Annotated in this window: 119 protein-coding genes, 2 tRNA genes, 1 other RNA gene and 2 pseudogenes (1 of these 124 only partly in view); 77 read left to right on the forward strand and 47 right to left on the reverse strand. The window is 52.7% G+C overall.

All coding sequences use genetic code 11. The features are described 5' to 3' along the window. A protein-coding gene (gene argG, locus ACLJNW_RS07790) for an argininosuccinate synthase (protein WP_000207645.1) crosses the window boundary here: on the reverse strand, positions 1-1,299 show its 5' portion. 45 nt of this gene lie to the left of the window's left edge; the window shows 1,299 of its 1,344 coding nt (coding positions 1-1,299); it begins with the start codon at positions 1,297-1,299; its stop codon lies beyond the left edge, outside the window. 343 nt (positions 1,300-1,642) lie between these two features. Between argG and ACLJNW_RS07795 the strand changes: the two genes are divergently transcribed. From ACLJNW_RS07795 to mtr, 12 genes are all read left to right on the forward strand, one after another. Further along, positions 1,643-1,719: transfer RNA gene (locus tag ACLJNW_RS07795), tRNA-Met, on the forward strand. 207 nt (positions 1,720-1,926) lie between these two features. Beyond that, complete coding sequence (gene rimP, locus ACLJNW_RS07800) at positions 1,927-2,379, forward strand: ribosome maturation factor RimP (protein WP_000105461.1); 453 nt, start codon at positions 1,927-1,929, stop codon at positions 2,377-2,379. Between the two features lie 27 nt (positions 2,380-2,406). Next, complete coding sequence (nusA, locus tag ACLJNW_RS07805; protein WP_001031038.1) at positions 2,407-3,909, forward strand: transcription termination factor NusA; 1,503 nt, start codon at positions 2,407-2,409, stop codon at positions 3,907-3,909. Between the two features lie 24 nt (positions 3,910-3,933). Next, a complete protein-coding gene (gene infB / locus ACLJNW_RS07810; RefSeq protein ID WP_000133064.1) occupies positions 3,934-6,612 on the forward strand; it encodes a translation initiation factor IF-2 in 2,679 nt (892 codons plus the stop codon). Positions 6,613-6,832: 220 nt separating this feature from the next. Continuing rightward, entirely contained in the window at positions 6,833-7,234 is a 402-nt protein-coding gene (gene rbfA, locus ACLJNW_RS07815; RefSeq protein WP_001040208.1) for a 30S ribosome-binding factor RbfA, read from the forward strand. Then, a complete protein-coding gene (gene truB / locus ACLJNW_RS07820; protein WP_000089674.1) occupies positions 7,234-8,178 on the forward strand; it encodes a tRNA pseudouridine(55) synthase TruB in 945 nt (314 codons plus the stop codon). Before rbfA ends, truB begins: the two co-directional genes overlap by 1 nt. 150 nt (positions 8,179-8,328) lie before the next feature. After that, positions 8,329-8,598, forward strand: a complete 270-nt coding sequence (rpsO, locus tag ACLJNW_RS07825; protein WP_000059465.1) for a 30S ribosomal protein S15 — start codon at positions 8,329-8,331, stop codon at positions 8,596-8,598. 241 nt (positions 8,599-8,839) lie between these two features. Continuing rightward, positions 8,840-10,975 (forward strand): polyribonucleotide nucleotidyltransferase, encoded by a 2,136-nt coding sequence (gene pnp, locus ACLJNW_RS07830; protein WP_001670767.1) that lies wholly within the window; start codon positions 8,840-8,842, stop codon positions 10,973-10,975. A gap of 109 nt (positions 10,976-11,084) precedes the next feature. Next, entirely contained in the window at positions 11,085-11,969 is an 885-nt protein-coding gene (nlpI, locus tag ACLJNW_RS07835) for a lipoprotein NlpI (RefSeq protein WP_000802069.1), read from the forward strand. Positions 11,970-12,074: 105 nt separating this feature from the next. Continuing rightward, entirely contained in the window at positions 12,075-12,155 is an 81-nt protein-coding gene (gene yrbN / locus ACLJNW_RS07840; RefSeq protein ID WP_010723222.1) for a protein YrbN, read from the forward strand. Further along, on the forward strand, positions 12,148-14,037 hold the full coding sequence (deaD, locus tag ACLJNW_RS07845) for an ATP-dependent RNA helicase DeaD (RefSeq protein WP_000807252.1): 1,890 nt from the start codon (positions 12,148-12,150) through the stop codon (positions 14,035-14,037). The genes yrbN and deaD overlap by 8 nt, the downstream gene beginning before the upstream one ends. 153 nt (positions 14,038-14,190) lie before the next feature. Continuing rightward, positions 14,191-15,435, forward strand: coding sequence for a tryptophan permease (mtr, locus tag ACLJNW_RS07850; RefSeq protein ID WP_000224393.1), 1,245 nt, complete (start codon positions 14,191-14,193; stop codon positions 15,433-15,435). A 60-nt stretch (positions 15,436-15,495) separates the two neighbouring features. Here mtr and ACLJNW_RS07855 read toward each other — a convergent pair whose 3' ends face one another. After that, on the reverse strand, positions 15,496-16,026 hold the full coding sequence (locus ACLJNW_RS07855) for a hypothetical protein (RefSeq protein ID WP_001294028.1): 531 nt from the start codon (positions 16,024-16,026) through the stop codon (positions 15,496-15,498). A 158-nt stretch (positions 16,027-16,184) separates the two neighbouring features. Here ACLJNW_RS07855 and ACLJNW_RS07860 point away from each other — a divergent pair, with 158 nt between their 5' ends. Next, complete coding sequence (locus ACLJNW_RS07860; RefSeq protein ID WP_024154685.1) at positions 16,185-16,904, forward strand: murein L,D-transpeptidase family protein; 720 nt, start codon at positions 16,185-16,187, stop codon at positions 16,902-16,904. On the opposite strand, the gene ACLJNW_RS07865 is transcribed toward ACLJNW_RS07860, so the two are convergent. The 3 genes from ACLJNW_RS07865 to ACLJNW_RS07875 all read right to left on the reverse strand — a co-directional run bounded on the left by ACLJNW_RS07865 (position 16,882) and on the right by ACLJNW_RS07875 (position 19,949). Then, positions 16,882-17,889 carry a luciferase-like monooxygenase gene (locus ACLJNW_RS07865; protein ID WP_023204550.1) on the reverse strand — a complete coding sequence of 336 codons (1,008 nt, stop codon included), beginning with the start codon at positions 17,887-17,889 and terminating at the stop codon, positions 16,882-16,884. The genes ACLJNW_RS07860 and ACLJNW_RS07865 overlap by 23 nt on opposite strands. A gap of 177 nt (positions 17,890-18,066) precedes the next feature. Continuing rightward, a complete protein-coding gene (locus tag ACLJNW_RS07870) occupies positions 18,067-18,963 on the reverse strand; it encodes a U32 family peptidase (RefSeq protein WP_001540959.1) in 897 nt (298 codons plus the stop codon). Beyond that, a complete protein-coding gene (locus ACLJNW_RS07875) occupies positions 18,954-19,949 on the reverse strand; it encodes a peptidase U32 family protein (protein ID WP_000421309.1) in 996 nt (331 codons plus the stop codon). The genes ACLJNW_RS07870 and ACLJNW_RS07875 overlap by 10 nt, the downstream gene beginning before the upstream one ends. Positions 19,950-20,165: 216 nt before the next feature. Here ACLJNW_RS07875 and ACLJNW_RS07880 point away from each other — a divergent pair, with 216 nt between their 5' ends. Together ACLJNW_RS07880 and ACLJNW_RS07885 are read left to right on the forward strand one after the other, a co-directional pair. Continuing rightward, positions 20,166-20,690 (forward strand): SCP2 domain-containing protein, encoded by a 525-nt coding sequence (locus ACLJNW_RS07880; RefSeq protein ID WP_000884721.1) that lies wholly within the window; start codon positions 20,166-20,168, stop codon positions 20,688-20,690. Beyond that, complete coding sequence (locus ACLJNW_RS07885; protein WP_000908562.1) at positions 20,684-21,187, forward strand: GNAT family N-acetyltransferase; 504 nt, start codon at positions 20,684-20,686, stop codon at positions 21,185-21,187. Before ACLJNW_RS07880 ends, ACLJNW_RS07885 begins: the two co-directional genes overlap by 7 nt. On the opposite strand, the gene ACLJNW_RS07890 is transcribed toward ACLJNW_RS07885, so the two are convergent. Beyond that, positions 21,174-21,491, reverse strand: coding sequence for a GIY-YIG nuclease family protein (locus ACLJNW_RS07890; protein ID WP_072209494.1), 318 nt, complete (start codon positions 21,489-21,491; stop codon positions 21,174-21,176). The genes ACLJNW_RS07885 and ACLJNW_RS07890 overlap by 14 nt on opposite strands. A 37-nt stretch (positions 21,492-21,528) precedes the next feature. On the opposite strand from ACLJNW_RS07890, the gene ACLJNW_RS07895 reads away from it, so the two are divergent. Further along, positions 21,529-21,972: a YhbP family protein gene (locus ACLJNW_RS07895; RefSeq protein ID WP_023204547.1), complete on the forward strand. Its 444-nt coding sequence runs from the start codon at positions 21,529-21,531 to the stop codon at positions 21,970-21,972. Here ACLJNW_RS07895 and yhbO read toward each other — a convergent pair. Continuing rightward, positions 21,952-22,470, reverse strand: coding sequence for a protein/nucleic acid deglycase (yhbO, locus tag ACLJNW_RS07900; protein ID WP_000037599.1), 519 nt, complete (start codon positions 22,468-22,470; stop codon positions 21,952-21,954). The genes ACLJNW_RS07895 and yhbO overlap by 21 nt on opposite strands. A gap of 130 nt (positions 22,471-22,600) precedes the next feature. On the opposite strand from yhbO, the gene ACLJNW_RS07905 reads away from it, so the two are divergent. Next, on the forward strand, positions 22,601-23,236 hold the full coding sequence (locus ACLJNW_RS07905; protein WP_023204546.1) for an NAD(P)H-binding protein: 636 nt from the start codon (positions 22,601-22,603) through the stop codon (positions 23,234-23,236). Positions 23,237-23,302: 66 nt separating this feature from the next. Here ACLJNW_RS07905 and dolP read toward each other — a convergent pair whose 3' ends face one another. The 4 genes from dolP to ACLJNW_RS07925 are packed head-to-tail and all read right to left on the reverse strand — an operon-like array spanning position 23,303 to position 26,895. Beyond that, a complete protein-coding gene (dolP, locus tag ACLJNW_RS07910; RefSeq protein WP_000643280.1) occupies positions 23,303-23,878 on the reverse strand; it encodes a division/outer membrane stress-associated lipid-binding lipoprotein in 576 nt (191 codons plus the stop codon). A gap of 9 nt (positions 23,879-23,887) precedes the next feature. Beyond that, on the reverse strand, positions 23,888-24,478 hold the full coding sequence (gene diaA, locus ACLJNW_RS07915) for a DnaA initiator-associating protein DiaA (protein WP_000893481.1): 591 nt from the start codon (positions 24,476-24,478) through the stop codon (positions 23,888-23,890). A gap of 21 nt (positions 24,479-24,499) precedes the next feature. Then, a complete protein-coding gene (locus tag ACLJNW_RS07920) occupies positions 24,500-24,895 on the reverse strand; it encodes a YraN family protein (protein ID WP_000057285.1) in 396 nt (131 codons plus the stop codon). Next, positions 24,853-26,895, reverse strand: a complete 2,043-nt coding sequence (locus ACLJNW_RS07925) for a penicillin-binding protein activator (RefSeq protein ID WP_024154686.1) — start codon at positions 26,893-26,895, stop codon at positions 24,853-24,855. Before ACLJNW_RS07925 ends, ACLJNW_RS07920 begins: the two co-directional genes overlap by 43 nt. A gap of 63 nt (positions 26,896-26,958) precedes the next feature. On the opposite strand from ACLJNW_RS07925, the gene rsmI reads away from it, so the two are divergent. Then, entirely contained in the window at positions 26,959-27,822 is an 864-nt protein-coding gene (gene rsmI / locus ACLJNW_RS07930) for a 16S rRNA (cytidine(1402)-2'-O)-methyltransferase (RefSeq protein WP_000812295.1), read from the forward strand. Positions 27,823-27,980: 158 nt separating this feature from the next. Here rsmI and ACLJNW_RS07935 read toward each other — a convergent pair whose 3' ends face one another. The 10 genes from ACLJNW_RS07935 to ACLJNW_RS07980 form a co-directional block, all read right to left on the reverse strand. Beyond that, entirely contained in the window at positions 27,981-28,754 is a 774-nt protein-coding gene (locus ACLJNW_RS07935; RefSeq protein WP_023204543.1) for a DeoR/GlpR family DNA-binding transcription regulator, read from the reverse strand. A gap of 110 nt (positions 28,755-28,864) precedes the next feature. Then, positions 28,865-29,908 carry a galactitol-1-phosphate 5-dehydrogenase gene (gene gatD, locus ACLJNW_RS07940; protein WP_024154687.1) on the reverse strand — a complete coding sequence of 348 codons (1,044 nt, stop codon included), beginning with the start codon at positions 29,906-29,908 and terminating at the stop codon, positions 28,865-28,867. A gap of 43 nt (positions 29,909-29,951) precedes the next feature. Then, the gene (locus ACLJNW_RS07945; protein ID WP_000490601.1) at positions 29,952-31,325 is read right to left on the reverse strand and encodes a galactitol-specific PTS transporter subunit IIC; all 1,374 of its coding nucleotides are present in this window, start codon (positions 31,323-31,325) and stop codon (positions 29,952-29,954) included. A gap of 3 nt (positions 31,326-31,328) precedes the next feature. After that, a complete protein-coding gene (gene gatB, locus ACLJNW_RS07950; protein ID WP_000824292.1) occupies positions 31,329-31,613 on the reverse strand; it encodes a PTS galactitol transporter subunit IIB in 285 nt (94 codons plus the stop codon). A 30-nt stretch (positions 31,614-31,643) separates the two neighbouring features. After that, positions 31,644-32,108, reverse strand: coding sequence for a PTS galactitol transporter subunit IIA (gatA, locus tag ACLJNW_RS07955; RefSeq protein WP_000080445.1), 465 nt, complete (start codon positions 32,106-32,108; stop codon positions 31,644-31,646). A 14-nt stretch (positions 32,109-32,122) separates the two neighbouring features. Beyond that, the gene (gatZ, locus tag ACLJNW_RS07960; protein WP_000658627.1) at positions 32,123-33,394 is read right to left on the reverse strand and encodes a tagatose-bisphosphate aldolase subunit GatZ; all 1,272 of its coding nucleotides are present in this window, start codon (positions 33,392-33,394) and stop codon (positions 32,123-32,125) included. Positions 33,395-33,591: 197 nt separating this feature from the next. Further along, positions 33,592-34,398 carry an HPr family phosphocarrier protein gene (locus ACLJNW_RS07965; protein WP_001175241.1) on the reverse strand — a complete coding sequence of 269 codons (807 nt, stop codon included), beginning with the start codon at positions 34,396-34,398 and terminating at the stop codon, positions 33,592-33,594. After that, positions 34,385-35,812 carry a PTS fructose transporter subunit IIC gene (locus ACLJNW_RS07970; protein ID WP_023204541.1) on the reverse strand — a complete coding sequence of 476 codons (1,428 nt, stop codon included), beginning with the start codon at positions 35,810-35,812 and terminating at the stop codon, positions 34,385-34,387. The genes ACLJNW_RS07965 and ACLJNW_RS07970 overlap by 14 nt, the downstream gene beginning before the upstream one ends. A gap of 26 nt (positions 35,813-35,838) precedes the next feature. After that, entirely contained in the window at positions 35,839-36,753 is a 915-nt protein-coding gene (gene pfkB / locus ACLJNW_RS07975; RefSeq protein ID WP_001748603.1) for a 1-phosphofructokinase, read from the reverse strand. A gap of 10 nt (positions 36,754-36,763) precedes the next feature. Continuing rightward, positions 36,764-37,618 carry a tagatose bisphosphate family class II aldolase gene (locus ACLJNW_RS07980; protein ID WP_000469985.1) on the reverse strand — a complete coding sequence of 285 codons (855 nt, stop codon included), beginning with the start codon at positions 37,616-37,618 and terminating at the stop codon, positions 36,764-36,766. 333 nt (positions 37,619-37,951) lie between these two features. Here ACLJNW_RS07980 and ACLJNW_RS07985 point away from each other — a divergent pair, with 333 nt between their 5' ends. Continuing rightward, on the forward strand, positions 37,952-38,785 hold the full coding sequence (locus ACLJNW_RS07985) for a DeoR/GlpR family DNA-binding transcription regulator (protein ID WP_001118368.1): 834 nt from the start codon (positions 37,952-37,954) through the stop codon (positions 38,783-38,785). A gap of 10 nt (positions 38,786-38,795) precedes the next feature. Next, positions 38,796-39,743: a sugar kinase gene (locus ACLJNW_RS07990; RefSeq protein ID WP_001027807.1), complete on the forward strand. Its 948-nt coding sequence runs from the start codon at positions 38,796-38,798 to the stop codon at positions 39,741-39,743. Positions 39,744-39,982: 239 nt separating this feature from the next. Here the strand turns inward: ACLJNW_RS07990 and garD are convergent, their stop codons facing one another. Further along, positions 39,983-41,554, reverse strand: a complete 1,572-nt coding sequence (gene garD / locus ACLJNW_RS07995; protein ID WP_024154688.1) for a galactarate dehydratase — start codon at positions 41,552-41,554, stop codon at positions 39,983-39,985. 529 nt (positions 41,555-42,083) lie between these two features. On the opposite strand from garD, the gene garL reads away from it, so the two are divergent. The 12 genes from garL (at position 42,084) to ACLJNW_RS08055 (ending at position 57,637) form a co-directional block, all read left to right on the forward strand. Next, complete coding sequence (gene garL, locus ACLJNW_RS08000) at positions 42,084-42,854, forward strand: 2-dehydro-3-deoxyglucarate aldolase (protein WP_001057715.1); 771 nt, start codon at positions 42,084-42,086, stop codon at positions 42,852-42,854. 25 nt (positions 42,855-42,879) lie between these two features. Then, entirely contained in the window at positions 42,880-43,770 is an 891-nt protein-coding gene (gene garR / locus ACLJNW_RS08005) for a 2-hydroxy-3-oxopropionate reductase (RefSeq protein ID WP_000178106.1), read from the forward strand. A 97-nt stretch (positions 43,771-43,867) separates the two neighbouring features. Continuing rightward, the gene (garK, locus tag ACLJNW_RS08010; protein WP_000706464.1) at positions 43,868-45,013 is read left to right on the forward strand and encodes a glycerate 2-kinase; all 1,146 of its coding nucleotides are present in this window, start codon (positions 43,868-43,870) and stop codon (positions 45,011-45,013) included. A 32-nt stretch (positions 45,014-45,045) separates the two neighbouring features. After that, positions 45,046-45,420: RNase P RNA component class A (gene rnpB / locus ACLJNW_RS08015), an RNA gene on the forward strand. An 819-nt stretch (positions 45,421-46,239) separates the two neighbouring features. Further along, positions 46,240-47,178 carry a transcriptional regulator TdcA gene (gene tdcA / locus ACLJNW_RS08020; RefSeq protein ID WP_001094907.1) on the forward strand — a complete coding sequence of 313 codons (939 nt, stop codon included), beginning with the start codon at positions 46,240-46,242 and terminating at the stop codon, positions 47,176-47,178. A 97-nt stretch (positions 47,179-47,275) separates the two neighbouring features. After that, positions 47,276-48,265: a bifunctional threonine ammonia-lyase/L-serine ammonia-lyase TdcB gene (gene tdcB / locus ACLJNW_RS08025; RefSeq protein WP_024154689.1), complete on the forward strand. Its 990-nt coding sequence runs from the start codon at positions 47,276-47,278 to the stop codon at positions 48,263-48,265. Positions 48,266-48,285: 20 nt separating this feature from the next. Beyond that, complete coding sequence (tdcC, locus tag ACLJNW_RS08030) at positions 48,286-49,617, forward strand: threonine/serine transporter TdcC (protein ID WP_000108129.1); 1,332 nt, start codon at positions 48,286-48,288, stop codon at positions 49,615-49,617. A gap of 66 nt (positions 49,618-49,683) precedes the next feature. Beyond that, the gene (gene tdcD, locus ACLJNW_RS08035) at positions 49,684-50,892 is read left to right on the forward strand and encodes a propionate kinase (RefSeq protein ID WP_001001857.1); all 1,209 of its coding nucleotides are present in this window, start codon (positions 49,684-49,686) and stop codon (positions 50,890-50,892) included. Positions 50,893-50,925: 33 nt separating this feature from the next. Further along, positions 50,926-53,220, forward strand: a complete 2,295-nt coding sequence (gene pflB / locus ACLJNW_RS08040; protein WP_023204539.1) for a formate C-acetyltransferase — start codon at positions 50,926-50,928, stop codon at positions 53,218-53,220. A 69-nt stretch (positions 53,221-53,289) separates the two neighbouring features. Next, on the forward strand, positions 53,290-54,654 hold the full coding sequence (tdcG, locus tag ACLJNW_RS08045; protein ID WP_000622083.1) for an L-serine ammonia-lyase: 1,365 nt from the start codon (positions 53,290-53,292) through the stop codon (positions 54,652-54,654). Between the two features lie 315 nt (positions 54,655-54,969). Next, a complete protein-coding gene (locus ACLJNW_RS08050) occupies positions 54,970-56,301 on the forward strand; it encodes an amino acid permease (protein ID WP_024154690.1) in 1,332 nt (443 codons plus the stop codon). A gap of 25 nt (positions 56,302-56,326) precedes the next feature. Next, entirely contained in the window at positions 56,327-57,637 is a 1,311-nt protein-coding gene (locus tag ACLJNW_RS08055; RefSeq protein WP_000463070.1) for a serine dehydratase subunit alpha family protein, read from the forward strand. Positions 57,638-57,749: 112 nt separating this feature from the next. Here ACLJNW_RS08055 and ACLJNW_RS08060 read toward each other — a convergent pair whose 3' ends face one another. After that, a complete protein-coding gene (locus ACLJNW_RS08060) occupies positions 57,750-57,914 on the reverse strand; it encodes a hypothetical protein (protein WP_000039327.1) in 165 nt (54 codons plus the stop codon). A gap of 23 nt (positions 57,915-57,937) precedes the next feature. After that, positions 57,938-58,639 carry a pirin family protein gene (locus ACLJNW_RS08065; RefSeq protein WP_000633552.1) on the reverse strand — a complete coding sequence of 234 codons (702 nt, stop codon included), beginning with the start codon at positions 58,637-58,639 and terminating at the stop codon, positions 57,938-57,940. A gap of 104 nt (positions 58,640-58,743) precedes the next feature. Between ACLJNW_RS08065 and yhaJ the strand changes: the two genes are divergently transcribed. Continuing rightward, the gene (yhaJ, locus tag ACLJNW_RS08070) at positions 58,744-59,640 is read left to right on the forward strand and encodes a DNA-binding transcriptional regulator YhaJ (protein WP_001041026.1); all 897 of its coding nucleotides are present in this window, start codon (positions 58,744-58,746) and stop codon (positions 59,638-59,640) included. A gap of 38 nt (positions 59,641-59,678) precedes the next feature. On the opposite strand, the gene ACLJNW_RS08075 is transcribed toward yhaJ, so the two are convergent. From ACLJNW_RS08075 to ACLJNW_RS08140, 14 genes are all read right to left on the reverse strand, one after another. Next, positions 59,679-60,044: a DUF805 domain-containing protein gene (locus ACLJNW_RS08075; RefSeq protein ID WP_000384139.1), complete on the reverse strand. Its 366-nt coding sequence runs from the start codon at positions 60,042-60,044 to the stop codon at positions 59,679-59,681. A gap of 123 nt (positions 60,045-60,167) precedes the next feature. Beyond that, on the reverse strand, positions 60,168-61,154 hold the full coding sequence (locus tag ACLJNW_RS08080) for a glutathione S-transferase family protein (RefSeq protein WP_000531165.1): 987 nt from the start codon (positions 61,152-61,154) through the stop codon (positions 60,168-60,170). Positions 61,155-61,221: 67 nt separating this feature from the next. Further along, the gene (locus ACLJNW_RS08085) at positions 61,222-61,614 is read right to left on the reverse strand and encodes a DoxX family protein (RefSeq protein WP_001592732.1); all 393 of its coding nucleotides are present in this window, start codon (positions 61,612-61,614) and stop codon (positions 61,222-61,224) included. 247 nt (positions 61,615-61,861) lie between these two features. Then, the gene (locus tag ACLJNW_RS08090) at positions 61,862-62,161 is read right to left on the reverse strand and encodes a YqjK-like family protein (RefSeq protein WP_000095496.1); all 300 of its coding nucleotides are present in this window, start codon (positions 62,159-62,161) and stop codon (positions 61,862-61,864) included. Next, positions 62,158-62,556 carry a phage holin family protein gene (locus ACLJNW_RS08095; protein WP_000785626.1) on the reverse strand — a complete coding sequence of 133 codons (399 nt, stop codon included), beginning with the start codon at positions 62,554-62,556 and terminating at the stop codon, positions 62,158-62,160. The genes ACLJNW_RS08090 and ACLJNW_RS08095 overlap by 4 nt, the downstream gene beginning before the upstream one ends. Positions 62,557-62,558: 2 nt before the next feature. Then, a complete protein-coding gene (locus ACLJNW_RS08100; protein WP_000031219.1) occupies positions 62,559-62,864 on the reverse strand; it encodes a YqjD family protein in 306 nt (101 codons plus the stop codon). A 41-nt stretch (positions 62,865-62,905) separates the two neighbouring features. Further along, complete coding sequence (locus ACLJNW_RS08105) at positions 62,906-63,274, reverse strand: DUF1090 domain-containing protein (RefSeq protein WP_000877300.1); 369 nt, start codon at positions 63,272-63,274, stop codon at positions 62,906-62,908. Positions 63,275-63,418: 144 nt separating this feature from the next. Then, positions 63,419-63,802, reverse strand: a complete 384-nt coding sequence (gene mzrA, locus ACLJNW_RS08110; RefSeq protein WP_000917516.1) for an EnvZ/OmpR regulon moderator MzrA — start codon at positions 63,800-63,802, stop codon at positions 63,419-63,421. A 3-nt stretch (positions 63,803-63,805) separates the two neighbouring features. Further along, the gene (yqjA, locus tag ACLJNW_RS08115) at positions 63,806-64,468 is read right to left on the reverse strand and encodes a DedA family general envelope maintenance protein YqjA (protein ID WP_000422143.1); all 663 of its coding nucleotides are present in this window, start codon (positions 64,466-64,468) and stop codon (positions 63,806-63,808) included. Between the two features lie 449 nt (positions 64,469-64,917). After that, a complete protein-coding gene (gene sstT, locus ACLJNW_RS08120; protein ID WP_000235363.1) occupies positions 64,918-66,162 on the reverse strand; it encodes a serine/threonine transporter SstT in 1,245 nt (414 codons plus the stop codon). Between the two features lie 254 nt (positions 66,163-66,416). Continuing rightward, positions 66,417-67,385: a TerC family protein gene (locus ACLJNW_RS08125; RefSeq protein WP_001098836.1), complete on the reverse strand. Its 969-nt coding sequence runs from the start codon at positions 67,383-67,385 to the stop codon at positions 66,417-66,419. 270 nt (positions 67,386-67,655) lie between these two features. Beyond that, on the reverse strand, positions 67,656-68,654 hold the full coding sequence (locus ACLJNW_RS08130; RefSeq protein ID WP_000617682.1) for a Gfo/Idh/MocA family protein: 999 nt from the start codon (positions 68,652-68,654) through the stop codon (positions 67,656-67,658). Between the two features lie 88 nt (positions 68,655-68,742). Further along, the gene (locus ACLJNW_RS08135; RefSeq protein ID WP_024154691.1) at positions 68,743-69,435 is read right to left on the reverse strand and encodes a vancomycin high temperature exclusion protein; all 693 of its coding nucleotides are present in this window, start codon (positions 69,433-69,435) and stop codon (positions 68,743-68,745) included. A 151-nt stretch (positions 69,436-69,586) separates the two neighbouring features. Then, complete coding sequence (locus ACLJNW_RS08140; RefSeq protein ID WP_000202969.1) at positions 69,587-70,084, reverse strand: M48 family metallopeptidase; 498 nt, start codon at positions 70,082-70,084, stop codon at positions 69,587-69,589. Positions 70,085-70,169: 85 nt separating this feature from the next. Here ACLJNW_RS08140 and rlmG point away from each other — a divergent pair, with 85 nt between their 5' ends. Continuing rightward, positions 70,170-71,306: a 23S rRNA (guanine(1835)-N(2))-methyltransferase RlmG gene (gene rlmG, locus ACLJNW_RS08145; RefSeq protein WP_023204280.1), complete on the forward strand. Its 1,137-nt coding sequence runs from the start codon at positions 70,170-70,172 to the stop codon at positions 71,304-71,306. A gap of 80 nt (positions 71,307-71,386) precedes the next feature. On the opposite strand, the gene ACLJNW_RS08150 is transcribed toward rlmG, so the two are convergent. Then, positions 71,387-73,405, reverse strand: coding sequence for an NADPH-dependent 2,4-dienoyl-CoA reductase (locus ACLJNW_RS08150; RefSeq protein ID WP_023204279.1), 2,019 nt, complete (start codon positions 73,403-73,405; stop codon positions 71,387-71,389). Between the two features lie 170 nt (positions 73,406-73,575). Further along, on the reverse strand, positions 73,576-74,955 hold the full coding sequence (ygjG, locus tag ACLJNW_RS08155) for a putrescine aminotransferase (protein WP_001520281.1): 1,380 nt from the start codon (positions 74,953-74,955) through the stop codon (positions 73,576-73,578). Between the two features lie 429 nt (positions 74,956-75,384). Between ygjG and ACLJNW_RS08160 the strand changes: the two genes are divergently transcribed. Both ACLJNW_RS08160 and ACLJNW_RS08165 read left to right on the forward strand, forming a co-directional pair. Next, the gene (locus tag ACLJNW_RS08160) at positions 75,385-76,905 is read left to right on the forward strand and encodes a PAS domain-containing methyl-accepting chemotaxis protein (protein ID WP_000094651.1); all 1,521 of its coding nucleotides are present in this window, start codon (positions 75,385-75,387) and stop codon (positions 76,903-76,905) included. A gap of 387 nt (positions 76,906-77,292) precedes the next feature. Then, a complete protein-coding gene (locus tag ACLJNW_RS08165; RefSeq protein WP_000478465.1) occupies positions 77,293-78,858 on the forward strand; it encodes a methyl-accepting chemotaxis protein in 1,566 nt (521 codons plus the stop codon). Here the strand turns inward: ACLJNW_RS08165 and ACLJNW_RS08170 are convergent. Beyond that, complete coding sequence (locus ACLJNW_RS08170) at positions 78,855-79,502, reverse strand: PadR family transcriptional regulator (RefSeq protein ID WP_000983434.1); 648 nt, start codon at positions 79,500-79,502, stop codon at positions 78,855-78,857. The genes ACLJNW_RS08165 and ACLJNW_RS08170 overlap by 4 nt on opposite strands. Positions 79,503-79,733: 231 nt before the next feature. On the opposite strand from ACLJNW_RS08170, the gene ACLJNW_RS08175 reads away from it, so the two are divergent. Continuing rightward, a complete protein-coding gene (locus tag ACLJNW_RS08175) occupies positions 79,734-80,501 on the forward strand; it encodes a siderophore-interacting protein (protein ID WP_000213758.1) in 768 nt (255 codons plus the stop codon). Between the two features lie 216 nt (positions 80,502-80,717). Here ACLJNW_RS08175 and ACLJNW_RS08180 read toward each other — a convergent pair whose 3' ends face one another. Both ACLJNW_RS08180 and ACLJNW_RS08185 read right to left on the reverse strand, forming a co-directional pair. Then, on the reverse strand, positions 80,718-81,740 hold the full coding sequence (locus ACLJNW_RS08180) for a tyrosine-type recombinase/integrase (protein ID WP_065680853.1): 1,023 nt from the start codon (positions 81,738-81,740) through the stop codon (positions 80,718-80,720). Then, entirely contained in the window at positions 81,740-82,312 is a 573-nt protein-coding gene (locus ACLJNW_RS08185) for a phage repressor protein CI (RefSeq protein ID WP_065680854.1), read from the reverse strand. The genes ACLJNW_RS08180 and ACLJNW_RS08185 overlap by 1 nt, the downstream gene beginning before the upstream one ends. A gap of 131 nt (positions 82,313-82,443) precedes the next feature. On the opposite strand from ACLJNW_RS08185, the gene ACLJNW_RS08190 reads away from it, so the two are divergent. From ACLJNW_RS08190 to ACLJNW_RS08255, 14 genes are all read left to right on the forward strand, one after another. Next, positions 82,444-82,707 carry a hypothetical protein gene (locus tag ACLJNW_RS08190; RefSeq protein ID WP_000135596.1) on the forward strand — a complete coding sequence of 88 codons (264 nt, stop codon included), beginning with the start codon at positions 82,444-82,446 and terminating at the stop codon, positions 82,705-82,707. Between the two features lie 30 nt (positions 82,708-82,737). Then, positions 82,738-83,247 (forward strand): phage regulatory CII family protein, encoded by a 510-nt coding sequence (locus ACLJNW_RS08195; protein WP_000459331.1) that lies wholly within the window; start codon positions 82,738-82,740, stop codon positions 83,245-83,247. 7 nt (positions 83,248-83,254) lie between these two features. Then, positions 83,255-83,482 (forward strand): phage filamentation protein Fil family protein, encoded by a 228-nt coding sequence (locus ACLJNW_RS08200; RefSeq protein ID WP_001749807.1) that lies wholly within the window; start codon positions 83,255-83,257, stop codon positions 83,480-83,482. After that, positions 83,469-83,669: a hypothetical protein gene (locus tag ACLJNW_RS08205; RefSeq protein ID WP_024139157.1), complete on the forward strand. Its 201-nt coding sequence runs from the start codon at positions 83,469-83,471 to the stop codon at positions 83,667-83,669. Before ACLJNW_RS08200 ends, ACLJNW_RS08205 begins: the two co-directional genes overlap by 14 nt. 69 nt (positions 83,670-83,738) lie before the next feature. Continuing rightward, complete coding sequence (locus ACLJNW_RS08210) at positions 83,739-83,966, forward strand: DUF2732 domain-containing protein (protein WP_001246237.1); 228 nt, start codon at positions 83,739-83,741, stop codon at positions 83,964-83,966. After that, entirely contained in the window at positions 83,966-84,193 is a 228-nt protein-coding gene (locus ACLJNW_RS08215; RefSeq protein WP_000752599.1) for a TraR/DksA family transcriptional regulator, read from the forward strand. Before ACLJNW_RS08210 ends, ACLJNW_RS08215 begins: the two co-directional genes overlap by 1 nt. Beyond that, positions 84,190-84,774: an exonuclease domain-containing protein gene (locus ACLJNW_RS08220; protein WP_015406378.1), complete on the forward strand. Its 585-nt coding sequence runs from the start codon at positions 84,190-84,192 to the stop codon at positions 84,772-84,774. The genes ACLJNW_RS08215 and ACLJNW_RS08220 overlap by 4 nt, the downstream gene beginning before the upstream one ends. Further along, positions 84,771-85,043, forward strand: a complete 273-nt coding sequence (locus ACLJNW_RS08225) for a DUF5405 family protein (protein ID WP_000058620.1) — start codon at positions 84,771-84,773, stop codon at positions 85,041-85,043. The genes ACLJNW_RS08220 and ACLJNW_RS08225 overlap by 4 nt, the downstream gene beginning before the upstream one ends. Continuing rightward, positions 85,040-85,321, forward strand: coding sequence for a DUF3850 domain-containing protein (locus tag ACLJNW_RS08230; RefSeq protein WP_015406377.1), 282 nt, complete (start codon positions 85,040-85,042; stop codon positions 85,319-85,321). Before ACLJNW_RS08225 ends, ACLJNW_RS08230 begins: the two co-directional genes overlap by 4 nt. Next, complete coding sequence (locus ACLJNW_RS08235) at positions 85,312-87,534, forward strand: replication endonuclease (RefSeq protein WP_410961055.1); 2,223 nt, start codon at positions 85,312-85,314, stop codon at positions 87,532-87,534. The genes ACLJNW_RS08230 and ACLJNW_RS08235 overlap by 10 nt, the downstream gene beginning before the upstream one ends. A gap of 117 nt (positions 87,535-87,651) precedes the next feature. Then, complete coding sequence (locus ACLJNW_RS08240; protein ID WP_023185401.1) at positions 87,652-88,092, forward strand: DinI-like family protein; 441 nt, start codon at positions 87,652-87,654, stop codon at positions 88,090-88,092. An 82-nt stretch (positions 88,093-88,174) separates the two neighbouring features. After that, entirely contained in the window at positions 88,175-88,906 is a 732-nt protein-coding gene (locus ACLJNW_RS08245; RefSeq protein ID WP_001728608.1) for a hypothetical protein, read from the forward strand. Between the two features lie 207 nt (positions 88,907-89,113). Continuing rightward, complete coding sequence (locus ACLJNW_RS08250) at positions 89,114-89,323, forward strand: hypothetical protein (RefSeq protein ID WP_001749801.1); 210 nt, start codon at positions 89,114-89,116, stop codon at positions 89,321-89,323. Between the two features lie 133 nt (positions 89,324-89,456). Then, positions 89,457-89,651: a hypothetical protein gene (locus ACLJNW_RS08255; protein WP_001749800.1), complete on the forward strand. Its 195-nt coding sequence runs from the start codon at positions 89,457-89,459 to the stop codon at positions 89,649-89,651. Positions 89,652-90,173: 522 nt separating this feature from the next. Here the strand turns inward: ACLJNW_RS08255 and ACLJNW_RS08260 are convergent. From ACLJNW_RS08260 to ACLJNW_RS08270, 3 genes are read right to left on the reverse strand one after another with little or no spacing between them, the layout of a single operon-like run. Next, positions 90,174-91,196, reverse strand: coding sequence for a phage portal protein (locus tag ACLJNW_RS08260; RefSeq protein WP_015973893.1), 1,023 nt, complete (start codon positions 91,194-91,196; stop codon positions 90,174-90,176). After that, the gene (locus ACLJNW_RS08265) at positions 91,193-91,939 is read right to left on the reverse strand and encodes a terminase large subunit domain-containing protein (RefSeq protein WP_023135429.1); all 747 of its coding nucleotides are present in this window, start codon (positions 91,937-91,939) and stop codon (positions 91,193-91,195) included. Before ACLJNW_RS08265 ends, ACLJNW_RS08260 begins: the two co-directional genes overlap by 4 nt. Further along, the gene (locus tag ACLJNW_RS08270; protein WP_023135430.1) at positions 91,936-93,708 is read right to left on the reverse strand and encodes a terminase ATPase subunit family protein; all 1,773 of its coding nucleotides are present in this window, start codon (positions 93,706-93,708) and stop codon (positions 91,936-91,938) included. The genes ACLJNW_RS08265 and ACLJNW_RS08270 overlap by 4 nt, the downstream gene beginning before the upstream one ends. 165 nt (positions 93,709-93,873) lie before the next feature. On the opposite strand from ACLJNW_RS08270, the gene ACLJNW_RS08275 reads away from it, so the two are divergent. From ACLJNW_RS08275 to ACLJNW_RS08400, 26 genes and pseudogenes are all read left to right on the forward strand, one after another. Then, complete coding sequence (locus ACLJNW_RS08275; protein WP_001085932.1) at positions 93,874-94,728, forward strand: GPO family capsid scaffolding protein; 855 nt, start codon at positions 93,874-93,876, stop codon at positions 94,726-94,728. Between the two features lie 76 nt (positions 94,729-94,804). Further along, positions 94,805-95,872, forward strand: a complete 1,068-nt coding sequence (locus tag ACLJNW_RS08280; protein ID WP_065680855.1) for a phage major capsid protein, P2 family — start codon at positions 94,805-94,807, stop codon at positions 95,870-95,872. Positions 95,873-95,875: 3 nt separating this feature from the next. Beyond that, positions 95,876-96,625, forward strand: a complete 750-nt coding sequence (locus ACLJNW_RS08285) for a terminase endonuclease subunit (protein ID WP_065680856.1) — start codon at positions 95,876-95,878, stop codon at positions 96,623-96,625. Positions 96,626-96,718: 93 nt separating this feature from the next. Then, positions 96,719-97,225: a head completion/stabilization protein gene (locus ACLJNW_RS08290; protein WP_000214255.1), complete on the forward strand. Its 507-nt coding sequence runs from the start codon at positions 96,719-96,721 to the stop codon at positions 97,223-97,225. After that, the gene (locus tag ACLJNW_RS08295) at positions 97,225-97,428 is read left to right on the forward strand and encodes a tail protein X (RefSeq protein WP_000868400.1); all 204 of its coding nucleotides are present in this window, start codon (positions 97,225-97,227) and stop codon (positions 97,426-97,428) included. The genes ACLJNW_RS08290 and ACLJNW_RS08295 overlap by 1 nt, the downstream gene beginning before the upstream one ends. 3 nt (positions 97,429-97,431) lie before the next feature. Further along, a complete protein-coding gene (locus ACLJNW_RS08300) occupies positions 97,432-97,728 on the forward strand; it encodes a phage holin family protein (protein ID WP_024157130.1) in 297 nt (98 codons plus the stop codon). Further along, entirely contained in the window at positions 97,715-98,212 is a 498-nt protein-coding gene (locus ACLJNW_RS08305) for a glycoside hydrolase family 104 protein (protein ID WP_001144116.1), read from the forward strand. The genes ACLJNW_RS08300 and ACLJNW_RS08305 overlap by 14 nt, the downstream gene beginning before the upstream one ends. Further along, positions 98,209-98,622 carry an Rz-like lysis system protein LysB gene (gene lysB / locus ACLJNW_RS08310; RefSeq protein WP_000866102.1) on the forward strand — a complete coding sequence of 138 codons (414 nt, stop codon included), beginning with the start codon at positions 98,209-98,211 and terminating at the stop codon, positions 98,620-98,622. Before ACLJNW_RS08305 ends, lysB begins: the two co-directional genes overlap by 4 nt. Further along, positions 98,522-98,767: an Rz1-like lysis system protein LysC gene (gene lysC / locus ACLJNW_RS08315; protein WP_229025472.1), complete on the forward strand. Its 246-nt coding sequence runs from the start codon at positions 98,522-98,524 to the stop codon at positions 98,765-98,767. Before lysB ends, lysC begins: the two co-directional genes overlap by 101 nt. Further along, positions 98,730-99,197 (forward strand): phage tail protein, encoded by a 468-nt coding sequence (locus tag ACLJNW_RS08320; RefSeq protein WP_001169074.1) that lies wholly within the window; start codon positions 98,730-98,732, stop codon positions 99,195-99,197. Before lysC ends, ACLJNW_RS08320 begins: the two co-directional genes overlap by 38 nt. Further along, positions 99,190-99,639, forward strand: coding sequence for a phage virion morphogenesis protein (locus tag ACLJNW_RS08325; RefSeq protein WP_001293162.1), 450 nt, complete (start codon positions 99,190-99,192; stop codon positions 99,637-99,639). Before ACLJNW_RS08320 ends, ACLJNW_RS08325 begins: the two co-directional genes overlap by 8 nt. Before the next feature lie 68 nt (positions 99,640-99,707). Continuing rightward, the gene (locus ACLJNW_RS08330) at positions 99,708-100,349 is read left to right on the forward strand and encodes a phage baseplate assembly protein V (protein ID WP_065680857.1); all 642 of its coding nucleotides are present in this window, start codon (positions 99,708-99,710) and stop codon (positions 100,347-100,349) included. Continuing rightward, complete coding sequence (locus ACLJNW_RS08335) at positions 100,346-100,693, forward strand: GPW/gp25 family protein (RefSeq protein WP_065680858.1); 348 nt, start codon at positions 100,346-100,348, stop codon at positions 100,691-100,693. Before ACLJNW_RS08330 ends, ACLJNW_RS08335 begins: the two co-directional genes overlap by 4 nt. 6 nt (positions 100,694-100,699) lie before the next feature. After that, positions 100,700-101,608 (forward strand): baseplate assembly protein, encoded by a 909-nt coding sequence (locus ACLJNW_RS08340; protein ID WP_065680859.1) that lies wholly within the window; start codon positions 100,700-100,702, stop codon positions 101,606-101,608. After that, positions 101,601-102,131 carry a phage tail protein I gene (locus ACLJNW_RS08345; protein WP_023185411.1) on the forward strand — a complete coding sequence of 177 codons (531 nt, stop codon included), beginning with the start codon at positions 101,601-101,603 and terminating at the stop codon, positions 102,129-102,131. The genes ACLJNW_RS08340 and ACLJNW_RS08345 overlap by 8 nt, the downstream gene beginning before the upstream one ends. 10 nt (positions 102,132-102,141) lie before the next feature. Continuing rightward, positions 102,142-102,534, forward strand: a pseudogene (locus ACLJNW_RS08350) (phage tail protein); the annotation flags it as partial. A 108-nt stretch (positions 102,535-102,642) separates the two neighbouring features. Then, positions 102,643-103,884, forward strand: a pseudogene (locus ACLJNW_RS08355) (phage tail protein); the annotation flags it as partial. Continuing rightward, the gene (locus ACLJNW_RS08360) at positions 103,884-104,453 is read left to right on the forward strand and encodes a tail fiber assembly protein (protein WP_024157125.1); all 570 of its coding nucleotides are present in this window, start codon (positions 103,884-103,886) and stop codon (positions 104,451-104,453) included. The pseudogene ACLJNW_RS08355 and the gene ACLJNW_RS08360, both read left to right, overlap by 1 nt. Positions 104,454-104,587: 134 nt before the next feature. Next, complete coding sequence (locus ACLJNW_RS08365; RefSeq protein WP_065680861.1) at positions 104,588-105,775, forward strand: phage tail sheath protein; 1,188 nt, start codon at positions 104,588-104,590, stop codon at positions 105,773-105,775. Between the two features lie 15 nt (positions 105,776-105,790). After that, entirely contained in the window at positions 105,791-106,309 is a 519-nt protein-coding gene (locus ACLJNW_RS08370; RefSeq protein ID WP_001207675.1) for a phage major tail tube protein, read from the forward strand. Between the two features lie 62 nt (positions 106,310-106,371). Further along, complete coding sequence (locus ACLJNW_RS08375) at positions 106,372-106,707, forward strand: phage tail assembly protein (protein WP_001029726.1); 336 nt, start codon at positions 106,372-106,374, stop codon at positions 106,705-106,707. A 14-nt stretch (positions 106,708-106,721) separates the two neighbouring features. Beyond that, a complete protein-coding gene (locus ACLJNW_RS08380; protein WP_322741397.1) occupies positions 106,722-106,859 on the forward strand; it encodes a GpE family phage tail protein in 138 nt (45 codons plus the stop codon). After that, a complete protein-coding gene (locus ACLJNW_RS08385) occupies positions 106,852-109,296 on the forward strand; it encodes a phage tail tape measure protein (RefSeq protein ID WP_065680862.1) in 2,445 nt (814 codons plus the stop codon). The genes ACLJNW_RS08380 and ACLJNW_RS08385 overlap by 8 nt, the downstream gene beginning before the upstream one ends. Before the next feature lie 14 nt (positions 109,297-109,310). Then, the gene (locus ACLJNW_RS08390) at positions 109,311-109,796 is read left to right on the forward strand and encodes a phage tail protein (protein WP_023135453.1); all 486 of its coding nucleotides are present in this window, start codon (positions 109,311-109,313) and stop codon (positions 109,794-109,796) included. Continuing rightward, positions 109,793-110,962, forward strand: coding sequence for a phage late control D family protein (locus tag ACLJNW_RS08395; protein ID WP_023135454.1), 1,170 nt, complete (start codon positions 109,793-109,795; stop codon positions 110,960-110,962). The genes ACLJNW_RS08390 and ACLJNW_RS08395 overlap by 4 nt, the downstream gene beginning before the upstream one ends. Before the next feature lie 66 nt (positions 110,963-111,028). Beyond that, positions 111,029-111,247 carry a DNA-binding transcriptional regulator gene (locus ACLJNW_RS08400; RefSeq protein ID WP_000468307.1) on the forward strand — a complete coding sequence of 73 codons (219 nt, stop codon included), beginning with the start codon at positions 111,029-111,031 and terminating at the stop codon, positions 111,245-111,247. A gap of 157 nt (positions 111,248-111,404) precedes the next feature. On the opposite strand, the gene ACLJNW_RS08405 is transcribed toward ACLJNW_RS08400, so the two are convergent. Beyond that, positions 111,405-111,480: transfer RNA gene (locus tag ACLJNW_RS08405), tRNA-Ile, on the reverse strand. Positions 111,481-111,590 lie beyond the last annotated feature (110 nt).

Consider the following 111,590-nt stretch of genomic DNA (forward strand, 5'->3'; position numbering starts at 1 on the left):
CGCGGAAGAGGCGGTTAACAGACCCGCTTTCGCGTAGCCGAACAGTTTCTCGCGGGTATCGGTAATGTCCAGATTACGCATGGTCAACTGACCGATACGATCGTCCGGTGAGAATACGGACTCGCCTTTCTCCATGGTCAGACGCTCAGCCTTATAGGTCAGGTTGTCGGACACGGTGTTCAGGATGGAGTAGTCGTTGCCGCGACGCAGCTCCAACGTCACTTCACCGGTAATCTGGCTGGCGACCCAACGTTGCAGGCCGTCACGCAGCATCAGCGCCTGAGAGTCGAACCAGCGGCCCTGATACAGCAGTTTACCCAGCTGACGACCATGTGAATGATACTGTTCAATGGTGTCTTCGTTGTGAATACCGGTCAACAGACGCTCGTAAGCGATGTGCAGCAGCGCCATTCCGGGGGCTTCATAAATACCGCGGCTTTTTGCTTCAATGATGCGGTTTTCAATTTGGTCGCTCATGCCCAGACCGTGACGGCCGCCGATGCGGTTCGCTTCCAGCATCATCTCAACATCATCGCTGAAGGTTTTGCCGTTCAGGGCTACAGGGTGGCCCTGCTCGAAGCGGACGGTCACCTCTTCTGCCGGGATCTTCACGCTCTCGTCCCAGAACTTCACGCCCATAATCGGGTTGACGATCTTGACGCTGGAGTTAAGAAACTCCAGATCTTTCGCTTCATGCGTGGCGCCGAGCATGTTGGAGTCGGTGGAGTAGGCTTTTTCGACTGACATCTTATAGTCGAAACCGCAGGCAATCATAAATTCAGACATCTCATGGCGACCACCCAGCTCATCGATAAAGTCGGTATCCAGCCACGGTTTGTAAATCTGTAATTCAGCATTCGTCAGCAGGCCGTAACGATAGAAACGTTCAATATCGTTGCCTTTATAGGTACTGCCGTCGCCCCAGATATTCACGCCGTCTTCTTTCATCGCGGCGACCAGCATCGTGCCGGTCACGGCACGGCCCAGCGGCGTGGTGTTGAAATAGGTCAGCCCGCCAGTCGTATTATGGAAAGCGCCGCACTGAATCGCTGCGATCCCTTCTGCAACCAACTGCTTGCGGCAATCAATCAGGCGAGCATTCTCTGCGCCATACTCCATTGCGCGACGAGGAATGGCGTCATAGTCATCCTCATCCGGTTGTCCCAGATTCGCAGTATAGGCATATGGGACAGCTCCTTTTTGTCGCATCCACAGCAGCGCGGCGCTGGTGTCCAGACCGCCGGAAAAAGCGATACCAATACGTTGACCTGCTGGAAGATGCTTAAGAATCGTCGTCATAGAATAGAACCCTGCTTGATTGACTGATAATGAGATCGGTTTCTGCTTTAGTGCATTTTTATGCAAAATAAATGAGTTTTCATTTAATCATCTTTTAGCAGAGACAGGAAGCGTTTAGTGAAGGTTTACTGAAATAACGTTGTGAAATGCATGTATAAGCCGGAGAGGTGGGATGAGTATAACGAAGAGTGGTATTCATTCATCTGCATATTGGGAATAGGGTTGACATAACTCATGCCTGGTCACTATACTGTGCGCAGATTTTACGTCCCGTCCTCGGTACCAAATCCCAGCAGTATTTGCATTTTTTACCCAAAACGAGTAGAATTTGCCACGTTTCAGGCGCGGGGTGGAGCAGCCTGGTAGCTCGTCGGGCTCATAACCCGAAGGTCGTCGGTTCAAATCCGGCCCCCGCAACCACTTTCCCTTAGAGTTCTTTTTCAAATATACTGTGAAGATTATGTCCTTCGTAGCTGGATTTGAAAAAAATTCTTTCGGAAGGTACACCAGACCGCCGTTGCGGTTATAGGGTTCAGTTATCTAAAGCCCCGATTTATCGGGGTTTTTTGTTATCTGACTACAGAATAACTGGGCTTTAGGCCCTTTTTTTATGTCTTGGGGGTGGGCTTGTCCACATTAGAGCAAAAATTAACAGAGATGATTACAGCGCCAGTTGAAGCCTTAGGCTACGAGCTGGTCGGCATCGAATTTATTCGCGGTCGCACATCCACACTGCGCATCTATATTGATAGTGAAGATGGCATCAATGTTGATGATTGTGCTGATGTGAGCCACCAGGTAAGCGCGGTGCTGGACGTTGAAGATCCTATCTCCGTGGCTTACAACCTTGAAGTCTCGTCACCGGGTCTCGACCGTCCTATGTTCACTGCCGATCATTATGCGCGTTTCCAGGGTGAAGAAGTCGCGCTGGTTCTTCGCATGGCGGTACAGAACCGTCGCAAGTGGCAGGGCATTATCAAAGCGGTGGACGGTGAAATGATTACCGTCACAGTCGAAGGCAAAGATGAAGTGTTCGCGCTGAGTAATATCCAGAAGGCGAACCTGGTTCCCCACTTTTAACAGTCTGGATGAGGTGAAAAGCCCGCGATGAACAAAGAAATTTTGGCTGTTGTTGAAGCCGTCTCCAACGAAAAAGCGCTGCCACGCGAAAAAATTTTTGAAGCGCTGGAAAGTGCGCTGGCGACAGCAACAAAGAAAAAATATGAGCAGGAGATCGATGTTCGTGTAGAAATCGATCGTAAAAGCGGTGATTTTGATACTTTCCGCCGTTGGTTGATCGTTGAAGAAGTGACCATGCCGACGAAGGAAATTACGCTGGAAGCGGCGCGTTTTGAAGACGAAAGCCTGAATGTCGGCGACTATGTTGAAGATCAGATTGAATCTGTCACCTTTGACCGTATCACCACGCAGACTGCGAAACAGGTTATCGTACAGAAGGTCCGTGAAGCTGAACGCGCGATGGTTGTCGATCAGTTCCGCGACCAGGAAGGCGAAATCGTCACTGGCGTGGTGAAGAAAGTGAACCGCGACAATATCTCTCTGGAAATTAAATCCGAAGGGATGGCCGGTAACGCTGAAGCGGTGATTCTGCGTGAAGATATGCTGCCGCGCGAAAACTTCCGTCCGGGCGACCGTATTCGCGGCGTGCTGTATGCTGTTCGACCGGAAGCGCGTGGCGCGCAGCTGTTCGTCACCCGTTCCAAGCCGGAAATGCTGATCGAACTGTTCCGCATCGAAGTGCCGGAAATCGGCGAAGAAGTGATTGAAATTAAAGCGGCGGCTCGCGATCCGGGTTCTCGTGCGAAAATCGCAGTGAAAACCAACGATAAACGTATCGATCCGGTCGGCGCTTGCGTGGGGATGCGCGGCGCGCGCGTTCAGGCGGTCTCTACCGAACTGGGCGGTGAGCGTATCGATATCGTGCTGTGGGATGATAACCCGGCGCAGTTCGTCATTAATGCGATGGCGCCGGCAGACGTCGCGTCTATCGTGGTGGACGAAGATAAACATACCATGGATATCGCCGTTGAAGCCGGTAATCTGGCGCAGGCGATCGGACGTAATGGTCAGAACGTCCGCCTGGCTTCGCAATTGAGCGGCTGGGAACTCAACGTAATGACCGTTGATGACTTGCAGGCTAAACATCAGGCTGAAGCACATGCCGCTATCGAGATTTTTACTAAATATCTTGATATTGATGAAGAGTTCGCGACCGTTCTGGTAGAAGAAGGTTTCTCCACGCTCGAGGAACTGGCCTATGTGCCAATGAAAGAACTGCTGGAAATTGACGGCCTTGATGAGCCGACCGTTGAAGCACTGCGCGAGCGTGCTAAAAACGCACTGGCCACTCTGGCGCAGGACCAGGAAGCAAGCCTCGGTGATAACAAACCGGCTGACGATCTGCTGAATCTGGAAGGATTAGATCGCGATATGGCTTTCAAACTGGCGGCTCGTGGTGTTTGTACGCTGGAAGATCTCGCCGACCAGGGCATTGATGATCTGGCTGATATCGAAGGGTTGACCGACGAAAAAGCCGGTGAGCTGATTATGGCTGCCCGTAATATTTGCTGGTTCGGCGACGAAGCGTAATAAACTGTAGCAGGAAGGAACAGCATGACAGATGTAACCCTAAAAGCGCTGGCCGCAGAGAGACAGGTTTCCGTGGATCGCCTGGTACAGCAGTTTGCTGATGCAGGTATCCGGAAATCTGCTGACGACTCTGTGTCCGCACAAGAAAAACAGACTTTACTGGCGCACCTGAACCGCGAAGCGGTTTCTGGTCCCGATAAACTGACGCTGCAGCGTAAAACGCGCAGCACCCTGAATATTCCAGGTACCGGTGGAAAAAGTAAATCGGTACAAATCGAAGTCCGCAAGAAGCGCACCTTTGTGAAACGCGATCCGCAAGAGGCTGAACGCCTGGCCGCGGAAGAGCAGGCGCAGCGTGAAGCGGAAGAGCAAGCCCGTCGTGAGGCAGAAGAACAGGCCAAACGCGAGGCGCAACAAAAAGCTGAACGCGAGGCCGCAGAACAAGCTAAGCGTGAAGCCGCTGAAAAAGCGAAACGTGAAGCTGCGGAAAAAGACAAAGTGAGCAATCAACAGACTGACGATATGACCAAAACCGCCCAGGCCGAAAAAGCCCGCCGTGAGAATGAAGCTGCAGAGCTGAAGCGTAAAGCGGAAGAAGAAGCACGTCGCAAACTCGAAGAAGAAGCGCGTCGTGTAGCAGAAGAAGCTCGCCGCATGGCGGAAGAAAACAAATGGACCGCAACGCCTGAGCCAGTAGAAGACACCAGTGACTATCATGTCACCACTTCTCAGCACGCGCGCCAGGCCGAAGACGAAAACGATCGTGAAGTAGAAGGCGGTCGTGGTCGTGGCCGTAATGCAAAAGCGGCGCGTCCGGCGAAAAAAGGCAAACATGCCGAATCCAAAGCCGATCGCGAAGAAGCGCGTGCTGCGGTTCGCGGCGGTAAAGGCGGCAAGCGTAAAGGGTCTTCTTTACAGCAAGGCTTCCAGAAGCCCGCTCAGGCCGTTAACCGTGACGTGGTGATCGGTGAAACCATCACCGTTGGCGAACTGGCGAACAAGATGGCGGTTAAAGGCTCTCAGGTCATCAAAGCGATGATGAAGCTGGGTGCTATGGCCACCATCAACCAGGTTATCGACCAGGAAACCGCACAACTGGTTGCCGAAGAGATGGGCCACAAAGTTATCCTGCGTCGTGAAAACGAACTGGAAGAAGCGGTAATGAGCGACCGTGATACCGGCGCTGCGGCTGAACCGCGCGCACCGGTTGTGACCATCATGGGCCATGTTGACCACGGTAAAACCTCTCTGCTGGACTACATTCGTTCCACGAAAGTAGCCTCTGGCGAAGCGGGCGGCATTACCCAGCACATCGGTGCTTACCACGTTGAAACTGACAACGGGATGATCACCTTCCTGGACACCCCGGGCCACGCCGCATTTACTTCTATGCGTGCTCGCGGCGCCCAGGCAACGGATATCGTGGTTCTGGTGGTAGCGGCAGACGACGGCGTGATGCCGCAGACTATCGAAGCTATCCAGCACGCGAAAGCGGCAGGTGTGCCGGTCGTGGTTGCGGTGAACAAAATCGATAAGCCGGAAGCCGATCCGGATCGCGTTAAGAACGAACTGTCCCAGTACGGCATTCTGCCGGAAGAGTGGGGCGGCGAGAGCCAGTTCGTTCACGTGTCTGCGAAAGCGGGCACCGGTATCGACGAACTGCTGGACGCTATCCTGCTGCAGGCCGAAGTTCTGGAACTGAAAGCCGTTCGTAAAGGTATGGCGAGCGGTGCGGTTATCGAATCCTTCCTGGATAAAGGTCGTGGTCCGGTGGCTACCGTGCTGGTTCGTGAAGGTACGCTGCATAAGGGCGATATCGTGCTGTGTGGCTTCGAATACGGCCGCGTGCGTGCGATGCGTAACGAACTGGGTCAGGAAGTGCTGGAAGCGGGTCCGTCCATTCCGGTGGAAATCCTCGGCCTGTCCGGCGTTCCGGCTGCGGGTGACGAAGTGACCGTCGTTCGCGACGAGAAGAAAGCGCGTGAAGTTGCTCTGTATCGTCAGGGTAAATTCCGTGAAGTTAAACTGGCGCGTCAGCAGAAATCTAAACTCGAGAACATGTTCGCCAACATGACCGAAGGCGAAGTTCACGAAGTGAACATCGTGCTGAAGGCCGACGTACAGGGTTCTGTGGAAGCGATCTCCGACTCCTTGCTGAAACTGTCTACCGACGAAGTGAAAGTGAAGATCATCGGTTCTGGCGTAGGTGGTATCACCGAAACCGACGCGACCCTGGCTGCGGCGTCCAACGCCATTCTGGTTGGCTTCAACGTTCGTGCCGATGCCTCTGCGCGTAAAGTGATCGAATCTGAAAGCCTGGATCTGCGTTACTACTCCGTCATCTATAACCTGATCGACGAAGTGAAAGCGGCGATGAGCGGTATGCTGTCTCCGGAACTGAAACAGCAGATCATCGGTCTGGCTGAAGTGCGCGATGTGTTCAAATCGCCGAAATTCGGCGCGATCGCGGGCTGTATGGTTACCGAAGGTACAATTAAACGCCATAACCCAATCCGCGTTCTGCGCGACAACGTGGTTATCTATGAAGGCGAGCTGGAATCCCTGCGCCGCTTCAAAGATGACGTTAACGAAGTCCGTAACGGCATGGAATGTGGTATCGGCGTGAAGAACTACAACGACGTTCGCGTTGGCGATATGATCGAAGTATTCGAAATCATCGAGATCCAACGTACCATCGCTTAATCTTCGTCGTCTTTTGGGCCGCAACGGCGTTGGCTGCGCTCGCTCACCCCGGTCACATAGTTATCTATGCTCCCGGGGATTTACGAGCTTGCCGCCTTGTTGCAATCCAAAATCCTTAGAAGATGATTAGGCGTAGGCCGGGTAAGCGAAGCGCCACCCGGCAAGAAATTTAAAAAGGGGCTTATGGCCCCTTTTTTGTCTTTATTCTGGAGAATTTATTATGGCGAAAGAATTTGGTCGCCCTCAGCGCGTAGCGCAAGAGATGCAGAAAGAGATCGCGCTCATCCTGCAACGCGAAATCAAAGATCCACGTGTAGGTATGATGACCACCGTATCGGGTGTTGAAATGTCCCGCGATCTGGCATACGCCAAAGTATTCGTGACGTTCCTCAACGATCAGGACGAAGCGGCTGTGAAAAACGGCATTAAGGCCCTGCAGGAAGCGTCTGGTTTCATCCGCAGCTTGCTGGGTAAAGCGATGCGTCTGCGCATCGTACCGGAACTGACCTTCTTCTACGACAACTCGCTGGTGGAAGGGATGCGTATGTCCAACCTGGTGACTAACGTGGTGAAACATGACGAAGAACGTCGTGTGAACCCGGACGACAGCAAGGAGGACTGATGAGTCGTCCTCGTCGTCGTGGCCGCGACATTCACGGCGTTCTGCTGCTGGATAAGCCGCAGGGTATGTCCAGCAATGACGTGCTGCAGAAAGTTAAGCGCATCTACAATGCCAACCGCGCCGGGCATACCGGCGCGCTGGACCCGCTGGCGACCGGCATGTTGCCGATTTGCCTCGGCGAAGCGACAAAATTTTCGCAGTACCTGCTGGATTCTGACAAACGCTATCGTGTTATTGCCCGTCTGGGGCAGCGCACGGATACCTCTGACGCCGATGGTCAAATCGTGCAGGAGCGTCCGGTGACTTTCAGCGCTGAGCAGCTTGCGAGCGCGCTGGAGACCTTTCGTGGGGATATCGAACAGATTCCCTCGATGTATTCGGCGCTGAAGTATCAGGGCAAGAAGCTGTACGAATATGCCCGCCAGGGTATCGAAGTGCCGCGCGAAGCCCGCCCGATTACCGTCTATGAGCTGCTGTTTATTCGCCATGAAGGTAACGAGCTGGAGCTGGAAGTTCACTGCTCCAAAGGCACCTATATTCGTACCATTATTGATGATTTAGGTGAGAAACTGGGCTGTGGCGCGCACGTAACGTACCTGCGTCGTCTGACGGTCAGCAAGTATCCGGTGGATCGTATGGTGACGCTGGAGCATTTGCAGACGCTGGTAGCACAGGCGGAACAGCAGGGCGTTCCGGCGGCGCAGTTGCTCGATCCATTATTGATGCCAATGGACAGTCCAGCTTCGGACTATCCTGTTGTTAATCTGCCGTTAACATCTTCGGTATACTTCAAAAATGGCAACCCGGTTCGTACCACGGGCGCGCCGTTGAAGGGACTGGTTCGTGTGACGGAAGGTGAAGACGATAAATTTATCGGTATGGGCGAAATTGACGACGAAGGCCGTGTCGCGCCTCGTCGGCTGGTAGTAGAGTACCCGGCGTAATGTCGCTTCGTCTTGCGATAAGAGAGCGCTGCGAGTAGAATACTGCCGCTTAACGTCGCGTAAATTATTTAACAGTTTACGCGGCGTACACTGGGATCGCTGAATTAGAGATCGGCGTCCTCTCATTCTTAAATACTTTGGAGTTTTAAAATGTCTCTAAGTACTGAAGCTACAGCTAAAATCGTTTCTGAGTTCGGTCGTGACGCAAACGACACCGGTTCTACCGATGTTCAGGTTGCTCTGTTGACTGCACAGATTAACCACCTGCAGGGTCACTTTGCAGAGCATAAAAAAGATCACCACAGCCGTCGTGGTCTGCTGCGTATGGTTTCTCAGCGTCGTAAACTGCTCGACTACCTGAAACGTAAAGATGTTGCACGCTACACCGCGCTGATTGAGCGTCTGGGTCTGCGTCGCTAATTCTTTCGAGTTTCAGAAAGAGGGGGCCTTCATGGCCCCTTTTTTCCAGCAGATGGCAGCAATTCGCTGGAAACTCATGTATTGTTGCTATGAATGATCTTCCGTTGCAGAGGTTCGCGCGGCTAATGAGAGGCTTTACCCATATCAGGGTTAGGGTTGTCATTAGTCGCGAGGATGCGCAGAAGATCGGGTATTAACGACGGCGCGTATTATGCCGTCAAAAATTGGAAAGGATATTATTTTGCTTAATCCGATCGTTCGTAAATTCCAGTACGGTCAGCATACCGTTACGCTGGAAACTGGCATGATGGCGCGTCAGGCCACTGCCGCTGTTATGGTAAGCATGGATGACACCGCCGTATTCGTTACCGTTGTCGGCCAGAAAAAAGCCAAGCCAGGCCAGGACTTCTTCCCACTGACCGTTAACTATCAGGAGCGTACCTACGCTGCTGGTCGTATCCCGGGCAGCTTCTTCCGTCGTGAAGGCCGTCCAAGCGAAGGCGAAACCCTGATTGCGCGTCTGATTGACCGCCCGGTTCGTCCGCTGTTCCCGGAAGGCTTCGTTAACGAAGTGCAGGTTATTGCGACCGTCGTTTCCGTTAACCCGCAGGTTAACCCAGACATCGTTGCCATGATCGGCGCATCCGCTGCGCTGTCGCTGTCCGGCATTCCGTTCAACGGCCCAATCGGCGCGGCGCGCGTAGGTTACATCAATGACCAGTACGTGCTGAACCCAACCCAGGACGAGCTGAAAGAAAGCAAGCTGGACCTGGTGGTTGCCGGTACCGAAGCGGCTGTGCTGATGGTGGAATCCGAAGCTGAACTGCTGAGCGAAGACACTATGCTGGGCGCGGTGGTATTCGGTCACGAGCAGCAGCAGGTTGTTATCCAGGCGATCAACGATCTGGTGAAAGAAGCCGGTAAACCGCGTTGGGACTGGCAGCCGGAAGCCGTCAACGACGCGTTGAACGCGCGTGTTGCTGCGCTGGCTGAATCTCGTCTGAGCGACGCGTACCGCATCACCGATAAACAAGAGCGCTATGCTCAGGTTGACGTAATCAAATCCGAAACCATCGAGCAGCTTATTGCAGAAGATGAAACTCTGGATGCTAACGAGCTGGGCGAAATCCTGCACGCTATCGAGAAAAACGTGGTGCGTAGCCGCGTACTGGCAGGCGAGCCGCGTATTGATGGCCGTGAAAAAGACATGATCCGTGGTCTGGACGTGCGCACTGGCGTACTGCCGCGTACCCACGGTTCCGCGCTGTTCACCCGTGGTGAAACGCAGGCGCTGGTTACCGCAACTCTGGGTACTGCCCGTGACGCGCAGGTGCTTGATGAACTGATGGGCGAGCGTACTGACAGCTTCCTGTTCCACTACAACTTCCCTCCGTACTCCGTAGGCGAAACCGGCATGGTCGGTTCTCCGAAGCGTCGTGAAATTGGTCACGGTCGTCTGGCGAAGCGCGGCGTGCTGGCAGTGATGCCGGACATGGATAAATTCCCGTACACCGTTCGCGTGGTGTCTGAAATCACCGAATCCAACGGTTCTTCTTCTATGGCTTCCGTGTGCGGCGCTTCTCTGGCGCTGATGGACGCTGGCGTGCCAATTAAAGCCGCCGTAGCAGGTATCGCTATGGGTCTGGTGAAAGAAGGCGACAACTACGTTGTACTGTCTGACATTCTGGGCGACGAAGATCACCTGGGCGATATGGACTTCAAAGTGGCGGGTTCCCGCGACGGTATCTCTGCGCTGCAGATGGATATCAAAATTGAAGGTATCACCAAAGAGATCATGCAGGTTGCGTTGAACCAGGCTAAAGGTGCGCGTCTGCACATCCTGGGCGTGATGGAACAGGCGATCAACGCGCCGCGCGGCGATATCTCTGAATTTGCGCCGCGTATCCATACCATCAAGATCAGCACGGACAAGATCAAAGACGTGATCGGTAAAGGCGGTTCTGTGATCCGCGCGCTGACTGAAGAGACCGGCACCACCATCGAAATTGAAGATGACGGTACTGTGAAGATCGCGGCGACCGACGGTGAAAAAGCGAAATACGCTATCCGTCGTATCGAAGAGATTACCGCCGAGATCGAAGTCGGCCGTATCTACAATGGTAAAGTGACCCGTATCGTTGACTTTGGCGCGTTTGTTGCCATTGGCGGCGGTAAAGAAGGTCTGGTTCACATCTCTCAAATCGCGGATAAGCGTGTAGAGAAAGTGACCGACTATCTGCAGATGGGTCAGGAAGTCCCGGTTAAGGTTCTGGAAGTTGACCGCCAGGGCCGTGTACGTCTGAGCATTAAAGAAGCAACCGAGCAGTCTCAACCTGCGGCTGCGCCGGAAGCTCCGGCGAGCGAACAGGCCGAGTAAGGTAGCCTTTTGCCCTCCGCAGTGCGGAGGGCTTTAGACCTGGCTGGACGCCTTGTTGAGCCACCGGGGAACAGGACGTTCATTCAATCGTTGTCTTCGGGAGTGGGAAATGAAGCCTTTTTTGCGCTGGTGTTTCGTTGCGACAGCACTTACGCTTGCAGGATGCAGTAATTCCGCCTGGCGTAAAAGTGAAGTCCTCGCAGTACCATTGCAACCGACTTTACAGCAGGAAGTGATTCTGGCGCGTATGGAACAGATTCTTGCCAGTCGGGCTTTAACCGATGACGAACGCGCACAGCTTTTATATGAGCGCGGAGTGTTGTATGATAGTCTTGGTTTGAGGGCATTAGCGCGAAATGATTTTTCACAAGCGCTGGCAATCAGACCGGATATGCCTGAAGTATTCAATTACTTAGGCATTTATTTAACGCAGGCAGGCAATTTTGATGCTGCCTATGAAGCGTTTGATTCTGTACTAGAGCTTGATCCAACTTACAACTACGCGCACTTAAACCGCGGTATCGCATTGTATTACGGCGGCCGTGATAAGTTAGCGCAAGATGATCTGCTGGCGTTTTATCAAGACGATCCCAATGATCCTTACCGCAGCCTGTGGCTGTATCTTGTTGAGCAGAAGCTTAATGAGAAGCAGGCGAAAGAAGCGTTAAAAGCACGCTTCGAAAAATCGGATAAAGAGCAATGGGGATGGAACATTGTCGAGTTCTACCTGGGCGACATTAGCGAAGCAACGCTGATGGAAAGGCTCAAGGCGGACGCAACGGATAACACCTCGCTCGCTGAGCATCTCAGTGAAACCAACTTCTATTTAGGTAAGTATTACCTAAGTCTGGGGGATTTGGACAGCGCCACGGCTCTGTTCAAACTGGCGGTGGCCAACAACGTTCATAACTTTGTTGAGCACCGATACGCATTGTTGGAATTATCGCTCCTGGGCCAGGACCAAGATGACCTGGCAGAATCGGACCAGCAATAGCTGACGAACATATCAGCCCGTAATCTTTTTGATTGCCATCACCTTCGCGGGTGAGGGCGTTGTTGTTCGTTAATACACCTACTTTGAGCCGGTTCACACTTTTCAATGAAAATTGCAGATCAATTTCATGATGAGTTATGTAGACTGGCCGCCATTAATTTTGAGGCACACGTACTACATGGCTGAATTCGAAACCACTTTTGCAGATCTGGGGCTGAAGGCTCCTATCCTTGAAGCCCTTACCGATCTGGGTTACGAAAAACCATCTCCAATCCAGGCAGAGTGCATTCCGCATCTGCTGGGCGGTCGCGACGTGCTGGGCATGGCCCAGACCGGTAGCGGCAAAACCGCAGCGTTCTCTTTACCGCTGCTCAACAATCTTGATCCTGAGCTGAAGGCACCTCAGATTCTGGTGCTGGCGCCAACCCGCGAACTGGCGGTACAGGTTGCCGAAGCCATGACGGATTTCTCTAAACACATGCGCGGCGTAAACGTGGTTGCCCTGTACGGCGGTCAGCGTTATGACGTGCAGTTACGCGCCCTGCGTCAGGGGCCGCAGATCGTTGTCGGTACGCCGGGACGTCTGCTTGATCACTTAAAACGTGGCACTCTCGACCTCTCTAAACTGAGTGGTCTGGTGCTGGATGAAGCCGACGAAATGCTGCGTATGGGCTTCATCGAAGACGTTGAAACTATTATGGCGCAGATCCCGGAAGGTCATCAGACCGCTCTGTTCTCCGCCACCATGCCGGAAGCGATTCGTCGCATTACCCGCCGCTTTATGAAAGAGCCGCAGGAAGTGCGCATTCAGTCCAGCGTGACTACCCGTCCTGACATCAGCCAGAGCTACTGGACTGTCTGGGGCATGCGTAAAAACGAAGCGCTGGTGCGTTTCCTGGAAGCGGAAGACTTTGATGCGGCGATTATCTTCGTACGTACCAAAAACGCGACCCTGGAAGTAGCAGAAGCGCTGGAACGTAGCGGCTACAACAGCGCCGCGTTGAATGGCGATATGAACCAGGCGCTGCGTGAGCAGACTCTGGAACGCCTGAAAGATGGTCGTCTGGACATCCTGATCGCCACCGATGTTGCGGCACGTGGTCTGGACGTTGAACGTATCAGCCTGGTGGTGAACTACGATATCCCGATGGACTCCGAGTCCTACGTTCACCGTATCGGTCGTACCGGTCGTGCGGGTCGCGCCGGTCGCGCGCTGCTGTTCGTTGAGAACCGCGAGCGTCGTCTGCTGCGCAACATCGAACGCACCATGAAGCTGACCATTCCGGAAGTGGAACTGCCGAACGCAGAACTGCTGGGCAAACGCCGTCTGGAAAAATTCGCCGCGAAAGTTCAGCAGCAACTGGAAAGCAGCGATCTGGATCAGTACCGTGCGTTGCTGGCGAAAATCCAGCCGTCTGCTGAAGGTGAAGAGCTGGATCTCGAAACGCTGGCTGCCGCACTGCTGAAAATGGCGCAGGGCGAGCGTCCGCTGATTCTGCCGCCGGATGCGCCGATGCGTCCTAAGCGTGAATTCCGTGACCGTGACGACCGTGGTCCGCGCGAGCGTAATGACCGTGGCCCGCGTGGCGACCGTGAAGAACGTCCGCGTCGTGAACGTCGTGACGTTGGCGATATGCAGTTATACCGCATTGAAGTGGGCCGTGATGACGGCGTTGAAGTTCGTCATATCGTGGGCGCTATCGCTAACGAAGGCGACATCAGCAGCCGTTACATTGGTAACATTAAGCTGTTCGCGTCTCACTCCACCATCGAGCTGCCGAAAGGTATGCCGGGCGAAGTGCTCCAGCACTTCACGCGTACCCGCATTCTGAACAAGCCGATGAATATGCAGCTGTTGGGTGATGCTGTTCCGCACGCGGGCGGCGAACGTCGCGGCGGTGGTCGTAGCTTCAGTGGCGAACGTCGTGAAGGCGGTCGTAATTTCAGCGGCGAACGTCGTGAAGGCGGTCGTGGTGATGGTCGTCGCTTCAGCGGCGAGCGTCGTGAAAGCCGTGGTCCGCGTCGTGATGACTCTACCGGTCGCCGTCGTTTCGGCGGTGATGCGTAACTCACGCTGACCTGCGCATTCACAGCGTAAAGTAAAATATACAGCCCCGATCGTCACAATCGGGGCTTTTTTTATTTCTTTTGTACTCGTGTACTGGTACAGTGCAGCGTATTGAGAGATAGTCACACTATAAATGACTGGAGAGAGAGCTGAATGGCAACACTTACCACCACCCAAACGTCACCTTCGCTGCTTGGCGGCGTGGTGATTATCGGCGGCACCATCATTGGCGCGGGGATGTTCTCCCTGCCGGTGGTCATGTCCGGGGCGTGGTTCTTCTGGTCGATGGCGGCGCTGGTCTTTACCTGGTTTTGTATGCTGCACTCCGGGCTGATGATCCTCGAAGCCAACCTTAACTACCGCATTGGTTCGAGTTTCGACACCATCACCAAAGACCTGTTGGGCAAAGGCTGGAACGTGGTAAACGGCATCTCTATTGCCTTTGTGCTCTATATCCTGACCTACGCCTACATTTCGGCGAGCGGCTCGATTCTGCACCATACCTTTGCTGAGATGTCGCTGAACGTGCCGGCACGAGCAGCAGGCTTTGTCTTCGCGCTGCTGGTGGCGTTTGTTGTCTGGTTGAGTACTAAAGCGGTGAGCCGCATGACGGCCATCGTACTGGGCGCGAAGGTGATTACCTTCTTCCTGACCTTCGGCAGCCTGTTGGGGCACGTTCAGCCTGCCACGTTGTTTAACGTGGCTGAAAGCCACGCGTCATATACGCCGTACCTGCTGATGACGCTGCCATTTTGTCTGGCCTCTTTTGGTTATCACGGTAACGTACCGAGCTTGATGAAATATTACGGCAAAGATCCGCGTACCATCGTCAAATGCCTGATTTATGGGACGTTACTGGCGCTGGCGCTCTATTCCGTCTGGCTGCTGGGGACGATGGGCAACATCCCGCGTCCGGAATTTATCGGCATTGCGCAGAAAGGCGGCAATATTGATGTGCTGGTACAGGCGTTGAGCGGCGTGCTGAACAGCCGCAGCCTGGATCTGCTGCTGGTGGTGTTCTCTAACTTTGCGGTCGCCAGTTCCTTCCTTGGCGTGACGCTGGGGCTGTTTGACTATCTGGCGGATCTGTTTGGTTTTGATGACTCGGCAATGGGACGTTTTAAAACGGCGCTGCTGACTTTCCTGCCGCCGATGATTGGTGGCCTGCTGTACCCGAACGGTTTTCTGTACGCCATTGGCTATGCAGGTTTAGCTGCAACTATCTGGGCGGCCATTGTGCCTGCGCTGTTGGCACGTAAATCTCGCGAACGTTTCGGCAGCCCGAAATTCCGCGTCTGGGGCGGTAAACCGATGATTGCCCTGATTTTGGTCTTCGGTGTTGGCAACGCGGTTATCCATATTCTGTCGAGCTTTAATTTGCTGCCGGTGTACCAGTAATTGAACGAGCCGGATGAGCTGTTTTCATCCGGCAATATTTCACAAGTCCGCGAAATGGTATCAAATAAAACCCTGTTTATTATAAAGTTCTTCGGCGAGTGCTTCCCCGTGTTCATCGAAAAAAGCATCGGCGATAGTTAAATTTTCTGCCTTAGGATTTGCCGTTATTCTGCTACCATTGGCGTCAAATTCGAGCGCGATGGCGATCTCCGAACCCCACCAGTAATAATAAATTAGCGCAAAATTATTTTCCCCTGGCGTAATAAATTTCTCGATTCCCCGCACACAGGCCATGAGTGGCATGAACATTTCATAGCTCTCTGAGAGAAATATGTGATCCATCGTGACTATCTGTGTTTCTTTATTAAAGTTGATATGTTCAGCATAGATATTCTTTTCACTTTCACCAGAATTACATGTGGCAAGATTGTTAAGCATTTTTGCAGGATCGCCGTACAACCTTTGCTCCTCAGTAAACCATGGCAACCAGTCGTCATAGTCTTTAATATTTGTTGCCGGTGAATGGAAAAATTTCTTGAGGTTACTCTCGGTAATATGTGCATGAAGAAAAAAGGAAGCAGGTTCACTCATGATGATTTTCTCTGGTAATAAGTCGATTTATTCATATCCCTGTTCGGCCATGATAAAACGATTACTATTTTATAAAAGTACAGAACTGGACCTTTCCTCTATTTCATATCATAGGAAAATATATACTTGAACTGGTTCAGAATAAGCGGAATACGAAAATGGGGCGTAAAGGACTACTCGCTATTGTATTATTGAGCCTGTTTATCGCTTTTATTTTAAAATTTTTCTGGCTCACTCCGTACGATGAAGACGTTTACCTGCCAGTGGAAAAACCTGTCGCATCGTCTTTAAAAATCATTCACCCCGGCGACCAGTTATTTATCCGCATTCTGAAAGCGGAAGATAAGCTGGAACTGTGGGCAAGCGCCAATAGCAAGCCTTACAAACTCTACAAAACCTGGACTATATGCGCATGGTCTGGTGGCTTAGGGCCAAAACATAAACAGGGAGACGGTAAAAGCCCGGAAGGCTTTTATGCCACCAACAAAGGGTTGCTTAACCCAAACAGCCGCTATCATCTGGCATTTAATATTGGCTACCCGAATGCTTACGATCGGGCAAATGGCTACACCGGTGATTTCATTATGGTTCACGGGAACTGCGTTTCGGCGGGTTGCTATGCCATGACTGATGCCGGTATTGAAGAGATTTATCAACTGGTGGCGCAGGCGCTAAACAGCGGGCAGAAGAACGTGCCTGTCCATATCTTCCCATTTACGATGGATGACGAAAATATGCGCCAGGCGCAAGCATGGCCGGAATATAATTTCTGGCGTATGTTGAAGCCCGGCTATGATTATTTCGAAAAAAATCACCGATTGCCAACCATCACCGTTGAAAATCGGCGTTATAAAATCAGCCCAACAACTCTTCCTTAACATCCATCGCCAAATCAAACGAATGCAGCCGCGCCTGATGATCGAAAATCTGCCCGTTTACCATAATTTCATCCGCCTGGGTCTCCCGCAGGATGGATTCCAGCCCGTGGCGGACTTTCGCCTTATCACCGACCAGCGACATACTCAGCGCCTGTTGCACGCCATACTGCTCGGATGGCGACCAGAAGGTCTCCATATTCTCAATCGGCGGCGGCAGTTGGCCGGTTTCCCCACGGCGTAGCTTCACGAAAGCCTGCTGCATGGAGGTAAACAGGAATTCGGCGTCGCGGTTGCTGTCGGCGGCGATAATATTGATACACACCATCGCGTACGGTTTTTCCAGCCGCGCTGAAGGTTTGAACTGGGTACGGTACAGATGCAGCGCCTGGAACAACATATCCGGCGCGAAATGCGAAGCAAAGGCGAACGGCAGACCAAGCTGGGCCGCCAGTTGCGCGCTATACAGGCTGGAGCCCAGCAGCCAGACCGGGACCTGCTCGCCGTAGCCGGGCACCGGGCGCACATGCGGATTAGGATCGCGAGCGTCGAACCAGTCCACCAGCTCTGCGACATCGCGTGGAAAGTTATCAATATCGCCGCTCATATAGCGACGTAGCGCGCGCATCGTCGGCTGATCGCTACCCGGCGCGCGTCCCAACCCTAAGTCGATACGTCCCGGGTAGAGCGTATTCAGCGTGCCGAACTGCTCGGCAATCACCAGCGGTGAATGGTTAGGCAGCATCACGCCGCCGGAGCCAAGATGTAATGTTGTGGTATTGGCTGCCAGATAACCAATCAATACCGAGGTCGCCGCGCTGGCGATACCGGTCATGTTGTGATGTTCTGCCAGCCAGTAGCGGTGATAACCGCGCTTTTCAGCCAGCCGTGCGAGATCCAGCGAGTGCGTGAAGGCTTCTTTTGCCGAAGATCCTTCAGGGATCGGCGCCAGATCCAGCACCGAGAACGGAATAGTTTTGTCAGTCATAACGGCTCACTTTGTTACCGGTTAATCTTTTAATACTGCATTAAAGATTAGCGAATGTTGTTAACAAAGTGAGCTTTATGAGACTGACGGCAAAAACAATGCCCGATGGCGCTGCGCTTATCGGGCCTACGGGATCGCTATTTGTAGGCCGGACAAGGTATTTATGCCGCCATCCGGCTAGGCCTGTAGCTCCAGACCTGCCAGCCGCTTCCAGTAGCCGTTACAGTCGCTATGCGCGGCAAGCGGTAATGGCGCGCCGCCGTTTTCGTTAGCGCGAAAGGCATCAAGCATGGCAAATGTCTCCGTCCCCAACGGCGACAGCCGCACGATATCGACCAATCCCTGCATCGACGTCAGTTCGTTGCCAAGGTTATAGACATAGCCGCTCATGGTCTGAATACCGTTAAGCACAAACACCTGCTGATTCTCTTGCGAGAGCACGTCACGACCGTTTGGATACTTGATACAGCAGGTTTCGCACTCATCTTTCGGGCGGTCTTCCGAACGGGCGGTAAAGCAGCGAGCGGAGTAGGCCAGCGGCAGATGCCCGTAGCTCAACACTTCCACTTCAAACTGATTGCGGATGCCCAGTTCATCGCACTGATTAAGCAAATTCACCAGCCAGTCGCGGGACAGCTCCACCGGCATACACCAGCGTACCATGCCTTCTTTCAGCAACCGGCGCAGCGTGACCGCGTTGTAGCAGTTCAGCGCATGGCCGGCGACAAACGGCAGTTTGCGCTCGGCGCACAGATTCACCACGCCAAGATCGCTGGCTTCCAGCAGAAAATCGCCGTTGTCCACATAGCGTTTCAGCTCGCTTAATTCAGATGACGCCTGTACCAGCGCCAGGGTGGAGAGCGCCACCTGCTTACCGCTGGCGGCGAGGGATTTCGCCATTTCCAGCCAGTCGCCGACTTTGGTTGCGCGACGCTTGCTGCACACCGCTTCGCCCAGATAAATGACGTCAGCGCTGCTTTTTGCGGCCTGCTGATAAAAATCTTCCAGCGTCTCTTTCGGCCAGTAATAAAGCACCGGTCCTAAGGAATATTTCATAGCTCCTCTCACTGCCATTTACGGTGATATGCGCCAAGCGTGGTTTGGGTGCCTTCGGACATCGCGCCGAGCGTCTCCATCCAGTCGCGCTGTGGAACGAAGTTTTGCGGGGCGGCTTTGCAGCGATCGATCGCCTGGCGCCACACTTTCGCCACCTGGCTGACATAGGCCGGGCTGCGCTGGCGGCCTTCGATCTTCACCGAAGCGATGTTCGCCGCCATGAGCTCCGGCAGCAGTTCCAGCGTGTTCAGGCTGGTTGGCTCCTCCAGCGCGTGATAGCGCTCGCCGTCCACTAAATAGCGGCCTTTACACAGCGTTGGGTAGCCTGCGTTTTCGCCATCCTGGTAACGGTCAATCAGGACATCATTCAGGCGCGATTCCAGCCCCTGCGGCGTTTGCTGCCAACGGACAAAGCGGGCGGGAGAGCAGGCGCCGACGGTATTGGGCGACTCCCCCGTCAGGTAGGAAGAAAGATAGCAGCGACCTTCCGCCATAATGCACAGGCTGCCAAACGCGAATACCTCCAGCGGCACCGGCGTGACGCGGGCCAGTTGTTTTACCTGGTGAATCGACAGTACACGCGGCAGTACTACACGGTGGACATCAAAGTTGCGGTGATAAAAGCGAATCGCCTCTTCGTTGGTTGCCGAGGCCTGAACGGAAACATGGCGCTCAATATGCGGGTAACGCTCTGCGGCATATTCCAGCATAGCGAGGTCGGCAAGAATCAGCGCGTCGGCGCCAAGCTGCGCCGCCATATCCACGGCGCGCTGCCAGCGGGCATAGCCGTCCGGATGCGCAAAAGTATTAATGGCGATGTGTAATTTGCGGCGATGCTGGTGAACAAAACTCACCGCTTCCTGCAATTTTTTTTCGGTAAAGTTAAGGCCGGCAAAATGACGGGCATTGGTATCGTCTTTTAACCCGATATAAACGGCGTCAGCGCCGTTTTCGATGGCCGCCTTCAGCGCCGGGAGATTTCCGGCAGGGCAGAGCAGCTCCATAATTTATCCTGAGGGTTACGTCTGAGACGCAAAATTGTTAACGAACAGGGATTTTAGTTAACCTTGCTGCGACAATTTTTGATTTAAGGCAGTTAAAGGCGTATTGGTAACACCAATAATGGGGTAGAAAATCAGACCCAATTGTTGATTTACGCCGCCATGTGATTTATTGGATATGGCAAAATAACAGGACTATTGAAACAGGGAGTAAAGCTCGTGTTAGATAAACTGCGTTCACGCTTAGTCCATGCTGGCCCGTCTCTGATGAGTGTACCGGTTAAACTGACGCCCTTTGCGCTAAAGCGCCAGGTTCTGGAACAGGTTCTGAGCTGGCAGTTTCGTCAGGCGCTGGCCGATGGAGAGCTGGAATTCCTCGAAGGTCGTTGGTTAAGCATTCATGTTCGTGACATCGACTTAAAATGGTATACCACGGTTGAAAATGAAAAGCTGATCGTTAGCCAGCAGGCGGATGCTGACGTCAGTTTTAGCGCCGACGCCAGCGATCTGCTAATGATCGCCGCCCGTAAACAGGATCCGGATACGCTCTTTTTCCAGCGTCGACTGGTCATTGAAGGCGATACTGAGTTAGGGTTGTATGTGAAGAATCTGATGGACGCCATCGAACTGGAGCAGATGCCGAAAGCGTTACGCGTTATGCTGCTGCAACTGGCGGATTTTGTTGAGGCGGGAATGAAAAACTCGCCGGAAACCAAACAGACCTCGGTAGGTGAACCATGCTAATTCGAGTAGAAATTCCTATTGATGCGCCTGGTATTGATGCGCTGTTACGCCGTTCATTCGAAAGCGATGCGGAAGCGAAGCTGGTTCACGATTTGCGTGAAGATGGTTTTCTGACGCTCGGACTGGTGGCCACGGATGATGAAGGTCAGGTGGTGGGCTATGTCGCCTTTAGCCCGGTTGATGTGCAGGGCGAAGATTTACAGTGGGTCGGCATGGCGCCGCTGGCGGTCGATGAAAAGTATCGCGGGCAAGGGCTGGCGCGCCAGTTAGTGTATGAAGGGCTGGATTCGCTCAACGAGTTCGGCTACGCGGCGGTCGTGACGCTGGGCGATCCGGCGTTATATAGCCGCTTCGGTTTTGAACTGGCCGCGCATTACGATCTTCACTGCCGTTGGCCCGGTACGGAAAGCGCTTTCCAGGTACACCGTTTGGCTGAGGATGCGCTGGAAGGCGTGACGGGGCTGGTGGAGTATCACGACCACTTCAATCGTTTTTAAGCACCGGCGTTTGCAGGCTGGACAGCAGCGCCTCAAACGCTTCGCGTTCCGTCACAAGGCGCTCCTTCTGGCGCTTTGTGAGCTGTTTGATGCGATACTCTATGCGCAGGGCCTGCGAGCGATTGCCGACCTGCGCCGCAAACGCCAGCGTTAACTCGCCTTTTCCCCGTAATGCTTTTGCGCCTTTTCCCGTTTGATGCTGCCTGTAACGACGCGCCACATCGGTGGTTATTCCGGTGTAAAGCGCATTGTCTGCAGTACGAATCAGATACAGATACCAGGGTGTCATTGTCGCCATCAGCATGATAATTTTCAGGTTCCCAGTATAAGCGAGAATAAAGATGGACACACTTACCGCTATTGGCCGTTGGCTGGCGAAACAACACGTGGTGACCTGGTGCGTACACCATGAGGGAGAGCTGTGGTGCGCCAATGCGTTTTATTTGTTCGATGCGCAAAACGTCGCGCTGTATCTGTTAACGGATGATAAAACCCGCCATGCGCTAATGTCCGGCGCGTGCGCGCCAGTTGCGGGAACGGTCAATGGTCAGCCGAAAACGGTGGCGCGCATTCGCGGCGTACAGTTTAAAGGGGAAATTCGCCGTCTGGAGGGGCAGGAGAGCGACGCCGCGCGTAAAGCTTACCTTCGTCGCTTCCCGGTCGCCAGGGTGCTGCCAGCGCCGGTATGGGAAATCCGGCTGGATGAAATTAAATTCACCGACAACACGCTGGGGTTTGGTAAAAAACTGCACTGGTTACGCGACTCACGCGCCCAGCAGGCGTAGCGCCTCGCGGTTAAATGCCGGCAGGTCGTCAGGCGTGCGGCTGGTCACCAGCTGATCTTTATCGACGACGACTTCCTGATCGTAAAATTCCGCGCCCGCGTTCTTCACATCGATAATAATCGGTTTCACCGCCGTGAGTTTGCGGCCACGAATGACATCGGCGCTGATCAACAACTGCGGGCCGTGGCAAATGGCAAAAACCGGTTTACCGCTGTTAACGAAATCGCGGGTAAAATCCACGAAACGGCTGTCGCCGCGCAGGTAGTCCGGCGAATGACCTCCCGGCAATAGCAAGGCGTCGAACTCGTCGGGACGAACGTCATCAATAGCCTTATCAATGGTGACGCTGGCCTCGCCTTTTTTTCCTTTCACCGTTTTACCCGCCTCTTTTTCGATGGTGATGACCTCATGGCCGGCCTGACGGAATTCTGCTGCCGGCGAGGTAAATTCTGAATCTTCAAATTCATCGGTAATCAAAACGGCAATTTTCTTACTCATGCGTTTCCTCCGCAGTGGTGGCGTCGGGTAAGGCAAATTTTCCACAATGATGGATACTTACCTCGTAGACTATTAAGCCTGGTCGATAGGGCCGAGAGTGCAAGGTGGACAAATCTGTAAAGGAGCGAGGATGAGTCAGGTACTGATTACCGGCGCGACCGGACTGGTCGGCGGACATCTGCTGAGAATGTTAATCAACACGCCGCAGGTGAGCGCTATCGCCGCGCCGACGCGTCGCCCGCTGACGGATATTGTCGGCGTTTATAACCCTCACGATCCGCAGCTTACCGATGCGTTAGCTCAGGTGACCGACCCGGTAGATATTGTTTTTTGCTGCCTGGGCACGACCCAGCGTGAAGCGGGAAGTAAAGCGGCGTTTATTCATGCGGATTATACGCTGGTGGTTGATACCGCGCTGACCGGACGTCGACTGGGTGCGCAGCACATGGTGGTGGTCAGCGCAATGGGAGCAAACGCGCACTCTCCGTTTTTCTACAATCGGGTGAAAGGAGAAATGGAAGAGGCGTTAATCGCACAAAATTGGCCTCGTTTGACGATTGCCCGGCCTTCTATGCTGCTCGGCGACAGAACAACGCGGCGGGTGAATGAAACGCTTTTCGCTCCGCTATTCCGGCTGTTGCCAGGAAACTGGAAATCGATTGATGCGCGGGATGTGGCGCGGGCCATGCTGGCGGAAGCGCTGGCGCCAGCACAAGAAGGCGTGACGATTCTGACCTCATCGCAACTGCGGGAAAAAGCGGAATAGCGAAGCCGGATGATTTACCGGATGGCGACGCGGTTTACACATTCTTATCGCCACCCGGCACACCGGTTACTTAATATACGTAAAGGCGGTGGTCACGCGTTTCACGCCGCTCACCCGGCTGGCGATGTCCGCTGCCGCTTTACCTTCACGTTCAGTCACCAGGCCCAGCAGGAACACTTCGCCATTTTCGGTGGTGACTTTCACGTTTGACGATTTTACCTGATCGCTGGTCAGTAGCTGTGAGCGAACTTTCGTGGTGATCCAGGTATCGTTAGAGGCGGTCCCCAGGCCGATAGGCTGACCCTGGCGAATCTCGTTATAGACCTCGGTGGTGCCTTCAACGCCCATCGCTATCTGTTTAGCGCGTGCGGAGAGTTCGCTGTTTGGCGACTGGCCCACTAACAAAACTTTGCCCTGATAAGCCGTGACATTGATGCGCGTCTCTTTTTTGATTTGCTCATCTTTCGACAGCGCGCTGCTGACACGCAGTTCCAGCGTTCCGTCATCCACCTGGGTGCCCACGCTACGCGGGTCGGTTGCGGCTTTGGTGCCGACGGCTGCCGTACCCACTACCGCGGCGGCGACGCAACCTTGCAATAGCAACGCAGAAATAAGGACTGCGAGCGGCGAAAATGCCTTCATGTGTACTCCTTAATCATCCTGGTGAGGAAAAAGCGTGTTATCGATCAAATCGCACAGGCAGTTTACCGTCAGCATATGCATTTCCTGAATGCGCGCGCTGTGGTGTGAAGGGATACGAATTTCGACATCCTGCGGCCCTAATAGTCCGGCCAGCTCACCCCCGTCATACCCGGTTAGCGCCACAATGGTCATGTCACGTGTGACGGCTGCTTCAACGGCTTTTACGATATCGCGACTATTACCACGCGTAGAGATCGCCAATAAAACATCGCCTGCATGTCCCAGCGCCCGGACTTGTTTTGCATAAACTTCATCGTGCAGGCGATCGTTAGCGATCGCAGTTAAGACCACATTATCGGTATTTAGTGCAATGGCGGGTAAACTGGGTCGCTCCGTTTCAAAGCGGTTAATCATGCTGGCAGCAAAATGCTGTGCGTTGGCCGCGGACGTCCCGTTTCCACAACAGAGGATTTTGTTGCCGTTAAGCAGGGAATGAACCAGCGTCATGGCGGCGCGGGAAATGGCATCCGGAAGCGCTTCCGCCGCAGCAATTTGAGTTTGAATGCTTTCTGTAAAGCAAACTTTGATTCTTTCGAGCACGCTAATCCTTAAAATCTTCAATTATGAGTGGTCGTTAAACGCATCCCGAAACCACTCAATCTCATTTCCGGTGAAGGCTAACACATCGAACCGACAATCCACAGTATCAAAACTCCCATTCTGGCGGGCGAGCCACAAGCGGGCAGTATGTAATAATTTGTGTTGCTTGCTGCGGGTCACACTAGCCGCCGCGCCGCCATAAAGCCCGGAGCGCCGATAGCGGACCTCAACAAAAACCGTCGTTTTTCCGTCGCGCATGATCAGATCGATTTCGCCGCCGCGCTCGCGCACGTTGGCGGCGATAAACCGCAGTCCTTTGCTTTCCAGCCAGCGACGCGCGGCAGCTTCCCACGCGTCGCCAGCCTGTTTACGCGTTAGCTGGCGGGAACAATCTCCCCTTGCTGGTATTTGAGCCATGATAACTTCCTGTTAATCACACAATCCGGGCTGGCGGTTAATGCGCCGGTATTACCATTGATCTCAAATCCCTGCACCTGACGCATCTGCGAAAAGTGGTTCGCCAGCGTCCAGGCATCCACGCCCATGGCGTACATCCGCGCCAGAGAATAGTCGTTATGTACAGCGCTCAGCGCCTGCTGCATCAACGGCATATTGCCGCCTGCCAGCATAGGAATTTCACTGTATTGTAAACCCTCCATTTCCAGACGGAAGTCGGGGCCGGAGGTGCCTTGCGCGCTGCGAGAGCTGGCATACAGCGTCGCGCCGCTCTGGGTGCCGTTACGCATGGCGATCATCGGTTTGATAAAGCCAATCTCTTCCGGCGTAGCCAGAATATAGACTGCGTCTACGCGTCCGCCGCCGGTGATTTGTGCGTCGGTCGGCGGCGCAGGGATAGTCAGACCGCCAATGGTGACGCCAGGCTGCGCAGGCACGCTGGCGGCGAGCGGGCTGCCCGTCAACGCGATACCCGCGCCGCCGTTCACGCCCATTTTCAGCTCGGCTACGGAGCCGAATTTTTGCTGTAACACGATGCCGCCGCCCAGTTTTTGCCACTCCTGGGTGAAGGCGTTCGCCACGCGATCGCCAAGCGTGCTGCGTGGGATCAACAGCAGCGGCGACTGCTTGCCCTGGTCATAAATATGATGCGCCGCATCACGGGCTTCATCTTCTGGAGAGAGCGCGAAATAGCAGATATTAGGGAAGCTACGTACCGTTTCCGGCTGGTTGAGTGCCAGCACGTTGAGCGGCGTGTTGCTTTTCATCAGCGCTTCCACATTGTTTTTCAACAGCGGCCCGACCACGATACTGGCGCCGTCTTGCTGAACCTGAGCAAGCACCTGATCCAACGGCTGGGAAGAGGTATCGTAGATTTTTAATTCAGCGGAGGGATCCGCCGGCGCGCTTGTTGTAGCAGGGGGAGTTTGTGGCGCGCTGACTGGCGTAGCGGACTGGGATGGAGCGTCATCAGTCAGATCGCTCACCGAGGCCTGCGACGGACTGGCGACGCCGTTGGTCATTTGTGGCTGCGTCTCCTCCACGCCAGGTTCTACCGGCGCGTCAGGCGCGGCGGCAGGCTGCATCTCTACCGCCTGGGTGCCGAGGTTTTTCGCGGCTTCGAAACCTTGCTGGATGGTACGGCCAAACACGGCAGCCTGACCGTTCAGCGGCAGCAGCAGAGCGATTTTGCTGGTGGAAGCCGGTTTGAAACGTTGTACATTGACGAGCTGCGTCGGCAGCATTTTCGCCCCCGGATTTTGCGGGTAGCGTTTTTGCCAGTCGGCGATCCCAGCTTTCAGCATGTCCGGATCGTTGCGGTTGTCAAACCAGACGCGTTGCAGATCCAGCCAGCCCTGAAGCACATTTTCATCGGCGTTGATAACCAGCGTCCTGGCCTGATCCGGCGTCATGGCGGAGAGCGCCTGCCAGGTGGCGTCGATATTTTTTTGTTTATCTTTCGCCGCCAGTAGCGGTTCCTGGGCGATTAACGCCCGCAACAGGGTAAGCGACGGGCGTCCCTGGCTGGCAACGATCTGCGCCTGCCAGTAACGCGCTTGCTGATTTGGCGCAAAGTCGGCAGGTTTTAGTTTATCCAGCAAGGCCTGCGCGCCTGCGACATCTTTTTGCGCCAGTTTGATTTCTACCGCTAATAAAGACTGTTCGCGACGCTGGGCATCGTTCAGATTTTGCGGGAGTTGATTGAACAACTCGACGGCCTGCTGGCTTTTTCCTTCTTTCAGCAGTGCATGAATGGCGAGTAATTGCCAGTTGGTCTTGCTATCATCTGCGCTTTGCTGCATCTGATGCAGGTAAAAGGCGGAGTCAGCTTGCGCTGAACCCTGCATATAGGCTGCGCTTTGATCTGGCGCCTGGGTGCCGCACCCGGCGAAAAGTAGCGCAGCCAGGACGACAGGCAGCGCGCGCGCGGCGTTCAAACGAGAAAATGTTGAGGGTACCATACTGTATCCAGTGATATTTTTTTACGCAATGCTCAATATTAAATCGGCAATACGGACGACACAATGAAACAAAACGAATCGGCGGATAATTCTCAGGGCCAACTCTTTATTGTACCTACTCCTATCGGTAATCTGGCGGATATTACCCAGCGTGCGTTGGAGGTGTTACAGGCTGTAGATCTGATTGCCGCTGAAGATACTCGTCACACCGGTTTATTGCTGCAACATTTTGGGATTAATGCCCGGTTGTTCGCGCTGCACGACCATAACGAACAACAAAAAGCGGAAACGCTGGTCGCGAAGCTAAAAGAAGGGCAGAACATTGCGCTGGTTTCCGACGCCGGTACGCCGCTGATTAACGATCCGGGCTACCACCTGGTGCGTACTTGTCGCGAAGCGGGCATCCGTGTGGTGCCACTACCGGGGCCATGTGCTGCTATCACTGCATTAAGTGCCGCAGGTTTGCCATCCGACCGTTTCTGCTATGAAGGCTTTTTACCGGCGAAATCCAAAGGCCGCCGTGATGCGCTAAAAGCCATTGAAACGGAACCGCGAACGCTGATTTTTTATGAGTCAACCCACCGCCTGTTAGATAGCCTGGAAGATATCGTCGCGGTATTGGGAGAATCCCGTTATGTGGTGCTGGCGCGTGAGCTGACCAAAACCTGGGAGACGATTCACGGCGCGCCGGTCGGCGAGCTGCTGGCGTGGGTCAAAGAAGATGAAAACCGTCGCAAAGGCGAAATGGTGCTGATTGTCGAAGGGCATAAAGCGCAAGAAGACGACCTGCCCGCCGACGCGCTGCGCACGCTGGCGCTGCTACAGGCAGAACTGCCGCTGAAAAAAGCGGCGGCGCTGGCAGCAGAAATTCACGGCGTGAAGAAAAATGCGCTGTATAAGTATGCGCTGGAGCAGCAGGAAGAGTAAAAGCGAGCGCCCGGGAACCGCCTTTTATCGCCATCGCGTTAATACTCAATCAGGTGATTGATGTGGGTAAATTGATGGGGGCATTGGGCGGTGATAGCGGGCCGGGCCTTTCCTTCGGGCTTACTCTCGCGATCCGCAACGCATAACCGACTCCTTATTTAGACGATCATTAATTCCACGCCTGTTTTCGCTAATGCCGCTTTATCCTGTTTGCTGATAGTGTCATCGGTTATCACACAGTCGATCTTGTCCATCGGCAATACCTGGTTAAAGCCGCGACGGTTAAATTTGGTCGCGTCCAGTACCGCGATAACTTTGTGTGCCGCCGCCGCCATGACGCCGCTAATGGAATAACCTTCGTTAAACGTGGTAATACCGTTTGTCGCATCAATACCATCCGCCCCGACAAACATGACATCGGCGCTGATGCCGTGTAGCGATCGTTCCGCAATCGTGCCGTGCATTGAGTGGGTTTTATGCCGTACCGTACCGCCGCAGACCACCAGCGTGAGATCTTTATTTTCTGATAGCGTAAAAGCGGCAGGCAAGCTGTTAGTGATCACCGTAATATTGCTTTTTCGCGCGAGCGCTTCCGCAATCAGTAATGTTGTGCTCCCGCTATCCAGAATGATGGTCATTCCTTCTTCAACCATTGCCGCAGCCGCCTGGGCAATCCGCTTTTTCGGATCGCTGGCGAGTTGATACCGATCTTCCAGAATGACTTCCTGATTGTCGCCTTCCGACAGATGACTTCCCGGTTTTGCCGCGCCGCCATGAAAACGGGTGACAAGGCCTTTCTCTTCCAGCAGACGCAGGTCAGCACGGATAGTCACTTCAGAAATACCAAAGGTATTTGAAAGGTCCATCACTAGCACGCTGCCTTGCGTATTAATCAGGTCGACAATTTTATTTCTTCGCTCAAATGAGTTCATATTGATTTGCCTGATAATTAACTGTAACTAGTTTAAACGAAGGATTGCGAAAGGTGAACGCTAAATTTCGAAAGGAAATGTGAGCCAGCGCAGGTTGCTGGCTCGTACCATCAGGAAAGTTGAAGTAAGATTTTGCCCTGCATGGACGCGCCATTAAGCGCTTTGACTGCTTCTGCAAAGCTTTCCGCATCGCCGCGGTGGGCAATGAGAGGGGTCAGTTGAAGACGTTTTTCAGCTAACAGGCGCGCTGCGGTTTCCCATTCTTCTCCTGGCCATGGCGCGGAGTAGTTCATCCAACTGCCGAGGAGCGTGAGCTCTTTACGCAAAATTAACCCGAATGTGCGCGTCGTCAGGGTGAGATCGTGATGTAACGTCCCCACCAGCGCCAGTTGCGCTCGCGGCCCGGCGATATCGATAGCCAGCGAGACGGTCTGGGGAGTTCCTGCCGTTTCGAGAACCAGTTGATCAAACTGAATGTCGGACAACGCGGTCTTGATGTCGTCGGCGGTCATTTCCCGGCTATTACAGGTATGCGTTGCGCCGAGCGCTTTCGCCAGTTCCAGTTTCTGCGGATTGATATCAATCGCCGTTACGCTTCGCGCGCCCAGTTCCCGCGCGCACTGTAAGGCCAGCAGGCCAATTGTCCCGGCCCCGACGATAATTACGTTTTTCCCCTCGCAGCCCTGCGCCAGATGAAAGGCGTGTAAGCCCACGGTAATCGGTTCGATAAACGCGCCATCTTCAATCGGCATATCAGACGGCAAGCGGAAAAGATTGGCCCGTTTGACCACCACATATTCCGCATTACCGCCTTCGCTGCGCGATCCTACAAACTGATACTGTTTGCATAAAGAAAAGTAACCGCGTTCGCATTGCGGACAGTGAAAGCAGGGAAGAAGCGGGACACAAGCGACGGCATCGCCAGGCTGCATATCCGTTACGCCTGTGCCGTAGGATTCAACGTAGCCGCTGAATTCATGGCCTAACGTAATAGGATAATAATGGGCGCCCTGCGCGAAAATACGCGGGATATCCGACCCGCAAAGCCCTGAGCTAACGACTTTGACCAACACATCGTCCTCGGCTTGCAGTTGTGGTAAGGGACGTTCTTCAACGCGCACGTCTCCCTCAGCGTGAATAACCACTGATTTCATAACATTCTCCAGGAAGGTGAGGGGAGCGATTGCTCCCCTAAAATTAAGAGGCGATTTGACTTTGCTGTAGCGCCGTGGCTTTCTCAGCCGCGACAAACTGTCGGGCGCGACGCCAGGTCAGCAGTACGCCGGCCAGATAGATAATGGCAATGACGGCGAAGCCGACGATATTCTGCCAGGTAAAAAGTTGAATCAGCAGCCAGGTGATGGGAGAACCGCCCTGATCCAGCGAGGCGACTTGTCCGCCTGCTTTTAGCGCTCCGGCATTGGCAGCCAGTTGGGTATGCAGGCCAATCGTCTGGGTGGCTATCCACAGGGTGATACCCATGATAATGACACCTGAAATCAGCGTGCGGAACAGGTTGCCCTGGTGTACCGCGACCGCCATCGCAATAAAGAAACCGATGGTGGCGAGGTCGCCGAACGGCAGCACCTGGTTTCCCGGTACTAAGACGGCAATCAGGATGGTCAGCGGAATGAATATCAGGCTCGCGGAGACAACAGAGGTATGACCGAGCAGTAGCGCTGGATCAAGGCCTATCAGGAACTCCTGCCCGCCAAATTTGGCCTGTAGACGTTTACGCGCATGTTTCGCGATAGGCGTTAGGCCATCCATAATAGGTTTAATGACGCGTGGCATAAGCAGCATCACCGCTGCGGTTTTGACCGCCAGTTGCAGAACGGCTTTGGCGTCGTAGCCTGCCAGCACACCAATCACCAGCCCCATCACGAAGCCGACAGTCACCGGCTCGCCAAACGGTCCGAAGCGTTTCTGGACATCGTCTGCGCTAAAGTGAATACGATTGAGACCCGGAATTTTCTCGATAATGGTATCAACGAGTACCGCCACGGGGCCCAGGTACGCGGATGAACCGTGTGGGATAGCAATCCCCTCGAGGCCAAAATAGTCGCGGGTATCTTTGGCAAACCAGTCCCCCAGTTTGTAGACAAAGGCGGCATGAACCACAACGCCCAGAATCCCCAGCCAGTATGAACCGGTCGCCAGATGCAGCATGGCGCCCGTGAAGGTCATGTGCCAGATATTCCAGATATCAACATTCACCACGCGGGTCATGCGGGTCACCAGCATCAGAACGTTAACCCCGATGGCGACAGGGATCGCGACCAGCGCGATTTGTGACGCCCAGGTCATGGGCGATGAACCTGGCCAGCCGACGTCAATAACGTGGAGATTGATTTGGAAATGTTCCGCCATGGCTTTCGCCGCGGGGCCGATAGAATCCAGCATCAGGCCGATGACCAGACCAATACCCACGAAGCCGATACCAATATGCAAACCCGATTTAAAACAATCCCCAAGCTTCATTCCCAGCAGTTTAGAGAACACGATGATCACCAGAGGCAACATCACCGTTGGGCCTAAGTCGAGGATATAACGCATTATTTCGCTAAACATACGTTACCCCATGAGAATGGACAGAATTTTTTTCTGTAATGCTTCAATACCCACGCCGGAAACAAAAGGCATACCGTGAACGACGGGAATATCGCCAAAGGCGCGATCGACCCTGGCAGTGGTACAGATAAGATCGGCGCCGTCCATATAGGTTTCGATTTCGGTGACCCGGCATTGCACTAAGTCGAGCTCAATATGGTTGGCATCACATAGCTCTTTAATTTCTTCCGCAGCCATCGTTGAGGTTGCAACCGCACCGCCACAGGCCACAATTACTTTACGTTTCATAGGGTATTCCTCATTATTATCAATTTATTATCAAACCTGGACGCACTGCTCAGGCTCAAGGATGGTTTCCTGAAAGCGTATCGCCAGTTCGGCATCCGGCGCGCTTAACAGGGCATCGAGGGTGCTCGGGTTCTGTAGCTCACTAAACAGGCGGCGCAGAAGTTTTAGCTGTGCCGCCGGGTTTTCAACGATTAAGGCGATGATTAACGAAACGGCAATCTCTTCGTCATCATCCGCCTGTTGAAACATGACCGGCTTATCTGGACGAATCAGATAGATAGCGGGTGATTTCGCATGAACCGCCTCGCAATGAGGGATAGCGACGGCGTGACGCTCCAGCGCAATGCCGGTAGGAAAAGACGCTTCACGTTCCACCAGCGCCTGCGGATAACTATCATGTACCACGCCTTTCGCCAGCATCTCTTTGCCAATGTGCGCCAGCGCCTGTTGGCTCGAGTCGAATGTGATTCCGGTTCGGACAAATAGTTGGCTCATAAATTCTCCATTATTCAGGCGACATCCGGCGTGCAACCGAAGCGATAAGCGCGCAGAACATCCTGAATTTTGTCAATAATCAGGTTATGCGGCGTAGGGGTGAGCACGCCCTCAGACAGGCGTTCAAACTGTACGGGCATAAACTGGCTAATTAATCCCAGCGGCAATGTGACGTTGTTCAGATTGGCGATTAACTTCTCTACGCTTTGACGAATACGCGGGTGCGGCCAGTAATAGCGAATACGGTCAGACAAACTAAAGTGGATGTCGACCATCGCCTGGCTCCAGGTTGGACGGTAGTATTTTTTCCAGTAGCCCGGTTCGTTTAGCATAACTTCATCAATGACCTCCAGTACCCGACTACGTTGTTCCGGGGAGATCAGCTCGTTTTCCATTTGCGCAAGTGCGAAAATGGCTTCGCGCAGCGCGAAAGTGAGCGCCGGGCCGACCTTCAGAATGGCGTAATGATCGCGTACCAGCGCACGGTAGGCCTGTCGCGTCTGATAATCAGTCGAATGCGCTTCATAGACCATCGGCGTTTCTTTTATCCATGCGGAGAGCGCCTGTGCCGCCTGCGGCTGATAATGAATAATCTGGGTATGATCAAATTCAACGCCCGGCTGCACCACAATGGCGATCACGCGTGACAGTGCTTCTTCCAGACCTGATTCACGAAACGCGATTTGGTGAGTTTCCAGCGTACGGGCAGCATCGACTTCGCGGGTGACATGAACGCTGCCGATGGTACTGGCTTCACCGCCAGGAACGGGCACTTCCGTGCCGATGACATAAGTCAGATGGCATTTTTGTTCTTCGTTTGCGGTCTCTTCTGCTGCTTTACAAAGCACGGCGGCACGGCGTGCAACGACCATCGGATCCAACGGTGTCGGGTCGTCAGCGCAGGACATCGACGCGTCCAGGTGAATTTTGCTAAAACCAGCGGCGACATACGCTTTTATTAACTCAACTGACTTTTCCATTGCCGCCGCTGCCGGTTCGTTCTGCCAGCAGTTAGGCCCTAAATGATCGCCGCCAAGAATCAACCGCTCACGTGGAAATCCCACTTCCTGAGCAATGCCATAAACAAAATCACGAAAATCAGCCGGTTTCATTCCGGTATAACCGCCAAACTGATTAACCTGATTGGATGTGGCTTCAATCAATACCTTGTTGTCAGTATTGAGATCGAAAAGCAGAGCTGATTCGATAACCAGGGGATGAGCAGAACAAACTGAACAGATGCCCAGATGTTCTCCTGCTTTATGACGAGCAATTATTTCTTTCACTTTTATCTCCGAGTTCTTTCGTTTTTCTTCTTCGAAAGAATTTATAGGCTTTCGTAATGTTGTTTTGTGATTTTGATCTGATAAATGAAAGTTGCGAAAGGAAATGTAAGGTAACGAAATGGTGTGTAATGTCTGTAACTTCACTTTGTCATGAAAAACCGTACCCGCCGGAGCGGGCACGGAGGAACAAATGAAGGCTAATTAAACAATCGAGATAGCCAACTGCGCTTTGGCTGCATGACTTCTGGTGGTGGGGTAACGGGAACGGTGATCATCTCGCCTGCACCAGAGGCGATAAGCTCCCCGATTTCACGTAGTGCCTGCTGTGCATCTTCGCCCTGCGCCCGGAACAACAAGCGATGCCCCTTTTTCGCGCCGAGCGACACCACTCGCATCAGGTTTTTCCCGTCCACCGGGCCGGAGGCGCTATCCAGATTTTCTACCGTAATGTGGCTTTGAAACTGTTTGATAAACTTCACCAGTACCGCACTGGGTCTGGCATGTAAACCATGCGGATTATGGATGACAAACGTTGCCTGCTCACCCTCCTGCAACTCCACGGCTGCTGGCGCATTGGTCGTCGATCCAGTCAGTAGCGCTAAAACCTGACTGGGGGATTCGGCTTTAGCCAGTGCTTGCAGAATAGCGTCATCGCTGAGCACGCGAGTCAGTTGGCGCAAAATCTCAAGATGTTCATTGGAGCGCGCGGCAATTCCGGTGACCAGATACGCGGTATTGCCGTCACCCCAGTCAACGCCGTGGCGAAAAACGATTACCTTTACACCGGTTTGTAATACTGCATCGCGAGACTCTGGCGTACCGTGTGGGATCGCGATTCCATTTCCCAGATAAGTGGAGATCTGTGCTTCGCGATCCAACATGCCGCGTAAATAGTCAGTCGTGGTATTGCCAGCCGCAGATAACTTTTCCACCACACGGTGCAGAGCGGTGACTTTATCGAGGCGCTCATCGCTGATAAAAATATCGTGTTCACAGAGCTGCATTCTGACCTCCAGCCTTTGCTACAGGAGTTGTGTTGACTGAATTTTTGCGCACAGCCCACAATCTCCATAGGCCAAGCATCACCGCACCACATGCAGAGCCCGCAAGGATACATAACACCCAGGCCAGCGGCTGACTCACCAAAGGTAAAATTAAGAAGCCGCCGTGAGGAGCCGGAACCTGAATACGCAAGCTGTAGCTAAGTACTGCGGAAATGCTGGAAGCAATCATCATCATCGGGATGACACGCAAAGGATCTTTAGCTGCGAAAGGAATCGCGCCTTCAGTGATGTGTGTACAACCGAGGATATAGTTAACCATGCCTGCGGCACGTTCTTCCTCGCTAAAACCTTTTGGAAAGAAGGTGGTCGCCAGAGCAATTACCAGTGGTGGAGTAATACATGCGGCAGACACACCAGCCATAAAGTAGAAGTTGCCCTGGCCCAGTAAAAGCGTGCCGGTGACATAAGCGGCTTTGTTTACCGGGCCGCCAAAGTCAAAGGAGCACATTGCACCCACCACAATACCCAGCAATATTGGATTCGCTTCCTGTAGCGATGCCAGCCAGTTCATCATGCTATTATTGATAGCTGCGACAGGTTGCCCAAGCAGCGACATCAACACGCCAATAACCAGTACGCCAATGAGCGGCATAATAAAAATCGATTTCAGGCCTTCATACTGACGCGGTAAGCCTTCGAGTCGATTCTTTACCCATAACATCAGGTAACCGGCGGCGAATCCGGCAATTATCCCACCAAGAAATCCTGCGCCGGTAGCATTTGCCAGTAAGCCGCCGACAAATCCAGCCACCATCCCTGGTCTGCCAGAAATAGAGAATGCAATATAAGCGGTAAAGACCGGAACCATAATCGAAAAGGCTTGCTGACCGATTTTCATTAGCATTGCGGCGGTTGCATTGTATTCAGCTGAATTAGGATCAGCGGAATAAATCCCCCATAAAAACGACACCGCAATTAATATGCCTCCGGCAACTACAAAAGGTAGCATATTTGAAACACCACTCATCAGGTGCTTATAAATTTGTCGCCCCAGTGATTCTTTTTCGATAATTTCCGTGCTGGTGGTTGCTTCGCCTTTACGTATTGGGGCTTCACCATTAATAACTTTATTAATCAGCTCCGCAGGATGATGGATTGCTTCTTTTACCGGTACTTCAATAACCGGTAAACCATTAAAGCGATCAGGTAAGACATCTTTATCCGCCGCAATAATGACTCCGGCAATATCTACCAGATCAGCAGGTTGAATGGCATTTTCAACGCCACTGGCACCATTGGTTTCAACTTTTATTTCAACAGATAATTTTTTCGCGGCATTTTTTAAGGCTTCTTCAGCCATAAATGTATGCGCAATACCGGTAGGGCAGCCGGTCACTGCAATGATCTTTTTCATAAGCAGACCTTATATTGTAATTTAACCTACAGCTTTCTGACGTGGATTTGCGAAAGTAAGGTTTCTATTGCCGCAAGTTGGCCTAGTCCGGCAGAACTTGCGACATCAGCTCCTGTTGCACTGGCAAGAGATAAGGCATATTCCACTTCTCCTGTAGATAACCACTGGCTGAGAAAGGCGGCCAGTGCAGCATCGCCTGCACAGGCGGAGCTCACCAAATCAACCGTTGGCGCGCTACAAAACCAGTAATCAATCCCATTGGAGAAATACATTCCTTTAGCGCCAAGGGTTAGCAGAACATTTTGTGCACCAAGTGCATGTAAAGTGGTTAGAGTATTTTTCGCATCATTGTCGTCAGAGACAGTTAAACCGAATATTGCTTTAACCTCTTCATCATTTGGTTTAATTAATAACGGTTTGAACTCCAGTAACTGACGTAATGACGGATGACTAATATCTAAAATTACGCCGATATTTTTTTGCTGACAAATATGCATAATTTCTGCGTAAAAGCGACTTTCAATACCTTGTGGCAGGCTGCCGCTTATCACCAGATATTCTGCATCGGGCAGTTGCGAAATAATCGTGATGATTTGTTGTTTACATTCATCTGGAATATATGAGCCAGGGTTGACCAGTTTATATTCCTGCTGCCCGTCATGAATGAAAATATTAATCCGCGTGGGTTCTTCTACCCATGCTGGTGTGACTGGCATTTTTCGGGTACGCAGGCTTTCTACAATATAATGCCCGGTGAAACCACCAAAAATGCCTAATATATGCGCAGGTATTTGAAAGTGATCCAGAACCAGCGCAACATTTACCCCTTTACCATTTGGGCAAAACTCGGTGTGGTGAGTGCGATTGACAATATTTGGCTGTAAAGGATCGCTAAATATATTCATATCAATCGCGCTATTAAGTGTTAGCGTGTAGATCACAGGCGATTCCTCACAGTTGCCCTTCACAGCCGCAAACATGAATTACTTTGCGTACCACCTCTTTCATCGCCTGTTTTGCTGGTTGCATATAGTGGCGGGGATCATTGGCTTTCGGGTTTTGTAGGAAATACTCTTTTAAGGCGTCGGAGAAGGCGATTTTCAGTTCGGTGGCAACATTGACTTTGCATACCCCAAGGCTGATGGCCTGGCGAATATCGCTTTCCGGCAAACCAGATGCCCCATGCAATACCAGAGGGATATCCACCAGAGCGCGTATTTCTGCCAGTCGCTCAAAATCAAGTTTAGGTTCAGCGGCATACATGCCGTGTGCCGTGCCGATAGCAACCGCCAGCGAATCAATGCCGGTGCGCGCCACAAACTCACGTGCTTGCTGTGGATTGGTGTAAAGGGCATCTTTGCTGTCTACCACTAAATCATCTTCGATCCCACCAAGGCGGCCCAGTTCTGCCTCCACGCTGGTGTCGTAGCGATGGCAAAAATCGACCACGCTTTTCACCAGCGCCACATTCTCTTCAAAGGGAAAGTGGGAACCATCGATCATGACTGAACGGATCCCTGCCATAACTTTGCTTTCAATATCGGCTAACGATTCATGATGATCCAGATGAATGGCCAGTGGCAGATTGTATTCACGAGCCAGATCGCCCGCGATCGCCACAATGTTACCCATTCCGGCATAGCTAAACGTGCCTGGTGTTCCGGCAACGATCAGCGGTGAGCGCATTTCTGCGGCGGTTTCTACCACCACCTGCAAGGTTTCCAGGTTATGGATGTTAAAGGCTGGCACGGCATAGCCTGCATGCTGGGCCTTCTGGAGCATATTTTTACTGGAAATAATGAACATAGTGGTCTCCGTTTATAACTTTCGAAATTAAAGTCCAAAATAAAAATAACCTTCGTTTTGAAAGTAATGTAACGATCATTGCCACACATGATTGTGATCATCAACACAAAAGCAGGATAATTTTTCTTAAATGAAAGCAAAAGTGTGGATTTAAATTTTTTTTTGTAAGTAAATAGGGGATGTGAAAATTATATAATTGATTGATTTTATTGTGATGTTTCCCATTGAGCATTCGGTGACGTGGTGCAAAATTGACATCCCCTGTCAGAAGTTTAAAAATGAAAGTTAAAGCACGGGATAACTTCCCGACGAAGCGGAAAAAAAGGGTATGTTGTGGCAAAACCATCTACCAGCCTGTTGAAAAGGCGTCTGGACATTGCCGAAATCGTCCGTAAAAACGGCGAAATAAAAGTAGACGATTTGGCTGAAATGTTATCGGTTTCAGGGGTAACGATCCGTAATGATCTCAATTACCTGGAGCAGCAAGGCTATCTGAAACGCTCCTTTGGCGGAGCGATTTACACGGCCCAACCCGTCAGAGCAGCGGTAAGCCATGAAGTGGTGCAGTCGCAGGCGTTAGAGCATAGCGTCGAGCTTGAACTGGCTAAGCAAGTTGCCCGTCTGGTCTGCGACGACGATACCGTGTTTCTGGGGGCCGGAGAGGTGTTGCGTAAAGCGCTTCCTTTCCTGGGCGATTATCGGGATCTGTGCCTTATCATCAACGATCTTAGCCATGTTGCACCGGCCCGTGATTATATCGATGGTGAAATTGTGTTGTTGGGCGGTGTACTGGGGCGCAGTGGTCAGGCGCTGGGGGGCGAAATCGCCATCCAATCTTTGCAACAATTTCAACCGTCATGTTGTCTGGTGATGGTGGACCATATCAGCGAGGATGGCACGCTCAACGTGAAAAACGAAAGTGCAGCTGCTTTGCTAAGTGAATGCCTGCGCCTTAGTGGACAGAGTATTGCCGTGGTGGCGCAGCGTCCGATTCATGATGTGGCGCGTTATCCGGTAGGAAAACTGAATACGCTGAGCGCGATTATTACGCCACAGATTGTCGCCGCTGAGTACCACTCACGGTTTCTGGCCGACGGCTTAACCAACAGCTATACCAATAACGAATGTCTGACCTGGATAAACCCGACCCTGCATCAGGCAAGATGAAGGACAACGCATGAACATAACAATCGCAACATTGGGTGAATTGCTCGTCGAGTTTCTGGCAAAAAAAGAGAACCAAGGATTTTCCTCACCGGGGGAATTTTGGGGGCCGTATCCCAGTGGGGCGCCTGCCATATTTGCCGATCAGGTTGCTAAACTTGGTTTTCGTTCATTGTTGTTTAGCTGTGTTGGCAACGATGCCTTTGGCGTTATGAATATTACCCGATTGTCGCGCGATGGCGTAAATGTACAGGGAATTTCCGTACTGCCGAACGCCACAACAGGTAGTGCTTTTGTCAGCTACCGAAGCCAGGCCCAGCGAGATTTTATTTTCAACATGCCGGACAGTGCGTGCGGTTTGCTGAGTGCCGACCACCTTGATGAAACATTACTCAGGCAATATCGCCACTTTCATATTATGGGATCGTCATTATTTTCCTTTCGTTTGATCGATGCCGTACGCAAGGCGATTAGCATTGTAAAAGAAAATGGTGGCACAATTTCTTTCGATCCTAATATCCGTAAAGAGATGCTAAAGATCCGCGAAATGTCGCAGGCCTTTGAATATATTCTTGATTACACGGATTTCTTCCTGCCAAGCGATGGCGAACTGGATTATTTCGGCCTGAGCAAATCCCGCGATGAAGAGAAAATTGTCGCAAGGCTTCACAAGCGTGGAATTGCCCATGTCATCATTAAACGTGGCGCCCGTGGAGCCAGTTACTATTCAAAAGACGAACAACATCATGTGGCTGGGTATCCGGTGAAGGTGGTTGATCCTACAGGCGCTGGCGATTGCTTTGGCGCAACCTTTGTCAGCCTGTTTCTTGCGGGATATTCCGTACCCGATGCTTTAGCCCATGCTAATGCCGCAGGATCGCTGGCTATCTCTGCGCGTGGGCCGATGGAAGGCACGTCCACGCTGGCACAAATTAAAGAATTGATGAGGCAGCAGAATTAAGTAAAGGTGATTAATAGGCTGTCGTTATATTCGACATACCTCAAATTGCATGTGCTGCGACTCAAATTAGTGAGAAACGTAAGGTTGCGCCTGGCATAGAATTTCAATTTATTGAATTTGAATGGTTTTATGGTGGGTTAGATGTTTTTGCCATATCCGGTATGAACATGGCGCAGTTTATCAAACATATGAAAACATGGCCCTTAAGCCATGTTTTGCGAGGCGCTTTCCAGAATAGATCAGGTCACAGGTGCCGGGTTAAACACTGCCAGCTGGTTATGCAATCCCCATTGATCTGAGAAAGTCTTTTTCCGGCCGCTGGCGACATCGAGAATAAAGTGAAATAGCTTCCAGCCCACATCTTCGATTGTCTCTTCACCCGTGGCGATGGTGCCTGCATTGATATCCATTAAGTCATACCAGCGGTTCGCCAGCTCGGTACGCGTCGCCATTTTAATGACCGGCACCGCCATCAGCCCGTACGGCGTGCCGCGTCCGGTGGTAAAGACCTGTACGGTAATGCCGGAAGCGACCTGCTGCGTGCCGCAGACGAAATCGCTGGCGGGCGTCGCGGCGTAAATCAGGCCGCGTTTGGTGGGGCGCTGGCCCGGCGACAATACTTCGACAATGGCGCTCTTACCCGATTTAGCGATAGAGCCCAGCGCTTTTTCCACGACGTTCGCCAGGCCGCCTTTTTTGTTGCCGGGGGACGGGTTAGCGCTGCGATCGGTTTTCCCCATATCAAGGTAGTTATCGTACCAGGCCATTTCATCCAGTAGGCGTTTACCCACGGCTTCGTTGATGGCGCGCGGCGTCAGAAGATGAATGGCATCGCGCACTTCGGTGACCTCCGAGAACATGACGGTCGCGCCGCAGCGTACCAGCAGATCGGAAGCATAACCCACCGCCGGGTTTGCCGTGACGCCAGAAAACGCATCGCTGCCGCCGCATTGCATCCCGACGACCAGCTCGGAGGCCGGGCAGGTTTCGCGCTGGCGCTGGTTCAGTTTCGTCAGATGGCGTTCGGCGACCCGCAAAATATCGTCGACCATTGATTTAAAGCCGACATGCTGCTCGTCCTGTAAACGCACAATACTGGCGCTTTCAACGGCGATGGCGGGAACATCCTCGGTGCCTTCCAGCAGCCGTTCCGGCTGCAGTTTTTCGCAACCGAGGCCAATCACCATCACTTCGCCGCCAAAATTGGGGTTGAGCGCGATATTATGAATCGTGCGAATCGGCACGACCGCCGCCGGCGCGTTGATTGCCACGCCGCAGCCGTACAGATGGTTTAGCCCTACAACGCCATCGACATTCGGGTATTTGGGCAGGAGATCGCGCTCAATCACTTTCACCACATAATCGACCACGCCCGCCACACAGTGCACGCTGGTGGTAATGCCAAGCAGATTTTTGGTGCCGACGCTGCCATCGGCGTTACGATAGCCCTCAAACGTATAGCCTTCCAGCGGCGGCAGCGGTTCCGGTACTTTGGTCGCCAGCGGTAGCGTATTCAGCGGCGGCGCTTTTGGCAGTTCAACCAGCGACTCGTCGATCCAGCTTCCGCGCGGGATGTCGCGTACCGCATAACCGATGACTTCGCCATAACGGATGATTTCGTCGTGAGCGGGGATATCCGTCAGAGCGACTTTATGGCCTTGCGGAATATGTTCAGTCAGTTCCAGGCCATCCGGAAAACGTGTTCCGGCTTTAAGGCCGTGGTCATTAACAATAATTGCGACATTATCGGTTTCATGTACTTTTATATAAAACGCCGATGGCGATTCCTGGCGAATTTCGATATTGGCCATTGTTCAACATTCTCCAGCCTGGATGATAGAAATAGGATTATCTATTTTGGTTATGGTTAAATCGTTAAATCTCAATATAAGAAATAAAGTTCATGCATAATGAAATAAGAATGACAGGAGTATAAATATAAGAATGTGATCCAGATCACCGCAAATTATGAAATTTTTTATGTAGGCCGGGTAAAGCGTAAATGTGTGCATTAGCGCCCAGTATCATGGGCGTATGCTCAAAAATAAGCGTTAAATAATCCCTTTTTAATGAGCGTTTGCACAATGATTATCCGACATAGGCTGTTTATACTGAATGGCGAATTCAGTGTATCTGACGAGTTATTTGAAAATACCATGATAATAATAAAAGACGATAAAGATATCAGAACGGTATATTGTGCTACAGGATGTGTACCACATTAGAAATAGAATGCGGAGACCCATTCTGATTTCAGATAAGCATTTTATTGTCGTTGCTATAAGTTATGGTGGCGGCATCACATGTAGAGAATTAAAGAAATAAGCGAAGGTATAAGCGATGAATAACGCTATTTTCCCGAATAAGTTTAAAGCGGCGCTGGCGGCGCAACAGGTGCAGATTGGCTGCTGGTCTGCACTGGCAAGCCCAATCACCACCGAAGTTCTTGGTCTGGCGGGATTTGACTGGCTGGTGCTGGATGGCGAACATGCGCCGAACGATGTGACCACCTTAATTCCGCAGTTAATGGCATTGAAAGGCAGCGCCAGCGCGCCTGTGGTACGTGTGCCAACCAATGAACCGGTCATTATCAAACGGATGTTGGATATTGGGTTTTATAATTTCCTGATCCCCTTTGTTGAAACGCAAGAGGAAGCGGCTCGCGCCGTCGCCTCGACGCGCTACCCGCCGGAAGGCATTCGCGGCGTCTCCGTTTCTCACCGCGCGAATATGTTCGGTACGGTGCCTGATTACTTTGCGCAGTCGAACAAAAACATCACCATTATTGTTCAAATCGAAAGCCAGTTGGGTGTCGACAATGTTGATGCCATCGCCGCAACGGAAGGCGTTGATGGCATTTTTGTCGGCCCAAGCGATTTGGCCGCCGCGCTGGGTCATCTCGGCAATGCTTCTCACCCTGACGTGCAGCAGACGATTCAACATATTTTCGCCCGCGCTAAAGCGCACGGTAAACCGTGCGGCATTCTGGCGCCGGTAGAGGCGGATGCCCGCCGTTATCTGGAATGGGGCGCGACCTTTGTCGCCGTTGGCAGCGATTTAGGCGCATTCCGCGCCAGCACGCAGAAGCTTGCCGACACCTTTAAAAAATAATCCTGGTATGGAAAGAGAGAACGCTATGACGATGAAAGTTGGCTTTATTGGCTTAGGCATCATGGGTAAGCCCATGAGCAAAAACTTACTGAAAGCAGGGTATTCGCTGGTGGTGTCCGATCGTAATCCTGAAGCGATTGCTGACGTCATTGCCGCAGGCGCGGAAACGGCCTCTACGGCGAAGGCGATCGCTGAACAGTGTGACGTCATCATCACGATGCTGCCTAACTCTCCGCATGTGAAAGAGGTTGCGCTGGGCGAGAACGGTATCATCGAAGGCGCGAAGCCAGGAACCGTATTGATTGATATGAGTTCTATCGCGCCGCTGGCAAGCCGTGAAATCAGCGATGCGCTGAAGGCGAAGGGCGTTGAGATGTTGGATGCGCCGGTCAGCGGCGGCGAGCCGAAGGCGATTGATGGCACGCTGTCGGTGATGGTGGGGGGCGATAAAGCCATTTTCGACAAGTACTACGACCTGATGAAAGCGATGGCGGGTTCCGTGGTGCATACCGGCGATATCGGCGCAGGCAACGTCACAAAACTGGCTAACCAGGTGATCGTGGCGTTGAATATCGCCGCCATGTCTGAAGCGCTGACGCTGGCGACTAAAGCGGGCGTCAATCCGGATCTGGTCTATCAGGCGATTCGCGGCGGTCTGGCTGGCAGCACGGTACTGGATGCGAAAGCGCCGATGGTCATGGACCGAAACTTTAAGCCAGGTTTCCGTATCGATCTGCACATTAAAGATCTGGCGAATGCGCTGGATACCTCCCACGGCGTTGGCGCGCAGCTCCCGCTGACCGCCGCCGTTATGGAAATGATGCAGGCGTTACGCGCGGATGGACACGGTAATGACGACCATAGCGCGCTGGCGTGCTACTACGAAAAACTGGCGAAAGTGGAAGTCACTCGCTAACGACGTTGTGCCCGGATGGCGTGTAGCGATCCGGGCCTGAATTTCAGGCTGGATAAGTGAAACGCCATCCGGCGTTGTGCAGTAACAGGCTACCACTATGAAAATCGTAATTGCCCCCGACTCCTACAAAGAAAGCCTTTCTGCCGCCGAGGTAGCGCAGGCGATAGAAAAAGGATTTCGGGAAATTTTCCCCGATGCGCAATATGTCTCTGTTCCGGTTGCCGATGGCGGCGAAGGAACGGTTGAAGCCATGATTGCCGCGACGCAGGGCGTTGAACGCACCGCATGGGTGACCGGGCCGTTGGGTGAAAAAGTGAAAGCCTGCTGGGGAATGTCCGGGGATGGTAAAACCGCGTTTATTGAAATGGCGGCGGCCAGCGGACTGGCGCTGGTTCCACCAGAAAAACGCAACCCTTTGATTACTACCTCGCGGGGAACGGGGGAGCTGATATTGCAGGCGCTGGAAAGCGGCGCAAGCAATATCATTATCGGCATTGGCGGCAGCGCGACAAATGACGGCGGCGCAGGGATGATGCAGGCGTTAGGCGCAAAACTGCGCGATGCAAACGGCGCGGATATCGGTTACGGTGGCGGAAGCCTTCATTGTCTAAGCGACATTGATATTTCAGAGCTCGATCCCCGTTTAAAACTCTGCGCGATTCGTGTCGCTTGCGATGTCTCTAATCCTCTGATCGGCGACAACGGCGCATCACGAATTTTTGGGCCGCAGAAAGGCGCGACCGAAGAGAACATTGTTGAGCTGGACAGAAATCTTGCTCACTATGCCGACATCATAAAAAAATCGCTGAATGTCGACGTAAAGGCGGCGCCCGGCGCAGGCGCGGCAGGCGGTATGGGGGCGGCGTTAATGGCTTTTCTCGGTGCGGAATTACGCAGCGGGATCGAAATTGTCACGGCGGCACTGAACCTGGAGGAGCATATCCACGACTGTACGCTGGTGGTGACGGGAGAAGGGCGGATTGATAGCCAAAGTATTCGCGGTAAAGTGCCGATTGGCGTCGCGAATGTGGCGAAAAAATATCATAAGCCAGTGATTGGCATTGCCGGCAGCCTGACGCACGATGTAGGGATAGTGCATCATTATGGCATCGACGCTGTCTTTAGCGTACTCACGCGCATCGTGACGCTGGAGGAGGCTTTTCGGGGCGCTTTTGACAATATTTATCGGGCATCCAGAAATGTTGCTGCCGCTCTGGCGATAGGAATGCGCAGCGCAGGGTGACAAAGTCACGCGAACCCTCTATACTGCGCGCCGAAGCTGACCAGACAGTCGCCGCTTCGTCGTCGTCCTTTCGGGGAGACGGGCGGAGGGGAGGAAAGTCCGGGCTCCATAGGGCAGGGTGCCAGGTAACGCCTGGGGGGGAAACCCACGACCAGTGCAACAGAGAGCAAACCGCCGATGGCCCACGCAAGTGGGATCAGGTAAGGGTGAAAGGGTGCGGTAAGAGCGCACCGCGCGGCTGGTAACAGTCCGTGGCACGGTAAACTCCACCCGGAGCAAGGCCAAATAGGGGTTCATAAGGTACGGCCCGTACTGAACCCGGGTAGGCTGCTTGAGCCAGTGAGCGATTGCTGGCCTAGATGAATGACTGTCCACGACAGAACCCGGCTTATCGGTCAGCTTCACTTCTTCATAAAACCCGCTTCGGCGGGTTTTTGCTTTTACAGGGCGGCAGGATGAATGACTGTCCACGACGCTATGTCCAAAAGAAAGCGGCTTATCGGTCAGTTTCACCTCTTCATAAAACCCGCTTCGGCGGGTTTTTGCTTATCAGGCCGGTGAAGGGTATAGAGGTTGCAGAAGACGCCAGCGTCACCATCCGGCAATTAATTGACAGCCATGGTGACATAATATTATTCGTTTTTGTGATGAGAAACACAAAACGCTATGGATTGCGCTCTTTTTAGTTGAAGTGAAAAGTAATCGATTTCTTTCACAAAATTACATCCTGAAAAACAGCAAGAAAGCGGTGTAAATTATTTGTTGTAAATGAAAATTAAATGTATGAAATATTTTGGTTAAAATTTTATTAAATGTTTCTTTACAAACAAATAAGGTAAAAAAATGTGACGCGTAACGGTTTTTAAGCGCATTTACCTTCGGTTTATACTTAAATTTGAGAAATTACGTTTTAAATTTAATGCTGGAATTGTCGATAAAATGTCCCGTAATTGATTGAAATATCGTCTTCATGGGATGTCGAAAATAGGAGATAAAATAGGCTGGTTATCGCCATAATATATCGTTATCCCGACCCTATTTTTTGATTGAAATCAGGCTAAGTTGCTGTTTTGTTTTTGTAACTCATTGAAGTAATGGGTTTTCTTTATTTAATAAAGACCATGTAAAAACTGCGGTAAGTTAATTTGTGAGTGGTCGCACATAACCTTTAAGATTTAATTTGCTACACTTCCTGCCGTTCACAATGTTATTTCAGAGCGGTAGATATGAATACTCTTGTTCTCCCTAAAACACAGCATTTGGTGGTCTTTCAGGAAGTCATTAGAAGTGGTTCTATCGGTTCTGCCGCAAAATCGTTAGGGTTAACCCAGCCCGCCGTCAGTAAAATCATTAGCGATGTTGAGGCCTATTTTGGCGTTGAGCTAATTGTACGCAAAAATACCGGCGTTACGTTGACCGAAGCGGGACAGGTACTGCTTTCCTGGTCTGAATCTATCACCCGCGAAATGAAAAACATGATCAACGAGATGAACAGTATGACGTGCAATACCGTTGTCGACGTCTCGTTTGGCTTTCCTTCGCTGATTGGCTTTACCTTCATGTCCGATATGATTCATAAGTTCAAAGAGGTCTTTCCAAAAGCGCAGGTATCCATGTACGAAGCCCAGCTCTCTTCATTCCTGCCGGCCCTGCGCGACGGGCGGCTGGACTTTGCTATCGGTACGCTCAGTAATGAAATGCAGCTACAGGATCTGCATGTCGAGCCGCTGTTTGAATCAGAGTTTGTCCTGGTAGCCAGCAAGTCCCGAACATGCACCGGCACCATCACACTGGAATCGTTAAAAGACGAACAGTGGGTGTTGCCGCAAACGAATATGGGCTACTACAGCGAATTACTCACCACTCTACAACGAAATGGCATCAGCATCGAAAACATTGTTAAAACAGATTCCGTTGTCACAATATATAATCTTGTTCTCAATGCTGATTTCTTAACTGTTATTCCCTGCGATATGACCACGCCTTTTGGCTCTAATCAATTTATCACGATACCAATCAAAGACACGTTACCCGTCGCACGTTATGCGGCGGTATGGTCTAAAAATTATCGTATCAAAAAAGCTGCTTCAGTATTAGTAGAATTGGCTAAGCAATATTCATCATATAATGGATGCAGACGCAGGCAGTTAATAGAAATTGAATGATATGGAATAAACATATTTAGCGAAATTGACGCCACCTGGTTCTTTTGAACAGTGGGCAACGGTAACTTATTTTTAATACCCAGGTTAAGAGGTTATAATGCACATTACATACGATCTCCCGGTTGCAATTGAAGATATCCTCGAAGCGAAAAAAAGACTGGCGGGGAAGATATATAAAACGGGAATGCCTCGCTCTAACTATTTTAGTGAACGTTGCAAAGGCGAAATATTTCTCAAGTTTGAAAATATGCAGCGTACGGGTTCATTTAAAATTCGTGGCGCTTTTAACAAACTTAGCTCGTTAACGGAGGCGGAAAAACGTAAAGGCGTCGTGGCCTGTTCCGCAGGTAATCATGCACAGGGCGTTTCTCTTTCTTGCGCAATGCTGGGTATTGACGGCAAAGTCGTGATGCCGAAGGGCGCGCCAAAGTCAAAAGTGGCGGCCACCTGTGATTATTCGGCGGAAGTGGTGCTCCACGGTGACAACTTCAATGACACCATTGCTAAGGTGAGTGAAATTGTCGAAACCGAAGGCCGCATTTTTATTCCGCCTTACGACGATCCAAAAGTCATTGCCGGACAGGGCACTATTGGTCTGGAAATTATGGAAGATCTGTACGATGTCGATAATGTCATCGTGCCTATTGGCGGCGGCGGTTTAATTGCAGGTATTGCCATTGCGATTAAATCGATTAACCCGACCATTAAAGTTATCGGCGTACAGGCCGAAAATGTTCACGGTATGGCGGCGTCTTATTACACTGGTGAAATAACCACGCACCGAACGACCGGCACCCTGGCGGATGGTTGTGATGTCTCCCGCCCGGGTAATTTAACCTATGAAATCGTTCGTGAATTAGTCGATGACATTGTCCTGGTTAGCGAAGATGAAATTCGTAACAGCATGATCGCTTTAATTCAGCGCAATAAGGTTATTACTGAAGGCGCTGGCGCTCTGGCTTGCGCCGCACTATTAAGTGGGAAATTAGATAGCCATAATCAGAACAGAAAAACGGTCAGTATTATTTCTGGCGGCAATATCGATCTTTCTCGTGTATCACAAATTACGGGTTTAGTTGACGCTTAATCTTTTCGTGAGGATAGGATATGAGTACTACTGATAGCATTGTATCCAGCCAGGCAAAACAGTCGTCATGGCGTAAATCGGACACGACGTGGACGCTGGGTTTATTTGGTACCGCCATTGGCGCCGGGGTGCTGTTTTTCCCTATCCGCGCCGGGTTTGGCGGGCTTATCCCCATTCTGCTGATGCTGGTTTTAGCTTACCCCATTGCGTTCTATTGTCACCGGGCGCTGGCGCGTCTGTGTTTATCCGGATCTAATCCGTCCGGCAATATTACGGAAACGGTCGAAGAGCACTTTGGTAAAACGGGCGGGGTAGTTATCACGTTCCTTTACTTCTTTGCGATTTGCCCGCTGCTGTGGATTTATGGGGTCACCATTACTAACACGTTCATGACGTTTTGGGAAAATCAGCTGCAGATGCCAGCGTTGAATCGCGGTTTCGTGGCGCTGTTCTTGCTGCTGCTGATGGCTTTTGTGATCTGGTTTGGTAAGGATCTGATGGTTAAGGTGATGAGTTACCTGGTATGGCCATTTATCGCCAGCCTGGTGCTAATCTCATTATCGCTGATTCCTTACTGGAACTCGGCGGTTATCGATCAGGTTGATCTCAGTAATATCGCGCTGACCGGGCACGATGGCATACTGGTTACGGTGTGGCTGGGAATCTCTATCATGGTGTTCTCCTTTAACTTTTCGCCCATCGTCTCTTCCTTCGTGGTGTCTAAGCGGGAAGAGTATGAGAAAGAGTTTGGCCGCGAATTTACCGAGCGTAAATGTTCACAGATCATCTCGCGCGCCAGTATGCTGATGGTCGCCGTGGTGATGTTCTTCGCCTTTAGCTGCCTGTTTACGCTCTCTCCACAGAACATGGCGGATGCGAAAGCGCAGAACATTCCGGTACTTTCCTACCTGGCCAACCATTTCGCCTCTTTGTCGGGGACAAAATCTACTTTTGCAACGGTGCTGGAGTATGGCGCGTCTATCATCGCGCTGGTTGCTATTTTCAAATCTTTCTTCGGTCACTACCTGGGGACGCTGGAAGGGCTGAACGGCCTGGTGCTGAAATTCGGTTATAAAGGCGATAAAACCAAAGTTTCTATGGGCAAGCTTAATACCATCAGCATGATCTTCATTATGGGGTCTACCTGGGTCGTAGCTTACGCAAACCCGAACATTCTGGACCTGATTGAAGCGATGGGCGCGCCGATTATCGCCTCGCTGTTATGCCTGCTGCCGATGTACGCCATTCGTAAAGCGCCGTCGCTGGCGAAGTACCGTGGTCGTCTGGATAACGTGTTCGTCACCCTGATTGGTCTGCTGACCATCCTGAATATTGTCTACAAATTGTTCTAATCCTCACGTTTAGCCTGCGTTCCGCCCCAGGGCGCGGACGCAGGCTGACATCGACGGAGGCACTACATGAATGAATTTCCGGTCGTTCTGGTCATTAATTGCGGATCATCTTCTATCAAATTCTCTGTACTGGATGTCGCTACCTGTGATGTTTTAATGGCGGGAATAGCAGATGGAATGAATACTGAAAACGCCTTTTTATCTATTAATGGCGATAAGCCGATAAACCTCGCGCACTCTAATTATGAGGACGCGTTAAAAGCCATTGCCTTTGAGCTGGAAAAACGTGATTTAACGGATAGCGTGGCATTAATTGGCCACCGTATCGCGCACGGTGGAGAGCTATTTACGCAGTCCGTCATTATTACCGATGAGATTATCGATAATATTCGTCGGGTATCACCTTTAGCGCCGCTGCATAATTACGCTAATTTAAGCGGCATTGACGCGGCGCGGCGCCTTTTCCCGGCCGTGCGTCAGGTGGCGGTATTTGATACCAGTTTCCACCAGACGCTGGCACCGGAAGCCTATTTATACGGATTGCCGTGGGAGTATTTTTCCAGCCTGGGTGTGCGTCGCTACGGCTTTCACGGTACGTCGCATCGCTATGTTTCGCGGCGCGCGTATGAACTGCTTGACCTTGATGAAAAAAACTCAGGCCTGATTGTCGCGCATCTGGGCAATGGGGCGTCTATCTGCGCGGTACGCAATGGTCAGAGCGTGGATACCTCAATGGGGATGACGCCGCTTGAGGGGCTGATGATGGGCACTCGCAGCGGCGACGTTGATTTCGGCGCGATGGCGTGGATAGCCAAAGAAACCGGGCAGACGTTGAGCGATCTGGAGCGAGTGGTGAATAAAGAGTCCGGTTTGCTCGGCATCTCCGGGTTGTCATCCGACCTTAGAGTCCTGGAAAAAGCCTGGCACGAAGGACATGAGCGCGCCCGGTTAGCGATAAAAACATTTGTCCACCGTATCGCCCGTCATATTGCCGGACACGCGGCATCGTTACATCGGCTGGATGGCATTATTTTTACCGGCGGTATTGGTGAAAATTCAGTATTAATTCGCCAGTTGGTAATTGAACATTTGGGCGTACTGGGGCTTACGTTAGACGTTGAAATGAATAAGCAGCCGAATTCTCACGGCGAGCGCATTATTTCCGCTAACCCTTCTCAGGTTATTTGCGCTGTTATTCCCACGAATGAAGAGAAAATGATTGCCCTTGATGCCATTCATTTAGGCAACGTGAAAGCACCAGTGGAATTTGCATAACTTAACGGTTGTTCTGTAGAGAGATTATTTTTCATGAAGGTAAATATCGATACCAGCGATATGCTGTATGCCGAAGCATGGCGCGATTTTAAAGGTACGGACTGGAAAGAAGAAATTAATGTCCGTGATTTTATTCAGCATAACTATACGCCCTATGAGGGGGATGAATCTTTTCTCGCCGACGCGACGCCAGCGACCACGGCGTTGTGGGAAAAGGTGATGGCGGGAATACGTATCGAGAACGCGACCCATGCGCCGGTGGATTTCGATACCAACATCGCGACGACGATTACCGCGCACGATGCGGGGTATATTGAAAAAGATCTGGAAAAAATCGTCGGTTTACAAACGGATAAGCCGCTTAAACGCGCTTTGCATCCGTTTGGCGGCGTTAACATGATCAAAAGTTCATTCCACGCTTATGGCCGCGAAATGGACGCCGATTTTGAATATACCTTTACCGACCTGCGGAAAACCCATAATCAGGGCGTATTCGATGTTTACTCGCCGGATATGCTGCGCTGCCGTAAATCCGGCGTATTAACCGGTTTGCCGGATGGTTATGGTCGCGGGCGCATTATTGGCGATTATCGCCGCGTCGCGCTGTATGGCATCCGTTATCTGGTACGCGAACGCGAGCTGCAATTCGCCGACCTGCAGTCGAATCTGGAGCAGGGACAGAATCTTGAGGCGACGATTCGCCTGCGTGAGGAGTTGGCGGAGCACCGTCGCGCGCTGCTGCAAATGCAGGAGATGGCGGCGAAATACGGCTATGATATCTCCCGCCCGGCGCGGAACGCGCAGGAAGCGGTACAGTGGCTCTACTTCGCTTATCTGGCGGCGGTAAAATCGCAAAATGGCGGTGCAATGTCGCTGGGAAGAACCGCCTCGTTCCTTGATATCTACATTGAGCGCGATTTCAACGCGGGCCTTCTGACAGAGCAGCAGGCGCAGGAGCTGATCGACCATTTCATCATGAAGATCCGCATGGTGCGCTTCCTGCGCACGCCGGAATTTGATTCACTCTTTTCCGGCGATCCGATCTGGGCCACCGAAGTTATTGGCGGGATGGGGCTCGATGGCCGCACGCTGGTGACGAAGAACTCTTTCCGTTATCTGCATACCCTGCACACGATGGGGCCAGCGCCGGAGCCGAACCTGACCATACTGTGGTCAGAAGCGTTGCCGGTGGCATTCAAGAAATATGCTGCGCAGGTCTCCATCGTGACCTCATCTTTGCAGTATGAAAACGACGATTTAATGCGTACCGACTTTAACAGCGACGATTACGCCATCGCTTGTTGTGTCAGCCCGATGGTCATCGGTAAGCAGATGCAGTTCTTCGGCGCGCGCGCCAACCTTGCCAAAACGTTGCTGTACGCTATCAATGGCGGCGTTGATGAGAAACTGAAAATCCAGGTCGGGCCGAAAACCGCGCCGTTAACGGATGAGGTGCTGGATTATGACGCAGTAATGGAGAGCCTCGACCATTTTATGGACTGGCTGGCGGTGCAGTACATTAGCGCGCTGAACATCATTCACTACATGCACGATAAGTACAGCTATGAAGCTTCGCTGATGGCGCTGCACGACCATGATGTGTATCGGACGATGGCGTGCGGCATCGCCGGACTGTCGGTGGCGGCGGATTCCCTGTCCGCCATCAGGTACGCTCAGGTGAAGCCGATTCGCGACGAAAATGGCCTTGCCATCGACTTTGCTATTGAAGGCGAGTATCCGCAGTACGGCAACAACGATGAGCGCGTGGACAGCATCGCCTGCGACCTGGTGAAACGCTTTATGCAAAAAATTAGCGTGTTGCCGACGTATCGCAATGCGGTGCCGACGCAGTCCATTTTGACCATCACCTCGAACGTCGTGTACGGGCAGAAGACCGGCAATACGCCGGATGGACGCCGCGCCGGAACGCCGTTCGCGCCGGGGGCGAACCCGATGCATGGTCGTGACCGCAAAGGGGCGGTGGCCTCGCTGACGTCGGTGGCGAAACTGCCGTTTACCTACGCCAAAGACGGTATTTCGTACACCTTCTCGATTGTGCCTGCGGCGCTCGGGAAAGAAGATGCGGTGCGGAAAACCAATCTTGTCGGCCTGCTGGACGGCTATTTCCATCATGAAGCACAGGTAGAAGGCGGGCAGCATCTGAACGTCAATGTCATGAACCGTGAAATGTTGCTGGATGCGATTGAACATCCGGAAAACTACCCGAACCTGACGATCCGCGTTTCCGGCTATGCCGTGCGCTTCAATGCGCTGACGCGTGAACAGCAACAGGACGTTATTTCGCGCACCTTTACTCAGGCGATGTAACGTGAACGGGGCGATCGTGTGGATCGCCCCGCGACGGATCTTCACTGAACGGTAATCTTAGGGGGAGATATGATTAGCGCATTTGATATTTTTAAGATTGGCATTGGACCTTCAAGCTCCCATACCGTAGGGCCAATGAATGCAGGAAAATGTTTTATCGATCGGCTGATCGACAGCGGCGACCTGCCGCGAACGACGCGCATCACGGTTGATCTTTACGGATCGCTATCGCTGACGGGCAAAGGCCACGCGACCGATACCGCCGTCATTATGGGCCTGGCGGGCAATACGCCGCAGGATGTCAATATTGATAGCATTCCGGCGTTTATCCAGGAGGTTGCCCGCAGCAGCCGTTTATCGGTGGCGGGTGGCGCGCATGTGGTGGATTTTCCCGTCGCCGACAGTATTCTCTTTCACGCTGAAACCCTGGCGCGCCATGAAAACGGTATGCGAATTACCGCCTGGCACGGGCAAACGCCGCTTTTACACAAAACGTATTACTCTATTGGCGGCGGCTTTATTGTCGAAGAGGAGCGTTTTGGTCAGTCGCACGACGTAGAAAAATCGGTGCCGTATGATTTTCATTCCGCCAGCGAACTGTTGACGCTGTGTGAAAGACAGGGGCTCTCGGTTTCCGGCCTGATGATGCAAAATGAACTGGCGTTGCGGAGCAAAGAGCAGATTGACGCTGGCTTTGCCCGCATCTGGCAGGTGATGGCGACCGGAATTGAACGTGGCATGAATACTGAGGGCGTGCTGCCGGGGCCGCTGAACGTTCCACGCCGCGCGGTAGCGTTACGGCGTCTGCTGGTCTCCAGCGATAATCTCTCCCGCGATCCGATGAACGTCATTGACTGGATTAACATGTTCGCCCTGGCCGTGAGCGAAGAGAACGCGGCGGGCGGGCGAGTGGTCACCGCGCCGACCAACGGCGCGTGCGGCATTATTCCCGCGGTGCTGGCCTATTACGACAAATTCCGTCGCCCGGTCAATGCCAACTCTATCGCCCGCTATCTGCTGTCGGCGGGGGCGATTGGCATGCTGTACAAGATGAACGCCTCGATATCCGGCGCGGAAGTGGGGTGTCAGGGTGAGGTTGGCGTCGCGTGTTCGATGGCGGCGGCGGGGCTGACAGAACTGCTGGGCGGCAGCCCGGCGCAGGTCTGTATTGCGGCGGAAATTGCGATGGAGCATAACCTTGGCCTCACCTGTGACCCGGTGGCGGGTCAGGTACAAATCCCTTGTATTGAACGTAATGCGATTAACGCCGTTAAAGCGGTAAATGCGGCGCGAATGGCGCTACGCCGTACCTCTGAACCGCGGGTTTCGCTCGATAAAGTAATCGAAACCATGTACGAAACGGGTAAAGACATGAACGACAAATATCGCGAGACGTCGCGCGGCGGTCTGGCGATTAAAGTCGTTTGTGGATAGGCCCGACAGGCGCAGAGTGAGCAGGCTATGGGATAACGTAGAAGACAGAAGTTGAGAAAAGGGCGCACCAAAGTGCGCCCTTTTTTGTTGTGATACGCGTCAAATAGAGAAAATAACAACATTAAACCAATAGTAAATAGAAAAGAATTCTTAACCCACAAGAAATGCAGGCGTTTTATTGGTAAGTTTTTCTCTTATCGTGCGCGTATGATTTTCTTATTACAAGAAAGTACCTGCACCTCACGTTCTGCATATCGCCTTGCTGCGGCACGAAAAATAAAAAAAACCTCTACCTACACATTGAGCGAGAATTTTATGGAATCGGCAAGTAATACCAGCGTAATCCTCGACGCATCAGCCCCGGCGCGTCGGGCAGGGATGACAGAAAGCGAATGGCGTGAAGCCATCAAATTTGATAGTACCGACACCGGTTGGGTCATTATGAGTATCGGGATGGCGATCGGCGCAGGGATCGTTTTTCTTCCTGTCCAGGTTGGCCTGATGGGACTTTGGGTCTTTTTACTCTCTTCTATTATTGGCTATCCGGCCATGTACCTGTTCCAGCGGCTGTTTATTAATACGCTGGCGGAATCCCCGGAATGTAAAGACTCCCCCAGCGTGATCAGCGGCTATCTGGGCAAAAACTGGGGTATTTTATTAGGCGCGCTGTACTTTGTGATGCTCGTCATCTGGATGTTCGTCTATTCTACGGCGATTACTAACGACAGCGCCTCTTATCTGCATACTTTCGGCGTAACGGAAGGATTACTTTCCGATAGTCCATTTTATGGTCTGGTGCTGATCTGCATCCTGGTCGCGATTTCCTCACGCGGTGAAAAATTACTGTTCAAAATCTCCACTGGCATGGTGCTGACCAAGCTACTGGTAGTGGCGGCGCTGGGCGTCTCTATGGTGGGTATGTGGCATCTGTATAACATTGGCGCGCTGCCGCCGATGGCCCTGCTGATTAAAAACGCCATTATTACCCTGCCATTTACGCTGACCTCGATTTTATTTATCCAGACGTTAAGCCCAATGGTGATCTCTTACCGTTCACGCGAAAAATCTATTGAGGTCGCACGCCATAAAGCGCTGCGTGCCATGAATATCGCGTTTGGCATCCTGTTCGTTACCGTATTTTTCTATGCGGTTTCCTTCACCCTGGCGATGGGGCATGACGAAGCGGTGAAAGCCTATGAGCAGAATATTTCCGCCCTGGCGATCGCCGCGCAATTTATTAGCGGCGATGGCGCTGGCTGGGTCAAAGTGGTTAGCGTAATTCTGAACATCTTTGCCGTCATGACCGCCTTCTTTGGCGTTTATTTAGGATTCCGCGAAGCGACGCAAGGCATTGTGATGAATATCCTGCGCCGCAAAATGCCCGCCGAGAAGATTAAGGAAAATCTGGTACAGCGCGGCATTATGATTTTCGCTATTTTGCTGGCCTGGAGCGCCATTGTGCTCAATGCGCCGGTACTGAGCTTCACCTCTATTTGTAGCCCTATCTTCGGTATGGTGGGCTGTTTAATTCCGGCATGGTTGGTCTACAAGGTTCCCGCATTGCACAAATATAAAGGCGCTTCGTTGTACCTGATTATTATTACCGGTCTGCTGCTATGCGTTTCTCCGTTCCTGGCATTCTCTTGATATACCTGAGATTAAGGTTGTTGTTATGTTTGAATCTAAAATAAATCCATTGTGGCAAAGTTTTATCCTGGCCGTACAGGAAGAAGTAAAACCGGCGCTGGGGTGTACTGAGCCAATTTCACTGGCGCTGGCAGCAGCGGCGGCGGCGGCTGAACTTGACGGCACAGTTGAACGCATTGACGCGTGGGTTTCGCCTAATCTGATGAAAAATGGTATGGGCGTTACCGTTCCAGGTACGGGAATGGTAGGGCTACCGATCGCCGCGGCGCTTGGCGCGTTGGGCGGTGATGCGAAAGCCGGGTTGGAGGTGTTAAAAGACGCTTCCGCTAAAGCCGTTGCCGATGCAAAAGCGATGCTGGCCGCCGGACATGTTGCAGTGATGTTGCAGGAGCCATGTAACGATATCCTGTTTTCACGGGCGAAAGTGTATAGCGGCGATAGCTGGGCATGTGTCACGATCGTCGGCGATCATACAAATATTGTGCGGATAGAAACCGACAAGGGCGTGGTATTTACCCAAGCTGATAATGCGCAGGAAGAAGAAAAAACCTCGCCACTGGGAGTGCTGTCTCATACCTCGCTGGAAGAGATCCTGGCGTTTGTGAATGCGGTGCCCTTTGACGCTATCCGCTTTATTCTCGATGCGGCCAGGCTAAACGGCGCGTTGTCGCAGGAGGGACTGCGTGGTTCCTGGGGGCTGCATATTGGTTCGACGCTGGCCAAACAGTGCGATCGTGGTCTGCTGGCGAAAGATCTCTCCACGGCGATTTTGATCCGTACCAGCGCGGCGTCAGACGCCAGAATGGGCGGCGCCACGTTGCCCGCGATGAGCAACTCCGGCTCTGGCAACCAGGGGATTACCGCCACGGTGCCAGTCATGGTGGTTGCTGAACATGTCGGCGCCGATGACGAACGCCTGGCGCGCGCGCTAATGTTATCGCATTTGAGCGCTATCTATATTCACCATCAGCTTCCGCGTTTGTCGGCGCTGTGCGCGGCAACTACGGCGGCGATGGGCGCGGCAGCGGGTATGGCGTGGCTGATAGATGGTCGTTACGACACTATCGCAATGGCTATCAGCAGTATGATTGGTGATGTCAGCGGGATGATTTGCGATGGCGCGTCGAATAGCTGCGCGATGAAAGTCTCTACCAGCGCGTCGGCGGCGTGGAAAGCCGTACTGATGGCGTTGGATGATACGGCGGTGACCGGAAACGAAGGGATTGTGGCGCACAATGTCGAACAATCTATTGCGAATTTGTGTTCGCTGGCGTGTCGCTCAATGCAGCAGACCGACAAGCAGATCATCGAGATTATGGCCAGTAAAGCGCATTAATAATAACGCCCCGGCATGACGTCGGGGCAGCGTGTTGCCCGATGGCGCTGTGCTTATCGGGTCTACCTGTTATCAGCCGGAGCGGGCGCTTGCGCCGCCATCCGGCATGATTTCAGGCTGCGGCCTCTTCTTCTGCCAGCCGGGCTTCGGCGTCCGCCACGATGGCTTCCAGTTCGGTTAGCATCTCTTCATAGCCCAGCGGCACAGTGGCGCTCATCGTCTCCTGTACGGCAGGTTTTACCACGGGCTGACGTTTCTTCGCCGATTTTTTGCTCATCTTGCGACTCCTTTTCTGGCTGGCTACACCGGTAAATCTACCAGTAATGCGCGCAGCGGCGTATCGGCAACCAGCGTAATGTTAGGTTCATCACGAATAAATGCGCCATCTCCGCAGGTTAACGCCTCGCGTTCTTCGTTGTGCGTCATCGCGTGGAACGTACCGTGAATCGACTGCAAATAGGCGCGCGGCCCGTGAAGCTGGAAGTTAAGCGATTCGCCTTTCTCCAGCGTAATATGATGTACCCAGACCTGTTGGCGCAGTTGTAAGCTGTTTTGCTCACCGTCGGGCGAGGCAAGAAGCTGTTGTTGCGCCGTCGAGAGTGGGATTTTTTGTACCAGCGCGTTTTCCCGTTCAGGACAGGCGTCAAGCCACAGTTGCATTCGGGTTAACGGCTTAACTTTGCTGAGATTATGTTCGCTGTAGCTAATGCCCGGCTGCGCGGCGAGCAGCAACGCTTCGCCCGCTTTAGCCTGTACATGGTTGCCGTCGCTGTCGCGGTATTCCGCTTCGCCGTCCAGAATCAGGTTTAAAATATCCACCTTTGGATAAGTTCGAGGCTGAAAAGAGGCGCCCGGCGCCAGCACTTCCTGGTTCAGTACGCGCAACGACGCGTAGCCCAGCAGTGTAGGGTCGAAATAGTGTCCAAAGGAGAAGGTATAGCGGGCCTGTAGCCATCCGTAGTCTGCTTGTCCACATTGTTTGGCGGTTCGGGTCGTAATCATCGTTATTAACCTCTCTTTACTTCCTTTTATGTTAAGGGGCTGGACGCTGCATTGTTAGCCAGATATTCTGCCCGGTATGTTCAAATTTCCTGAATGAGAACGTTATGGCTAAAGAGAGAGCGCTGACGCTTGAAGCATTGCGTGTGATGGACGCCATTGACCGCCGGGGCAGTTTTGCCGCAGCGGCTGATGAGTTGGGGCGGGTGCCCTCCGCGCTGAGTTACACCATGCAGAAGCTGGAAGAAGAGTTGGATGTTGTACTGTTCGATCGCTCCGGCCATCGTACAAAATTCACCAACGTCGGACGTATGCTGCTGGAACGCGGGCGGGTATTGCTGGAAGCGGCAGACAAGTTAACGACGGATGCTGAAGCGTTGGCCCGCGGTTGGGAAACGCATCTGACGCTGGTCACTGAAGCTCTGGTACCGACGCCTGCTTTTTTTCCGCTGATCGACCGGCTGGCCGCTAAAGCCAATACGCAGCTTTCATTGATTACCGAAGTACTGGCTGGCGCATGGGAGCGGCTTGAGCAGGGACGGGCGGATATTGTCATCGCTCCGGATATGCATTTTCGATCGTCGTCGGAAATTAACTCCCGTAAGTTGTATACGCTTATGAATGTGTATGTCGCCGCGCCTGACCATCCTATTCATCAGGAGCCGGAGCCGCTTTCGGAAGTGACGCGGGTTAAATACCGCGGCGTAGCGGTAGCGGATACCGCGCGCGAGCGGCCGGTATTAACGGTGCAACTGTTGGATAAGCAGCCACGTCTGACGGTAAGCACGATTGAAGATAAACGTCAGGCGCTGCTGGCCGGGCTTGGCGTCGCGACCATGCCATATTCGATGGTGGAACAGGATATTGCCGAAGGGCGGCTACGCGTGGTCAGCCCGGAATCGACCAGCGAAATCGATATTATTATGGCCTGGCGGCGCGACAGTATGGGGGAGGCAAAAGCCTGGTGCCTGCGGGAAATACCTAAGCTATTCGCCGGAAAATAAATAGCGCGCGGCGCTTTAAAAGCGGCGCCGCGCCGCCATCAGGAAAAACGTTTCGGATCGGGGCCGAAGCGGTTGTCGCCTGGCGTACCATTCTGGCAGTTGAACGCGATGATGATAAGCCAGCCGATAATGGGGATAAGTAGCAACAGTAGCCACCATGCGGAGCGGTCAGTGTCATGCAGACGACGGAACTGCACGGCCCACCACGGTAAAAAGATCAGAACGCCGTAAATGGTGGTCAGAACGCCTTCACCCCCGGCGCGTTGCCAGCCAAGCATGGCGTCCAGCAGGCCCAACACAAAGGTAAAGATGATATTGACCAGAATAAACATCCAGTACTCTTTGCGTCGCGCGCGGCCGCCAAATCCCAGATAATTTTTTAAAACCTTTAAATACCAATCCATTTTCGCCTCAATAATGGTTCAATCACTTGTTTTTAAAGTAATCAAACTAAGAATAGCCGCGAATGAAATGTTGGTAAATATTTGTGGTATTTATTAATAAGGCGTCCCGGAGGACGCCTGAAATTAGCCAAAGCGTACGTCGCGCCCGTGAGGTTCGAGCAGATCCTGCCACGGTCCGATGGAAATGATACCCGTGGGGTTAATCGTTTTATGGCTACGGAAATAGTGGTGACGAATATGGTCAAGATTAACGGTTTCAGCAATGCCCGGTATTTGATAGATATCGCGCAGGAAACCGTACAGATTCAGGTAGTCGCTGATTCGGTATTTGTCGCATTTGAAATGAGTCACGTAAACCGGATCAAAGCGTACCAGGGTCGTCCATAAGCGGATATCCGCCTCGGTCAACTGGTCGCCCGTCAGATAGCGGTGCTGTCCGAGAATCTGCTCCAGGCGCGCCAGCGCAGTAAATACCTTGTCTACCGCTTCATCATACGCTTGCTGGCTGGTGGCGAAGCCTGCTTTATAAACGCCGTTATTAACGTTGTCATAAATCCAGCCGTTTAACTCGTCAATTTTGCTTTGCAGCGCGGGGGGGTAGTAATCCCCGGCTTTAGCGCCCAGCCCATCGAAAGCGGAGTTAAACATACGAATGATTTCGGCGGACTCGTTGCTGACGATAGTATGATTTTTTGTATCCCATAAGACCGGTACGGTGACGCGGCCGCTGTAGTGTGGATCGGCGTGCAGATACAACTGGTAGAGAAATTCATGCTGATAGAGGGTATCGCCGGTGGCCGCCGGAAAAGTATCATCAAACGTCCAGCCGTTTTCCAGCATCAATGGATTCACGACGGAAACCGGAATAAATGGCTCCAGACCTTTCAGTTTACGGAAAATGAGCGTGCGATGCGCCCAGGGGCAGGCAAGGGAAACGTACAGATGGTAACGATCTTTTTCTGCGGCGAATCCGCCTTCGCCGGAAGGTCCGGGCGCGCCGTCAGCGGTAAGCCAGTTGCGGAAAGCCGACGCTGAACGCTGAAATTTCCCCCCGGAAGATTTGGTGTCATACCAGGTATCGTGCCAGACGCCATCGATCAGTTGTCCCATGTCTCTCTCCTTCAGATGACAAAAGCGAGGCGCTATTCCCTCGCTTTTTTAATTGAGTATAGATTGCTTACCACTTTTTATTCAGCAGACGGTCAAGGCTGAACGCGCCAGGCCCGGTTAACGCCAGTAATAAGAATCCGCCGGCAATGGTCAGGTTTTTCATAAACATCAGCGAGTTTACACCTTCTGCAAAATTGCTATGGAAGATCAATGCCGTCAGCAACGTAAAACCAGCGGTAAAAAGCGCAGTGGTGCGGGTGAGGAACCCCAGCAGAATCGCCAGACCGCCGCCGAACTCAAGCAGTATGGTGAGCGGCAGCAGGAATCCTGGTACGCCCATCGCTTCCATATACTGCTGTGTGCCCGCATAGCCGCTAATTTTTCCCCATCCTGCGGTAATAAACAGAACTGGCATTAAAATACGCGCTATCAGTACACCAACATCTTCTAATTTTTTCATTTTATTCTCCAGAGGGCCGATTCGGCGGCTGCTGCTATTTTCATGAGCAATGACGCGGTTTGGCGCATCATTGTTATCGCTGGAGAGAATCATAAACGTGGCGTACAGGAATTGTTAGCAAGGAAAATTGCCAAATTTTTTCAAAAAATTTGAGTGATTGCTAAAGAGACGATATGCATAAAAGTATCGCGCCACCAGGGGTAATCGGGTGATAACCTGATGGCGCGATGCTATAAAAGAAAAGATATTAACCGCGGAGCTGTTGTTGACGGAGGGTAGTTTTTACCAGGCGCCAGGCGCTCCAGATACCCAGGCCGCGTTTCGCCCAGCGTACCAACATATTAGGATGACGGATGGTCCAGATGGCCATTACGCTGCTACCGACCAGCGCCCAGGAGCGCAGGCTTAACACCGTATTCCAGCCGCGATCGTACGCGCCGGTGGTCTCCAGCCAGTCGCGACGGCTGGCGGACAGATCCAGCCGTTGCTGCTGGATCTGACTGAGAAGCAGCGCTTTACGTTTTTCGCGTTCGCCTTTGCTGCTCACGACTGATCGTCCTCCAGAATTTGCCGATCGTTAGCCAGTTCGTGCCGCGTATGGCGCAATAGCGTGGACTGACGCGCTTTGCGCAAAGTCCAGATGCCGCCGATTAGCGCAAGCACTAACAGCACAACTGTGGTAGCGATCATCGCGTTCAAACGGTACTGAGGATCGATAGCCCAGATGACCAGAACCATCAGGCTCATTAAGCCAAACGCCGCGAAGAGCATGGTAAGACCTACCATCAGCAAAAGCTGAAAGAGGTTCGCTTTCTCTTCTTCCAGTTCTACTACCGCCAGTCGCAGCCGGGTTTCCACCATCTCAACGATAATGGTGACAATCCGCTGCCCGATACCCAGTACGCTTTTGCCTGGTCCTTGTGCCTGTCGAGAGTCCGCCATAATTAACGACGCGTCAGCAGTACGCCCAACACCAGACCGACAGCGGCGCCAATGCCTACGCCTGTCCAGGGATTTTCGCGCACATAATCATCGGCGCGGGCGGCGGCGACGCGAGTCTGTTTGGCAATCACATCACCCGTTTCGCCCAGGCGGTAACGGCTCTCTTTCAGCGCGCGCTCGGCTTTGCTACGAATCTTACTCAACTCTTCTTTCGACTTTTCGCCCGAAGAGCTCAGCACTTCTTCAAGCGTATCGGTCAGGGATTTCAACTCAGCGCGCAGATGTTCCGTAGTGTTATCTTTCGACATAGTTTTCTCCAGGTGAGTGAGTATTTACATTCGGCGTTAATTTAGTAGTCTCTGGCCTCAAGTTTTTTTAGCTCATCCTGAGCCTCGGCCAGCTTACGTTCACGTTTGTCTATTTTATCCGCATCGCCTTTTGCTTTTGCCTCGGCTAAATCACGTTGGCGTTCGGCTACCTCTTCTTTTTGCTCAGCGACCTTTTTCTGATGCTCGGCGCGCAGCTTGCTGTCAGTACAATTGGCGCGTACTTCGCTGAGCGCCTTGTTCAGACCCTCAATACGGCGCTGATTGTTGTGCTTTTCAGCGTAGCTAATTTCCTTTTGTATATCCTGCTCTTTTTCCTGACAAAGCGAATTAGCGTAGCTACCGGCGCTAAGTGTAAAAAGCGTGATAGCCAAAGCGATGCGGTATTTCATTCCTGAACTTTCCCTTATGTTCGGACCCGTTGTCCGGGGCGGTGATCCCGATAATAACGCGGTGGGTTAAACACCGCTTTATTAATCATAGTCATTAAACAATGAAATCACCAAAGTGAGTGATATGATTCGGATTCCTGGAGATTAGCCAAAGCGGTGTGAGCTTTCCCGTAAGCGGGACAGCCACTGTACCGTTTCGTTGTCATCGTCCTGCTGAGCGACGACATAACCGTGTGGTAACGTTTGATCAAGCACTGTTTTTGCTGCGGCGCTTTGCGCAGGGGAATCGAAGGTAATGAGCAACATGTCATTTTTAGGCGTAATGCTTTTAAAATGAATGCCGTTCGCATCCAGATGATGCAGAACTGAGAAGCCGTCTGGCATACTGGCGCCCTGGTTAACCGCGCGAATGGCCAGCGTCGACTCTTGCTGACGCAGCGTTGACCACGTCATCATGAGTATGGTCAGCATCAGTAGAAAAGCGCTGATCCAAATGAGTTGTCGGGCAGTTATGCGTGGTTTAAGCATAAGTTATCCCCGGCTCCCATACTTCTTTTTCCACAGCATGACCAGTGAACCCGCCAGGCCAAAAAAGAGCAGCACCACGGGCAGCAGCATCAGGCATGACATTAACTGATCTTCATACTTCATAAAGACGGGCGTTTTGCCCAGCAGATAGCCCAGCGACGTCAGGATAAGCACCCACAACAAGCCGCTCATCCAGTTGAAGAACTGAAAGCGCGCGTTATTCAGGCCGGATATGCCGGCAATGGTGGGCAGCAGCGTTCTGACAAACGCGATAAAACGGCCTATCAATAATGCCGACAGGCCGTGCTTATGGAAAAGGTGATGGGCGCGTTGATGATAATGTGCGGGGAGATGAGAGAGCCAGTTTTGCACGGTGCGGGTATTCCCCAGCCAGCGGCCCTGAATATAGCTGACCCAGCAACCCAGGCTGGCCGCGACGGTAAGCAGCAAAATGGTTTGTGGATAACCCATCGCGCCTTTGGCGATCAGCACGCCGACCAGGATCAACAGGCTGTCGCCAGGCAAAAAGGCGGCAGGGAGCAGCCCATTTTCCAGAAACAAAATCATAAATAACACAAAATATAACATGCCAATCATGGAAGGATTGGCCAGTGTTTCAAAGTCCTGAGCCCACAGGGCATTCAGCAATTGAGTCAGTAGTTCCATTCAGTATTCCTGGAGAATCGGTTAACGTCACGCCGGTGATCTGAGGTTTGCACTGCCGCAACAGAGTTGGAGTTTTTATCAGCGTTGCGGAAACGGCAAATTCGCGGCCTGAACTATTCCTTGTTAAGTTGTGAAGTAAGCAAGCACTAACACACAAAAATTCAAAATGCATCTAATTGTAACAAAGGTCAACGAAGTCCGTTATAGAAATTACGCGTCGTTGAGCTTTGATTTTGCTTATCGCAAGGGAGGGTGGCGAGAGGATTTACACAGGCTGACACTTTATACTTTACGCTGACCGAGCGCCGCGGCAGACGCCATCTACATATAACGTTACGCGAGGATGTTGCGTGTGGATATAAATTCGCTTTACGTCACAGCCTACGGATTGGGAGATTCAGATCTATCGTTACGCCGGATGGCATACGCCATCCGGCATCGATAATCACTTAGCTACGCAAGGCGTTATTCGCCAGACGTTCGTCCTCTGCCTGGCAGGCTGCCGCAGTGAACAGAACATCGGTAGATGAGTTCAGCGCCGTTTCACACGAATCCTGCAATACGCCGATAATAAAGCCGACCGCTACTACCTGCATCGCGATATCGTTCGGGATGCCAAACATGTTGCACGCCAGCGGGATCAGCAGCAATGAACCGCCTGCCACGCCGGAGGCGCCGCAAGCACACAGCGAGGCCACCACGCTCAGCAGCAGCGCTGTAGGCAGATCCACCGGGACGCCTAACGTATGAACTGCCGCCAACGTCAGAACCGTAATGGTAATTGCCGCGCCGGCCATATTGATAGTGGCGCCCAGCGGAATGGAAACGGAGTAAGTATCCCTGTCCAGATTCAGCTTTTCGCACAGCGCCATATTCACTGGAATATTGGCGGCAGAGCTGCGGGTAAAGAAGGCATAAACGCCGCTTTCACGCAGGCAGGCGAACACCAGCGGATAAGGGTTGCGACGAATTTTCCAGAATACCAACAGCGGGTTGACCACCAGCGCGACCAGCAGCATACAGCCAATCAAGACGACCAGCAGGTGCGCATAGCCCCACAGGGTGGAGAAGCCGGTGGTTGCAAGCGTTGATGAAACCAGACCAAAAATACCGACTGGCGCGAAACGGATCACCAGTTTCACCATAAAGGTCACGGCGTTAGACATATCGTTCACGAGGTTTTTGGTGGTTTCATTGCCATGACGCAGGGCAAATCCCAGACCGACGGCCCATACCAGAATCCCGATATAGTTAGCGTTCAGCAGCGCGTCGATGGGGTTCGACACCATGCTCATCAGCAGACCGCGCAAGACTTCTACAATGCCGGACGGCGGCACGATATCCTGGGCGCTACTGGACAGATGCAGCGTTGAAGGGAAGGCGAAGCTGAACACAACGGCCGCCAGCGCGGCTGAAAAGGTGCCTAGCAGGTAAAGAAAGAGAATAGGGCGAATATTGGTTTTTTGACCGTGCTGGTGGTTGGCGATCGAGGCCATTACCAGCATCAGCACCAGAACGGGGGCGACCGCTTTCAAGGCGCCGACGAACAGGGTGCCAAGCAAGCCAACCGCTTCCGCCGCAGGCTTAGAAATCCATGCCAGTAAAATCCCCAGTACCAGACCCACTAAAATTTGTTTAACCAGACTGCCTTGCGCTAAACGCTGCAGTAGCCCTGATGCTCGTTGCGTAGCCATTTCATGTTCCTTGTATTGTGTTGCTGGTCATCCCCTGCACGCTCTTACGGCGCATCTTTCAGGATGTAACAAAGTGTTTGCCTGGTTGAGTATAAGGAAAGTTGAAGGTTCGGGAAGCGAAATATCCTGGATTTTTTGCTGTGATCATGTTTTATAACTTTACATTAACAGTATTGTGACATGTTAAACAAAAACGCCCGACAGGTGTGCGCTGCCGGGCGTTTTTGACGGGGCAGGTTTACCCCGATAAAAGATTATTGCGCTCGTAGTTTCTTATCGCGCTGATGGTTAACCCAGGCGTTAATCACCAGCGTAATGGTCAGAATGCCAAACACTACGCCCAGCGAAATCGCGATAGGAATATGGTAGAAGTCGACGATCAGCATCTTAATGCCGATAAAGACCAGAATGACCGCCAGACCATATTTCAGCATCGAGAAGCGTTCCGCCACGCCGGACAGCAGGAAGTACATCGCGCGCAGTCCTAAGATGGCAAACAGGTTAGAGGTCAGTACGATGAACGGGTCGGTGGTGACCGCAAAGATCGCCGGAATACTGTCAACGGCGAAGATTACATCGCTGAGCTCAACCATAATCAGCACCAGCAGCAGCGGCGTGGCATACAACAGGCCATTTTTACGTACGAAAAAGTGCTCGTTCTCGATCGTATCGGTCATACGCAGATGCCCGCGCAGCCAACGCACCATCGGTTTTTCGCCAATGCCGGATTCGTCTTCCTTCGCCAGCGCCATTTTTACGCCGGTAAACAGCAGGAAGGCGCCGAACACATACAGCAGCCATTCGAACTGAGTGATAAGCCAGGTACCGGCGAAAATCATGATAGTACGCAACACGATCGCGCCAAGAACCCCATACACCAGCACCCGGCGTTGCAGAGCCGGAGGGACGGAGAAATAGCTAAACAGCATCAGCCAGACAAAGACGTTATCTACGGCCAGCGACTTCTCAATCAGATAGCCGGTAAGGAACGCCAATGCCTGCGGGTCAGCAACTTCGCGCCCTTGCGTTTCAGCCAGATACCACCAGAAAGCGGCGTTAAACAGTAGCGAGAGCGTTACCCACAGGATTGACCATCCTGCCGCTTGTTTCATCGACATAGCATGTGCGCCACGGCGTCCCTGCAACAACAGGTCGATGGATAGCATTATCACCACAACAACCGCGAATCCACCCCATAATAATGGCGTACCAACAGTATTCATTATTTCTCCCTATGCAAAAAAAAAACGGCTAACGCCGAATGGCATTAGCCGTTGCTTTTATGCATAGACCTTGCCATTCGGCAAGGTCTCACTTACAACAATAAAGGAATACGCTGACGCATTCCTTTATGGCTGCCCGGTGACCGGATGTGGTTTTGCACACATCGTAATGACGATCGACCGGCAATGAAGTTACTCCCCTTTGCGCGTAACAAAGTATGACAGGCCACGCGTAGAGTCAATGGCCTGTAACATATGATTTACATAATTTTACGCAGTAAGGGGATGAGTCAGATCGTCCGCCGGGAAGATGACCCCGGTTTGACGGCGTATTTCTGTCAGCCATTTTGCCGTGGCGCGACTTAGCGACAACCCCGGATGTTCCACGGCATGGTTTTCAATAAGCTGGGCAAACGCCCCGGCTTCATACAGCATGGTATTAATATGCTGAGGCTGGGTCAGATCCTGCATCAGCGCGCCGCGCGGCGCAAAACACACTTTCTGGCATTCCGACAGCTTTTCAATGACCAGCGATCCCCTCTCGCCCTGAATTTCACTGGCCAGTACCGAGTCGCTGACTTTGGAATGCTGTAGCGTGACGCTAAAATCGCCGTAATCCATAACCACGACGCCGTGCGCATCTACTCCGCTTTCCAATAAATTCGCCGACGCCTGAACACTGCGCGGCTCGCCCCATAGCGCGATCGCCGACGCCAGACAGTAATACCCGATATCCATAATCGAACCATTGGAGAAGGCCGGATTAAACGTATTCGGATTTTCACCGTTCAGATAGCGCTGATAACGTGAAGAGTACTGGCAGTAATTTAGGAATGCTTTATGCATTCTGCCGATTTTCGGCAACGATTCCCGCAGCAGCAGGAAATTGGGCAGGCAGGCGGTTTTAAAGGCTTCAAACAGTACCCGCTGATTATCGCGCGCGCAGGCGATAGCGGCATCAACCTCCGCCAGGTTAGAAGCCAGCGGCTTTTCGCACATGACATGCTTTTTATGCTGCAAAAAGCGCTGCGTCTGGGAGAAATGCAGGGAATTCGGGCTGGCGATATAAACCGCCTCAATCGCGTCGCTTTGCGCCATCGCTTCCAGCGAGGTAAACAGATGCTCGACGGGATAATCATTTGCGAAAGACTGCGCCTGTTCAAGACTACGGGAGTAAACGGCGGCGAGCCTGAATTTGCCGGTTTCATGGGCGGCGTCGACAAACTGGCGCGTGATCCAGTTAGTCCCAATTACAGCGAAACGTATCATAAACGTCAGCGGACTCCAGAAAGGGATTTTTCGTCAATGTAGCACGCCTTTCCGCCCTTGCCAGTGCGCTGCGACGCACTCTGGCATTTTACTGGCGAGAAGGGCACCCGTGTGCGCTATCAGCCCCAATAGTGACGCCAGCGCCCAGATATTTAGGCTGACGGTGCAAAATTTTGGCATCCAGCACCGCGCTAACCCGCGCCAGCTTTTCCCGAAGTCGTGTGTTGGTTCCGTGCCTTTTATTCAGATCCGGCGCGTTAACGCCGATAGCGTCAATGCCATATTGTTGCGCCAGCCAGATCGCCCGTTGATTATGGAATGCTTGCGAGATAATCGTAATGCGGCTTTCGCCAAACACTTTCCGGGCGCGAACTACGGAGTCCAGCGTGGAGAATCCGGCATAATCACAAAAAATGGCCGCTTCCGGCACACCTTTCGCTATCAGCGCCTGCTGCATCGCCGAAGGTTCATCGTACTCTTTTTTGCCGTTATCGCCGCTGACTAACAGCCACTTCACTTTACCGGCGTGATACAACGCGGCGGCAGTATTAATCCGCCGGGTAAAATACCGATTGCCGGGTTTGGCGCCTAACACCAGCCCGACGTTGCGGGCGGGAACGGTCTGAATATCATTCCATGTCAGATGCTGCGAGGCGTTGACGATAAGCCAGTTGGAATAGAAAAGCGCGACGCCTGCTGCGACAAGCAGAAAACACGCCACTGTTAACGCCCGGCGTGTAAAACAGAGGCGGCGGATAAAACGGGCACATTGTGAGAGCATGGTTGTTGCGCGGTTCCGTTGGCGGTGGATAAAAAATACCCTCTACAGATCGTCATCCTTGACGTGGCGGCAGGCAATGAGCGAAATGTGAACGCGCCGATTTTATGCCCACGCCGTTAAAAAGATACGGGGGAAGGGGCATTTTCAGAATTTATTGTGCCGACAGCGCCTGATGCGTCAGCCACAGTCGCGTATCAAACTCCAGTTGATGGTACTGCGGCTCCATATGGCAGCAGAGCTGATAAAATGCTTTGTTATGATCTTTCTCTTTCAGGTGCGCCAGCTCGTGAACCACAATCATCCGTAAGAATGGCTCCGGGGCGTTACGAAACACGGTGGCGACGCGGATCTCCGCCTTTGCCTTGAGCTTGCCGCCCTGAACGCGCGAGACAGCGGTATGCAGTCCCAGCGCATTTTTCAGCACATGGATCTTGCTGTCATACATCACTTTATTAATGGGCGGCGCATTGCGCAGAAACTGACTTTTCAGTTCCTGAGTATAGTGATATAGCGCTTTGTCAGTGGCGTAATCATGCGCGCCGGGATAACGTTTTTCCAGCACCGCTCCCAGGCGCTGCTCGGCGATTAAGGTGCGCACCTGGGCAAGGAGATGTTCCGGATACCCCTGAAGGTAAGTTAGTGAGGTCATCAAAGCTCCATGTTGCTGATAAAAAGTGTATACTCACGCACCCTTTTCAGGGATAACGCCGCAATTTTACCATTCAGGAGGCCTAATGAGCCACGTAGACGACGGTTTCCGTTCACTGACGCTGAAACGTTTTCCGCAAACGGATGATGTTAACCCGCTTCTGGCGTGGGAGGCGGCCGATGAGTATCTGCTGCAACAGTTGGATGAGACGGAAATTCGCGGCCCGGTGCTGATCCTGAATGATACGTTTGGCGCGCTAAGCTGTGCGCTGGCGGAGCATTCGCCATACAGTATTGGCGATTCGTATTTAAGCGAACTGGGTACGCGAGAGAATTTACGCCATAACGGCATCGCGGAGTCCAGCGTAACGTTTCTCGACAGTACCGCTGACTACCCGCAGGCGCCGGGCGTGGTATTGATTAAGGTACCGAAAACGCTGGCGTTGCTGGAACAGCAGTTACGCGCTTTGCGTAAGGTCGTTACGGCGCAAACGCGTATTATCGCCGGCGCGAAAGCGCGAGATATTCATACCTCTACGCTGGAACTGTTTGAAAAAGTGCTGGGCCCAACCACGACGACGCTGGCGTGGAAGAAAGCGCGCCTGATTAACTGTACCTTCAGTCATCCGCAACTGGCCGACGCGCCGCAAACGCTAAGCTGGAAACTGGAAGATACAGGCTGGACGATTCACAACCATGCGAATGTGTTTTCTCGTACCGGATTGGATATCGGCGCGCGCTTCTTTATGCAGCATTTGCCGGAAAACCTCGACGGGAAGATTGTCGATCTCGGCTGCGGCAATGGGGTGATTGGCCTGAGCTTACTGGCGAAAAATCCGCAGGCGAGCGTGGTATTTGTCGATGAATCGCCGATGGCGGTAGATTCCAGCCGTTTGAATGTAGAAACGAACCTGCCGGAAGCGTTCGAACGCTGCGAATTTATGATCAACAACGCGCTCTCCGGCGTGGAGCCGTTCCGTTTTAACGCTGTGTTCTGCAACCCGCCGTTCCACCAGAAACATGCGCTGACGGATAATATCGCCTGGGAGATGTTCCATCATGCCCGCCGCTGCCTGAAAATCAACGGCGAACTGTATATTGTGGCGAACCGCCATCTGGACTATTTCCACAAGCTGAAGAAGATTTTCGGTAATTGCGCGACGATAGCAACCAACAATAAGTTTGTTATTTTGAAAGCGGTGAAGCAGGGACGCCGTCGATAAGGCGCTCAAGCGTCATACCGGCCTATAAAACCGGTATGACGGCGTAAGCCCGATAAGCGCTGCGCCATCAGGCAAAGTCGTTAAATCTCCAGCGCCAGTCGGGTGCCCTGGGCAATCGCCCGTCGGGCATCCAGCTCCATCGCGACATCGCATCCGCCGATAAGATGTACCGTTTTACCTGCGGCGCGTAACGGGTCCGCCAGCTCGCGGCGGGGTTCTTGTCCGGCGCAGATCACCACATGATCCACTTCCAGCAACTGCGGTTCGCCGCCGATCAAGAGATGTAATCCGTCGTCGTCGATCTTCTGGTAACTGACTGCCGGGATCATCTTCACGCCGCGCGCCAGTAACGTCGCGCGATGGATCCAGCCGGTGGTTTTACCTAACCCTTCGCCCGGCTTGCTGGCTTTGCGTTGCAGCATGACGATTTGCCGTGGACTACGTGCCAGGCGTGGGCCTTCCGGGCGCAGACCGCCTGCCTGTTGCAGGCTGGTATCAATTCCCCATTCCGTACAAAATTCAGCAATATTTTGGCTGGTGGATTCGCCGTGCTGGCTCAGATACATGGCCGTGTCAAAACCGATCCCGCCGCAGCCGATGATCGCCACTCGTTTACCAACCGGCGCCTTATCGCGCAATACCTCCAGGTAGGTCAATGCCTTTGGATGATCAATACCGTCTATCGGCGGGCGTCGCGGTACTATTCCGCAGGCGAGGATCGCTTCGTCAAAGGGCTGAAGATCCTCTGCGTTCACCCGTTGGTTCAGTTTCAGCGTAACGCCAGTAACATCGATCATTCGACGGTAGTAGCGCAGCGTTTCGTAAAACTCCTCTTTACCCGGGATCTGCCTGGCGATAGTAAACTGACCGCCAATTTCACTCTGGGCGTCAAACAGCGTGACATGATGGCCGCGCGACGCGGCGTTAATTGCGAAAGCCAGCCCCGCCGGGCCTGCGCCGACAACGGCCAGATTCTTTTTGCGTATGGCCGGCGCTATCGGCATGTGGGTTTCGTGACAGGCGCGTGGGTTCACCAGACAGGAGGTCACTTTGCCGATGAAGATCCGATCCAGACAGGCCTGATTACAGCCGATACAGGTGTTGATCTCATCTGTGCGTCCGGATTGCGCTTTAGTCAGGAATTCGGCATCGGCAAGGAAGGGACGCGCCATCGACACCATATCGGCATCGCCGCGCGTCAGGATCGTCTCGGCGACCTGCGGATCGTTAATGCGATTGGTCGCGATCAGCGGAACCGACACATGACCTTTGAGTTTCCGCGTCACCCAGCTAAAGGCGCCACGCGGTACTGGCGTGGCGATGGTCGGGATTCGCGCCTCATGCCAGCCAATGCCGGTATTAATTAGGCTTGCGCCTGCGGCTTCAATGGCTTGCGCCAGTTGTACCGTTTCGTCGAACGTGCCGCCATTTTCCACCAGATCGAGCATCGACAGGCGATAGATAATAATAAAGTCGTTCCCTACCCGCTGGCGTACCGCGCGTACTACCTCAACCGCGAAGCGCATACGGCTGGTATAGTCGCCGCCCCACTCGTCATCGCGATGGTTAGTTCGCCGGGTGAGAAATTCATTAATCAGATAGCCCTCTGATCCCATCACCTCTACGCCGTCGTAGCCTGCTTCCCGCGCCAGTTGCGCGCAATGCGCGAAGTCGTCGATTAACTGCAAGATTTCATCATGCGTCAGTTCATGCGGCATAAAGCGGTTGATTGGCGCCTGAATTGCCGACGGCGCGACCAGGTGCGGCTGATAGCTGTAACGTCCGGTGTGCAGAATTTGCAGCGCGATTTTACCGCCTTGCGCATGTACGGCATCGGTCACCACGCGGTGAGGCGTTAATTGGCTGGCGTCGTTCAGCATCGCGCCGCCGGTCATCACGACCCCGGAGGGAACGGGCGCAATACCGCCGGTGACGATTAACGCTACGCCGTGTCGTGCGCGCTCGGCATAAAATGCCGCCAGGCGCTCAGCGCCATCAGGATGTTCTTCCAGACCCGTGTGCATCGATCCCATCAGCACACGGTTTCTGAGAGTAGTAAAGCCCAGATCGAGCGGGGCGAACAGCGACGGGTAGCTCATAAGCGTATCCAGTATGTAAAATTATTGTTATGTGGTCGGATGAGTTACTACTGTAGCCGTCGCGAGATAAAAGGGAAAAGGGGAATGTGGTGATTGTGATGGGATTCAAAAAAGAGGCCGCGACCCGGAGAAAACAGGCCGGATAAGCACAGCGCCATCCGGCATCGTTTTTAAACCTCTTCAACGCTCACCTGCATTGCCGCCAGCGCATTACGCGCTGATTTCAATACCTGTTCGCACAGTTCAATGGTTAGCGTGAGCGGTGGCTCGATACGAATTGTTTTCGCATTATTCAGCGTACCAGCGACCAGCACGCGTTGACGGAACATCTCACTGGCAAAACGGTAGCCCGTTTCGTTATCGACAAATTCAATGGCCATCAACATACCTTTGCCGCGCGCATCGTGTACCAGATTGGGATACTCACGCGCAAGTTGTCGAAAACCATCCAGGAGCGTATCGCCTTTTTGTTCCGCCTGGGCCGGGAGATTTTGTTCCAGCAGGACGTTAATGGTCGCCAGCGCGGCAGCACAAGCCAGCGGATTACCGCCAAAAGTGGTGGTATGCAGGAAGGGGTTGTCGAACAGAACCGAAAACACCTCTTCAGTCGCGATGGTGGCGCCAATCGGCATCACGCCGCCGCCCAGGGCTTTCGCCAGACACAGAATATCAGGCTGCACATTTTCGTGCTCGCAGGCAAACATCTTGCCGGTACGCCCCATGCCGGTTTGTACTTCATCCAGAATCATCAGCGCGCCGAATTCGTCACAGAGCTTACGTACCTCTGTCAGGTATCCCTGCGGCGGCAGGATCACGCCGCCTTCACCCTGAATAGGCTCCAGAATCACGGCTGCTATCTCGTCGCCCGTTTTTTTGCCTTCGCTAAATGCCATGCTCATCGCGTCGATATTGCCAAACGGCACATGGCGGAAGCCCGGCAGTAAAGGCATAAAGGGTCTGCGGAAGGTGGATTTGGCCGTGGCGGAGAGCGCGCCCAATGATTTGCCATGAAATGCGCCGCTGGTGGCGATAAAGGTAAACTTGCCGCGCGGCGACTGATACGCTTTTGCCAGTTTTAGCGCCGCTTCGACGGATTCGGTGCCGCTGTTACAGAAAAAGCTGTACTTGAGTTTCCCCGGTGTCAGCGCCGCCAGCGTTTTTGCCAGCATCGCCCGCAAGGGATCAAGTAACTCCTGGCTGTGGAGAGGTTGTTTTGCGAGTTGATTCTGGACGGCGGATACCACAACAGGATTACGGTGCCCCACGTTAAAGATGCCAAACCCCCCAAGACAGTCGATAAACTCCTGCCCCTGGGTGTCGACAAGCGTATTCAAACTGCCCGCTTGCCACTCTACGGCTCCGTAATCCCCGCCGGCGGTAACAGATTTCCGGTATTCCAGAAATCCTGGATTTACATGCTCTTTAAAGTAGTCAATGACCTCTCGGTTTAGTGCTTTCATTTCCTCATGGTTTAGCGTTCGCTTCTCGATGAGATTCAGTGCGTGCGCGCTACAGGCCAAAGCCGATGCGCTGGAAGGTAACCTGTTCAAAATGAGCTCCAGAGGGCCGTGTATCACATGATACTGAATTAAGTATTGCAGGGATTAGCGGGGGTCTAAGCCCATAGTGAAAATCGGGATAAACACCAGGAATAATCACATTTACACAACATTTAATATCACGTGTTAACAATTGGATGCATTTTGAGCAGATCTTGTTTTACGGTTTACGGTGTGTTGCGTTAGCGGCGGCGTGAGAAAAAGGTGAGCCAGGGCAGATTTTAAAGAAAAAGGTTGTCCACGCTAAACAATTTCATAATGAAAATAAGGCGCAGGATGAGGTGAAAATCGTACAAATATTAAGGATTAATCGCAAATTGCGATCCAGAGCAATTTTAACAACTAAAGATAAATAGATTAGCGCCGAAATAACATCTGAGCGAAAAATTAACATCCAGATAACCTGCACAGGACGCTATCATGTCTTCTCATCCCTACGTCAGCCAGCTAAATACCCCGCTGGATGATGATACCACTCTGATGTCTACGACCGACCTGGAAAGCTATATCACTCACGCCAATGACACTTTTGTCCAGGTGAGCGGCTATCAGTTAAACGAGTTACTGGCGCAGCCACATAATCTGGTGCGTCATCCGGATATGCCGAAAGCTGCCTTCGCAGATATGTGGTACACCCTAAAACAGGGCGAACCGTGGAGCGGCATTGTGAAAAACCGGCGTAAAAACGGCGACCATTATTGGGTGCGGGCCAACGCGGTACCGATGATACGTGAAGGGCGTGTGACTGGATATATGTCGATCCGTACCCGCGCCACGGATGATGAGGTTGCCGCCGTCGAGCCTTTATATCAGGCGCTAAATGAAGGGCGGTGTAGTAAACGAATTCATAAAGGCCTGGTGGTTCGTCAGGGTTTGCTGGGCAAACTGCCCGCTATGCCTGTTCGCTGGCGAGTGCGTAGCATTATGGGGCTAATGGCCGTAATGCTGGCGTTGGCGTTGTTCGGTACGGATGCCTCATGGCAGGCGTTGCTGTTGGGCGCGTTGGCGATGCTGGCAGGTACGGCGCTATTGGAATGGCAAATTGTGCGTCCCATTGAAAATGTGGCGACGCAGGCGCTGAAAGTGGCGACCGGCGAACGCAACAGCGTACAACACCTTAATCGTAGCGATGAGTTGGGGCTGACGCTGAGGGCCGTGGGGCAGCTTGGCTTGATGTGCCGCTGGCTGATCAATGACGTATCAAGTCAGGTTTCCAGCGTCAGAAACGGCAGTGAAAGGCTGGCGAAGGGTAACAATGATCTGAACGAACACACCCGTCAGACCGTGGAGAATGTTCAGGAAACGGTAACGACCATGAACCAGATGGCGGAGTCCGTGAAGCTCAATTCCGAGACGGCTTCCGCTGCGGATAAGCTTTCCATGGCGGCCAGTAGCGCGGCGACTCAGGGAGGTGAGGCGATGGATACGGTGATTAAAACGATGGATGATATCGCTCACAGTACGCAACGTATCGGGACGATCACCACGCTAATTAACGATATCGCTTTTCAGACGAATATCCTGGCGCTGAATGCGGCGGTAGAAGCGGCGAGAGCGGGCGAGCAGGGGAAAGGGTTTGCCGTGGTTGCTGGCGAGGTACGCCATCTTGCCAGCCGCAGCGCTAATGCGGCGAACGATATTCGTAAATTAATTGATGCCAGCGCAACAAAGGTGCAGTCAGGCTCCGAGCAGGTTCACGCCGCAGGCCGTACCATGGATGACATTGTAGCTCAGGTGCAAAATGTCACCCTGCTTATCGCACGGATCAGCCAGTCGACGCAGGAACAGACAGATGGGCTTTCCAGCCTGACTCGCGCCGTGGACGAGTTGAACCGCATAACCCAGAAAAATGCGGCGCTGGTGGAAGAGAGCGCACAAGTCTCCGCAATGGTAAAACACCGTGCCAGCCGGCTGGAGGATGCGGTCACGGTACTGCATTAAGTTTACTTGTAGGTAGCAACGGTAATGACATCCGCCCGGTAGCAACAAGCTTACCGGGCGGATGCGCTCTGATAGAAGGCGGCTCCTGCCATCATAGAGAGTATCAGTGACATATATTGTTAAAAATAATGTAATATTTCTTTCCTCTCTCCTGCCTACCCATTAATGGGTATAAGATCAGTTAATAAATAAGAAATGGTTAACCTTTTAGCGTATTTCTTTCATTATTAGTACCAATTTATGTCACTTTTGGTTCATCTTTCTGTGAACAATAAAAATTACTTACTAATAATGCTCCGAAATAAAAAGCGATCAATATCATAAAGTTAGTAACATTATTGCCGATAAATCTTCCTGTATGAGGATATGCAATCCCAGGGAGAAAATATGTTTTTGCATAACATTAAAATACGTTCAAAATTATTTATGGCCTTTGGCTTATTCATTGTTCTCATGGTGGTGAGTTCCGCTCTGTCTTTGTTTAGCCTTGATCGGGCTAATACGGGTATGCAGAACATTATTACCAATGATTATCCCACCACGGTGAAAGCCAATCTGTTAATCGATAATTTTAATGATTTCATCATCGCGCAGCAGCTCATGCTACTGGATGAGGAGGGGCGCTGGAGCCAGAGTTCGCAGAAAGATCTGGATGAAATAAGCCAGCGTATTACGGCGCTACTGGATGAGCTTTCCAGCAACCGTCACGATGCGGCTTCGCAGAAAATCATTACCGAGATCCGTGAAGCGCGCCAGCAATACCTGGAGTCCAGATTCCGTATTTTGAAAGATATTCAAAGCAATAATCGTCAGGCGGCCATTCAGGAGATGATGACCAGAACGGTGCAGGTGCAAAAGGTCTATAAGGACAAAGTTCAGGAACTTATCGCCGTTCAGGATGCGCAGATGCACAACGCGGGCGTGCAGGTCGAAGGAGATTTTAAAACTAACCGGACGCTGTTAATTACCCTGGCGCTGATAAGCATCGCTGCCGGATGCGTAATGGGATGGTATATCGTACGTTCCATTACCCGGCCGCTTGATGAAGCGGTACGCTTTGCCGAGGCGATTGCCGATGGCGATCTGACTCGCCATATCACCACCGACTATAAAGATGAAACAGGCGTACTACTGCAAGCGTTAATGGCGATGAAAACGCGTCTGCTGGATATCGTCCAGGAAGTGCAAAACGGTTCGGAGAGTATCTCCACGGCGGCGGCGCAAATTGTCGCCGGTAACCAGGATTTGGCCGCGCGTACGGAAGAACAGGCCAGCTCGGTTGAAGAAACGGCGGCGTCGATGGAACAGATTACCGCCACGGTTAAAAACACAGCCGATCATACCAGTGAAGCGACCAAACTCTCTGCCGGCGCCGCCAGCGTAGTGAAAAACAATGGGGAGATGATGAATCAAGTGACGCAGAAAATGCGCGTCATTAACGATACGGCAAATCGTATGTCGGATATCATCAATATCATTGATTCCATTGCCTTTCAGACCAATATTCTGGCGCTGAACGCGGCGGTTGAAGCGGCGCGCGCGGGCGAACATGGACGTGGTTTTGCCGTTGTCGCCGGAGAGGTTCGCCAGTTGGCGCAAAAGAGCGCCTCGTCAGCCAGTGAAATCCGTAATTTGATTGAAGATTCAACCAGTCAGACTCAGGAAGGGATGCACCTGGTGGAGAAAGCCAGCGCCCTGATTAATGGTATGGTGGATAACGTCGAAGAGATGGATGTGATATTACGTGAGATTGGGCAGGCCAGCCGCGAGCAAACTGACGGTATTTCGCAGATTAACAGCGCGATTGGCCTGATTGACGCCGCCACGCAACAAAACTCCTGCCTTGTGGAAGAGTCTGTTGCCGCCGCGGCGTCGCTGAACGAACAGGCGTTACATTTAAAAGAGCTGGTTAACGTGTTCCGCGTCCGCGAAGAGGACACGCAGCCCGCTTAATCCAGTTCGGCGATTTCCAGCGCCGCGCGATCAATCACGCCGATAATGCGTTTGATTTGCGCGTCGTTGATATCGCTGTGGTTTATCCGCAGATCCAGCACGGCCTTGAAGTTATCCAGCGCCCGCTTCATCTGCGGATTTTTACGTAACTCCATGCCCACACAACGGGCTTTTAGCCGCGCCTGAATATGCGTCAGGTGTTCGCGATTTTCATCAAGCCATTGCGCGCCGTTCGCGGTAATCGCGATTTTTTTCCGCCCGCCTTCTTCGTCGCTAATCGTGATAAATTGCTGATCCTGTAAAAAATCCAGCGTAGGGTAGATCACACCAGCGCTTGGCGTATAGCCGCCCCCCGTCAGGTTTTCTATCGCTTTAATCAGTTCATAGCCGTGGCTGGCGTCCCGGGTCAGGATATCAAGAATGACCAGCCGAAGCTCCCCGTGGCCAAAAAATCGCTGACGTCGACCACCGCCCTGTCCATGACGACCACAGCCGTGTCCGTGACGGTGTTCGCCGCCGCAACTGGCGTTCTCATGCTGATGCGCGCTATGGCAGCCTTCATGCTGATGTTCTCGATCTTTACAGCAGCCGTCGTGCTTATGATCCCGGTTTTTGCAACACCCTTCATGTTGATTTTGCATCATTGCCTCCTGCTTATTTAGATATATCTAATTTATATCTAAATGATGCTTTTTAGCAAGGATAAAAGCGCTTGTTGATATAATCTATTAATTTATAACGTTTTATTTTGAAGTTGTGATTAGCGATGTGTTGCCAGAACACTATCAAAAAACAGTTGCATTTTTACTGATTAACAATCATTATCATTTAAAACTTTAATTTAGATATATCGTATTACTTCACGAAGGCAAAAAATGACGACATCATCCGTACGCTACCCACAGCGTGTTCGTAATGAGCTGCGTTTTCGCGAGCTGATCGTTCTGCGGGTAGAACGTATTAGCGCAGGATTTCAGCGGATCGTACTTGGCGGCGAGGCGCTGGACGGTTTCATCTCCCTGGGCTTTGACGATCACACGAAAGTTTTTTTCCCTGAGCCAGGCTGTCGCTTTACGCCCCCGACAGTCACTGAGGAAGGCATTATCTGGGGGGAGGGCGTTCGTCCGGTCTCCAGGGATTACACGCCGCTGTATGACGAGGCGCGTCGCGAGCTGGCGCTGGATTTCTTTATCCACGATGGCGGCGTAGCCAGCCGTTGGGCAATGGAAGCCCGTGAAGGCGATACACTGACGATCGGCGGGCCGCGCGGTTCGCTGGTGGTGCCGGAAGAGTATGCCTGTCAGGTTTATGTCTGCGATGAGTCCGGTATGCCTGCGCTACGTCGTCGTCTGGAATCGCTTAGCCGTCTGCCTGCGCACCCTGCGGTAACCGCGCTGGTGAGCATTCAGGATGCCGCATATCGCGATTATCTCGCCCATTTGACGGATATTACTGTGGAATATGTTGTTGGCGGCGATGAACAGGCAATGCAAACGCGCCTGTCGCAGCTGGCAATACCAGAATCAGACTATTTCATCTGGATTACTGGCGAAGGCAAAACGGTAAAACGTTTAAGTCAGTGCTTTGAAAAGGGGTTTGATCCACACCTGGTACGTGCGGCAGCCTATTGGCATCGTAAATAGCGGTATGGGGCGAGCCCTGTCAGAAACAAAAAAGCCACTCTTTATAGTGGCTTAATTATATGATTTTAAAGCTAAAATTTGGTGGCCCCTGCTGGACTTGAACCAGCGACCAAGCGATTATGAGTTCCTACCAGAACAACCGAAAATCAATAGTTTGCGTTATTAAACATTGACTTAGTTTGCCAATGTTTGCCAATGTTTGCCAATATTTGCCATTTACACCGCCATTTTATCGCCACTCGTCGCCAGTGGATTGAGTTTAACGGCATCCTCTAAATGGTCGGGGGCAAAGTGAGCATATCGCATCGTCATTTTGATGTCGGTATGGCCGAGCACACGTTGCAATACGAGAATATTACCACCATTCATCATAAAGTGGCTGGCGAAGGTGTGGCGCAACACATGGGTAAGTTGTCCGGCAGGCAGCTCAATGTTAGTGCGCTGTAGTGCCGAACGAAAAGCGCCATAGCAATTCTGGAATAAGCTACCATGTTCTTTGTTTTTAGCCGGTAATTCTTCATAAAGCTCTTTGCTGATTGGCACAGTGCGATTCTTTTTACCTTTAGTGTAGTTGTAGGTAATTTTATATTTTGATAGCTGTGATTTCTTGAGCCCTTCGGCCTCGGACCAACGAGCACCAGTCGCAAGGCATATTTTCACAACAGATACTAAATCAGGGTGTTCGTGTCGTTTGCACTCATCAAGAAGCGCTGCAATCTGTTCCTTCGTGAGCCAAGCCATTTCCATTTCTTCCGTGCGGAACGGGCGCATATTTTTCAGTGGATTTTCCCCTTTCCATTCCCCGAGTCGATTAAGCTCGTTGAAAACAGCACGAAAGTAGGCCAGCTCAAGATTAAGCGTGCGAGGTGATACTTCTTTTACTCTGTTTGAACGGGCGTAATCGCCTTTTAACCGTTTTTCCCGATAGCGGGAAAACATCTGTGCATCAAAATCGCGAGCTAACGGTTCGCCCATGCAATCGAAAGCATGGTGCATAGCTAGTTTCCGTTTTTCGCCGTCCTTTAAGGTGATTCCATGCGCGCTATACCAGGAATCGATAAGCTCTTTTAGAGAACGGCGGTCTTCTTTTTCTTCTTGCCATGGGTGCTGTATCTGGTGCTGTTCAAAAGCCAGCGCCTCACCTTTGGTGGCAAACTTCCTTCTGATGCGTTTGCCTTTTGCCCCATTAGGGTAGATTTCACAAATCCACCCTCCTGCCGGATTTTTACGGACGGCCATCAGTTAATCTCGCTGTATATACCTACCACTCGGCCAATCGTTTTTATCTCATCAATTCCGCACTCAAACGGTACTTTACCTCCTGCTACATGCAACCTTTTACCGGGTAGAACCGTTAACTCTCGGAGGCTAATTGCGCCCTCAACATCGACAATCCAAAGACCGTCAGCCAAAGGCGCATCTTTCTCAGTGATGTAGCTTTTGCTCTCGCTTTTAACGCAGATAGCACTTTTCAAAGGCTTTTCGAAAAGCTCAGGGTCGATATTCAAAACCCCATTATCAGTGAGTCGACCTTCACTTAATGTGAATGATTTGAGTTCGTAAGACGATTTTGAGTGTTCGTCAGGCTTTTGTGGCCCTTTTCCGGTAAGGATCCATTGGATATTGACACCAGTCTCAAGGGCGCAGAATGCAGCGAAATCATAGGAGACGTTACCGCGTGTATAGCGGTTTTGTAGCGTGCTGGCTGCGATATTGAAATGGTTTGCGAGCTGAATTTTCTGTGTGAACCCGTAGACCTGACAAATTCTATCTAACACTTCCTCGTTTGAAATTTGGCTTTCAAAGTCCATAAATCGCATTTCTCATGTTGACCAATGCGAATAATCGCATTAGGATTCGATTGTTGGTGGCAATTGGTGGCAAACATTGGCAAACGTTGGCAACCATATGGCAAATATTGGCAAAGAGGAAATGATGCAACATGGCTTCCGAAATCGCAATCTTCAAAATCCCAGCCCCTGTGGTTTCCCTGCAGCAGTTCGCAGAGCTTGAGGGGGTTTCAGAGCGCACCGCTTACCGTTGGACGACAGGAGATAATCCATGTGTACCAATCGAACCTCGCAAAATCCGTAAAGGCTGCAAGAAAGCTGGCGGTCCTGTTCGCATTTATTACGCACGATGGAAAGAAGACCAGTTGCGTAAGGTGTTGGGCCATTCCCGATTTCAACTTGTCATAGGCGCTTGATTCACTTTATGTGAATTTTAAGGATGCAACATGTTTGATTTTCAGATTTCCAAACATCCCCACTATGACGAAGCGTGCCGGGCTTTTGCGCAACGTCACAACATGGCGAAGCTGGCCGAGCGTGCGGGTATGAACGTTCAAACGTTACGTAACAAGCTCAACCCGGAACAACCTCACCAGTTCACGCCGCCTGAATTGTGGCTGCTGACTGACCTGACCGAAGACTCAACCCTCGTTGATGGTTTTCTGGCGCAGATTCATTGCCTGCCATGCGTGCCGGTTAATGAGCTGGCTAAAGACAAATTGCAGTCTTATGTCATGCGCGCAATGCGTGAACTCGGCGAACTGGCAAGCGGTGCGGTATCTGATGAACGTCTGACCTCTGCCCGTAAGCACAACATGATTGAAAGCGTTAACGCTGGCATTCGCATGTTGTCATTGTCGGCACTGGCGCTGCATGCACGTCTGCAGACTAATCCCGCTATGTCGAGCGTGGTCGATACCATGAGTGGTATTGGCGCATCGTTTGGTCTGATTTGAGGTGCGTATGCTGAAAGGTGAACCGTCATTCGCGTCTCTGCTCGTCAAGCAAAGCCCAGGCATGCACTACGGCCACGGCTGGATCGCAGGTAAGGACGGCAAGCGCTGGCACCCGAGCCACTCACAGTCCGAATTATTAAAAGGGCTGAAAACAAAGCCGCCGAAATCGTCAGACTTTTTAATTATTCGTATTGTCCACTTTATTATTAAAGGGGTTAAACATGTCACGCGATGAATTAAGGATTGTTTTAGGTGCCATGATTCCGAACATGGAAGACGGTTTTGAAATTAAAACCCGCGATGGGGTAATTTTACGAGTTGACCCGGAATGGGAGTGCTGCAAGCAGTTTAAAGATAGCCTGAAAGCTGAAATTATCAGCCAATTGAAAAGTAAACCAGCCGTCGTATTTGGTTATAGCTAATTAAACAAAAGAAATTATCTGGCGTAAACCCGCCGGGCTTCTTATTGCCCGAAATCAGGAGAATCAATTATGCGTAATACCGAAATCCGTAGTTTTAACACTGATAGTGATGCGCTGGCCGTATTGCTGACCGATGCAAAAAAAGAAGAGCGTAAAGACCGCGCGCTCGCTGTTTCAATCCGTCTTGAGGCGCTGGCTATCCATATCACCAAAGAGGGTATGAGCGGCACCGAAGCTGCCGAACTGCTGCGCCGTGAAGCAACCCGCTTTGAGAATGAATCACAGGAGCTGCACTGATGGCCGACGCAATGGATTTTGCACAACAGCGTGAGCAGGAAGACCGTGAGCGCCACATCAACAACGCGCGCAGCCGTATCGCTGCACCTTCCCGTTTTCTCTGCGAAGAATGTGACGCACCAATCCCGGAAGCTCGCCGCATTGCGATACCGGGTGTGGCCTTTTGCGTGACCTGCCAGCAAATCATCGAACTGAAAAACAAACATTACAACGGAGGTACAGTGTGAAAACAAAAGAAATGACAATCAGCCAACGAGCAAGGTATTGGCTTGAGGAAGGTTTTTTATTCATTGATACAGAAACTACAGGTTTGGGCGCGGATGCGGAAATAGTAGAAATATGCATTATTGATAGTCATGGTTCTATTATGCTCAATACGCTTATTAAGCCTACAAAGTCTATTCCTGATGAGGCAATAGCCATTCATGGCATTACCAATGAAATGGTTGCCTTTGCCCCTGCGTGGACAGATATATGCAGGACTCTGGAAGAGCTATTTATGCGGTTTGGGTTTGTTATCTATAACGCTGATTATGACATACGGCTAATTAAACAGACTTACGCATTGCATGGACAGTCTTCTGTAGCTGCGCCATATATGCTCGCATATAACTCTGTTTGCGCAATGATGTTATATGCAGAATATCGCGACGAGCCGGGGAAATATAAAGGGTATAAATGGCATAAGTTGGTTGATGCCGCTGAACGTGAAGGAGTAAAGCTTGAGGGGCAAGCGCACCGAGCTTTAGCTGACTGCAAAATGACCTTAGGACTTGTTAGGGCTTTAGCTCGGGGTGGTGTTGCATGAGCCTCCGCATTGAAATAGGCGACAAATGGGTTATTACCAGCGACCAGTATCAATTCATCTTGAATGAAAAGAAAGTCGTTAAGTCTGGTAAAAAAGCTGGCGAGGAATGGCTCGACACCATCGGTTATTACCCGAAGATTAACCAGCTTATTTCCGGGTTGATTCATCATCATATTCAGCAGACATCAATTACCACTCTTGACGCAATGGCCACTGAAATCGAGCGTATCGGAGAAATGTGCGCCTCCTCAATCAAGGCGGCGGCATGAGAAAAACACATCAACTAAAAATTCGGCCTGAGTTTTTTCAGGCTGTCCTCAATGGAACGAAAAAAGCCGAGTTTCGTCTTGCTGACCGTGCTTTTGCTGTAGGGGATTTACTTTGCTTAAACGAGTATGGCCCCTGCGAATATGATCCGCAAAAGGTCGGTTTTACCGGCGCTTTTGTCTACGTGCTGGTGACTCATGTAACTGACCTTAACGAGTGGGCTCCCGGATATGTGATGTTAAGCATACAGCGCAGGCAAATGGGGGTACTATGCGGGTAAGCGTTAACTATGCTTACCCGTGGAACGCTCCACGGTCGGCAATAGCCAGCCCATATCTTACCTATGACCAACAGTATCGCCGCGACCGTATGTTCGCGGCTTTGCTGCATGCGAGAAAGGTGCTTTCTCTCCAGCCTGAGTGCGTGCGTTTTGATGTTTATCGCACCGCTGCAGTGCTGGAACAAAATCAGGGCAGTCAACGAGCCAATGCTTTTTTAATCAGCTTCTGCAAAAAGGCATTGCCGCGTCTTGAACTGGTCGCAAAAAAATACGAGTGCGCGGGTATTAACAGCAATGTATCAGCCGCTGTTTTCGATGGTCATTTTGATACCCAGCTTATGCAATATCTGGCGTCACGCATGGTCAATATGGTCGCCAGATTTAACCGCCTCCCGGACATGTCACGCGCCGATATCGACCTTTTGGCCGCTGATATCGCTAATTTCATTCGCGCTGAACTGGCTGACATTGATGACACCGGATTTAGCGAGCTTAAAACGCTGTACACCTGGTACATGCGCGCCGGTTTTATTTCTCTGCAATTCAATGTTACCCCTCCGCATTGGGAGCGAGTGACAAAGAAATATGTCGGAGAAGATGAAATCGCCCCGGCCATCGCTCGCATGTTTAACGATGTGTGGTGGCGTGGTCGTCTGCGTCGCATTGCGGCTGCATGGCGTGAACATCTGCAAATTACTGTCGGCAACGTCAGTAAGAAAAAGCATGCCTATGCGAGTAAAAACTGCGTGACTGACTGGCGTGAACAAAAGCGCCGCACTCGTGAATTTCTCAAAGGTCTGGATCTCGAAGACGAAGACGGCAACCGTATCAGCCTGATTGAAAAATTTGACGGCTCGGTCGCTAACCCTGAGATACGCCGCTGCGAGCTGATGACCCGCATCCGTGGGTTTGAAAATATCTGCAATGAACTCGGATACGTCGGGGAGTTCTACACCCTGACCGCACCGTCTAAATATCATGCCACGACTAAAGCGGGATACCGTAACAGCAAATGGAACGGGGCCAGCCCGTCGGACACGCAGAGCTACCTAACCGGCCTTTGGGCGCGCATTCGTGCCAAGCTACATCGGGAAGAAATTCGCATTTTCGGCATACGTGTTGCCGAGCCTCATCACGACGGAACGCCGCATTGGCACATGCTTATATTCATGTTGCCAGAAGACGTCGAGCGCGTGCGCCTCATCATCCGCGATTATGCATGGGAGGAAGACCACCACGAACTTAAAAGTGATAAGGCTAAAAAAGCCCGCTTTCATGCTGAGGCTATCGACCCGGAGAAAGGCAGTGCTACCGGCTATGTCGCGAAATACATCTCTAAAAACATCGACGGTTATGCTCTCGATGACGAAACCGATGACGAAAGCGGTGAGCTGCTAAAAGAGACGGCACCCGCCGTTTCAGCATGGGCGGCTCGCTGGCATATCCGTCAGTTTCAGTTTATCGGCGGTGCTCCTGTGACGGTATATAGGGAGCTTAGAAAAATGGCTGACCCAGAAACGGCAAGGGCGCTTAGTGTTGAATTCGCCGAAGTACATGACGCCGCTCATTATGGCCGCTGGGCTGACTATGTTAACGCTCAGGGTGGGCCTTTCGTCCGTCGGGACGAATTACAGGTGCGCACTCTTTACGAGCCGCGAACAGAGTTTAATCAGTATGGTGAGGAAATAGTCTGTATCAAAGGTGTGTACGATTCCACCATTGGTGCAGGCACTCCGATTTTAACCCGGCTTACGCAGTGGAAAATTGTGCCGAAGCGTGCCGTTGATTTGGCCGTTGACGTTAAGGGCGCTCCTGCGCCCTCTCGGAGTTCTGTCAATAACTGTACGGGAAGCGAAAGCGATCCACCGGAACTCGATTTATCTAAACCCCTAAGTCGACGTGAAAAACGAGAGCTGACAAACCGACTCAGGAAGCAAAAGCCAGCAATACGGCGAAAATTTATCCACGGAACGGATGAGCAAAACGCAGCTATAGCGAAAACTATCGACGAGATACATCTGACTACCGGCATCACAATCAGCCGGGGCGAAGCCCTGCACCTGATGGCCGGTGGTAAAAGTTGCTTTAACGGTAAATGGTTGAGAGGAACGGCCAAGGGAGAAATATTTACCTCAGCACCATCGTATCAGGCTAAGGCTAGGATAATCCTCAATCGTGTTGCGGCTTTAGCTGAACTCGCAACGAAAATATAATCGTTAATATTCATCCATATCATGTACATACAGTGTGTTTAACTGTGATTTTTTCTTCACACCTTTGGTTATTACGTGTTACTGTATGCATATACAGTATCTCGTAATGGAGGTTGTGTGGATAGAGAGCTAAACGAGCACGTTATGATTGAGCGGGTCGAAATGATTGCGCGTCTGACTGCTGAAGGTACTTGTAAGGAAAGAGATCGTGAAATTGCATTGAATTTAATCGCGGAGATAGCAAGAGGCAACCTAATGAAAAATAATAATTTTTCTGTTGTTTTTTCCGCGCCACCTGTTGATGAAACCTTTGCAAAGGAGGGCAAGGTGAAAGTAAATATCACGTTGGATAAAGACCAAAAAATCGGCCAGCCGGTAATTGATGCTTTTCAATGCGAATTGACCAAGCGAATACAGTCTGTTTTCCCCTCAACGCGCGTTACTGTTAAAAAGGGAGCCATGACCGGTGTCGAGCTGATGGGATTCGATAAAGATTCAGACCGCGAAGCGCTGGATAGCATCCTTAAGGAAGTGTGGGAAGATGAGAGCTGGCGTTAATCCCTGAAAAATGTGCAACCCTCGACCCCATGTTTGATAGCATGGGGTTGTTTTGTATGGGGATTACACATAAAGGAAAATCATGGATACCGTAATAGCATTTTTATCTCTGGCTCTCTTTATTGCTTTTATCGTGGGGTTAATCAAGCCGTCGCTGGTTCGAATGCCGAACCGTAAGCGCTCCAGTGCGGTTTATCTTGGTGGCTGTCTGGCGCTGGGTGTTATTGGCTCAATATTATGGCCGACTGAAAAAAGTCAGCCTGTGGCAAAAGCTGACGTGCAGGAGGTTAAAGCGGAACCGACTACGCCAATCTTTGAGTACGCAGATAAGACCCTCAAAGAATATCGCAATGAGCCAAAAGAAACCCGGCACGATATCGTTAAAGGTTATGTTGGCTTCAAAGGTGTACCGGTAAGCTCTGCTGATGCTTTTTATGCCTGTATGAGTGAGTACACTTTTACGAAAGATGATGCGTTAAAGCTCGGTGATGTGTTGGAATGGTGTTTTAACGACTTTGAGAAGGATCCACAATCCCTAAATAATAAAATCAACCTTGACGCATTTCAGGGTAATTTTAGTGGTTGGGATGGCTCTTATCGCCCGTTAGAGAAGCTGATAAAAGCCAGCATGAATGATGATTCCTCTTATAAGCATGTTTCAACGGTCTACCATCTGATTTTGAATAAAGACCCGCATGCCGTTGTAAAAACAACGTTTCGCGGCACTAATGCTTATGGTGGCGTGGTCAAACAAACCGTAGCAGCACGCGTCAACGTGCGAACGGGTGAGGTCGATTCGATACTGGACAATTAAATAACATAGTGACAAACGCTGCCGGCACCGAAACTTGTTTTCAGTGCTGGCGGCGTTGAACAACTCGCACCGCGAGGCGTTAGTTCTACCTTTCAAAGTTTCTCGATGTGTTATTGGTTACACACCCGTGATGAATGGGACGTTACCTTATCGGATTTTATAGTGGCGTCTTGAGGACACTAAATAAAATTCATTGAGGGCGATAATATGCATCGACTACCGGGCGAAATTCCGCAGCACAAAACTAAAAGCATAAAACTTATGGCTATCGTTCATCGTCTGCAGACGATAATGGTCAATGAGAACCTGACTCCAGCAGAGTTGGTCGGGTGTGCAGAAATAGTCAGGGATAACTATGGCAAACTGGATAATATCAGCAGACCGGCACATTACGCACCGCCACCACGTCGACCATAGCAAACGCCGTCGGCGCTGAAACTCGCTTTCAGTGCTGACGGGGTTGAACAACGAGCTACGCGAGGCGTTAGCCGGTCATAGCGTCGCAAATACTTCCACCGTCTGCTGGTTAAATAATTCGAGGTTTTTGGACATGCAAAATCACCTTTCATCGAAAAAAGACCCGTTTGCCGATTGGGCAAAGAATCTGATTTTAATGGCATTAAATAACGACCTGAGCTCTCGCGAGGTGGAAAGCTACACCGCAAAAATGGTCGAAAAGGCTAATAAAGATGAGCTTTCAGTCGTTATCAAACACCTGTTAAATCACATCAGAATGCGCAAATAAAAGGAACCATATAAATATGTTATCTCTCGTTTATGAAAATCCGTGGACAACGATTTTTCTGCTGATTGTTGCCAGCATGTGCCTCAACAGTGTTATTGGCGCATTGCGCAACAAGTGACCTCAATAAACCTGATTCAAACCGGCACCAAAAATGCCGGTTTTTTTATGCCATTTTTCCGCGAATTTCCCGTTTTTTAGCCATGCATGCAACAGGTGCATGGTTTTGCATGCGTCAGGCCTGCCCGTTCTGGCCGTACGCCACCAGAGCTGGCGCGGATCCAGAGTGGTCATGCAACTGCATTAAAACCGACCCATAAAGCGGGCAGGCGTGGCGGGGAAAGCATTGCGCGCCAGCGGTGGTGCGTAATATTAAAAATTATCGTCTGAGCGCGTCGTGATGGCGCTTTCGTGGTCGCTGTCGGTTCGTTGATGATCGGGTGTGGTTGTGCGCGTGTGGCGCGTCTGAGGCGTGATGGTGGTGGGGTATGAAAAAGCCGCCAATACTGGCGGCTTGAGGGGGAATTATTCCGGGTTATCGAGGGTATACTCTTTGAACCTGATGACCTCCATGCCGAGCCAGTCGTTTACCTCCCTGAATCTGTCCTGTAGCGGCGACAGCTCGTTGCGCACAAATACCTTTGCCACCTTCTCAACGTCACCGAGTGAGCCGATATTCTCGGGCTTGCCGCCCATAAGCTGGAACGGCACGCGGTGAGCGTCCATCAGGTCGGCGGCACTGGCTTTCTTGATATTGAAAAAGTCATCCTTTGTGGCGACCTCGCTCAATGGCACGATTTTTATGCCGTCCGGTTTCCCGTTCGGTGAGTAGAAAAACAGGTTTTTAAAGTTGCCGAGCCCTTTAGAGTTACGCATTGCATCGCGCAGCGATTCGACGTCAGTCGCGCTTTGCGCCGGGTCAGTCACATACATGATGTAACCTGCGTGCGCGCCGTTCTGGTAATACTTGCGGCGGAACAGCGTCGCGGATTCATTCAGCCACGCAGAATTAAGCGCGCTGAGATATTCAGGCAGGCCGTAAATCTCCTGATTAATATCAGGCTCCAGCAGGTGGAACACGGTATCGGGTGCGAACTCATGCGGCTGAGTGAAGTTTTCCACAAACCAGAAAACCGAGTCATCGACCCCGCGCCGGGTGTATTTTGCCGGTGAAGTCAGCAGTTTGATTAACTGGCCGGTGACGCTGTGGCGCTGCTCAAGAAAGGCGTTACCGAATACCAGATAGTCGAGCGCAAAGCGGCTGAAATCCTGACGGGACAGCAGTGGGTGCGGAATGTAGGTGCTCGCGAGCACGTTGCGTTTAACGTAAATCGGTGAGCTGTGATGCACTGCAGAGCGCAGGCTTTTTGCCAGCCCGGAGAAGCTGACCGGCGGCTCGTACCATTTGCCGTTACTGATGCACTCGACGTAATCCAGAATGTCGCGCTTATCGAGTACCGGCACCGGCTCACCGAAGGTGAACGCCTCCATTTTTTGCGGTGCACTGGCGGTCATGGCAACTGCTTTGCGTGGCTTGCGCTTGCTCATGCTGCCACCTCACCCGCTGCAACAGCGAAAGACCAGTCGCAACCAAATAACATGCGATAATCATCGTCGCTGTATTCGTGTTTAATTTCCTCAGGTGCAAAGAGATTGCACCCGCGCTGGCATGCTGCATCCAGTGTGACCGACTGGCGCCAGACGCTATCTGTACAGAATACACTGTCGCCGGTATTGATTAGCGGTGTCGGTCGATGCCTGCGGAACGTGCCGTTCCACACCCGGAAAGCGTCATAATTATCAGAGGGAGAGGTGAACATCGTCAGGCTGTGGCGTTTATGGCAGGCTATAGCCGCTGCGACTTTTGCCGCTCTTAACGGGTTATTGAACCATCCGAACTCATCCAGGTAGACATTACCCGCCAGCGCGGCGCAATGGGATTCCTCGCCGACAAGGCTGATAGTCGCACCGCTGTCAAGCTGTACGCTGTAACCGTTGCTCGCCAGACGGACACCGACGCGTGCTGAAAGATTGTTCATGTACATCAGCGCCACGCGCGCATGCTCAACTGAATGAGCAAACCAGATTTGATTATCGCCCGTTGTCAGCGCATCGAGCAGTGCCTCACGACTAAATAGCAGCGTTGCGCCAATCTGGCGCGATTTAGTAATGCTGCGGTCGATATTGAGTTTTCCGACCCGCAACCATGTTGCCTGATAGTCAAAACTGTCATTGTGCAGAATATCGGCCATTGCCTGAATCTGGCTTTGTGAGAAAACATTATTTTTCATTGGTTAATCTCCAGAATGGATTTAGGCTGCATGCCGCTACCGGCAGAAAGCGGTTCGTTTAACAGGGCGTGCATGGTGGCCCATGCGATATCAGCGTGACTGGCTTCCTCGGTGCGACTGGCCTCATAGGTGGCGCTGCGCCCGCTGCTGGTCATGGTTTTGCGGATGGACATAAACGACTGTGTGACGTCAGTTGCACCGGCGTCGTACTCCAGACAGCCCCGGCGAATCGTGTCTTTCGCCTTGAGCACCATTGCGGTTTTCATTTCTGGTGTGTAACGGATACCGCGAGCCGCCGGGTAGAATGAGCGCACCAACTGGAATACGCCGAGACCGAGGCCGGTCGCGTCAATGCCGATGTATTCGACGTTGTATTTCTCAGTGAGCCTGCGGATGCCTTCTGCCTGCGCGGCAAAGTCCATGCCTTTCCACTGGTGACGCTCCAGCATGCGAAACTTGCCACCCGAAACCACCGGCGGCGCGAGTACGACACATCCGGCACTGTCGCCGGTGTGGGACGGGTCGTAGCCAATCCAGACCGGGCGCGAGCCGAATGGATGGTCGGCGAACGGGGCGAAGTCCTCCCATGTTTCCATCACGTCGACCATGCAGCGCTGCAGCTCTTCGAACGGGAATACCGATGCCTTATCGTCGACAAACTCGCACATAAACAGGTTCTTAAAGTCCTCATCACTGTTTTCGCGTCTGAGCTGGTCGAGGTCGAACAGGGTGCAGCCACCGGCAAGGGCGTCCTCAATAGTGACAATCTGCCGCCACTGGCCATCATCGCAGAGCTGACCACCGGCGAGTGCGCGGTGACTGATGTCGATTTCGATGCGGTCAGCGGCACTGGCGCGCCCCTTGTTGAACAGCTCACCCGACCAGAAGGGGTAAGCCCCGTGCGCCAGCGTTGAGGGCGTCGAAAAGTAGGTTGAGCGCAGGTGCTTCTGCGATGCCATGCCCGAGGCGACTTTGCGCAGTTTCTGAAAATTCGGGATCCAGAATATTTCATCGACATACAGGTCGCCGTTATGGCTCTGCGCGGTGTTGGAATTGGTGCCGAGAAAAATCAGCTTTGCGCCGTTGTTGCCGATGACAATCGGGTCGCCGGTCAGGTCGACGTCAACCAGTCGCGCAAACTGGATGATGTATTCCCGGAACACGTAAGCCTGCGTTTTACTGGCCGACAGAAAAATCTGGTTATGGCCGGTCTTGAGCGCGCGCAGCAGTGCCTCGCGGGAAAAGTAGAACGTCGCGCCAATCTGGCGGGATTTGAGAATATCGCGAATACGGTGCGCCAGTCCTGCCCGGTACCACTGCAACTGGTATTCGAAAGACTGGTCGAAGAAAATTTCTTCCAGCTTTGCGACAGCCTCATCGCTGAAAAAGTTCTTTTTCGGCCTCTTACGCTCCCCCTTGTTACGGTTGGCAACGTTGGGGTTAAGGTCGGCCTCGTTGCCGGTCTGGCTGTAGCGGTTGACGCGCGCCAGTCGCTCAATCTGCCGCCCGAGCAGGTCAATCTCTTTGAAGTCGCCGCCTGACTTTTGCGGCTTGGCGATGAGCTGAATCAGCCTGGCCTCAAGGCTGCTTTCGACGCGGGAAATCGGTGCGATGCCGTCCCAGCCGTCGCGCTGTTTCCAGCTCTGCACGGTCGGGCGCTTGACCTGCAGCATTTCGGCAATCTGTGGCACGGAAAAGCCCTGCCAGTAAAGCAGCGATGCCTGTCGTCGCGGGTCATGCAATAAGGTTGTATCGGTGGAAATGGTCATTGATGCCTCGCCGTAGTGGATTCAGGGCAAGGCTACTTAATGGCCGTCAGTGATTCGCTAAGGTGCTGTTGTGTGGGAGGTTATCCAGTCGTCATTGGTGGTCTGGCGCGTCCTGAGACTGGAAACTGGCGTTGACCCGTAACCCCAACCTCAGGACTCCTGACAATGGCAAAAAAAGTCTCAAAATTCTTTCGCATCGGCGTCGAGGGTGATACCTGCGACGGGCGCATTATCAGCGCCAGCGATATTCAGGAAATGGCCGAAACCTATGACCCGCGCGTCTACGGTTGCCGTATCAACCTTGAACACATTCGCGGCCTTTTGCCCGACGGCATGTTTAAACGTTATGGCGATGTGGTTGAGCTGAAAGCCGAAAAGATTGACGACGATTCTGCGCTGAATGGCAAATGGGCGTTGTTCGCCAGAATCACCCCGACCGATGACCTTATCGCGATGAATAAAGCCGCGCAGAAGGTCTATACCTCTATGGAAATTCAGCCGAATTTTGGTAACAGCGGCAAATGCTATCTTGTCGGCCTTGCGGTCACTGATGACCCTGCGAGCCTCGGTACTGAATACCTCGAATTCTGCCGCAAGGCGAAGCACAACCCGCTGCAGCGCTTTAAGGCCAGTCCTGAAAATGTCTTTTCAGTCGCCACGCTGGCCGAACTGGAATTTGAAGACGTTCCCGACACGGTGCTCAACAGCCTGGCCGACAAGGTGAAAGCCATTTTCAGCCGTAAACAGGTCAGCGACGATGCGCGCCTGAATGATGTGCATGAGGCGGTGACCACCGTCAGCGAACATGTGCAGACCAGCCTCACTGCGCAGGATAAGCGTCTTTCCGATATGGAAACCGCGCTAGCCACCTTTAAACAGGAACTGACCGGCAAGGTTGAAGAAACCAGCCAGGCATTTTCCGCCCTGAAAACCACCCTCGACAAAACCGAAAGTTTCAGCCAGCCGCGACGCACGAAAGCCAGCGGCGGCGGTGGCGATGAGCTGCTGACCGACTGCTGATAAACCGCAGAACAGAAACCGGGCGGCAACCCCGCCCGATGCAGTGACTAACCGATAAATTCAAACAGGAAAGACTATGCGCCCGGAAACCCGTTTTAAGTTTAATGCCTATCTGACCCGCGTCGCTGAGCTGAACGGCATCAGCACTGATGACGTCAGTAAAAAATTCACTGTCGAGCCGTCCGTCACGCAAACGCTGATGAACAAAGTGCAGGAGTCATCCGCGTTTCTGCAGACGATTAATATTCTGCCGGTCGCAGAAATGAAGGGTGAGAAAATCGGCGTCGGTGTGACCGGTACTATCGCCAGCACGACTGATACCTCGGGCGATGATGAGCGTAAGACCGCAGACTTCACCGCGCTTGAATCCAACAAGTACGAGTGCGACCAGATTAACTTTGACTTCCACCTGAAATATAAAACCCTCGACCTGTGGGCGCGTTTTCAGGACTTCCAGCGCCGCATCCGCGACGCCATTGTCAAGCGTCAGGCGCTCGATTTCATCATGGCCGGTTTTAACGGTACCACCCGCGCCGCCACCTCTGACCGTACCCAAAATCCGATGCTGCAGGATGTGGCCGTCGGCTGGCTGCAGAAATACCGCAATGAAGCCCCGACGCGTGTGATGAGCAATATCACCGATGCTGACGGTAAGGTCGTTTCGGCAGTGATTCGCGTCGGTCGAAACGGCGACTATGAGAACCTCGACGCGCTGGTGATGGATGCGACCAATAACCTGATTGACGAGGTTTATCAGGATGACCCGAAACTCGTTGCCATCGTTGGCCGTAAGCTGCTGGCCGACAAATATTTCCCGCTGGTGAACAAGCCGCAGGAAAACAGCGAGGCGCTCGCGGCAGATATCATCATCAGCCAGAAGCGAATCGGCAACCTGCCTGCTGTGCGCGTGCCGTACTTCCCGGCGAATGCCGTACTGGTAACTACTCTGGAAAACCTCTCTATCTATTTCATGGATGAGAGCCACCGCCGCAGCATTGATGAAAACCCGAAAAAAGACCGCGTTGAAAACTACGAGTCGATGAATATCGACTATGTGGTCGAGGCGTATGCCGCCGGGTGCCTGCTGGAAAACATCACCCTGGGCGATTTCACCGCACCTGCAGCACCGGAAAGCGGAGCCTAAACCATGACGAGCCCCGCACAGCGTCACATGATGCGGGTCTCGGCCTCTCAAGCCGCGCAGCGGGAGCAAGCCCCGCTGCGCCATGCAACCGCCTATGAGCAGATGCTGGTTAAGCTGGCCGATGACCGCCGCACGTTAAAAAACATCCGTTCAAACGAGCGTAAAGCCGCGAAAAAGCGCGAGCTGCTGCCGTTCTATGCGCCGTGGGTCGCCGGTGTGCTGGCTGATGGTCGTGGTGCGCAGGATGACATTGTCATGACCGTCATGCTATGGCGTCTTGATGCCGGTGATATCGCTGGCGCGCTGGAAATTGCGCCCTACGCGCTGCAATACGGCCTCACCACTGACCATCGCCGCACGACACCTTACATGCTGGTTGAGGAGGTGGCGCTTGCCGCACTGCGTCTGCGCGATGCCGGTGAATCTGTCGACCTTTCCTGGCTGCAGACCACTATCGACCTGACCGACGGCGCTGACGTTCCCGATATGGTGCGTGCCCGTCTGCATAAGGTGACAGGCCTGACCCTGCGCGATATCGGTCAGAACGCCGAAGCGCTGGCGCAGTTTCAGCGCGCGATGCAGCTCGACCGCAATGCCGGTGTGCGCAAGGAGATTGAGCGGCTGGAACGCGCACTGAAGCCAAAAGCGGAGGCACCACCCCGTAAAACGACTAAACCGCGTACGCGCAAACCTGTCGCCAGACCGGCAGCAAAGCGCGGGCGTCCATCAAAGGCGGTAAAAACCGCCGGTTAACTGAACGCTCCCCGAGCCGGGCGGCACGCCGGTCAAAGCGGGTTTTGACCCTGACGGCGACCGGCGTCCACCGCCCAACCTGATGAGGTTGTCATGACGACAGTGATTCTGAACCAGCCCGACGAACCGCAGGACGTACCGGGCGTGGTGATTCCCGTACCGGAGACGGGCGACGCAGTAATTAAAAACACGTTCTTTTTCCCTGATGTGGATCCGAAGCGTGTGCGCGAGCTGATGCGGCTTGAGCAGACGGTTTCCGATGCGCGCCTGCGCCATGCCATCAGAACTGGCATGGCGGAAACCAATGCGGAGCTTTACGACTACCGGCTGCGCCAGACTGCCGCCGGGTTTAAGCATCTGGCCGACGTGCCTGCTGAGGAAATCGATGGCGAGAATGTGCGTATTTTCCACTATCTGAGCGCCGTAACGGCGATGGCAACCGCCACCCTGTATGAGCGCTATCGCGGTGTTGAAGCCACCGGCAAGGGTGACAAAAAAGCCGACAGCGTCGAAACCACCATTGATGACCTGTGGCGGGATATGCGCTGGTCGGTCGCGCGTCTGCAGGACAAACCGCGCTGCATCGTGGGGCAGCTCTGATGAAGGTCAGGTCGATGCAGGGCGACACCCTCGACGTGATTTGCGCCCGGTATTACGGGCGCACTGAGGGCGTTGTTGAAACGGTGCTGCAGGCTAATCCCGGCCTGTCTGAGCTGGGCGTCATTCTGCCGCATGGCACGGCAATTGACCTGCCCGATGTGCCGTCTTCACCCGTAACTGAAACTATCAATCTTTGGGAGTAAACCATGACAGAAGGGGAAAAAGGCGTCCTGTCACTGTTTGTGATTGGGGCACTGATTGTGGTCGGAAAAGTGCTGGCAGGTGGTGAGCCCATCACCCCGCGCCTGTTTGTCGGGCGCATGCTGCTCGGCGGTTTTGTCTCAATGGTCGCCGGTGTTGTTCTGGTGCAGTTTCCTGATATGTCACTGCCCGCCGTGTGCGGTATTGGATCCATGCTCGGTATTGCCGGTTATCAGGTGGTGGAAATCGCCATTCAGCGCCGCTTTAAGTCACAGAAGGGGAAAGGCGATGCCGGTCATTAATACTCACCAGAATATCGCCGCCTTTCTGGACATGCTGGCGTATTCCGAAGGAACGGCGAACCATCCGCTGACGAAAAACCGTGGCTACGACGTCATTGTTACCGGCCTTGATGGCAGGCCAGAGATTTTCACCGATTACAGCGACCACCCTTTCGCACATGGCCGACCCGCGAAAGTGTTTAATCGCCGTGGCGAGAAATCCACGGCATCGGGGCGTTACCAGCAGCTTTATATGTTCTGGCCGCACTATAAAAAACAGCTCGCATTGCCTGATTTCAGCCCACTGTCGCAGGACAAGCTCGCGATCCAGTTAATCCGGGAGCGCGGTGCTATTGACGATATCCGGGCGGGGCGTATTGAGCGTGCTGTTTCCCGTTGCCGGAATATCTGGGCGTCATTGCCGGGTGCCGGTTACGGCCAGCGCGAGCACAGTCTCGAAAAGCTGGTTACCGTCTGGCGCACGGCTGGCGGGGTGGTGGCATGAAAGTCCTGATAACGCTGTTTGTGCTGGCCGTGCTCGGTCTGATGTGGTTGCGCCATGAGAATGGCAATTTATCCCGCTCCTTTGAGACGGCAAACCGCGTTGCGAGCGAGCAAAAGGCGACGATTGGCATGCTGAAAAATCAGCTCAGTGTCGCTGGCCAGCTCGCCCGACGTAATGAATCCGCGCAGGTGGCACTGCGCGAACAGCTCGCAAAGGCAGGCGCAGAAGCAAACCGCCGCGAGCAGACGATAACGAGGTTACTTGATGAAAATGAAGCCTTTCGCCGCTGGTATAACGCTCCTCTGCCTGATGCTGTGCGCAGGCTGCACACCCGCGCCGCCTGCGCCAGCGCCGGTGATTGTGGTCAGCGGATGCCCGAGGGTGAGCCTTTGCCCGATGCCGGGAAGTGATCCGAAAACTAATGGTGACCTGAGCGCTGATATCCGCCGCCTTGAGGGCGCGCTGACCGCCTGCGCGCTGCAGGTCAAAACCGTCAAACACTGTCAGGATGAACTCGATGCAGAAGCACAAAAGCCTGCGCAAGGCGCTGATTAACGCCGTGCCGCAGCTCCGAAACAACCCCGATATGCTGCGCCTGTTCGCTGATAACGGGCATACGGATTCCCGACTGGAGAGCTCGCTGTCGTTTGAAAAGGTGTACGTGCTTAACGTGGTGGTGACTGACTTTACCGGCGACCTCGATTTGATATTTGTGCCGGTACAGGCATGGCTGCGTGAGCATCAGCCGGACATTATGACCACCGACGACGGGCGGGAGAAAGGATTCACATGGATGATTGATATCAATAACGACGATTCGCTCGATATCAGTATCAGCCTGAGACTCACCGAGCGCACGCTCGTCAAAGAGGTCGACGGCGCATTGCATGTCAGCTATGCCCCTGAGCCACCGCTGCCTGAGCCAGTGACGCGCCCGGTCGAGCTGTACGTTAACGGCGAGCTGGTGAGTAAGTGGGATGAGTGAGTTAACCTCGCTGCAGGAGCGCCTTGCCGGTCTGATTGCCAGCCTGTCACCGGCGGCGCGTCGTCAAATGGCGGCTGACATTGCAAAAAAACTGCGCGCCAGTCAGCAGCAGCGCATCAGGCGACAGCAGGCACCCGACGGCACCCCGTATGCCGCCCGAAAGCGCCAGCCGGTGCGAAGTAAGAAAGGCCGTATCAGGCGCGAAATGTTCGCCAGACTGCGCACTAACCGCTTTATGAAAGCCAAAGGCAGCGACAGTGCGGCGGTGGTGGAATTTACCGGCAAAGTGCAGCGCATGGCGCGGGTGCATCAGTACGGGCTCAAAGACCGGCCAAACCGCAACAGCCGGGAGGTGCAGTACGAGGCGCGCCCGCTACTCGGTTTCACCCGCGACGATGAGCAGATGATTGAAGACGTCATTCTCAGTCACCTCGGCAAATAAATATTGTGTGAGTCATCACCGGAGCCGCGCGAATTGGCGCGGCTCCAGACCAGAGGCATTCTTGCACTATGAATACGTTATCCACGATACAGGAGCTCGCGCGCGCGATTCGCAACCTCATCCGCTCAGGTGTGGTGACTGAGGTCGATACCGCGCAGGGGCTGTGCCGCGTGCAAAGCGGCGGGATCCAGACTGCATGGCTGAACTGGATGACCACCCGCGCCGGTCGTTCGCGGACATGGTGGGCTCCCTCGGTCGGTGAGCAGGTGCTGCTGCTGGCAATTGGTGGCGAGCTTGATACTGCTTTCGTGCTGCCGGGGATTTTCTCCGACGATAACCCTGCCCCGTCAGCCTCGGCGGATGCGTGGCATGTGGTGTTCCCCGACGGCGCTGTTATGGAGTATGAGCCGGAAACCGGTGCGCTGACGGTCAGCGGCATCAAGACTGCCGATGTGACGGCATCGGAGTCCATTACCGCCACCGTGCCGGTGGTACTGGTAAAAGCGGCAGAACGTATCACCCTCGACACCCCGGAGGTGGTATGCACCAACAAACTGACGACGGCGACGCTTGAGGTGAAGAAAGGCGGCGCCATGCGGGGAAACATCGAACATACCGGTGGCACGTTGAAATCAAACGGCGTGCAGGTCGATAACCACGGTCACGGCGGCGTACAACGGGGCGGTAACTGGACGGAGGGCACAAAATGACAGCGCGTTATCTGGGGATGAACCGCAATACCGGCATAGGTATCAGTGACAGTGAGCATATCAGCCAGAGCATGCGCGACATTCTGCTGACGCCGGTCGGCTCGCGGGTAATGCGTCGTGAATATGGCTCGCTCCTGTCTGCGTTGATTGATATGCCGCAAAACCCGGCGCTCAGGCTGCAAATCATGGTGGCGTGCTATTCCGCGATCCAGAAGTGGGAACCACGCATCAGGCTTACCTCCATCAGTTTTGAGACCGGCGACGCTGGCGAGATGTATGTCGATATTACCGGGATGCGTACCGATACCGGTGCGTCAGTTTCAACCACTGTTTCACTGAGTTAAATCACTATGGCAACTGTTGACCTGAGCCTGCTACCTGTACCCGATGTGGTCGAGGAACTGGACTATGAAACTATCCTTGCGGAGCGCATTGCAACGCTGATTTCGCTCTATCCTGAAGACCAGCAGGAAGCCGTCGCCCGGACGCTCGCGCTTGAGTCTGAGCCAATTGTTAAATTGCTGCAGGAAAACGCCTACCGTGAGGTTATCTGGCGTCAGCGTGTCAATGAAGCTGCACGCTCAGTGATGCTGGCTTATGCCATAGACAGTGACCTCGATAATATCGGGGCGAATTTCAGTGTTGAGCGCCTTGTCGTCACGCCTGCTGATGACACCACCATTCCACCCACCCCGGCAGAAATGGAACTCGACGCCGATTATCGTCTGCGTATACAGCAGGCTTTTGAGGGACTGAGCGTGGCGGGGTCTGTCGGGTCGTACCAGTATCATGGCCGTAGTGCTGACGGGCGCGTCGGCGATATTTCAGTTATCAGCCCGTCGCCAGCCTGTGTGACGATTTCCGTGTTGTCACGTGAAAACAACGGCGTCGCATCTGAGGAACTGCTTGCAATTGTGCGCAATGCCCTGAACGCAGAAGATGTCAGGCCGGTCGCTGACCGGGTGACGGTACAGTCAGCCGAAATTGTTAACTACCAGATTAACGCCACGCTTTATCTTTATCCCGGCCCGGAAAGTGAACCCATCAGGGCGGCGGCTGAGGCAAAGCTGAAAGCCTATATCAGCGCGCAGCACCGCCTCGGGCGCGATATCCGTAAATCAGCGATTTATGCCGCCCTGCATGTTGAGGGTGTTCAGCGGGTGGAGCTGGCGGCACCGGTCGCGGATATTGTTCTCGATAACACACAGGCGTCCTTTTGCACTGACTACAGCCTTGTAATCGGGGGCTCTGATGAATGACTCACGATTGCTGCCGGTAGGCTCATCGCCACTGGAGGTTGCCGCCGCAAGGGCATGTGCCGAGATTGAAAGAACGCCGGTCAACATCCGCGCGTTGTGGAACCCTGACACCTGTCCGGAAAATTTGCTGCCGTGGCTGGCGTGGGCGTTTTCTGTCGACCGGTGGGATGAGAACTGGCCGGAGGGAACAAAACGTGCCGTTATCAGTGATGCATATTTCATTCACTGCCACAAGGGGACTATCGGCGCAATCCGTCGGGTAGTGGAGCCACTCGGCTATGTCATCAATGTAACGGAATGGTGGGAAAGCGGCGACCCGCCAGGCACATTCCGGCTTGATATCGGGGTGCTTGAAAGTGGCATTACCGAGGAAATGTATTTCGAAATGGAGCGACTGATTGCGGATGCAAAGCCAGCCAGTCGTCATCTTACTGGCCTGAATATTGTCCAGGACATTCCCGGTTATTTGTATACCGGCGGCGTGTCCTGCGACGGCGATATTATTACGGTTTACCCGGGATAAGTGAGGAATAATGAGCACGAAATTTAAAACCGTTATCACCACTGCCGGAGCCGCTAAGCTTGCTGCAGCCACCATGCCGGGCGGTAAGAAAATAAATCTTAACGTTATGGCTGTTGGTGACGGCGGCGGAAAGCTGCCGGAGCCTGATGCCGGTCAGACGCAGCTTGTTAATGAGGTCTGGCGTCATACTCTGAATAAAATCAGCCAGGACAACCGGTACAGTAATTACATTGTGGCCGAGCTGGTTATTCCGCCGGAGGTGGGCGGCTTCTGGATGCGTGAGCTTGGCCTTTACGACGCTGAAGGGACGCTGATTGCTGTTGCCAATATGGCCGAAAGCTACAAGCCAGAACTGGCCGAGGGCTCAGGGCGTGCGCAGACATGCCGCATGGTCATTATTGTCAGCAGTGTCGAGTCCGTGGAGCTTTCCATTGACTCAACGATGGTGATGGCGACGCAGGATTATGTCGACGACAGGATCGCATGGCATGAAAAATCACGTCGTCATCCTGACGCCACGCTGAAAGAAAAAGGGTTTACTCAGCTCAGTAACGCGACAGACAGCGAGTCTGAAACACTCGCAGCGACGCCGAAAGCCGTCAAGGCAGCATACGACCTTGCTGACGCGAAATATACGGCTCAGGACGCTACCACAACGCGTAAAGGGATTGTACAACTAAGTAGTGTAACCGACAGTAATGATGAAAATCAGGCTGCCACGCCAAAAGCGGTCAAAATTGCGATGGACAACGCCAACGAGCGCCTTGCCAAAGAAAGCAACCTCGCTGACCTGACAAACATCCCGCAAGCCCGTCAGTCCCTCCAGCTTGGCAACAGCGCTACACTCAATGTCGGCACCACACCAGACACTGTAGCCGCAGGTGACGACGCCCGCATTATCACCACCAAAAAAGCCATTGACGACACCCAGATCGGTCTTGGTGCTCAGCCCGTTATGTGGGTAAGCTCCGCCGATGATTTGAGCAGCCTGCCGTCTGGTGCTCGCCGGTTCGCCAGCAATAAAGCTCCGGCAACAATATTGCCGGTAAACGATTATGTTTTCCTTGAGGTGATTGCCAAGCGCGATTGCGTAGACGGTTGCACCGTTCTGATAACAGACTCAATCGGTAACGCCTGGATTGGCGCGCGTTGGGATGCAACCAATGGTTCCGGTTTTACCTGGCTTCCCCTGATGTCGTGTCCGCCCGGCGTTCCCCTTCCGTGGCCGTCTGACACCATCCCTGCCGGTTACGCCCTGATGCAGGGGCAAACATTTGATAAATCTGCTTACCCGTTACTGGCTATAGCATATCCGTCCGGCGTTATTCCGGATCTGCGAGGCTGGATAATCAAAGGCAAGCCCGCGAGCGGGCGCGCTGTGCTCTCTCAGGAGCTGGATGGCAACAAATCGCACAGTCACAGCGCCAGAGCGCAGGATACCGATCTGGGAACGAAAGGTACGTCGTCATTTGATTACGGAACGAAGAGCTCTAATACAACAGGCGGTCATAACCATTCAGCGGGCGGCACATACGGTGGTGATTCAATCGGTGGAAAAGCTCGCGTTCAGCGTGATGGCAATGACCAGTTAACAAGCTGGAATGGCGATCACGCACATACCACATGGATTGGCCCGCATGACCACACTGTATATATCGGCCCACACGGACACGTCGTTATTGTGGACGCAGACGGTAATGCGGAAACCACGGTTAAAAACATTGCATTTAACTACATAGTGAGGCTGGCATAATGGCTTTTAAAATGAGCAGCAAAGCGCAGACAATTAAAATTTTCAATCTGCGTTCAGATACAAATGAATTTATTGGCATAGGTGATGCGTATATTCAGCCGCACACAGGATTACCGGCAAACTGTACGGATATCGCCCCTCCTGATATTCCAGCCAGTCATATTGCTGTATTTGACGCTGAAACCGGAACGTGGAGTCTGCATGAGGACCACCGCGGCGAGACGGTTTACGACACAACAACCGGCAATCAGGTTTATATCTCCGCTCCTGGCCCGCTACCTGAAAACGTCACATCGGTTTCACCAGATGGTGAATACCAGAAATGGGATGGTAAGGCGTGGGTAAAAGACGAAGCGGCTGAAAAAACAGCGCAGCTTCGTCAGGCGGAAGAAACCAAAAGTAGGCTCCTGCAAATGGCATCGGGAAAAATCGCGCCTCTTCAGGATGCGGTTGATCTTGGACTCGCAACAGATGAAGAGAAAAGCCAGCTCGCCGAGTGGAAAAAATACAGGGTACTGGTAAACAGAGTGAATACATCTTCGCCTGACTGGCCGGATATACCAAGCTAAATATTCAGGTGGGTTTATTACCCGCCTTTTCTTTTTCCTGTCGTTGTGCCATCAACCTGACAGCCGGTACAAATAGCCCCCTCTTGTGTACTGACCTGAAAATATACTCACCCCTTAACCACGGAGTTAACCGGATGAGTGATTTTCACCACGGCACGCAGGTCATCGAAATTAATGACGGTACGCGTGTTATTTCCACAGTAGCGACTGCGGTCGTCGGCATGGTTTGTACAGCCAGCGATGCAGATGCCACGCTATTTCCCCTCAATGAACCGGTACTGATTACCAATGTGCAAAGCGCCATTGCGAAAGCCGGTAAAAAAGGCACGCTGGCTGCATCACTGCAGGCCATTGCAGACCAGTCAAAACCCGTCACTGTTGTTGTACGCGTTGAAGATGGAACCGGAGATAACGAGGAAGCTGCGCTCGCACAGACTGTTTCCAACATTATCGGAGGTACGGATGAGAACGGTAAATACACCGGTATCAAGGCTCTCCTGACTGCTCAGGCCGTCACCGGCGTCAAGCCGCGTATTCTTGGGGTGCCGGGGCTGGATACTAAAGAGGTCGCGGTCGCGCTTGCGTCGGCTGCCATTAAGTTACGTGCATTTGTTTACGTCAGCGCGTGGGGATGTAAGACTATTTCCGAAGCGATGGAATATCGTAAAAATTTCAGCCAGCGCGAGCTGATGGTTATCTGGCCTGATTTCCTCGCGTGGGACACCGTCAAAAATACCACCGCAACGGCTTACGCCACTGCGCGTGCACTCGGCCTGCGTGCTTACATCGATCAGACTGTCGGCTGGCACAAAACCCTGTCTAACGTTGGTGTACAGGGCGTTACCGGCATCAGCGCCTCAGTGTTCTGGGATTTGCAGGCATCCGGCACCGATGCTGACCTGCTCAACGAGGCCGGGGTTACAACGCTGGTACGCAAGGACGGTTTCCGCTTCTGGGGTAACCGCACCTGCTCGGATGACCCGCTTTTTCTGTTTGAGAACTACACCCGCACCGCACAGGTACTGGCCGACACGATGGCGGAGGCGCACATGTGGGCGATCGACAAGCCCATTACCGCCACGCTCATTCGGGACATTGTTGACGGCATTAACGCCAAATTCCGCGAGCTGAAATCAAACGGCTACATCGTGGAGGGTAAATGCTGGTTCGATGAGGAATCGAACGACAAGGAAACCCTCAAGGCCGGGAAACTGTATATCGACTACGACTATACACCGGTTCCGCCACTGGAAAGCCTGACCCTGCGCCAGCGTATCACCGATAAATATCTGGTGAATCTGGCCGAATCGGTCAACAGCTAAGGAGCCTGAAATAACATGGCACTACCCCGTAAACTCAAATATCTGAATATGTTCAATGACGGCCTCAGCTACATGGGTGTTGTTGAATCCGTGACACTGCCGAAACTGACCCGCAAGCTCGAAAACTATCGCGGCGGCGGTATGAATGGCGCGGCAGCGATTGACCTCGGCCTCGACGATGATGCGCTCACCGTCGAATGGTCTGTCGGTGGCCTGCCTGATGTGGCGCTGTGGGCGCAGTACGCCGCCCCGGGTGCTGATGCTGTGCCGCTGCGTTTTGCCGGTTCTTACCAGCGCGACGATACCGGCGAAATCGTGGCGGTCGAGGTGGTCATGCGTGGCCGTCATAAAGAAATCGACGGTGGCGAGAATAAGCAGGGTGAAAACACCTCGACCAAACTGTCGACTGTCTGCACCTACTACCGCCTCACGATTGATGGTAGCGACGTCATCGAAATCGACACCGTCAACATGGTCGAGAAGGTGAACGGCGTCGACCGTCTGGAACAGCACCGTCGCGCAATCGGGCTGTAATTCCCTGACCGGTCAGCACTGCTGGCCGGTTATTAATCCCATTCAGAACAGAGAAAAACATCATGGCAAAAGCACCACGTAAAACCGCTGAATTTATTGATACGGCTGGCAATGAAATTGACACCGTAAACCCGAACGTCGTGACCCTGGACAAACCGATTAAGCGCGCCGGTCAGACGATTGATAAAGTCACCCTGATTGAGCCGAACGCCGGTACCCTGCGCGGCGTCAGTCTGGCGGCGGTGGCGCAGTCCGAAGTCGACGCCCTGATTAAGGTGCTGCCCCGCATGACCTACCCCGCGCTCACCGCGCAGGAGCTTACCGCGATGAACCTGCCCGATATGTTGTCGCTGGCCGCTAAGGTGATTGGTTTTTTGTCACCGGCTTCGGCGGAATAGACTTCCCGCCAGACCTGTCGACTGATGACCTGATGGCGGATATCGCAGTGATATTCCACTGGCCGCCATCAGAACTCTGTTCCCTGAGCCTGAGCGAGCTCATCACATGGCGCGAAAAGGCGCTGCAGCGTAGCGGAAACCACAATGAGTAATAACCTGAGGCTTGAGGTATTGCTGAAAGCGGTCGACCAGGCGACCCGACCGCTTAAATCCATCCAGACCGCGAGTAAAACCCTGTCGGGTGATATTCGCACCACACAAAAAGGGCTGCGTGACCTGAACGGTCAGGCATCGAAAATCGACGGCTTTCGTAAGGCAAGCGCGCAACTGGCCGTAACTGGTCAGGCGCTTGACAAGGCGAAGCGCGAAGCCGGTGAGCTGGCCGTGCAGTTTAAAAACACCACCAGTCCGACCCGTGCGCAGGCGCAGGCACTCGAAGCGGCAAAGCGTGCCGCCTCTGAGCTGAAGATGAAATATAACAGCCTGAGAACATCGGTACAGCGCCAGCGCTCCGAGCTGATGCAGGCCGGTATCAATACCCGCACCCTGTCTGCCGATGAACGTCGACTCAAAACCTCCATCAGCGAAACGACGGCGCAGCTTAACCGACAGCGTGAGGCACTGGCGCGCATCAGTGCGCAGCAGGCGAAATTAAGCCGGGTGAAAGAACGATATAAATCAGGTAAAGAGCTTGCCGGTAACATGGCTGCTGCAGGTGCTGCCGGGGTCGGTATTGCGACGGCGGGAACGATGGCCGGGGTTAAATTACTGATGCCCGGTTATGACTTTGCACAGAAAAATTCCGAGCTGCAGGCTGTGCTCGGGGTAGAAAAGCAGTCGCCAGAAATGCAGGCGCTACGTAAACAGGCTCGCCAGCTCGGCGACAATACTGCAGCCTCTGCAGATGACGCAGCGAGCGCGCAAATCATCATTGCGAAAAGCGGCGGTGACGCTGCTGCCATTCAGGCGGCGACGCCAGTCACGCTGAATATGGCGCTGTCAAACCGGCGATCAATGGAGGAAAACGCTGCGCTGCTGACCGGGATGAAATCAGCGTTTCAACTTTCAAACGACAAGATTGCTCACATTGGCGACGTTCTCTCGATGACGATGAACAAAACCGCCGCCGATTTTGACGGACTGAGCGACGCGCTGACCTATGCCGCGCCAGTGGCGAAAAATGCCGGGGTGAGCATCGAGCAAACCGCCGCAATGGTCGGTGCACTGCACGACGCCAAAATCACCGGGTCAATGGCGGGTACGGGTAGCCGCGCCATTCTCAGCCGCCTGCAGGCTCCCACCGGAAAAGCGTTTGAGGCCATTAAGGAACTCGGCGTCAAAACGTCAGACAGCAAGGGGAACACGCGCCCGATATTCTCCATCCTGAAAGAAATGCAGCGCAGCTTTGAGAAAAACAACCTCGGGACAAGCCAGCGCGGCGAGTACATGAAAACCATTTTCGGCGAGGAGGCCAGCTCGGCGGCGGCGGTACTGATGGAAGCAGCCTCAAGCGGAAAACTTGACCGGCTCACTGCCGCGTTTAAAGCCTCGGACGGTAAAACCGAGGAACTGGTTAAGGTTATGCAGGATAACCTCGGCGGCGACTTTAAAGAGTTCCAGTCGGCTTATGAGGCCGTCGGTACCGACCTTTTTGACCAGCAAGAGGACTCGCTGCGTAAACTCACCCAAACCGCCACACAATACGTGTTAAAGCTCGACGGCTGGATCCAGAAAAACAAAGGTCTGGCGACAACTATCGGCATTATTGCCGGGGGCGCACTTGCTCTGATTGGCATCATCGGCGGTATTGGTCTCGTTGCATGGCCGGTTGTCATGGGGATTAATGCCATTATCGCCGCGGCTGGCGTGCTGGGTACGGCCTTTACCGTCGCCGGTAGTGCCATTGTGACAGCGCTCGGTGCGATTACCTGGCCGATAGTGGCCGTCGGTGCGGCGATTGTGGCCGGGGCGCTACTTATCCGTAAATATTGGGAGCCCATCAGCGCATTTTTCTCGGGGGTCATTGAGGGCATCATGAGTGCTTTTGCTCCGGTCGGGGAAATGTTTGCACCACTGGCACCCATTTTTGACGGACTCGGTGAGAAGCTGCGCGGAGTCTGGCAATGGTTTAAAGACCTGATTGCACCGGTCAAAGCTACGCAGGAGACGCTCGATAGCTGTAAAAATGCTGGCGTTATTTTCGGTCAGGCGTTGGCCTCAGCGCTGATGGCACCGCTGAACGTTTTCAACAAGCTACGCAGTGGTGTCGACTGGCTTCTCGAAAAGCTCGGCATCATCAACAAAGAATCGGACAGCCTCGACCAGACCGCGGCCAGAACCAACGCCGCCACGCAGGGGAATTCCTACATCCCGGCAACCAGCACATATGGCGGCTATCAGGCTTATCAACCCGTTACCGCACCGGCGGGGCGCTCTTACATTGACCAGAGCAAAAGCGAATACAACATCACTCTGCCGGGTGGTGTTGCGCCGGGGCATCAGCTTGACCGCCAGTTACGCGACACGCTCGAACAGATTGAACGTGATAAACGTGCGCGCCAGCGTGCAAGTATGACCCACGATTTCTGAGGAAGGATAAAACGATGATGCTTGCGCTGGGAATGTTTGTTTTTGAACTCCGTACTCTGCCTTATCAGTCAATGCAGCATTCGAAAGATTACCGCTGGGCGTCTAATGACCGGGTCGGTAAACCGCCTGCATATCAGTTTCTCGGCGAGGGGGAAACCGCAATACAGCTTGCCGGTACGCTTTACCCTGCCATTACCGGCGGTCATATATCCCTGCTGGCTGTGGAACTGATGGCCGATGAAGGCAGGGCGTGGCCGCTGATTGAGGGTACCGGCAAAATCCTCGGGATGTATATCATCGATAAGGTGTCGACCACGCACGCCGAGTTTTTCAGCGATGGTGCGGCAAGAAAGATTGATTTCACGCTTTCGCTAAAACGGGTCGATGAATCACTGACGGCAATGTTTGGCGACCTGAATAAACAGGCGAGCGAGCTTCTCGGCTCTGCCGGTAATCTGACCGATAAGTTGCAGGGTGCGCCCGGAGGGCTGACCACATGATTACGGGAATGACTATTGACGCCGGTGCCAGTCTTGCACCGGCATTTATGCTAACGCTGAACAGCCAGGACATTACCAGCAATTTTAGTGACCGGCTGATTTCTCTCACCATGACCGACAACCGGGGTTTTGAGGCTGACCAGCTCGACATTGAGCTCGACGATACCGACGGAAAAGTCGAGTTACCCCTGCGCGGGGCGGTGCTGACGCTGTGGCTTGGCTGGCAGGGTTCGGCGCTATTGAATAAAGGTGATTTTACGGTCGATGAGATTGAGCACCGGGGCGCGCCTGATACCCTGACCATCCGGGCTCGTAGTGCAGACTTTCGCGGCACGCTCAATTCACGACGTGAAGAATCATGGCACGATACCACCCTCGGTGAGCTGGTAAGCACCATTGCAAAGCGTAACAAACTGACGGCCAGCGTCGCGGATTCGCTGAAACAAATCCCGGTACCGCATATCGACCAGTCGCAGGAATCCGACGCGGTATTTCTAACCCGGCTGGCTGACCGAAACGGAGCGACTGTATCGGTTAAAGCGGGAAAGCTCCTGTTTCTGAAAGCCGGTAGTGCGCTGACGGCCAGCGGTAAGCCCATTCCACAAATGACGCTGACCCGCAGTGACGGCGACCGTCATCAGTTTGCCATTGCCGACCGCGGAGCTTATACCGGTGTAACAGCTAAATGGTTGCACACCAAAGACCCGAAGCCGCAAAAACAGAAAGTGACGCTGAAACGCCAGCCAAAAGAGAAGCACCTTCGCGCACTGGAACACCCGAAAGCAAAGCCGGTCAGCAAAAAGACGAAGTCCAGAAAAGAGCCGGAGGCTCGCGAGGGTGAGTATATGGCCGGTGAGGCCGATAACGTACTGGCGCTGACGACGGTCTACGCTTCTAAGGCGCAGGCGATGCGCGCCGCTCAGGCTAAGTGGGATAAGCTGCAGCGAGGCGTTGCGGAGTTTTCAATTACGCTGGCGCTTGGCAGGGCTGATTTATTCCCTGAGACACCGGTGCGCGTGTCAGGCTTTAAGCGCGTCATAGACGAGCAATCGTGGTTAATCAGTAAGGTGACTCACAATATGAATAATAGTGGCTTCACGACGGGCTTAGAGCTCGAGGTTAAACTCTCTGATGTGGAGTACAGTGCAGAATCGGATGATGAATAAAATGTATTCACAAAAAGTGAATTAGTGATTATTATTGGTTCACGAATTGAGAATAAGAGGTGGGTTATGTTTCATTGTCCGAAGTGCCATCATGCCGCACATGCGCGAACAAGCCGCTATCTAACCGAAAATACGAAAGAGCGCTACCACCAGTGCCAGAATATCAACTGCAGTTGTACGTTTATGACAATGGAAACGATAGAACGCTTTATTGTTACTCCGGGATCCATCGACCCGGCACCGCCGCACCCGACTGTTGGTGGTCAGCGACCATTGTGGCTCTGATAAATTTTCGCTAAATGCCCGCCGCGTGCGGGTTTTTTTATGCCCTCAGTAAAGTGGCGGTAAAAAATCCACCGCCATTTTATCGCCACTCGAAAATGAGGTAACAAAAAAGCCACTCTTTAGAGTGGCTTAATTATATGATTTTAAAGCTAAAATTTGGTGGCCCCTGCTGGACTTGAACCAGCGACCAAGCGATTATGAGTCGCCTGCTCTAACCACTGAGCTAAGGGGCCGTGGCGGTGGATTATAATGTAACTTTACGCTGTAATCCAGCCGTAACCGTGCGGGTGCTGTTTTTATAAACAATGTGTTTTCAACCCGTTATACTTAAAGAACGTTGTAT

The organism is Salmonella sp. SAL4457, assembly GCF_046548235.1.
Taxonomy (GTDB): Bacteria; Pseudomonadota; Gammaproteobacteria; order Enterobacterales; family Enterobacteriaceae; genus Salmonella; species Salmonella enterica.

Bases quoted from the DNA above. Each gene is read 5' to 3' on its own strand.
- nusA (WP_001031038.1), top strand. From the start codon at position 2,407: ATGAACAAAGAAATTTTGGCTGTTGTTGAAGCCGTCTCCAACGAAAAA.
- infB (WP_000133064.1), top strand. From the start codon at position 3,934: ATGACAGATGTAACCCTAAAAGCGCTGGCCGCAGAGAGACAGGTTTCC.
- rbfA (WP_001040208.1), top strand. From the start codon at position 6,833: ATGGCGAAAGAATTTGGTCGCCCTCAGCGCGTAGCGCAAGAGATGCAG.
- truB (WP_000089674.1), top strand. From the start codon at position 7,234: ATGAGTCGTCCTCGTCGTCGTGGCCGCGACATTCACGGCGTTCTGCTG.
- rpsO (WP_000059465.1), top strand. From the start codon at position 8,329: ATGTCTCTAAGTACTGAAGCTACAGCTAAAATCGTTTCTGAGTTCGGT.
- nlpI (WP_000802069.1), top strand. From the start codon at position 11,085: ATGAAGCCTTTTTTGCGCTGGTGTTTCGTTGCGACAGCACTTACGCTT.
- yrbN (WP_010723222.1), top strand. From the start codon at position 12,075: ATGAAAATTGCAGATCAATTTCATGATGAGTTATGTAGACTGGCCGCC.
- deaD (WP_000807252.1), top strand. From the start codon at position 12,148: ATGGCTGAATTCGAAACCACTTTTGCAGATCTGGGGCTGAAGGCTCCT.
- mtr (WP_000224393.1), top strand. From the start codon at position 14,191: ATGGCAACACTTACCACCACCCAAACGTCACCTTCGCTGCTTGGCGGC.
- ACLJNW_RS07855 (WP_001294028.1), bottom strand. From the start codon at position 16,026: ATGAGTGAACCTGCTTCCTTTTTTCTTCATGCACATATTACCGAGAGT.
- ACLJNW_RS07860 (WP_024154685.1), top strand. From the start codon at position 16,185: ATGGGGCGTAAAGGACTACTCGCTATTGTATTATTGAGCCTGTTTATC.
- ACLJNW_RS07865 (WP_023204550.1), bottom strand. From the start codon at position 17,889: ATGACTGACAAAACTATTCCGTTCTCGGTGCTGGATCTGGCGCCGATC.
- ACLJNW_RS07870 (WP_001540959.1), bottom strand. From the start codon at position 18,963: ATGGCAGTGAGAGGAGCTATGAAATATTCCTTAGGACCGGTGCTTTAT.
- ACLJNW_RS07875 (WP_000421309.1), bottom strand. From the start codon at position 19,949: ATGGAGCTGCTCTGCCCTGCCGGAAATCTCCCGGCGCTGAAGGCGGCC.
- ACLJNW_RS07885 (WP_000908562.1), top strand. From the start codon at position 20,684: ATGCTAATTCGAGTAGAAATTCCTATTGATGCGCCTGGTATTGATGCG.
- ACLJNW_RS07890 (WP_072209494.1), bottom strand. From the start codon at position 21,491: ATGCTGATGGCGACAATGACACCCTGGTATCTGTATCTGATTCGTACT.
- ACLJNW_RS07895 (WP_023204547.1), top strand. From the start codon at position 21,529: ATGGACACACTTACCGCTATTGGCCGTTGGCTGGCGAAACAACACGTG.
- yhbO (WP_000037599.1), bottom strand. From the start codon at position 22,470: ATGAGTAAGAAAATTGCCGTTTTGATTACCGATGAATTTGAAGATTCA.
- ACLJNW_RS07905 (WP_023204546.1), top strand. From the start codon at position 22,601: ATGAGTCAGGTACTGATTACCGGCGCGACCGGACTGGTCGGCGGACAT.
- dolP (WP_000643280.1), bottom strand. From the start codon at position 23,878: ATGAAGGCATTTTCGCCGCTCGCAGTCCTTATTTCTGCGTTGCTATTG.
- ACLJNW_RS07920 (WP_000057285.1), bottom strand. From the start codon at position 24,895: ATGGCTCAAATACCAGCAAGGGGAGATTGTTCCCGCCAGCTAACGCGT.
- ACLJNW_RS07925 (WP_024154686.1), bottom strand. From the start codon at position 26,895: ATGGTACCCTCAACATTTTCTCGTTTGAACGCCGCGCGCGCGCTGCCT.
- rsmI (WP_000812295.1), top strand. From the start codon at position 26,959: ATGAAACAAAACGAATCGGCGGATAATTCTCAGGGCCAACTCTTTATT.
- ACLJNW_RS07935 (WP_023204543.1), bottom strand. From the start codon at position 28,754: ATGAACTCATTTGAGCGAAGAAATAAAATTGTCGACCTGATTAATACG.
- gatD (WP_024154687.1), bottom strand. From the start codon at position 29,908: ATGAAATCAGTGGTTATTCACGCTGAGGGAGACGTGCGCGTTGAAGAA.
- ACLJNW_RS07945 (WP_000490601.1), bottom strand. From the start codon at position 31,325: ATGTTTAGCGAAATAATGCGTTATATCCTCGACTTAGGCCCAACGGTG.
- gatB (WP_000824292.1), bottom strand. From the start codon at position 31,613: ATGAAACGTAAAGTAATTGTGGCCTGTGGCGGTGCGGTTGCAACCTCA.
- gatA (WP_000080445.1), bottom strand. From the start codon at position 32,108: ATGAGCCAACTATTTGTCCGAACCGGAATCACATTCGACTCGAGCCAA.
- ACLJNW_RS07965 (WP_001175241.1), bottom strand. From the start codon at position 34,398: ATGCAGCTCTGTGAACACGATATTTTTATCAGCGATGAGCGCCTCGAT.
- ACLJNW_RS07970 (WP_023204541.1), bottom strand. From the start codon at position 35,812: ATGAAAAAGATCATTGCAGTGACCGGCTGCCCTACCGGTATTGCGCAT.
- ACLJNW_RS07980 (WP_000469985.1), bottom strand. From the start codon at position 37,618: ATGTTCATTATTTCCAGTAAAAATATGCTCCAGAAGGCCCAGCATGCA.
- ACLJNW_RS07990 (WP_001027807.1), top strand. From the start codon at position 38,796: ATGAACATAACAATCGCAACATTGGGTGAATTGCTCGTCGAGTTTCTG.
- garD (WP_024154688.1), bottom strand. From the start codon at position 41,554: ATGGCCAATATCGAAATTCGCCAGGAATCGCCATCGGCGTTTTATATA.
- garL (WP_001057715.1), top strand. From the start codon at position 42,084: ATGAATAACGCTATTTTCCCGAATAAGTTTAAAGCGGCGCTGGCGGCG.
- garR (WP_000178106.1), top strand. From the start codon at position 42,880: ATGACGATGAAAGTTGGCTTTATTGGCTTAGGCATCATGGGTAAGCCC.
- garK (WP_000706464.1), top strand. From the start codon at position 43,868: ATGAAAATCGTAATTGCCCCCGACTCCTACAAAGAAAGCCTTTCTGCC.
- tdcA (WP_001094907.1), top strand. From the start codon at position 46,240: ATGAATACTCTTGTTCTCCCTAAAACACAGCATTTGGTGGTCTTTCAG.
- tdcB (WP_024154689.1), top strand. From the start codon at position 47,276: ATGCACATTACATACGATCTCCCGGTTGCAATTGAAGATATCCTCGAA.
- tdcC (WP_000108129.1), top strand. From the start codon at position 48,286: ATGAGTACTACTGATAGCATTGTATCCAGCCAGGCAAAACAGTCGTCA.
- tdcD (WP_001001857.1), top strand. From the start codon at position 49,684: ATGAATGAATTTCCGGTCGTTCTGGTCATTAATTGCGGATCATCTTCT.
- pflB (WP_023204539.1), top strand. From the start codon at position 50,926: ATGAAGGTAAATATCGATACCAGCGATATGCTGTATGCCGAAGCATGG.
- tdcG (WP_000622083.1), top strand. From the start codon at position 53,290: ATGATTAGCGCATTTGATATTTTTAAGATTGGCATTGGACCTTCAAGC.
- ACLJNW_RS08050 (WP_024154690.1), top strand. From the start codon at position 54,970: ATGGAATCGGCAAGTAATACCAGCGTAATCCTCGACGCATCAGCCCCG.
- ACLJNW_RS08055 (WP_000463070.1), top strand. From the start codon at position 56,327: ATGTTTGAATCTAAAATAAATCCATTGTGGCAAAGTTTTATCCTGGCC.
- ACLJNW_RS08060 (WP_000039327.1), bottom strand. From the start codon at position 57,914: ATGAGCAAAAAATCGGCGAAGAAACGTCAGCCCGTGGTAAAACCTGCC.
- ACLJNW_RS08065 (WP_000633552.1), bottom strand. From the start codon at position 58,639: ATGATTACGACCCGAACCGCCAAACAATGTGGACAAGCAGACTACGGA.
- yhaJ (WP_001041026.1), top strand. From the start codon at position 58,744: ATGGCTAAAGAGAGAGCGCTGACGCTTGAAGCATTGCGTGTGATGGAC.
- ACLJNW_RS08075 (WP_000384139.1), bottom strand. From the start codon at position 60,044: ATGGATTGGTATTTAAAGGTTTTAAAAAATTATCTGGGATTTGGCGGC.
- ACLJNW_RS08080 (WP_000531165.1), bottom strand. From the start codon at position 61,154: ATGGGACAACTGATCGATGGCGTCTGGCACGATACCTGGTATGACACC.
- ACLJNW_RS08085 (WP_001592732.1), bottom strand. From the start codon at position 61,614: ATGAAAAAATTAGAAGATGTTGGTGTACTGATAGCGCGTATTTTAATG.
- ACLJNW_RS08095 (WP_000785626.1), bottom strand. From the start codon at position 62,556: ATGGCGGACTCTCGACAGGCACAAGGACCAGGCAAAAGCGTACTGGGT.
- ACLJNW_RS08100 (WP_000031219.1), bottom strand. From the start codon at position 62,864: ATGTCGAAAGATAACACTACGGAACATCTGCGCGCTGAGTTGAAATCC.
- ACLJNW_RS08105 (WP_000877300.1), bottom strand. From the start codon at position 63,274: ATGAAATACCGCATCGCTTTGGCTATCACGCTTTTTACACTTAGCGCC.
- mzrA (WP_000917516.1), bottom strand. From the start codon at position 63,802: ATGCTTAAACCACGCATAACTGCCCGACAACTCATTTGGATCAGCGCT.
- yqjA (WP_000422143.1), bottom strand. From the start codon at position 64,468: ATGGAACTACTGACTCAATTGCTGAATGCCCTGTGGGCTCAGGACTTT.
- sstT (WP_000235363.1), bottom strand. From the start codon at position 66,162: ATGGCTACGCAACGAGCATCAGGGCTACTGCAGCGTTTAGCGCAAGGC.
- ACLJNW_RS08125 (WP_001098836.1), bottom strand. From the start codon at position 67,385: ATGAATACTGTTGGTACGCCATTATTATGGGGTGGATTCGCGGTTGTT.
- ACLJNW_RS08130 (WP_000617682.1), bottom strand. From the start codon at position 68,654: ATGATACGTTTCGCTGTAATTGGGACTAACTGGATCACGCGCCAGTTT.
- ACLJNW_RS08135 (WP_024154691.1), bottom strand. From the start codon at position 69,435: ATGCTCTCACAATGTGCCCGTTTTATCCGCCGCCTCTGTTTTACACGC.
- ACLJNW_RS08140 (WP_000202969.1), bottom strand. From the start codon at position 70,084: ATGACCTCACTAACTTACCTTCAGGGGTATCCGGAACATCTCCTTGCC.
- rlmG (WP_023204280.1), top strand. From the start codon at position 70,170: ATGAGCCACGTAGACGACGGTTTCCGTTCACTGACGCTGAAACGTTTT.
- ACLJNW_RS08150 (WP_023204279.1), bottom strand. From the start codon at position 73,405: ATGAGCTACCCGTCGCTGTTCGCCCCGCTCGATCTGGGCTTTACTACT.
- ACLJNW_RS08160 (WP_000094651.1), top strand. From the start codon at position 75,385: ATGTCTTCTCATCCCTACGTCAGCCAGCTAAATACCCCGCTGGATGAT.
- ACLJNW_RS08165 (WP_000478465.1), top strand. From the start codon at position 77,293: ATGTTTTTGCATAACATTAAAATACGTTCAAAATTATTTATGGCCTTT.
- ACLJNW_RS08170 (WP_000983434.1), bottom strand. From the start codon at position 79,502: ATGATGCAAAATCAACATGAAGGGTGTTGCAAAAACCGGGATCATAAG.
- ACLJNW_RS08175 (WP_000213758.1), top strand. From the start codon at position 79,734: ATGACGACATCATCCGTACGCTACCCACAGCGTGTTCGTAATGAGCTG.
- ACLJNW_RS08180 (WP_065680853.1), bottom strand. From the start codon at position 81,740: ATGGCCGTCCGTAAAAATCCGGCAGGAGGGTGGATTTGTGAAATCTAC.
- ACLJNW_RS08185 (WP_065680854.1), bottom strand. From the start codon at position 82,312: ATGGACTTTGAAAGCCAAATTTCAAACGAGGAAGTGTTAGATAGAATT.
- ACLJNW_RS08190 (WP_000135596.1), top strand. From the start codon at position 82,444: ATGGCTTCCGAAATCGCAATCTTCAAAATCCCAGCCCCTGTGGTTTCC.
- ACLJNW_RS08195 (WP_000459331.1), top strand. From the start codon at position 82,738: ATGTTTGATTTTCAGATTTCCAAACATCCCCACTATGACGAAGCGTGC.
- ACLJNW_RS08200 (WP_001749807.1), top strand. From the start codon at position 83,255: ATGCTGAAAGGTGAACCGTCATTCGCGTCTCTGCTCGTCAAGCAAAGC.
- ACLJNW_RS08205 (WP_024139157.1), top strand. From the start codon at position 83,469: ATGTCACGCGATGAATTAAGGATTGTTTTAGGTGCCATGATTCCGAAC.
- ACLJNW_RS08210 (WP_001246237.1), top strand. From the start codon at position 83,739: ATGCGTAATACCGAAATCCGTAGTTTTAACACTGATAGTGATGCGCTG.
- ACLJNW_RS08215 (WP_000752599.1), top strand. From the start codon at position 83,966: ATGGCCGACGCAATGGATTTTGCACAACAGCGTGAGCAGGAAGACCGT.
- ACLJNW_RS08225 (WP_000058620.1), top strand. From the start codon at position 84,771: ATGAGCCTCCGCATTGAAATAGGCGACAAATGGGTTATTACCAGCGAC.
- ACLJNW_RS08230 (WP_015406377.1), top strand. From the start codon at position 85,040: ATGAGAAAAACACATCAACTAAAAATTCGGCCTGAGTTTTTTCAGGCT.
- ACLJNW_RS08235 (WP_410961055.1), top strand. From the start codon at position 85,312: ATGCGGGTAAGCGTTAACTATGCTTACCCGTGGAACGCTCCACGGTCG.
- ACLJNW_RS08245 (WP_001728608.1), top strand. From the start codon at position 88,175: ATGGATACCGTAATAGCATTTTTATCTCTGGCTCTCTTTATTGCTTTT.
- ACLJNW_RS08250 (WP_001749801.1), top strand. From the start codon at position 89,114: ATGCATCGACTACCGGGCGAAATTCCGCAGCACAAAACTAAAAGCATA.
- ACLJNW_RS08255 (WP_001749800.1), top strand. From the start codon at position 89,457: ATGCAAAATCACCTTTCATCGAAAAAAGACCCGTTTGCCGATTGGGCA.
- ACLJNW_RS08260 (WP_015973893.1), bottom strand. From the start codon at position 91,196: ATGAGCAAGCGCAAGCCACGCAAAGCAGTTGCCATGACCGCCAGTGCA.
- ACLJNW_RS08265 (WP_023135429.1), bottom strand. From the start codon at position 91,939: ATGAAAAATAATGTTTTCTCACAAAGCCAGATTCAGGCAATGGCCGAT.
- ACLJNW_RS08270 (WP_023135430.1), bottom strand. From the start codon at position 93,708: ATGACCATTTCCACCGATACAACCTTATTGCATGACCCGCGACGACAG.
- ACLJNW_RS08275 (WP_001085932.1), top strand. From the start codon at position 93,874: ATGGCAAAAAAAGTCTCAAAATTCTTTCGCATCGGCGTCGAGGGTGAT.
- ACLJNW_RS08280 (WP_065680855.1), top strand. From the start codon at position 94,805: ATGCGCCCGGAAACCCGTTTTAAGTTTAATGCCTATCTGACCCGCGTC.
- ACLJNW_RS08285 (WP_065680856.1), top strand. From the start codon at position 95,876: ATGACGAGCCCCGCACAGCGTCACATGATGCGGGTCTCGGCCTCTCAA.
- ACLJNW_RS08290 (WP_000214255.1), top strand. From the start codon at position 96,719: ATGACGACAGTGATTCTGAACCAGCCCGACGAACCGCAGGACGTACCG.
- ACLJNW_RS08295 (WP_000868400.1), top strand. From the start codon at position 97,225: ATGAAGGTCAGGTCGATGCAGGGCGACACCCTCGACGTGATTTGCGCC.
- ACLJNW_RS08300 (WP_024157130.1), top strand. From the start codon at position 97,432: ATGACAGAAGGGGAAAAAGGCGTCCTGTCACTGTTTGTGATTGGGGCA.
- ACLJNW_RS08305 (WP_001144116.1), top strand. From the start codon at position 97,715: ATGCCGGTCATTAATACTCACCAGAATATCGCCGCCTTTCTGGACATG.
- lysB (WP_000866102.1), top strand. From the start codon at position 98,209: ATGAAAGTCCTGATAACGCTGTTTGTGCTGGCCGTGCTCGGTCTGATG.
- lysC (WP_229025472.1), top strand. From the start codon at position 98,522: ATGCTGTGCGCAGGCTGCACACCCGCGCCGCCTGCGCCAGCGCCGGTG.
- ACLJNW_RS08320 (WP_001169074.1), top strand. From the start codon at position 98,730: ATGCAGAAGCACAAAAGCCTGCGCAAGGCGCTGATTAACGCCGTGCCG.
- ACLJNW_RS08325 (WP_001293162.1), top strand. From the start codon at position 99,190: ATGAGTGAGTTAACCTCGCTGCAGGAGCGCCTTGCCGGTCTGATTGCC.
- ACLJNW_RS08330 (WP_065680857.1), top strand. From the start codon at position 99,708: ATGAATACGTTATCCACGATACAGGAGCTCGCGCGCGCGATTCGCAAC.
- ACLJNW_RS08335 (WP_065680858.1), top strand. From the start codon at position 100,346: ATGACAGCGCGTTATCTGGGGATGAACCGCAATACCGGCATAGGTATC.
- ACLJNW_RS08340 (WP_065680859.1), top strand. From the start codon at position 100,700: ATGGCAACTGTTGACCTGAGCCTGCTACCTGTACCCGATGTGGTCGAG.
- ACLJNW_RS08345 (WP_023185411.1), top strand. From the start codon at position 101,601: ATGAATGACTCACGATTGCTGCCGGTAGGCTCATCGCCACTGGAGGTT.
- ACLJNW_RS08360 (WP_024157125.1), top strand. From the start codon at position 103,884: ATGGCTTTTAAAATGAGCAGCAAAGCGCAGACAATTAAAATTTTCAAT.
- ACLJNW_RS08365 (WP_065680861.1), top strand. From the start codon at position 104,588: ATGAGTGATTTTCACCACGGCACGCAGGTCATCGAAATTAATGACGGT.
- ACLJNW_RS08370 (WP_001207675.1), top strand. From the start codon at position 105,791: ATGGCACTACCCCGTAAACTCAAATATCTGAATATGTTCAATGACGGC.
- ACLJNW_RS08375 (WP_001029726.1), top strand. From the start codon at position 106,372: ATGGCAAAAGCACCACGTAAAACCGCTGAATTTATTGATACGGCTGGC.
- ACLJNW_RS08385 (WP_065680862.1), top strand. From the start codon at position 106,852: ATGAGTAATAACCTGAGGCTTGAGGTATTGCTGAAAGCGGTCGACCAG.
- ACLJNW_RS08390 (WP_023135453.1), top strand. From the start codon at position 109,311: ATGATGCTTGCGCTGGGAATGTTTGTTTTTGAACTCCGTACTCTGCCT.
- ACLJNW_RS08395 (WP_023135454.1), top strand. From the start codon at position 109,793: ATGATTACGGGAATGACTATTGACGCCGGTGCCAGTCTTGCACCGGCA.
- ACLJNW_RS08400 (WP_000468307.1), top strand. From the start codon at position 111,029: ATGTTTCATTGTCCGAAGTGCCATCATGCCGCACATGCGCGAACAAGC.